This window comes from Bacillus sp. RC251 (genome assembly GCF_044908765.1).
Taxonomy (GTDB): domain Bacteria; phylum Bacillota; class Bacilli; order Bacillales; family Bacillaceae_G; genus Bacillus_A; species Bacillus_A wiedmannii.
Genome location: NZ_JBIYDP010000004.1, coordinates 1 through 115,343 on the forward strand (window position 1 = coordinate 1; position 115,343 = coordinate 115,343).

At 34.7% G+C, this 115,343-nt stretch carries 92 protein-coding genes, 11 tRNA genes and 3 pseudogenes (1 of these 106 running past the window's edge); 81 read left to right on the plus strand and 25 right to left on the minus strand.

The genetic code is table 11. The annotated features are described in order from the left end of the window. The first annotated feature begins 13 nt into the window (after window positions 1-13). The 10 genes from ABH961_RS16895 (at window position 14) to ABH961_RS16940 (ending at window position 931) form a co-directional block, all read left to right on the plus strand. Window positions 14-89 (plus strand) — tRNA-Asp (locus ABH961_RS16895). A gap of 9 nt (window positions 90-98) precedes the next feature. After that, window positions 99-174 (plus strand) — tRNA-Phe (locus tag ABH961_RS16900). Window positions 175-192: 18 nt separating this feature from the next. Beyond that, a tRNA-Thr gene (locus tag ABH961_RS16905) sits at window positions 193-268 on the plus strand. 10 nt (window positions 269-278) lie between these two features. Continuing rightward, window positions 279-362 (plus strand) — tRNA-Tyr (locus ABH961_RS16910). Between the two features lie 7 nt (window positions 363-369). After that, window positions 370-443 (plus strand) — tRNA-Trp (locus tag ABH961_RS16915). 19 nt (window positions 444-462) lie between these two features. Next, window positions 463-538, plus strand: a tRNA-His gene (locus ABH961_RS16920). A gap of 63 nt (window positions 539-601) precedes the next feature. Then, window positions 602-676 (plus strand) — tRNA-Gln (locus tag ABH961_RS16925). 4 nt (window positions 677-680) lie between these two features. Continuing rightward, window positions 681-755: transfer RNA gene (locus ABH961_RS16930), tRNA-Gly, on the plus strand. Between the two features lie 14 nt (window positions 756-769). Further along, window positions 770-840 (plus strand) — tRNA-Cys (locus ABH961_RS16935). A 9-nt stretch (window positions 841-849) separates the two neighbouring features. After that, window positions 850-931, plus strand: a tRNA-Leu gene (locus ABH961_RS16940). A 212-nt stretch (window positions 932-1,143) separates the two neighbouring features. Here ABH961_RS16940 and ABH961_RS16945 read toward each other — a convergent pair. Next, on the minus strand, window positions 1,144-1,464 hold the full coding sequence (locus tag ABH961_RS16945) for a DUF3884 family protein (protein ID WP_098076987.1): 321 nt from the start codon (window positions 1,462-1,464) through the stop codon (window positions 1,144-1,146). A 348-nt stretch (window positions 1,465-1,812) separates the two neighbouring features. Between ABH961_RS16945 and ABH961_RS16950 the strand changes: the two genes are divergently transcribed. The 13 genes from ABH961_RS16950 to ABH961_RS17010 all read left to right on the plus strand — a co-directional run bounded on the left by ABH961_RS16950 (window position 1,813) and on the right by ABH961_RS17010 (window position 18,716). Further along, entirely contained in the window at window positions 1,813-2,532 is a 720-nt protein-coding gene (locus ABH961_RS16950) for a YebC/PmpR family DNA-binding transcriptional regulator (protein ID WP_000532975.1), read from the plus strand. A 145-nt stretch (window positions 2,533-2,677) separates the two neighbouring features. Then, a complete protein-coding gene (locus ABH961_RS16955) occupies window positions 2,678-3,145 on the plus strand; it encodes an NUDIX hydrolase (protein WP_098076984.1) in 468 nt (155 codons plus the stop codon). A 427-nt stretch (window positions 3,146-3,572) separates the two neighbouring features. Beyond that, window positions 3,573-4,349 carry a transglycosylase domain-containing protein gene (locus tag ABH961_RS16960; RefSeq protein ID WP_000664702.1) on the plus strand — a complete coding sequence of 259 codons (777 nt, stop codon included), beginning with the start codon at window positions 3,573-3,575 and terminating at the stop codon, window positions 4,347-4,349. A 188-nt stretch (window positions 4,350-4,537) separates the two neighbouring features. Beyond that, window positions 4,538-5,188, plus strand: a complete 651-nt coding sequence (locus tag ABH961_RS16965) for a DsbA family protein (RefSeq protein ID WP_064477161.1) — start codon at window positions 4,538-4,540, stop codon at window positions 5,186-5,188. A gap of 114 nt (window positions 5,189-5,302) precedes the next feature. After that, window positions 5,303-5,376 (plus strand) — tRNA-Gly (locus ABH961_RS16970). 199 nt (window positions 5,377-5,575) lie between these two features. Continuing rightward, the gene (gene queG / locus ABH961_RS16975; RefSeq protein ID WP_098076978.1) at window positions 5,576-6,718 is read left to right on the plus strand and encodes a tRNA epoxyqueuosine(34) reductase QueG; all 1,143 of its coding nucleotides are present in this window, start codon (window positions 5,576-5,578) and stop codon (window positions 6,716-6,718) included. 44 nt (window positions 6,719-6,762) lie between these two features. After that, window positions 6,763-7,650 carry an amidase domain-containing protein gene (locus ABH961_RS16980; RefSeq protein WP_098076976.1) on the plus strand — a complete coding sequence of 296 codons (888 nt, stop codon included), beginning with the start codon at window positions 6,763-6,765 and terminating at the stop codon, window positions 7,648-7,650. Between the two features lie 58 nt (window positions 7,651-7,708). Further along, window positions 7,709-8,197, plus strand: coding sequence for a tRNA (uridine(34)/cytosine(34)/5-carboxymethylaminomethyluridine(34)-2'-O)-methyltransferase TrmL (gene trmL / locus ABH961_RS16985; RefSeq protein ID WP_000538149.1), 489 nt, complete (start codon window positions 7,709-7,711; stop codon window positions 8,195-8,197). 127 nt (window positions 8,198-8,324) lie between these two features. After that, the gene (locus tag ABH961_RS16990) at window positions 8,325-10,394 is read left to right on the plus strand and encodes a sensor domain-containing protein (protein ID WP_098076973.1); all 2,070 of its coding nucleotides are present in this window, start codon (window positions 8,325-8,327) and stop codon (window positions 10,392-10,394) included. Between the two features lie 392 nt (window positions 10,395-10,786). After that, window positions 10,787-12,682, plus strand: a complete 1,896-nt coding sequence (locus ABH961_RS16995) for a PrkA family serine protein kinase (RefSeq protein ID WP_000353275.1) — start codon at window positions 10,787-10,789, stop codon at window positions 12,680-12,682. A 446-nt stretch (window positions 12,683-13,128) separates the two neighbouring features. Continuing rightward, the gene (yhbH, locus tag ABH961_RS17000; RefSeq protein ID WP_046957378.1) at window positions 13,129-14,304 is read left to right on the plus strand and encodes a sporulation protein YhbH; all 1,176 of its coding nucleotides are present in this window, start codon (window positions 13,129-13,131) and stop codon (window positions 14,302-14,304) included. 129 nt (window positions 14,305-14,433) lie between these two features. After that, complete coding sequence (locus ABH961_RS17005; RefSeq protein ID WP_404519698.1) at window positions 14,434-17,706, plus strand: leucine-rich repeat domain-containing protein; 3,273 nt, start codon at window positions 14,434-14,436, stop codon at window positions 17,704-17,706. 143 nt (window positions 17,707-17,849) lie between these two features. Beyond that, window positions 17,850-18,716, plus strand: coding sequence for a GNAT family N-acetyltransferase (locus ABH961_RS17010; protein ID WP_098076967.1), 867 nt, complete (start codon window positions 17,850-17,852; stop codon window positions 18,714-18,716). A gap of 102 nt (window positions 18,717-18,818) precedes the next feature. On the opposite strand, the gene opuD is transcribed toward ABH961_RS17010, so the two are convergent. Next, window positions 18,819-20,369, minus strand: a complete 1,551-nt coding sequence (gene opuD / locus ABH961_RS17015; RefSeq protein ID WP_098076964.1) for a glycine betaine transporter OpuD — start codon at window positions 20,367-20,369, stop codon at window positions 18,819-18,821. A 268-nt stretch (window positions 20,370-20,637) separates the two neighbouring features. Here opuD and colA point away from each other — a divergent pair, with 268 nt between their 5' ends. From colA to ABH961_RS17050, 7 genes and pseudogenes are all read left to right on the plus strand, one after another. Further along, entirely contained in the window at window positions 20,638-23,535 is a 2,898-nt protein-coding gene (gene colA / locus ABH961_RS17020) for a collagenase ColA (RefSeq protein WP_098076961.1), read from the plus strand. Between the two features lie 245 nt (window positions 23,536-23,780). Further along, on the plus strand, window positions 23,781-24,329 hold the full coding sequence (locus tag ABH961_RS17025; RefSeq protein ID WP_048541589.1) for an NfeD family protein: 549 nt from the start codon (window positions 23,781-23,783) through the stop codon (window positions 24,327-24,329). A 12-nt stretch (window positions 24,330-24,341) separates the two neighbouring features. Further along, window positions 24,342-25,916 (plus strand): flotillin lipid rafts scaffold protein FloT, encoded by a 1,575-nt coding sequence (locus ABH961_RS17030; protein WP_048541591.1) that lies wholly within the window; start codon window positions 24,342-24,344, stop codon window positions 25,914-25,916. Between the two features lie 247 nt (window positions 25,917-26,163). After that, window positions 26,164-27,198 (plus strand): annotated as a pseudogene (locus ABH961_RS17035) (HAMP domain-containing protein); the annotation flags it as partial. An 81-nt stretch (window positions 27,199-27,279) separates the two neighbouring features. Next, on the plus strand, window positions 27,280-28,140 hold the full coding sequence (locus ABH961_RS17040; RefSeq protein WP_438502065.1) for a methyl-accepting chemotaxis protein: 861 nt from the start codon (window positions 27,280-27,282) through the stop codon (window positions 28,138-28,140). 183 nt (window positions 28,141-28,323) lie between these two features. Further along, the gene (locus ABH961_RS17045; RefSeq protein ID WP_098076953.1) at window positions 28,324-29,934 is read left to right on the plus strand and encodes an ATP-binding protein; all 1,611 of its coding nucleotides are present in this window, start codon (window positions 28,324-28,326) and stop codon (window positions 29,932-29,934) included. Then, window positions 29,934-30,626 (plus strand): response regulator, encoded by a 693-nt coding sequence (locus ABH961_RS17050; RefSeq protein ID WP_098076950.1) that lies wholly within the window; start codon window positions 29,934-29,936, stop codon window positions 30,624-30,626. Before ABH961_RS17045 ends, ABH961_RS17050 begins: the two co-directional genes overlap by 1 nt. A 47-nt stretch (window positions 30,627-30,673) precedes the next feature. Here the strand turns inward: ABH961_RS17050 and ABH961_RS17055 are convergent, their stop codons facing one another. Beyond that, window positions 30,674-31,978, minus strand: coding sequence for a CitMHS family transporter (locus ABH961_RS17055; RefSeq protein WP_098076947.1), 1,305 nt, complete (start codon window positions 31,976-31,978; stop codon window positions 30,674-30,676). A gap of 254 nt (window positions 31,979-32,232) precedes the next feature. Between ABH961_RS17055 and ABH961_RS17060 the strand changes: the two genes are divergently transcribed. The 20 genes and pseudogenes from ABH961_RS17060 (at window position 32,233) to ABH961_RS17150 (ending at window position 52,574) form a co-directional block, all read left to right on the plus strand. Next, entirely contained in the window at window positions 32,233-32,487 is a 255-nt protein-coding gene (locus ABH961_RS17060; RefSeq protein WP_098076944.1) for a hypothetical protein, read from the plus strand. 131 nt (window positions 32,488-32,618) lie between these two features. Further along, on the plus strand, window positions 32,619-33,122 hold the full coding sequence (locus ABH961_RS17065) for a nitrous oxide reductase accessory protein NosL (protein WP_098076941.1): 504 nt from the start codon (window positions 32,619-32,621) through the stop codon (window positions 33,120-33,122). A 290-nt stretch (window positions 33,123-33,412) separates the two neighbouring features. After that, window positions 33,413-34,285: an ankyrin repeat domain-containing protein gene (locus tag ABH961_RS17070; RefSeq protein ID WP_000287346.1), complete on the plus strand. Its 873-nt coding sequence runs from the start codon at window positions 33,413-33,415 to the stop codon at window positions 34,283-34,285. A gap of 163 nt (window positions 34,286-34,448) precedes the next feature. Next, window positions 34,449-35,129: a GNAT family N-acetyltransferase gene (locus ABH961_RS17075; RefSeq protein ID WP_098076938.1), complete on the plus strand. Its 681-nt coding sequence runs from the start codon at window positions 34,449-34,451 to the stop codon at window positions 35,127-35,129. 307 nt (window positions 35,130-35,436) lie between these two features. Continuing rightward, a pseudogene (locus tag ABH961_RS17080) lies at window positions 35,437-36,003 on the plus strand (glycerol-3-phosphate responsive antiterminator). Then, window positions 36,000-37,097, plus strand: a complete 1,098-nt coding sequence (locus ABH961_RS17085; RefSeq protein WP_141519969.1) for an ABC transporter ATP-binding protein — start codon at window positions 36,000-36,002, stop codon at window positions 37,095-37,097. The pseudogene ABH961_RS17080 and the gene ABH961_RS17085 overlap by 4 nt, the downstream one beginning before the upstream one ends. Further along, the gene (locus ABH961_RS17090; protein WP_048541607.1) at window positions 37,097-38,029 is read left to right on the plus strand and encodes a carbohydrate ABC transporter permease; all 933 of its coding nucleotides are present in this window, start codon (window positions 37,097-37,099) and stop codon (window positions 38,027-38,029) included. The genes ABH961_RS17085 and ABH961_RS17090 overlap by 1 nt, the downstream gene beginning before the upstream one ends. Next, on the plus strand, window positions 38,026-38,847 hold the full coding sequence (locus ABH961_RS17095; RefSeq protein ID WP_048541609.1) for a carbohydrate ABC transporter permease: 822 nt from the start codon (window positions 38,026-38,028) through the stop codon (window positions 38,845-38,847). Before ABH961_RS17090 ends, ABH961_RS17095 begins: the two co-directional genes overlap by 4 nt. Window positions 38,848-38,868: 21 nt before the next feature. After that, window positions 38,869-40,245: an ABC transporter substrate-binding protein gene (locus ABH961_RS17100; protein WP_098076932.1), complete on the plus strand. Its 1,377-nt coding sequence runs from the start codon at window positions 38,869-38,871 to the stop codon at window positions 40,243-40,245. A 415-nt stretch (window positions 40,246-40,660) separates the two neighbouring features. After that, window positions 40,661-41,365: a metallophosphoesterase family protein gene (locus tag ABH961_RS17105; RefSeq protein WP_098076930.1), complete on the plus strand. Its 705-nt coding sequence runs from the start codon at window positions 40,661-40,663 to the stop codon at window positions 41,363-41,365. 150 nt (window positions 41,366-41,515) lie between these two features. Further along, window positions 41,516-42,187, plus strand: a complete 672-nt coding sequence (locus tag ABH961_RS17110) for a response regulator transcription factor (RefSeq protein ID WP_001238626.1) — start codon at window positions 41,516-41,518, stop codon at window positions 42,185-42,187. Then, entirely contained in the window at window positions 42,184-43,434 is a 1,251-nt protein-coding gene (locus ABH961_RS17115) for a sensor histidine kinase (RefSeq protein WP_098076927.1), read from the plus strand. Before ABH961_RS17110 ends, ABH961_RS17115 begins: the two co-directional genes overlap by 4 nt. 206 nt (window positions 43,435-43,640) lie before the next feature. Then, a complete protein-coding gene (locus tag ABH961_RS17120; protein ID WP_098076924.1) occupies window positions 43,641-44,462 on the plus strand; it encodes a transporter in 822 nt (273 codons plus the stop codon). Between the two features lie 13 nt (window positions 44,463-44,475). Next, window positions 44,476-45,225, plus strand: coding sequence for a C39 family peptidase (locus ABH961_RS17125; RefSeq protein WP_141519968.1), 750 nt, complete (start codon window positions 44,476-44,478; stop codon window positions 45,223-45,225). A 281-nt stretch (window positions 45,226-45,506) separates the two neighbouring features. Then, a pseudogene (locus ABH961_RS30085) lies at window positions 45,507-46,520 on the plus strand (HAMP domain-containing protein); the annotation flags it as partial. 120 nt (window positions 46,521-46,640) lie between these two features. Then, window positions 46,641-47,459: a methyl-accepting chemotaxis protein gene (locus ABH961_RS30090; RefSeq protein ID WP_434087966.1), complete on the plus strand. Its 819-nt coding sequence runs from the start codon at window positions 46,641-46,643 to the stop codon at window positions 47,457-47,459. A 78-nt stretch (window positions 47,460-47,537) separates the two neighbouring features. Further along, the gene (locus ABH961_RS17135) at window positions 47,538-49,142 is read left to right on the plus strand and encodes a sensor histidine kinase (RefSeq protein ID WP_098076915.1); all 1,605 of its coding nucleotides are present in this window, start codon (window positions 47,538-47,540) and stop codon (window positions 49,140-49,142) included. Beyond that, window positions 49,139-49,846, plus strand: coding sequence for a response regulator (locus ABH961_RS17140; protein ID WP_048541629.1), 708 nt, complete (start codon window positions 49,139-49,141; stop codon window positions 49,844-49,846). Before ABH961_RS17135 ends, ABH961_RS17140 begins: the two co-directional genes overlap by 4 nt. Window positions 49,847-49,968: 122 nt before the next feature. Further along, window positions 49,969-51,315 carry a 2-hydroxycarboxylate transporter family protein gene (locus ABH961_RS17145; protein ID WP_000512729.1) on the plus strand — a complete coding sequence of 449 codons (1,347 nt, stop codon included), beginning with the start codon at window positions 49,969-49,971 and terminating at the stop codon, window positions 51,313-51,315. Between the two features lie 59 nt (window positions 51,316-51,374). Next, window positions 51,375-52,574, plus strand: a complete 1,200-nt coding sequence (locus tag ABH961_RS17150; RefSeq protein WP_088608950.1) for an NAD(P)-dependent malic enzyme — start codon at window positions 51,375-51,377, stop codon at window positions 52,572-52,574. A gap of 297 nt (window positions 52,575-52,871) precedes the next feature. On the opposite strand, the gene ABH961_RS17155 is transcribed toward ABH961_RS17150, so the two are convergent. Beyond that, window positions 52,872-53,396, minus strand: a complete 525-nt coding sequence (locus ABH961_RS17155) for a DUF4871 domain-containing protein (protein WP_098048142.1) — start codon at window positions 53,394-53,396, stop codon at window positions 52,872-52,874. 115 nt (window positions 53,397-53,511) lie between these two features. Then, window positions 53,512-54,438 carry a DMT family transporter gene (locus ABH961_RS17160; protein ID WP_098076912.1) on the minus strand — a complete coding sequence of 309 codons (927 nt, stop codon included), beginning with the start codon at window positions 54,436-54,438 and terminating at the stop codon, window positions 53,512-53,514. A gap of 120 nt (window positions 54,439-54,558) precedes the next feature. Here ABH961_RS17160 and pdxR point away from each other — a divergent pair, with 120 nt between their 5' ends. Continuing rightward, on the plus strand, window positions 54,559-55,959 hold the full coding sequence (gene pdxR / locus ABH961_RS17165; RefSeq protein ID WP_048541634.1) for a MocR-like pyridoxine biosynthesis transcription factor PdxR: 1,401 nt from the start codon (window positions 54,559-54,561) through the stop codon (window positions 55,957-55,959). 32 nt (window positions 55,960-55,991) lie between these two features. Here the strand turns inward: pdxR and ABH961_RS17170 are convergent, their stop codons facing one another. From ABH961_RS17170 to ABH961_RS17180, 3 genes are all read right to left on the minus strand, one after another. Then, a complete protein-coding gene (locus tag ABH961_RS17170) occupies window positions 55,992-56,504 on the minus strand; it encodes a GNAT family N-acetyltransferase (RefSeq protein ID WP_000351216.1) in 513 nt (170 codons plus the stop codon). 145 nt (window positions 56,505-56,649) lie between these two features. Beyond that, window positions 56,650-58,113 carry a sensor histidine kinase gene (locus tag ABH961_RS17175; protein ID WP_048541636.1) on the minus strand — a complete coding sequence of 488 codons (1,464 nt, stop codon included), beginning with the start codon at window positions 58,111-58,113 and terminating at the stop codon, window positions 56,650-56,652. Between the two features lie 65 nt (window positions 58,114-58,178). Beyond that, complete coding sequence (locus ABH961_RS17180; RefSeq protein ID WP_000238948.1) at window positions 58,179-58,850, minus strand: response regulator transcription factor; 672 nt, start codon at window positions 58,848-58,850, stop codon at window positions 58,179-58,181. A 329-nt stretch (window positions 58,851-59,179) separates the two neighbouring features. Here ABH961_RS17180 and ABH961_RS17185 point away from each other — a divergent pair, with 329 nt between their 5' ends. Further along, a complete protein-coding gene (locus ABH961_RS17185) occupies window positions 59,180-59,302 on the plus strand; it encodes a hypothetical protein (protein ID WP_001068388.1) in 123 nt (40 codons plus the stop codon). A 346-nt stretch (window positions 59,303-59,648) separates the two neighbouring features. On the opposite strand, the gene ABH961_RS17190 is transcribed toward ABH961_RS17185, so the two are convergent. Beyond that, a complete protein-coding gene (locus ABH961_RS17190) occupies window positions 59,649-60,155 on the minus strand; it encodes a GNAT family N-acetyltransferase (RefSeq protein WP_000405878.1) in 507 nt (168 codons plus the stop codon). A 230-nt stretch (window positions 60,156-60,385) separates the two neighbouring features. After that, window positions 60,386-61,192 carry a formate dehydrogenase accessory sulfurtransferase FdhD gene (gene fdhD, locus ABH961_RS17195; protein WP_048541637.1) on the minus strand — a complete coding sequence of 269 codons (807 nt, stop codon included), beginning with the start codon at window positions 61,190-61,192 and terminating at the stop codon, window positions 60,386-60,388. Between the two features lie 299 nt (window positions 61,193-61,491). On the opposite strand from fdhD, the gene fdhF reads away from it, so the two are divergent. The 7 genes from fdhF to ABH961_RS17230 all read left to right on the plus strand — a co-directional run bounded on the left by fdhF (window position 61,492) and on the right by ABH961_RS17230 (window position 72,996). Then, complete coding sequence (fdhF, locus tag ABH961_RS17200) at window positions 61,492-64,428, plus strand: formate dehydrogenase subunit alpha (RefSeq protein ID WP_098076909.1); 2,937 nt, start codon at window positions 61,492-61,494, stop codon at window positions 64,426-64,428. A 12-nt stretch (window positions 64,429-64,440) separates the two neighbouring features. Beyond that, window positions 64,441-64,923: a helical membrane plugin domain-containing protein gene (locus tag ABH961_RS17205; protein ID WP_048541641.1), complete on the plus strand. Its 483-nt coding sequence runs from the start codon at window positions 64,441-64,443 to the stop codon at window positions 64,921-64,923. A 155-nt stretch (window positions 64,924-65,078) separates the two neighbouring features. Beyond that, entirely contained in the window at window positions 65,079-66,950 is a 1,872-nt protein-coding gene (locus ABH961_RS17210; protein ID WP_087983419.1) for a glycerophosphoryl diester phosphodiesterase membrane domain-containing protein, read from the plus strand. A 370-nt stretch (window positions 66,951-67,320) separates the two neighbouring features. Next, a complete protein-coding gene (ald, locus tag ABH961_RS17215; protein WP_048541645.1) occupies window positions 67,321-68,454 on the plus strand; it encodes an alanine dehydrogenase in 1,134 nt (377 codons plus the stop codon). Window positions 68,455-68,557: 103 nt separating this feature from the next. Next, the gene (locus tag ABH961_RS17220) at window positions 68,558-69,973 is read left to right on the plus strand and encodes an amino acid permease (protein WP_048541647.1); all 1,416 of its coding nucleotides are present in this window, start codon (window positions 68,558-68,560) and stop codon (window positions 69,971-69,973) included. 255 nt (window positions 69,974-70,228) lie between these two features. Beyond that, the gene (locus tag ABH961_RS17225) at window positions 70,229-70,606 is read left to right on the plus strand and encodes an ArsR/SmtB family transcription factor (protein ID WP_000290207.1); all 378 of its coding nucleotides are present in this window, start codon (window positions 70,229-70,231) and stop codon (window positions 70,604-70,606) included. 23 nt (window positions 70,607-70,629) lie between these two features. Then, window positions 70,630-72,996 (plus strand): heavy metal translocating P-type ATPase, encoded by a 2,367-nt coding sequence (locus ABH961_RS17230; RefSeq protein WP_098076906.1) that lies wholly within the window; start codon window positions 70,630-70,632, stop codon window positions 72,994-72,996. A gap of 202 nt (window positions 72,997-73,198) precedes the next feature. Here ABH961_RS17230 and ABH961_RS17235 read toward each other — a convergent pair whose 3' ends face one another. Further along, the gene (locus ABH961_RS17235; RefSeq protein WP_048541651.1) at window positions 73,199-74,662 is read right to left on the minus strand and encodes a nicotinate phosphoribosyltransferase; all 1,464 of its coding nucleotides are present in this window, start codon (window positions 74,660-74,662) and stop codon (window positions 73,199-73,201) included. Between the two features lie 199 nt (window positions 74,663-74,861). Between ABH961_RS17235 and ABH961_RS17240 the strand changes: the two genes are divergently transcribed. The 3 genes from ABH961_RS17240 (at window position 74,862) to ABH961_RS17250 (ending at window position 78,128) form a co-directional block, all read left to right on the plus strand. Further along, the gene (locus ABH961_RS17240) at window positions 74,862-76,133 is read left to right on the plus strand and encodes a helix-turn-helix domain-containing protein (protein ID WP_048541653.1); all 1,272 of its coding nucleotides are present in this window, start codon (window positions 74,862-74,864) and stop codon (window positions 76,131-76,133) included. 2 nt (window positions 76,134-76,135) lie between these two features. After that, window positions 76,136-76,261, plus strand: a complete 126-nt coding sequence (locus ABH961_RS17245; protein ID WP_000738188.1) for an NprX family peptide pheromone — start codon at window positions 76,136-76,138, stop codon at window positions 76,259-76,261. 166 nt (window positions 76,262-76,427) lie between these two features. Beyond that, window positions 76,428-78,128 (plus strand): M4 family metallopeptidase, encoded by a 1,701-nt coding sequence (locus tag ABH961_RS17250; RefSeq protein WP_060487028.1) that lies wholly within the window; start codon window positions 76,428-76,430, stop codon window positions 78,126-78,128. Window positions 78,129-78,191: 63 nt separating this feature from the next. On the opposite strand, the gene ABH961_RS17255 is transcribed toward ABH961_RS17250, so the two are convergent. Continuing rightward, window positions 78,192-78,740 (minus strand): TVP38/TMEM64 family protein, encoded by a 549-nt coding sequence (locus ABH961_RS17255; protein ID WP_404519705.1) that lies wholly within the window; start codon window positions 78,738-78,740, stop codon window positions 78,192-78,194. Between the two features lie 396 nt (window positions 78,741-79,136). Between ABH961_RS17255 and ABH961_RS17260 the strand changes: the two genes are divergently transcribed. Next, window positions 79,137-79,655 (plus strand): RNase A-like domain-containing lipoprotein, encoded by a 519-nt coding sequence (locus ABH961_RS17260; RefSeq protein WP_000822712.1) that lies wholly within the window; start codon window positions 79,137-79,139, stop codon window positions 79,653-79,655. A gap of 15 nt (window positions 79,656-79,670) precedes the next feature. Further along, window positions 79,671-79,943 (plus strand): hypothetical protein, encoded by a 273-nt coding sequence (locus tag ABH961_RS17265; RefSeq protein ID WP_048541658.1) that lies wholly within the window; start codon window positions 79,671-79,673, stop codon window positions 79,941-79,943. A 39-nt stretch (window positions 79,944-79,982) separates the two neighbouring features. Here the strand turns inward: ABH961_RS17265 and ABH961_RS17270 are convergent, their stop codons facing one another. The 3 genes from ABH961_RS17270 to ABH961_RS17280 form a co-directional block, all read right to left on the minus strand. After that, window positions 79,983-81,245, minus strand: a complete 1,263-nt coding sequence (locus ABH961_RS17270) for a VanW family protein (RefSeq protein WP_048541660.1) — start codon at window positions 81,243-81,245, stop codon at window positions 79,983-79,985. Window positions 81,246-81,479: 234 nt separating this feature from the next. After that, a complete protein-coding gene (locus ABH961_RS17275; protein WP_048541662.1) occupies window positions 81,480-82,496 on the minus strand; it encodes an LCP family protein in 1,017 nt (338 codons plus the stop codon). A gap of 187 nt (window positions 82,497-82,683) precedes the next feature. Continuing rightward, window positions 82,684-83,862 carry a NupC/NupG family nucleoside CNT transporter gene (locus tag ABH961_RS17280; protein WP_048541664.1) on the minus strand — a complete coding sequence of 393 codons (1,179 nt, stop codon included), beginning with the start codon at window positions 83,860-83,862 and terminating at the stop codon, window positions 82,684-82,686. 91 nt (window positions 83,863-83,953) lie between these two features. On the opposite strand from ABH961_RS17280, the gene gloA2 reads away from it, so the two are divergent. The 3 genes from gloA2 (at window position 83,954) to aspA (ending at window position 87,456) form a co-directional block, all read left to right on the plus strand. Further along, on the plus strand, window positions 83,954-84,340 hold the full coding sequence (gloA2, locus tag ABH961_RS17285; protein WP_048541666.1) for an SMU1112c/YaeR family gloxylase I-like metalloprotein: 387 nt from the start codon (window positions 83,954-83,956) through the stop codon (window positions 84,338-84,340). A 107-nt stretch (window positions 84,341-84,447) separates the two neighbouring features. After that, complete coding sequence (locus ABH961_RS17290) at window positions 84,448-85,746, plus strand: hemolysin family protein (protein ID WP_098076903.1); 1,299 nt, start codon at window positions 84,448-84,450, stop codon at window positions 85,744-85,746. A gap of 276 nt (window positions 85,747-86,022) precedes the next feature. Next, window positions 86,023-87,456 (plus strand): aspartate ammonia-lyase, encoded by a 1,434-nt coding sequence (aspA, locus tag ABH961_RS17295; RefSeq protein ID WP_048541670.1) that lies wholly within the window; start codon window positions 86,023-86,025, stop codon window positions 87,454-87,456. A gap of 41 nt (window positions 87,457-87,497) precedes the next feature. Here aspA and ABH961_RS17300 read toward each other — a convergent pair whose 3' ends face one another. Further along, the gene (locus tag ABH961_RS17300; protein ID WP_098048151.1) at window positions 87,498-89,117 is read right to left on the minus strand and encodes an L-lactate permease; all 1,620 of its coding nucleotides are present in this window, start codon (window positions 89,115-89,117) and stop codon (window positions 87,498-87,500) included. An 815-nt stretch (window positions 89,118-89,932) separates the two neighbouring features. On the opposite strand from ABH961_RS17300, the gene ABH961_RS17305 reads away from it, so the two are divergent. Beyond that, on the plus strand, window positions 89,933-90,220 hold the full coding sequence (locus ABH961_RS17305) for an ArsR/SmtB family transcription factor (RefSeq protein WP_000081429.1): 288 nt from the start codon (window positions 89,933-89,935) through the stop codon (window positions 90,218-90,220). 191 nt (window positions 90,221-90,411) lie between these two features. Beyond that, window positions 90,412-90,591: an acid-soluble spore protein H gene (locus tag ABH961_RS17310; RefSeq protein ID WP_000382688.1), complete on the plus strand. Its 180-nt coding sequence runs from the start codon at window positions 90,412-90,414 to the stop codon at window positions 90,589-90,591. 38 nt (window positions 90,592-90,629) lie between these two features. Here the strand turns inward: ABH961_RS17310 and ABH961_RS17315 are convergent, their stop codons facing one another. Together ABH961_RS17315 and ABH961_RS17320 are read right to left on the minus strand one after the other, a co-directional pair. Then, complete coding sequence (locus ABH961_RS17315; RefSeq protein ID WP_000338304.1) at window positions 90,630-91,979, minus strand: peptide MFS transporter; 1,350 nt, start codon at window positions 91,977-91,979, stop codon at window positions 90,630-90,632. A gap of 379 nt (window positions 91,980-92,358) precedes the next feature. After that, on the minus strand, window positions 92,359-93,324 hold the full coding sequence (locus ABH961_RS17320) for an ABC transporter substrate-binding protein (protein ID WP_000673897.1): 966 nt from the start codon (window positions 93,322-93,324) through the stop codon (window positions 92,359-92,361). 172 nt (window positions 93,325-93,496) lie between these two features. Here ABH961_RS17320 and ABH961_RS17325 point away from each other — a divergent pair, with 172 nt between their 5' ends. Genes ABH961_RS17325 through ABH961_RS17335 form a run of 3 tightly spaced genes read left to right on the plus strand, consistent with a single transcriptional unit; the run spans window position 93,497 to window position 96,390 of the window. Next, entirely contained in the window at window positions 93,497-94,501 is a 1,005-nt protein-coding gene (locus tag ABH961_RS17325) for a FecCD family ABC transporter permease (RefSeq protein ID WP_048541677.1), read from the plus strand. Then, entirely contained in the window at window positions 94,498-95,556 is a 1,059-nt protein-coding gene (locus tag ABH961_RS17330; RefSeq protein ID WP_000760065.1) for a FecCD family ABC transporter permease, read from the plus strand. Before ABH961_RS17325 ends, ABH961_RS17330 begins: the two co-directional genes overlap by 4 nt. 12 nt (window positions 95,557-95,568) lie before the next feature. Next, complete coding sequence (locus tag ABH961_RS17335; protein WP_001167944.1) at window positions 95,569-96,390, plus strand: ABC transporter ATP-binding protein; 822 nt, start codon at window positions 95,569-95,571, stop codon at window positions 96,388-96,390. A gap of 32 nt (window positions 96,391-96,422) precedes the next feature. Here the strand turns inward: ABH961_RS17335 and ABH961_RS17340 are convergent, their stop codons facing one another. Beyond that, complete coding sequence (locus ABH961_RS17340) at window positions 96,423-97,154, minus strand: class I SAM-dependent DNA methyltransferase (protein WP_098643050.1); 732 nt, start codon at window positions 97,152-97,154, stop codon at window positions 96,423-96,425. Window positions 97,155-97,367: 213 nt separating this feature from the next. Between ABH961_RS17340 and ABH961_RS17345 the strand changes: the two genes are divergently transcribed. From ABH961_RS17345 to ABH961_RS17360, 4 genes are all read left to right on the plus strand, one after another. Beyond that, window positions 97,368-98,558 carry a glycine C-acetyltransferase gene (locus ABH961_RS17345; protein WP_000095906.1) on the plus strand — a complete coding sequence of 397 codons (1,191 nt, stop codon included), beginning with the start codon at window positions 97,368-97,370 and terminating at the stop codon, window positions 98,556-98,558. Window positions 98,559-98,602: 44 nt separating this feature from the next. Beyond that, window positions 98,603-99,568: an L-threonine 3-dehydrogenase gene (locus ABH961_RS17350; protein ID WP_000723143.1), complete on the plus strand. Its 966-nt coding sequence runs from the start codon at window positions 98,603-98,605 to the stop codon at window positions 99,566-99,568. 111 nt (window positions 99,569-99,679) lie between these two features. After that, window positions 99,680-100,222: an orotate phosphoribosyltransferase gene (pyrE, locus tag ABH961_RS17355; RefSeq protein ID WP_098643051.1), complete on the plus strand. Its 543-nt coding sequence runs from the start codon at window positions 99,680-99,682 to the stop codon at window positions 100,220-100,222. Then, on the plus strand, window positions 100,209-100,631 hold the full coding sequence (locus tag ABH961_RS17360) for an NUDIX hydrolase (RefSeq protein ID WP_048541686.1): 423 nt from the start codon (window positions 100,209-100,211) through the stop codon (window positions 100,629-100,631). The genes pyrE and ABH961_RS17360 overlap by 14 nt, the downstream gene beginning before the upstream one ends. Window positions 100,632-100,671: 40 nt before the next feature. Here the strand turns inward: ABH961_RS17360 and ABH961_RS17365 are convergent, their stop codons facing one another. The 3 genes from ABH961_RS17365 to ABH961_RS17375 all read right to left on the minus strand — a co-directional run bounded on the left by ABH961_RS17365 (window position 100,672) and on the right by ABH961_RS17375 (window position 105,109). Beyond that, window positions 100,672-102,555: a vWA domain-containing protein gene (locus ABH961_RS17365; RefSeq protein ID WP_048541687.1), complete on the minus strand. Its 1,884-nt coding sequence runs from the start codon at window positions 102,553-102,555 to the stop codon at window positions 100,672-100,674. Between the two features lie 3 nt (window positions 102,556-102,558). Continuing rightward, complete coding sequence (locus tag ABH961_RS17370) at window positions 102,559-103,452, minus strand: ATP-binding protein (RefSeq protein ID WP_000892965.1); 894 nt, start codon at window positions 103,450-103,452, stop codon at window positions 102,559-102,561. A 127-nt stretch (window positions 103,453-103,579) separates the two neighbouring features. Continuing rightward, window positions 103,580-105,109 (minus strand): cardiolipin synthase, encoded by a 1,530-nt coding sequence (locus ABH961_RS17375; RefSeq protein WP_098048159.1) that lies wholly within the window; start codon window positions 105,107-105,109, stop codon window positions 103,580-103,582. Between the two features lie 387 nt (window positions 105,110-105,496). Here ABH961_RS17375 and ABH961_RS17380 point away from each other — a divergent pair, with 387 nt between their 5' ends. Continuing rightward, the gene (locus tag ABH961_RS17380) at window positions 105,497-105,832 is read left to right on the plus strand and encodes a cobalt transporter (protein WP_098830996.1); all 336 of its coding nucleotides are present in this window, start codon (window positions 105,497-105,499) and stop codon (window positions 105,830-105,832) included. Between the two features lie 490 nt (window positions 105,833-106,322). Continuing rightward, window positions 106,323-108,026, plus strand: a complete 1,704-nt coding sequence (locus ABH961_RS17385; RefSeq protein ID WP_048541691.1) for a putative bifunctional diguanylate cyclase/phosphodiesterase — start codon at window positions 106,323-106,325, stop codon at window positions 108,024-108,026. Window positions 108,027-108,057: 31 nt separating this feature from the next. Here ABH961_RS17385 and ABH961_RS17390 read toward each other — a convergent pair whose 3' ends face one another. Beyond that, window positions 108,058-109,455, minus strand: coding sequence for an amino acid permease (locus ABH961_RS17390; RefSeq protein WP_048541693.1), 1,398 nt, complete (start codon window positions 109,453-109,455; stop codon window positions 108,058-108,060). 449 nt (window positions 109,456-109,904) lie between these two features. Here ABH961_RS17390 and treR point away from each other — a divergent pair, with 449 nt between their 5' ends. The 3 genes from treR to treC all read left to right on the plus strand — a co-directional run bounded on the left by treR (window position 109,905) and on the right by treC (window position 113,858). Then, window positions 109,905-110,615 carry a trehalose operon repressor gene (gene treR, locus ABH961_RS17395; protein ID WP_098124197.1) on the plus strand — a complete coding sequence of 237 codons (711 nt, stop codon included), beginning with the start codon at window positions 109,905-109,907 and terminating at the stop codon, window positions 110,613-110,615. A 140-nt stretch (window positions 110,616-110,755) separates the two neighbouring features. Next, window positions 110,756-112,183 carry a PTS system trehalose-specific EIIBC component gene (gene treP, locus ABH961_RS17400; protein ID WP_098642936.1) on the plus strand — a complete coding sequence of 476 codons (1,428 nt, stop codon included), beginning with the start codon at window positions 110,756-110,758 and terminating at the stop codon, window positions 112,181-112,183. Between the two features lie 13 nt (window positions 112,184-112,196). Continuing rightward, complete coding sequence (gene treC / locus ABH961_RS17405; RefSeq protein WP_098076882.1) at window positions 112,197-113,858, plus strand: alpha,alpha-phosphotrehalase; 1,662 nt, start codon at window positions 112,197-112,199, stop codon at window positions 113,856-113,858. Between the two features lie 32 nt (window positions 113,859-113,890). Here treC and gerKC read toward each other — a convergent pair whose 3' ends face one another. Further along, the gene (gene gerKC / locus ABH961_RS17410) at window positions 113,891-115,015 is read right to left on the minus strand and encodes a spore germination protein GerKC (RefSeq protein WP_098076879.1); all 1,125 of its coding nucleotides are present in this window, start codon (window positions 115,013-115,015) and stop codon (window positions 113,891-113,893) included. Further along, window positions 114,996-115,343, minus strand: partial view of a GerAB/ArcD/ProY family transporter gene (locus tag ABH961_RS17415; RefSeq protein WP_098076877.1) — the 3' portion only. The gene runs 759 nt beyond the window's last position; the window shows 348 of its 1,107 coding nt (coding positions 760-1,107); its start codon lies off the right edge, out of view; its stop codon occupies window positions 114,996-114,998. The genes gerKC and ABH961_RS17415 overlap by 20 nt, the downstream gene beginning before the upstream one ends.

The following is a 115,343-nucleotide window of genomic DNA, read 5'->3' on the forward strand; positions in this document are numbered from 1 at the left end:
CCCGCAACCAAATGGTCCCGTGGTGTAGTGGTTAACATGCCTGCCTGTCACGCAGGAGATCGCCGGTTCGACCCCGGTCGGGACCGCCATTTTAATAAGGCTCGGTAGCTCAGTCGGTAGAGCAGAGGACTGAAAATCCTCGTGTCGGCGGTTCGATTCCGTCCCGAGCCACCATTTATCTTAATAATATACGCCGGCTTAGCTCAATTGGTAGAGCAACTGACTTGTAATCAGTAGGTTGGGGGTTCAAGTCCTCTAGCCGGCACCATGTAAGTTTCGGAGGGGTAGCGAAGTGGCTAAACGCGGCGGACTGTAAATCCGCTCCTTTGGGTTCGGCAGTTCGAATCTGCCCCCCTCCACCATTTACATAGGGGCATAGTTTAAAGGTAGAACTGAGGTCTCCAAAACCTCCAGTGTGGGTTCGATTCCTACTGCCCCTGCCAAATATATTTACACAACATGGCGGTTGTGGCGAAGTGGTTAACGCACCGGATTGTGGCTCCGGCATTCGTGGGTTCGATTCCCATCAGTCGCCCCATTTTTATTTTTAAAATTACAAATAATTTAATTGATACTTACATATAATTAAGTAAGAATTCGATGGGCTATAGCCAAGCGGTAAGGCAACGGACTTTGACTCCGTCATGCGCTGGTTCGAATCCAGCTAGCCCAGCCATTTTGCGGAAGTAGTTCAGTGGTAGAATACAACCTTGCCAAGGTTGGGGTCGCGGGTTCGAATCCCGTCTTCCGCTCCAATAAAATTTAGCATGGCGGCATAGCCAAGTGGTAAGGCAGAGGTCTGCAAAACCTTTACCACCGGTTCAAATCCGGTTGCCGCCTTTCTTTTGTGCCGATGTGGCGGAATTGGCAGACGCGCACGACTCAAAATCGTGTTCCTTCGGGAGTGTCGGTTCGACCCCGACCATCGGTATCATGAACGGCGTAAAAAACTCTATACAATTAGTATAGAGTTTTTTTGTATTTTCTTTTCATTACATGACAAAATAAGCACAAAAAGTGTACGGTGAGTAAACTGCGAAACATTAAAAGGATAAAAACAAACATTCATTTTTATCCTTTTAATTGTGATATTCTATAAAATTCCAGCAAAATATTGTATATACAATATTCCCTTCGAACACTCTAGAGAGAATTTCTCCATCCCGGTGACATGAAGTTAAATCCGACAGCACCAGTAGATATTAGTACATTATCAATGGTTAAGTTTGTAATTTCTAAAAACCTCTTTTTAAACTCTTCTTTGTTGTACTTGTACATAGTTGAGTGGCACGTCCACATGTGCGTTGAAGTACTCAACCAATCTCCTAATTCCTTTAATTCAGGAAATGATTCAAATTGAATTGGTTCATCTAATTTCATGAATCTCACTTGATAGATAGTTGGGTTTAGCTTTTCTCCTATCCCTTTAAGACCATGTGCTTTTTTCTCATTTGAATGTGTCATAATTACTCTCCCCTATGTTTTCTTCAAATTTTTTCCTATTTTAATTATACAGCAATAGAAAGTAATTAAGGAAATATTATGGGAATCGGTGATGTAAAAAGACTCTAACAGAAATGTTAGAGTCTTTTTTGTTAAATTATGTTACCTGATTCTAAAATTCGTAATAAACGTAGGAATTCATGTATAATATAACTTGCGGATAGAACAAAATGATAGTAATTTATATTATGTCTGTAATATGAATCAAAAATGAACTTTTTATATTTCTTTTAAAAATGTGTTGAATACACGTTATATTTTATATTAATATTTTTATGTAGATTTAAAACGGGAAAGAGAGTGGAAAGTATGGGTCGTAAATGGAATAATATTAAAGAAAAAAAAGCATCAAAAGATGCAAATACAAGCCGTATATACGCGAAATTTGGACGTGAGATTTATGTGGCAGCAAAACAAGGCGAGCCAGATCCAGAATCAAACCAAGCGCTTAGAGTTGTATTAGAGCGTGCGAAAACATACAACGTACCAAGAACAATTATTGATCGTGCAGTTGAAAAGGCAAAAGGCGGTTCAGAAGAAAATTATGATGAGCTTCGTTATGAAGGATTTGGACCAAACGGATCTATGGTAATTGTAGATACACTTACAAATAACGTAAACCGTACTGCAGCAGATGTACGAGCTGCATTTAGCAAAAACAGTGGTAACATGGGTGTAAACGGTTCTGTAGCTTACATGTTTGATGCGACAGCTGTTATCGGTCTTGAAGGTAAAACATCAGATGAAGTTCTTGAAATTTTAATGGAAGCAGATGTTGATGCACGTGACATTCTAGAAGAAGAAGATTCTGTTATCGTGTATGCTGAACCTGATCAATTCCATTCCGTACAATCTGCACTTAAAGATGCTGGTGTTGAAGAATTCACAGTTGCAGAATTAACAATGCTTGCACAAAGTGATGTAGAACTTCCTGAAGATGCTCAAGTACAATTTGAAAAAATGGTTGATGCATTAGAAGATTTAGAAGATGTGCAACAAGTTTACCACAACGTAGACTTAGGAGAATAATACGATAGAAGCCCTGCCCGTTAACGGATAGGGGCTTTTTTTATGAAGTTAATTAAGTTGATGAATTAGTAAAGGTATTTTGTTGTAGACAGGGAATATGCTTATAGGGATATATGAAATAATCATTATTTCTAGGAGGTTTAATATGGAACATAAAACACCAAAGCATATTGTTGCTGTAGCAGGTTATTTAACAAATGAAAAAGATGAAGTGTTATTAGCTAAAGTACATTGGCGATCGGATACGTGGGAGTTGCCAGGAGGACAGGTGGAAGAAGGAGAAGCGCTCGATCAAGCAGTTTGTAGGGAAATGTTTGAGGAAACGGAAACGGGTTTAACGGTGAAGCCTATTGGAATTACAGGGGTTTATTATAATGCCTCTATGCATATTTTATCTGTTGTTTTTAAAGTGGCATATGTGAGCGGTGAAATAAAAATTCAACCTGAAGAAATACAAGAGGCTAAATTTGTTGCTTTAAATGAAGAGAACATAGATGAGTATATAACGCGTCCTCATATGAAATCCAGAACGCTTGATGCGATGAGAGCAACACATTGTATTCCGTACGAAACGTGGGAAGTGCAGCCGTATAATTTAATAGGTAGATTGTAAAGAAAAGAGTAGCCGGTTTGAGATACAATCAAATCACTACTCTTTTTTGTATACTGTTTAAGAAAAAGGTCAAAATAATAATAGTGCTAGTATTGATTTTCAGAACGTTTGTTCTGTATAATGTATGATATATTGTATACATTTAGATTACTAGATACTTACAAATATATATATTTGTAGATGATATAATGAAAATAGGGTGTTTTAATAGGGGAGTATAGGCTTAAGGTATACTCTGCTATTGGTTTAGCATAATCTATATTCAATATTTCAGATGAATAGTAGATAAAAAAAGACTGTGATACAATACTTTTTTATACCTTACAATGATGTAAGGTATGTGTAAGAGAAATCGATGGGATGTTTTTTTACAACAAGGTATTCTTAAAGTAAGAGTTATATGCTGTGTGGAAAAGAGGTGTTCAAGATGAAAGAACGAGTATTATCTAGGGTGAACTATCATCAAAAAGTTGCATTAAATCCAATGACTAAATTCTTTTATAAAGCCATTATTTTATTATTATTGTTAAGTTGTACATTATTATTCGTTGGAAATGTAATGATCGAGCAAAGTGATATTAGTAAATTACATGTACCGGCTAAGTTAGAGGTGCCCGAATCATTAACACATGCATTTATTGCGACAGAAGATAAAAGGTTTTATCATCATAACGGTTTAGATTATATAGCGATTGTCAGAGCGTCTGTTGAGAATATAAAGGCTGGTGGTGTTGTACAAGGCGGAAGCACAATTACACAGCAGTTATCCAAAAATGCTTTTTTAACGAATGAACGTACATTTTCTCGTAAGTGGAAAGAGATTTTCTATACGAAAAAAATTGAACGTACATTTACGAAGGATGAAATTTTAAAATTGTATGTAAGTAATATTTATTACGGAGAAGGAGCATGGGGAATTGAAAAAGCGGCAAACCTTTACTTCGGTAAAAAGGTGGACCAATTAACGCTGGCTGAAAGTGCAATGATGGCTGCTGTAGTAAAAGCACCTGCTTATTACTCACCTGCACAAAATTATGATAAGGCCGTAGAGAGACGAAATGTCGTTTTGAGATTGATGGAGAAGGAAGGCTATATCAATCATGATGAGTATGTGCAAGCAGTTAGTGAGAAATTAGTAATTCGTCATGATATAAAAACAGAGCAGTCGATGTTAAATAATGCACGTGAAAAAGCAGTAAGCTAAGTGAAGTTCCTACATAGGAGCTTCTTTTTTTTGAATAAATTGTGACAAATTGTGACACAATATCGTCACAATTATTGTATTTTTGTAATTTATGTGAGCGTGTTCATTGCGTGACGTATATAAGTGTTGATATTATGTGTAGTGTGTACAATGCTGTATACAGAATATGAATTTAAAGAGGAATGTATATGAAATCAAATAAACTCATGGCTCTTGGTGTAGTTTTTTCTATCGCAGTATTGATTGTAATTGGAACAATTGCGTATAGCATCATAAATGACAAAAAAGATAAAGGGAATGAGATGTTTGCTTATTCCACACAACAATCTTTAGGGAAAGATGATGCACCAGTTAAGGTAGTTGAATTTGGAGACTTCAAATGTCCTGCGTGTCGTACTTGGGATGTAACAGTATTACCACGATTAAAAGAAGAGTATATTGATAAAGGTAAAGTGCAGTTATATTTTATTAACTTCCCGTTCATCGGAAAAGACTCTGATTTAGGCGCAGCAGCTGGTGAGGCAATTTATAAACAAGATCAAGATTCATTCTGGACTTTCTATGATGAGATTTATCAAAGTCAAAAGAAAGATACGGAAGAATGGATTACAGAAGAATTACTTCTTAACATTGTGAAAGAGAAGCTTCCGAAAGTTGATGTAGAACAATTTAAGAAAGATTTACACAGTAAAGAAATAAAAGAAAAAGTACGTAAAGATTCAGATCGTGCTCAAAAATTAAAAGTTCAAGGTGCTCCTTCAGTATACATAAACGGAAATCTTGCAAACCCTGATTTCGATAGTATGAAGAAGGCGATTGATAAAGAATTGAAAAAGTGATGAGCTACTCATCACTTTTTCGACTTTTTTCGATAAAATTCTTGCTTCCGTTTTTTTTACATGCTATACTACCTTACATAAGTTATTCTAATATCTTATATTTATTTCATATTTGCGGGTGTAGTTTAGTGGTAAAACAAGAGCCTTCCAAGCTCTGGTCGAGAGTTCGATTCTCTTCACCCGCTCCAAATTTTATTAAATGTTTTTCTATAAATTGTTATCAACGCAGTGTTTCGTTTCTAAGATAAACGAGGCATTGCGTTTTTTAATGTTTGAAAAGCATAATTGTATGCGAAAATAGAAGTAAAGAATAGTATTCCAAAAGTGAATTGCTAACCAATATAGTCGTTACATAAGAGATGGATTCATCTGAGGAGGCGATTAAGAATGGATTTTGAACAATTAAAGCAAGATGTCATTGCGTATAGTAAAACAATTGGTATAGATAAAATAGGCTTTGCTAGTGCTTCACCATTTGAGGAATTAAAGCAGAGGTTAATCCAGCAACAACAATTAAATTATCAATCGGGATTTGAAGAGTCTGATATAGAAAAAAGAACGAACCCACAGCTTCTACTACCTGGTGCAAAATCAATTATTGCGATTGCATTAGCGTATCCTTCAAAATTAAAAAATGCACCATTAAGTAGGCGTGGAGAACGCCGGGGGATTTTTTGTCGTGCCTCTTGGGGACAAGATTATCATCTTGTTTTACGAGATCGTTTGCAAAAATTAGAAGCATACTTAATCGAAAAACTTCCCGAGATAGAAGTTAAGTCAATGGTTGATACGGGTGAATTAAGTGATCGAGCTGTTTCGGAGCGTGCCGGCATTGGATGGAGCGGTAAGAATTGCGCTATTATTACACCTGAATTTGGTTCGTATGTATATTTAGGAGAAATCATTACAAACGTTCCGTTCCCACCAGACCAGCCAATAGAAGATCAATGTGGAAGTTGTACAAAATGTATTGATATTTGTCCTACAGGTGCTTTAATACAAGGAGGACAGTTAGACTCGAAGAAATGTATTGCATTTTTAACACAGACGAAAGGGTTCCTACCGGAAGAATATCGCGAAAAAATAGGTAATCGTATTTATGGATGTGATACATGTCAGACTGTTTGTCCGAAAAATAAAGGAATGGATTTTCATAACCACCCTGAGATGGAACCAGATCCTGAGTTAGTTAAGCCCTTATTAACACCACTTTTAACAATTAGTAATCGTGATTTTAAAGAGAAATATGGAATTATGTCTGGTTCATGGAGAGGTAAAAAGCCGTTGCAACGAAATGCAATTTTGGCACTTGCGCATTTTAAAGAGGCATCAGCAATTCCTGATTTAATTGGTGTTATGAAAGACGATCCAAGACCGGTACTTCGCGGAACAGCAGCATGGGCACTTGGGAAAATTGGTGGAGATGGCGTGGGCGAAGCTATTGAAAAAGCGATGCAACGTGAGAAAGATGAAGAGGTTCTTCATGAAATGAATCGCGGCCTTGAATTGTTAGCGCAGAAAAAAGAGTAGATAATATCTCCCTTTTTCATATTGTAATATGGGAGGGAGACGAAATGGTTGTAAAAATAAATATTGAAAAGCAAGTACAACAATTTTTAGCATATGTAACAGAGAAACGAACAAATGTAGATGGTATTGCTGAAGATTTATTACAAATAGCACAGAGAAAGAAACAATTGTTTCAAAAGCGTAATGCAGATATAGTGAAAGCAACTGCGGATGTTTCTTTCATGAGACAATTAAATAATAGCAATCATCAAGAAATTGATTATCAAATACATTTTAAATATTTAATTAAGCATAAAGAATTATTTTATATCGAAGAGGAACAACTAAAGCGAAGAGTTTGTTTAAATAATAGCCGGGTAATAGGTGATTATGCTATTGAAGTACCAGAAGCAGTTGGAATGAGTGAGACGTTAGAAAGAGAAGTTACAAAAGAGAAGTATGGTTCTTATCAGTATAACCGTTTAGAGGCAGTTAAATATGCAGAGCGTTGGTGGGATGATAGAAACCCTGTATATCGTAATTTCCCTGATAATTGTACGAATTTTATTTCTCAATGTCTTCATACTGGAGAAGTACCAATGAATGGATACCCTAATATTCGTAAAGGATGGTGGCAAAGGGAGAATCAGTGGAGTTGGAGCTGGGCTGTCGCACACTCTTTTTATTGGTATTTGTCAGGTGCTACAGCTGGGCTTCGAGCAGAAGCAGTAGAAAGACCAGAGGACCTTATTCTTGGTGATGTCATTGCTTATGATTTCGAGGATGATGGTAGGTGGAATCATACGACGATTGTAGTAGCCAAAGACGCAGATGGTATGCCACTTGTGAATGCACATTCAGCGAATAGCCGTCGGCGTTATTGGAACTATGAAGATTCTAGTAAATATACACCACAAATGAAATATAAATTCTTTCATATTATTAATGGGTAGAGATTTTTCGCTCAAGTGGTATAATACGTAGTAGACAAAAAACAGAGGTGAATATCGCGTGGGAGTACATGTTGTTTTATATCAACCAGAAATTCCAGCAAATACAGGGAATATTGCTCGTACTTGTGCAGCAACTGGAACAGAATTACATTTGATTAGACCGCTTGGATTTTCAACGGATGATAAAATGTTAAAGCGTGCAGGATTAGATTATTGGCAGCACGTGAAAGTTACGTATTATGATTCAATTGAAGAATTTTATGAGAAAAATAAAGACGGTGAATTCTTCTATTTAACAAAGTATGGCGAGAAAGCTCATACAGCATTTGATTATAGCAAACGTGAGAAGGATTACTATTTTGTATTTGGAAGAGAAACAAACGGCTTACCAGCTAATGTAATCGAAGAAAATTTCGATCATTGTTTACGTATTCCAATGACTGATAAAGTGCGCTCATTAAATTTATCTAATACAGCAGCTATTTTAATTTATGAAGCATTCCGTCAACAAAATTATCCGGGATTAGATTTAGAAATTGTTTATTAAAAGTCGCCATATGGCGACTTTTTTTCTAAAAATAAAAATAATATGTAATCATACATTTAAAAAAGGGTACATATTCATATAGAATGGGATATATGAATAAAAATAGATTAGACGGGTTGAGATAAATATGAAGGAACAATATAATAATCAAAATACCTTTTTAAGTATGATAGATATGGATTTAATAAGAAGAGGACTATTACATGCCATTCAAGATTTAGTATTTATTGTGAAAGTTATGGATGAGGAAACCTTTAAATATATTTATGTAAATAAGATAGGTATGGATTATGCGAACCTAGGCGCAGAATGTTATGGAAAAACGTTTGCTGAAGTATTATCAGAAGATACGGCGGAAATATTGCAAGTGGAATATGCAAAAGTAGCGAGCGAAGCGAAAGCACATACCTTTTGTGATGTAGTTAGTTTACCAAAGGGTGAGTTACATTATGAATCTTCACTTAATCCTGTATTCGACGAAGAAGGAGTATGTCAGTTTATTATTTGTATTACGAGGGATATCACAGCTCAGATTGAGGAAAAGGCAGAGATAGAGGAAAAACAAATGTTGTTTAAGTCGTTATTAGAATATAATAATGACTCCATTATATCTATGGATTCTATAGGTAGAATTACATATGCAAATCCAGCAACGTATGAAATATTTGGATATCGATATGAAGAATTACATAATAAATTTATTTTTGAATTTATTAATAAAGAATATGAAAAAGATTTTCAAATTATATTTAAAGGAGCCCTGCAAGGAAGGGCAAAACAAATTGTTTCAAAGAAATATGTTCATAAAGAAGGGTACGAGCTCTATATTTCTTTGAGAACTATTCCGATTATTGTGAACGCCGAAATTGTTGGGGTATATATTGTTACGAGGGATGTTACAAGACAAGTATTGAATGAAATGCGAACAGAATATTTAGCTTATTATGACCAATTAACAGGATTAATGAATAGAATTTCATGTGCAAATAAGTTAAATGTTTTTTTAAATGATAATACAGAGTTTGCGCTTGTTTTTATAGATTTAGATGAATTTCACCTTATTAATGATACTTTTGGTCATAAAGAAGGAGATAAAGTATTACAAAAAGTTACAGAATGTTTAAGCAGTTTTCAAATAGACGGTATGCACTTATTTAGAGAACACGATGATCAATTTGTTATGTTAATAGAAAATATAACGAAAGAACGTGTAGAGATAGTTGCAAAAAGAATACTAAAAAAGATTAGTGAACATTTTGTAATCGAAGAAGAGGACGTCTATTTAAGTGCGTCAATCGGAATTGTAATGGCTCCAACAGATGGAGAGGATGAAAAAATATTATTCCAAAGAGTTGATGCTGCTTTGGAAAAAGCAAAAGAAAAAGGAAAAGGGCATTATCAGTTTTATTGCAGTGGATTAGATTGTGAGCGTGAACAAAGATTTATAATAGAAAACCAATTGCATCGTGCTATAGAAAAAAATGAATTCTGCTTGTATTATCAGCCACAAATGAATATTGAAACGAAAAAAATAGCGAGTATGGAAGCTTTAATAAGGTGGGAGAATAAAGAATTGGGATTTGTCTCTCCCAATCAATTTATTCCGCTAGCAGAAAGAACAGGATTTATTATTAAGCTTGATGAATGGGTAGTAAATGAAGTGTGTCGGCAAATACGTAAATGGTTAAATAAAGGATATGAAGTTGTCCCGATTGCAGTTAATATTTCAGCCAGGCACTTTCGCTCGATTACATTAATAGAGATGATTACACGGGCTTTACATAAGTACAATGTACCAGCTCATCTATTAGCGATAGAGGTTACAGAAGGGGCCCTTATGCATAAAGACATATCAAAAAGAGTATTGCTACAATTAAAAGAACAAAATTTAAAGATTCATTTAGATGATTTTGGGACGGGATATTCATCTTTAAGTTATTTAAAAACGTATCCAATTGATACGTTGAAAATCGATCGTTCTTTTATGGAAGGTATACATGTGGATGAACGTGATACGAATATTACAGCTGCAATTATTCATTTAGCTCATACTTTGGAATTGAATGTAATTGCAGAAGGTGTAGAAAAAGCGGAACAAATACAATTTTTGAAGGAAAAGAATGTGAAGTTTGTGCAAGGTTATTATTATAGCCGACCTTTATCAAAATATGATGTGGAAAATGTGTATTATAAATGATTGATAAAAAAAGTGATGTGCTAAGAAGCACATCACTTTTTATGTGTACCGGGTTTATCATTGTAACCAGATGTGAAAATAGCTGTAAGAAATGTGAGTGATACACCTAAAATTAATAATAATTTCATACTAATATCCCTCCTATTTTTCAGTTTACGAATCTTAAATATGAATCAAAATGTATGTAAGGTTCTTGGAAGAAAAGAATTTATTTAAAATGAATAGAGGTGTAAAAACTTTAATACCTATATTATACAGAATTTTCTTTGAATTTTGGAGAGAATTTTATAGCAATACTGTATATTTCATTTTGATTTAAAGAATGTTTAAGGACATCCTAGCATACCTTTTATAATAATCCGATTGAACAAGGAGATGGGGGAGGAGCTATAATGGATATTCTAAAAAAGATTGAACAGCATCGAGCAGCAGAAGAACGGTTACAATGGGAAGGTACGTTTGCGGAGTATTTAGAGCTTGTGAAGGAAAGACCATGGGTGGCTCAAACAGCACACTCTCGCATTTACAATATGATAAAAGATGCTGGAATCGAAGAAGTAGATGGTAGAAGAAAGTATAACTTCTTTAGTAATCAGCTATTTGGATTAGAGGATGCTTTAGAACGTCTTGTGGAGGAATATTTTCATCCATCTGCAAAACGATTAGATGTTAGAAAACGTATTTTATTATTAATGGGTCCTGTTAGTGGAGGGAAATCAACATTAGTTACGATGTTGAAACGGGGATTAGAAACATATTCACGAACAGATCGAGGCGCAATTTTTGCAATTAAAGGCTGCCCAATGCATGAAGATCCACTGCATTTAATTCCGCATCATTTACGGGATGATTTCTTTGGTGAGTATGGAGTTAGAATTGAAGGGAATTTATCGCCATTAAACGTAATGCGTCTAGAGCAAGAATATGGTTCAAGAATTGAGGATGTAGTTGTAGAGCGTATTTTCTTCTCGGAAGATCGCCGTACAGGGATTGGTACATTTAGCCCGTCTGATCCTAAATCACAAGATATCGCCGATTTAACAGGTAGTCTGGACTTTTCAACAATCGCAGAATATGGTTCAGAATCAGATCCACGAGCGTATCGCTTCGATGGAGAATTGAATAAGGCAAACCGTGGGATGATGGAATTCCAAGAGATGCTAAAATGCGACGAGAAGTTCTTATGGCATTTATTATCGCTTACGCAAGAAGGGAATTTCAAAGCGGGAAGATTTGCGCTTATTTCAGCAGATGAATTAATTGTAGCGCATACGAATGAAACGGAGTATCGTTCCTTCATAGCAAACAAGAAAAATGAAGCATTGCACTCAAGAATTATTGTAATGCCAGTTCCATACAATTTACGAGTGAGTGAAGAAGAACATATTTATGAAAAAATGATTCGTGAAAGTGATGTATCCAATGTGCATATTGCACCGCACACACTTCGCGTTGCAGCAATGTTTACGATTTTAACTCGTTTAAAAGATCCGAAGCGTCCAGATATTGATTTAATTAAAAAGATGCGTTTATATGATGGAGAAACGGTAGAAGGCTATAATGCGATTGATGTAGAGGAGCTGCAACGTGAATATCAAGATGAAGGTATGAGAGGTATTGACCCTCGTTATGTTATTAACCGAATTTCTTCTACAATTATTCGAAAAGAGGTACCATCTATTAACGCATTAGATGTACTTAGATCGCTCAAAGACGGGTTGGATCAGCATCCGTCAATTAGTAATGAAGATCGAGAGCGTTATATGAATTTCATCTCATTAGCGAGAAAAGAATATGATGAAATTGCGAAGAAAGAAGTACAAAAAGCATTCGTGTATTCATATGAAGAATCAGCGAAGACACTTATGGATAATTACTTAGATAACGTTGAAGCATATTGCAATAAATCGAAATTACGTGATCCATTAACAGGTGAAGAAATGAGTCCAGATGAAAAGCTAATGCGCTCAATTGAGGAGCAAATTGGAATTTCAGAAAATGCTAAGAAAGCATTCCGTGAAGAAATTTTAATTCGCATTTCTGCTTATGCGCGTAAAGGAAAACGCTTTGATTATAATTCACATGAGCGTCTTCGTGAAGCGATTCAGAAAAAACTATTTGCTGATTTAAAAGATATAGTGAAAATTACAACATCAACGAAAACGCCAGACGAAAATCAGCTTAAGAAAATCAATGATGTTGTTGCACGCTTAATTGATGAGCACGGCTATAATTCTTCATCTGCGAATGAATTATTACGCTATGTAGGTAGTCTGCTAAACCGATAGTTTGATAACAAAACGCTGTCTCTTGTATTTTGCGGGACAGCGTTTTATTATCCATTTATATGTGTAAAGTGTCATACCTTGTCCAAATGTAATAAATTAAGATGCAATTTCATGAATTTATTGTCAATTATTTTTACAATATGCATATGATAGAGTAACCAACCATTCATACGAAAAAAGCCAACACAATACAATATGTTGCAAAGTGTAAATGTGTGCAACTATGCATTGTGTTTCTTTCTTATCAACGGCTGAATATCTCTTTCTAGTATGTGAGTGGCAAAATTTTGTTTAGGATGCTCGGAGTATTATATGAAAAACGTTATATATGTTTATGGGATGAATTTCGATGGGCAGTTATCTTTCATTCTAGCTTGCACAGTATAAAACAAAATTTCTAGCTTACTGTTCATAGGGGAAGACAATTACAGTAAGGAGGGAAAGAAATGGGTGAAGAAAACCAACCAAATTATACGATTTCACAGGAAAACTGGTCCCTCCATCGCAAAGGATATGATGACCAACAACGCCATCAAGAAAAAGTACAAGAGGCAATTAAGAATAATTTACCCGATCTTGTAACAGAAGAAAGCATAGTTATGTCTAATGGTAAGGATGTTGTAAAAATACCGATTCGTTCTTTAGATGAATATAAGATTAGGTACAATTATGATAAAAACAAACACGTTGGGCAAGGAAATGGTGACAGCAAAGTTGGTGATGTCGTTGCGAGAGATGGATCAGGTGGTCAAAAGCAAAAAGGACCAGGAAAAGGGCAAGGAGCAGGGGACGCGGCTGGAGAAGATTATTATGAAGCTGAAGTCTCTATTTTAGAATTAGAGCAAGCATTTTTCAAAGAGTTAGAGCTGCCTAATTTAAAGAGAAAAGAAATAGATGAAAACCGGATTGAACATGTTGAATTTAATGACATTAGAAAGACTGGATTATGGGGAAATATCGATAAGAAACGAACGATGATATCCGCATATAAACGAAATGCGATGCGTGGTAAAGCCTCTTTTCATCCGATTCACCAAGAAGATTTAAAGTTCCGTACTTGGAATGAAGTATTAAAGCCAGATTCAAAAGCTGTTGTATTAGCGATGATGGATACGAGTGGATCGATGGGAATATGGGAAAAATATATGGCACGTAGCTTCTTTTTCTGGATGACGCGATTTCTACGAACGAAGTATGAAACAGTAGATATTGAGTTTATTGCCCATCATACGGAGGCAAAAGTAGTTCCAGAGGAAGAGTTTTTCTCAAAAGGAGAAAGTGGCGGAACGATATGTTCTTCTGTATATAAAAAAGCACTCGAGCTAATTGATAATAAATACTCACCAGACCGCTATAATATTTATCCATTCCATTTTTCAGACGGTGATAATTTAACATCAGATAATGCTAGATGTGTAAAGCTTGTCGAAGAGTTAATGAAGAAGTGTAATATGTTTGGATATGGGGAAGTGAACCAGTACAACCGCCATAGTACCCTCATGTCAGCCTATAAAAATATTAAGGATGAGAATTTTAGATATTATATTTTAAAGCAAAAAGCAGACGTATTCCATGCGATGAAGAGCTTTTTTAAAGAAGAAACCGGAGAAAAAATGGCATAACCCCCTTAAAAAGGGGTTATTTTTTTGTTAACTTTTTATTTTTTTAGTTGACAATGATAATGAAAATCATTATCATTTATTCGAGATATGATTACATTTAGATTTATATATTTTGGAGGAGATGTAAAGTTGAAAAAAAATAAAAGAAAACATATAAATGCGATGATTATCGCTGCGGCGTTATCACTTCCATTTGCTACGTATTCAACGCCTGCTTTAGCGGCAGTAGCAATTGAGGCTAATAAAAAGGGATATGCTTTAGAAGATGGTACATATGATGCTGTTATGAAAGCATATAAAGATAAAACGAATGAGGAGTCCATGGCAGCTGTTTATATAAAGGATCCTAAGTTAACGATTGAGAATGGAAAGAAAATTGTAACGGCAACGTTAAGTGATAGTGATTTCTTCAAATACTTGAAAACAGAAGATATTCATACTCCTGGTGTGTTTCATGATGTAACAGTAATATCAGAAGATAAAAAGAAAAATGGAACGAAAGTGATTCAGTTTGAAGTAGGAGAATTAGGAAAAAGATATAATATGCAAATGCATATTTATATTTCGACAATGGCCTATGATAATAAATATCAAGTGCAGTTTGAAGTAAATGCTTTAAATTTAGAAAATAATGTTCCAGAAAAGAAGAAGGAAAATAATGAAGAGCAAAAGGAAGATACGAAAAATATAATAGCCGATAACCAATTGAAGCAATACATTAATAAAAATATTTTAGGGCGTAAAGATATTAATGCGTCAATAACGAAAGTTGATGCACTACAAATTAAAGAACTAGCGGTATATGCTGGGAAAGGTATTAATAATTTAGCTGGTTTAGAGCATATGGTAAATTTGGAAACCTTTAGATTGCATGAATCTGAAGTGAGTGATTTATCGCCAATTGCTAATTTGAATAATTTGAAGTCTTTAGATCTTTTCTCTAATCGAATTGGAAATATTGAGCCAATTGCTGGGCTGAATAAAATTCAATCTCTTTCTTTAAGAGATAATAAAATTATTGATTTAAATCCATTAAGTAACTTGAAAAAAGTTAGAACATTAGATTTAGTCGGTAATAAGATTGAAGATATTAAACCATTATTTACAATGGGGTCTCTAGGTAAGTTGTATTTAGCTAATAATAATATTAGCGATTTAACAGGAATTGAACAGTTAAATAAAGTAAAAGAATTATGGATTGGAAATAATAACATTACTAATCTTGAATCTATTAGTAAAATGGAGAGCCTTACTCAGCTTGCAGTGAGAGATGCAGAAATTAAAGATATTACACCGCTAGCTAAAATGAAAAACTTACAATCACTTGATTTAGAAGAGAATTATATTTCTGATGTGTCACCACTTAGTGAACTAACTAATTTATATGAACTTAATTTAAGTGCAAATGAAATTTCTGATGTAAGACCTATTCAAGAGTTTGGAAAGCGTTTTGTAGTTAAAGTTCATAGACAAAAAGTATTTTTAAATGAAGGAGTAATAAATGAAAACATTAAGATTCCTGTATATGATTTAAACGGCGAACCACTCCAAAATATTAGATGGATAAGTGAGGGGGGAACACATAATAATGGTTTTGTAAAATGGGAAAATTCTGGAGAGAAAGTATACGAGTTCAATTTAGAAACAGGTTCTTCTAAGAATAAAGTACATTTTAATGGAACAGTTATTCAAAAAATAAGTGCTAAGCAAGCAGATGTAAGTGTTATTACAGATAAAAAACTAAGAGAGTATATTAATAAACATAGTTTAGGTAGAACAGACTTGAATACTCCTATCACGAAAGAAGATTTATTAAGGGTTAAAACATTAAAGATAATGGATGGACAGAACAATGGAATAAAAGATTTATCTGGATTAGAGTATATGGAAAATTTAGAAGATCTGACATTGGAAAAGTTTGAGTTGAAAAACATAGAATTTATCTCGAATTTGAAAAACTTGAAGTCAGTGGATTTATCAAATAATAAAATAGAAAATTTAGAGCCGTTAGCTAAGTTGGAAAAGCTTGTAGTATTAAATATAAGCAACAATAACAACCAAAATATAAAACCATTATTTACATTAAATTCATTGAAGAAGTTAAATGTTTCAGCCAATAAAATTAATAATGAATCTCTTCAAGGTATACAGGAATTCAAAAATTTAGGGATACTAATAATAAACAATAATGACATTAGTAGCTTGGAAGAAATTAGTGGGATAACTAAAATGGACGAATTAGAAATTAAAGGTAATAAAATAGTGGATGTAACTCCATTAACTAAAGCTAAAGAATTAAGATTTTTAGATTTGTCAGATAATAAAATTAAAGATATAACAGTTTTTAGTTCTATGTTAGATCTTTTTAAATTAAAACTGGCTGGAAATGAAATTCGTGATATAAAACCAATTATTCAATTATCTCAGTGGATTACAATTGATCTTAGAAGACAAAAAATTATGCTAGAAGATGCTCAAGTGAATCAAGAAGTGAAAATTCCTGTTTCTGATGTGGAAGATAATCCTCTTGAGGATATTACACTGAAAAGTGAAGGCGGAACATTCAATGAAGAAGAAGGGACAATTGTGTGGAGTACCCCAGGAGAGAAAAAATATGAGTTTGCTTTTGATGGAACGAGTTATTATGGGCTTGGCATATGGTTCAGCGGTGAAGTAACTCAAAATATTGTAGAAAAAATTGAGTCGCCGGAAACAGAAGTAGAAAAGCCGAAAGAAGAAACAAGTAAACCAGAAACAGAAGTAGAAAAGCCGAAAGAAGAAACAAGTAAACCAGAAACAGAGGTAGAAAAGCCGAAAGAAGAAACAAGTAAACCAGAAACAGAAGTAGAAAAGCCAAAAGAAGAAACAAGTAAACCAGAAACAGAAGTAGAAAAGCCGAAAGAAGAAACAAGTAAGCCAGAGGCAGAAGTAGAGAAGCCGAAAGAAGAAACAAGTAAACCAGAAACAGAAGTAGAAAAGCCGAAAGAAGAAACAAGTAAACCAGAAACAGAAGTAGAAAAGCCGAAAGAAGAAACAAGTAAGCCAGAAGCGGAAGTAGAAAAGCCGAAAGAAGAAGTAAGCGAACCTATAACAGAAGGTGAAAATGTAAACGAGCCAGAAGCCAATGTTGAGAAACAAACAGAAGGCTCAAATGAACTAGAAACAGCTACTGTTCAGAAAAATAAAGCGGTACAAGAACCTGCACAAGCACAAGAAGTAGTGAATCAACTAGCGAAAGAAAATGTGTCAAATAAACAAGTTCATAGTAAAAAAGAAGAAAGTAAGAAATCTTTAGCAGCAACAGGTGGCCAAGAAAGTAATGTATCTCTATTTGGTGGCTTAGCATTAGTTTTATCTGCACTGAGTATGTTTGTGTTTAGAAAAAATATATTTAAAAAATAAATAACGTTTTATTTTATTATATGATTTTTTAGAAGGTGTTATCATAGCGATTTCATTTTGAAATGTGCTTATGATAATGCCTTTTTATGGTAGAAGGATATGAATGGAAAAAGTGTAAATATATTAGAGAAGGAGGAGAGGGTATGCATATTAGTTCTATGTTAAAAATTGAAGAGATTGCATTATTTATTGCAAGTATGAATAAGGATGCTATTCATCATGTTGGTTATTGTGGAGATGAGAAAAAGGAGGTGTTACATACGATTCTTCATGATTTTTCTGATATAGGATGGGAAAGATCTTTTGTTGTTACTTATGAGGACAATAAAATAATTGGTGTATTGGGATTTGATGTGGATGAAGTAAAGAAATGTGCAGAAATATGGGGACCGTTTATTAAAGCAGAGAATTGGGAAGAAGTTGCTTTACATATGTGGAAGGAACTTATAGAAAAGGTACCGTTTCATATTGGAAAATTTTATGGTTTTTATCACGTGGAAAATAATAATTGTACTCGTTTAATGAAGGATTTACATGCTAAAGAACAAGAGCGACATAGTATTTTTAGGCTAAGTAATAGTGGTGTGAAACAACATACTATATGTAATGTGGAAGAAGCTTTACCAAAAGTATTTGAGCAGTTTATCTCTTTACACAATCATATTTTTCCTAATACATATTATGAAGGGTATGAAATTATTGAACGTTTAAGCAATACGAATAAATTATTTGTAAGTATGAAGAATGACAGGTTAGAAGGTTATGTATATGTTGAAGTAAATCCGGAGTTTCACGAAGCGAATATTGAATTTATTGCAACCGCTGAAAATAGTAGAAGAAAAGGTGTCGGAGAGCGGTTATTACAAGGGGTAATTCAGTATATTTTCTCCTTCCAAGAGATGAAAGAGATAGAACTATGTTTGAATACGAATAATGATCGTGCGATGAAGTTGTACAAGAAAGTAGGTTTTGAGGAGAAGGCATGTTTACAACACTATATAATAGAGTAAAAAACCGATTCATATGAAAATGATATTTCATATGAATCGGTTTTATTAATCTACTTTTTCCTCATTCATCACGGATTTAGAAAAAATTTGAGGTGCTAATCGTTACATAACCTTCTTTATTTTTTGCGGAACTTCTTTTGCTTGTAAATTAACATCTTCTTTTCGAAGCTCCTTAAAGAGCGAAATGACCATAAGAACAACTACGATAGAAAATGGTAGCGCAGCAATTATAGCTGCTATTTGCAGCGCATTTAATCCTCCAGCTTGTAATAAAATAGCAGCAATTATTGCGATTGTTAATCCCCATATAAGTTTTAAACTATTTTTCGGTGATAAGCTTCCGTTACTCGTTTGCATTGAAACAACAAATGTTGCCGAGTCAGCAGAAGTAACGAAAAATGTGGCTACTAAAATTAACCCGATAATTGTTAAAAATGTAGAGAACGGTAGGTGTGAAATAACAGCAAATAATCCAATCTCTGTACCATTTTTTGCGATTTCATCAGCTATACCAAGCGATTGGAACATTTCCATATGGATAGCGGTACCGCCAAATACTGCAAACCAAAATGTACAGATAAGAGTTGGGACTAATACAACTCCAATAATAAATTCTTTTATTGTGCGCCCTTTAGAAATACGAGCGATGAATGTACCGACGAATGGAGACCAAGAGATCCACCATCCCCAATAGAAAATAGTCCAGTTTTCAATCCAAGAAGAAGATTTTTCATTAAATGCTCCTAAATTTAATCCCATACTAGGTAAAGCTCCGATATAAGAACCGAGTGTAGATGTGAAATATTTCATAATAAATACAGTTGGTCCTAAAAGTAAAAAGGAGACGAGTAATATACCTGCAAGAGAGAAATTTAAGTTACTCAAATATTTAATCCCACGATCTAAGCCTGTTTGTGCACTTGTTAAATATAAAACAGCGAAGATGGCGATAAGTACGAGTTGTGTAAGTACAGTGTTATGAATAGAAGGGAATAAATAGCTTAATCCTCCGGCGATTTGTTGAGAACCAATCCCAACAGATGGCACAATACCGAATACTGTGGCTAAAACAGCCAAAATATCGACTGTTTTTCCGATAGGAGAATTTTTCGATCGATTAAATAATGGAGTAACTGTAGCTCCAATTGTGCTACCTTTTTGTTTGCGGAATGTGAAATATGCAATTGTTAAAGCAACCATCGCGTATAGTGACCACGGAAAGAGTCCCCAGTGGAAAAATGAATATTGCATAGCGAGTTTGGCGCTTTCCTCTGTACCTGCTTTTCCTGTTAATGGATCTGTAAAATGTGAAATCGGTTCAGTGATTCCATAAAAGAGCAGTCCAATTCCCATTCCTGCTCCAAACAACATGGATAGCCAAGATGGATAACTATACTGTGGTTTTTCTCCATCTTTACCAAGACGAATAGAACCGTACTTAGAAAATGCTAAATAAGTGGCTAAAATAATCATTGCGGTCATAAGTAGAGAGTAAAACCATCCAAATTTATTGAGGATAAATGAGTTTAAGGAAGATGTAACACTTTGCAAATCATAGCCTTGTATCCAACTTGCCGGGGTAATTCCCCATATGATGAATAATGTTGTTAGCAAGATGGAGATATAAAATACACTGTTTTCTTTTTTTATCATAGAATCCCACCTTTGTTTAATAAAGTTAACAATTATATTAACTATAACAATTAAAAGATTAATTGTCAAAAAATTCGATTTTTATCTTGTGTAAAAGGACAGTTTAATCGCTATGGATTCATAATTATTGGAGGTTAGATAAAGGTAAGTCTGTTCACGATATGTACAAAATATAGGAAGAAATAATATGAAATATTGCATTTTATATTGTTGTATCTAGATTTTATGTTAAATTCTTCAAGGGAATATATAAATAGGGGGCAATGATATGAACAAGAAATCAAAGATTAATAAAGTGATGCTTAGTATTAGTACAATGGCGCTATCGTTAGGAGCAATTCAAACGAATGTATCAGCAGAAGAAAAGGTGCCATACAATGTATTGCATTCGAAACCAGTTGGGATTGAAAAACCAGTAGATGAGATTGGACATGTTTCTAAAGCAGAGGAAACATTATCGTTTCAAGAACGTTTAAAAGTAGGAGACTTTTCACAGCGACCAGCATCTATTATGAAGAGCTCAGAAGTAAAGCAAATGAAAGAAAGCTATTCAATGGCTGATTTAAACAAAATGAATAATCAAGAATTGGTTGAAACGCTAGGAAGTATTAAATGGAATCAAATTACAGACTTATTCCAGTTCAATGAAGATGCAAAGGCTTTTTATAAAGACAAAGGGAAAATGCAAGCAGTTATAGATGAATTAGCTCACCGAGGTAGTACGTTTACGAAAGATGATTCAAAAGGAATTCAAACGTTTACAGAAGTGTTACGTTCAGCTTTTTATCTCGCATTTTACAATAATGAATTAAGTGATTTAAATGAGAGAAGCTTCCAGGATAAATGTTTACCTGCTTTAAAAGCAATTGCAACCAATCCAAACTTTAAGCTTGGTACATATGAGCAAGATGCAGTCGTATCTGCATACGGTAAATTAATTAGTAATGCTTCAAGTGATGTGGAAACGGTTCAATACGCATCGAATATTTTAAAACAATACAATGATAATCTTCATACGTATGTAGACGATCGTATGAAAGGACAAGCTGTATACGATATGATGCAAGGTATTGATTACGATATGCAATCTTATTTATTTGAAACTCGTAAAGAAGCAAAAGATACAATGTGGTACGGGAAAATAGATGGATTTATTAATGAAATAAATCGTATTGCTCTTTTAAATGAAGTAACACCAGAAAATAAGTGGCTCGTTAATAATGGAATTTATTTTGCTAGTCGTTTAGGGAAGTTTCATAGTAATCCAAATAAAGGTTTAGAGGTTGTTACACAAGCAATGCATATGTATCCGCGTTTAAGTGAGCCGTATTTTGTTGCAGTAGAACAAATTACGACAAATTATAACGGAAAAGATTATAGCGGTAATACGGTAGATTTAGAGACGATACGTAAAGAAGGAAAAGAACAGTACTTACCAAAAACGTATACATTCGACGATGGATCTATCGTATTTAAAACAGGAGATAAAGTATCAGAAGAAAAAATTAAGAGACTATACTGGGCTGCAAAGGAAGTAAAAGCACAGTATCATCGTGTAATTGGGAATGACAAAGCATTAGAGCCAGGTAATGCAGACGACGTATTAACGATAGTAATCTATAATACTCCAGACGAATATCAGTTAAACAGACAACTGTATGGATATGAAACAAACAACGGTGGCATTTATATAGAAGAAACAGGTACATTCTTTACATATGAGCGTACGCCAGAACAAAGTATTTATAGTTTAGAAGAGTTATTCCGTCATGAGTTTACTCATTATCTTCAAGGGAGATTTGAAGTGCCAGGTTTATTTGGAAGAGGGGATATGTATCAAAATGAGAGATTAACTTGGTTCCAAGAAGGAAATGCAGAATTTTTCGCAGGATCTACTCGTACAAATAATGTAGTACCGAGAAAGAGCATCATTAGTGGATTATCATCTGATCCTGCAAGCCGTTATACAGCAGAGCGCACATTATTTGCTAAATATGGTTCTTGGGATTTCTATAATTACTCGTTCGCATTGCAATCTTATTTATATACACATCAATTTGAAACATTTGATAAAATTCAAGATTTAATTCGTGCAAATGACGTGAAAAATTATGATGCCTATCGTGAGAATTTAAGTAAAGATTCTAAACTAAATAAAGAGTATCAAGAGTATATGCAACAGCTAATTGATAATCAAGATAAATATAATGTACCGGAAGTAGCAGATGATTATTTAGCTGAACATGCACCAAAATCGTTAACAGCAGTAGAGAAAGAAATTAGTGATACGTTGCCAATGAAAGAGGCAAAAATGACAAAACATAGCTCCCAATTCTTTAATACATTTACATTAGAAGGCACATTTACAGGTAGTGTAACAAAAGGTGAGTCAGAAGACTGGAATGAAATGAGTAAACGAGTAAATGAGGCACTAGAACAACTGGCGCAAAAAGAATGGAGTGGCTACAAAACTGTTACAGCATACTTCGTCAATTATCGTGTGAATAGTTCAAATGAATTTGAATATGATGTAGTCTTCCATGGTATCGCAAAAGATGATGGAGAAAATAAAGCTCCAACGGTTAATATAAATGGACCTTATAATGGGCTTGTAAAAGAAGGAATTCAATTTAAAAGTGATGGCTCAAATGATGAAGATGGAAAAATTGTTTCTTATTTATGGGAATTTGGAGATGGTAGCACAAGTGCAGAAGTTAATCCAATACATGCATATGAAAGAGAAGGAATTTATAAAGTAGCGTTAAGAGTAAAAGATGATAAAGGCAAAGAGAGCAGAAACGAAACCACTGTTACGATTAAAGATGGAAGTTTAACAGAATTAGAACCAAATAATCGTCCAGAGGAAGCGAATCGTATTGGGCTAAACACTACTATAAAAGGTAGCCTTATCGGTGGAGATCATACCGATGTTTATACATTTAATGTAGCATCAACGAAAAATATCGATATTTCCGTTTTAAATGAGTATGGAATCGGGATGACATGGGTGCTTCACCATGAATCAGATATGCAAAATTATGCCGCTTACGGTCAAGCTAATGGAAATCATATAGAGGCAAAATTTAATGCAAAACCAGGTAAGTATTATTTGTATGTATATAAATATGATAATGGCGATGGAACGTACGAATTATCAGTAAAATAAGTGCTTTCCAATGTATGTTTAACTTTACTTTTTGTGGAAAATAGTATATTATATAGATATATAATATATCGGTTATTTACTAGGAGGAGCCTGTCACAATAGGTTTCTCCTGTTCTTTTTTATGGGCCTGTCTTACAGGCTTTTCTTTAAAGGGTAAATAACTGAAAATTAAGAACTATAATCTTTGAAAGAGGTGGGGCATACACATAACAAAAAAGGGATTGTTTAAGAGAGGGGGATAAGAAATGGCTTTGTTTGGTTATCCACTTGAAACAATTTATTTATACGGGTTTATTATTGCTACTATACTCACTGTTATTTATATCTTTTTTGGAGATATATTTGAATCCATATTTAGTTTTGGAGGCGGATCTGTATCCGTTGTTACTTTATTACTTAGTTTTTTCGCCATGTTATGTGGACTTAGTTATATAGGAGAATATTTATTTTCCTTTAATAGCATTCTTATCTTCGGGTCTGCATTTGCTATATCCTTTATTGGTGTTTTCATAATGAAAATATTAATTTTAAAGCCGATTGCAGAAGCAGAACAAAACACCGTGCAGCGCATGGATGAATTTATTGGTTGTAAGGGAGAGGTCATTACAACAATTCCTACAGAAGGATTTGGAGAAGTATTAATCTCCTCCCAATTTGGAAGTAATGCAATTCCAGCTAAAACAATTGGGAAAAAAGATATTTCACAAGGAACTGAAGTTATTATCGAGGGAGTCCAAGATGGTGTTCTGCTTGTACAGAACATCGCTTATTCTTTAAAGAAACCAAAATTATAAGGGGGAATTTACATGACGATTCCATTAATTATCGGTGGAGTATTACTCGCAATTTTAATTCTACTCATTTTAGTATTCATTACAAAGTATCGAACAGTTGGACCAGATGAAGCATTAATTGTTACTGGAAACTGGCTTGGTGGCGGGAAAAATGTAGTTACTACTGATGATGGAAAGAAGATTAAGATTATTCGTGGCGGCGGTACTTTCGTAGTTCCGATTATGCAAAGAGCAGAGCCTTTAAGTCTATTAAACTACAAATTAGAAGTGGGAACACGTGATACGTATACGAAACAAGGTGTACCGATTACAGTAAATGGTGTTTCTATTATTAAAGTAGGGTCTACCATTGAAGAAGTTTCTACAGCAGCTGAACAATATTTAGGAAAAGAAACAGAAGAGTTGAAAATAGAAGCAAAAGAAGTTTTAGAAGGGCATCTACGTGCTATTTTATCTTCTATGACAGTAGAAGATGCCTATAGTAATAGAGAGCAATTTGCTCAAAAGGTACATGAAGTAGCTTCTACAGATTTAAAGAAGATGGGACTTCGCATCGTTTCCTTTACAATTAAAGAAATTATGGATAAGAATGGTTACTTAGATGCACTTGGTCAGCCACAAATTGCGATGGTTAAGCGTGATGCAACAGTTGCAAATGCAGAGCGTGAAAAAGAGGCGCGAATTGAAAAAGCTCGTGCTGAGAAAGAAGCGAAAGAAGCTGAGTATCAACGTGATGCACAAATCGCTGAAGCTGAAAAACATAAAGAGTTAAAAGTACAATCTTATAAGAGAGACCAAGAACAAGCTCGCGCAGATGCAGATCTTTCCTATGAATTACAACAAGCAAAAGCGCAACAAGGTGTTACAGAAGAGCAAATGCGCGTTAAAATCATTGAGCGTGAAAAGCAAATTGAATTAGAAGAAAAAGAGATTGCGCGTCGTGAAAAGCAATATGATGCAGAAGTAAAGAAAAAGGCAGATGCAGATCGCTATGCTGTTGAACAATCAGCAGAAGCAGAAAAAGTAAAACAAATGAAAAAAGCAGATGCAGATCAATATAAAATTGAAGCGGAAGCAAGAGCACGTGCAGAAGAAGTTCGTGTAGAAGGTTTAGCGAAGGCGGAAATCGAAAAAGCGCAAGGTCAAGCAAAAGCAGAAGTACAAAAAGCACAAGGTACAGCGGAAGCAGATGTTATCAGATTAAAAGGTTTAGCAGAAGCGGAAGCGAAACAAAAAATTGCAGAGGCATTTGAGCTATATGGTCAAGCGGCAATTATGGATATGGTTCTTAAAATGCTTCCAAGTTATGCGAAGGAAATTGCAAGCCCGCTTAGCAACATTGATAAGATTACAGTTGTCGATACAGGCGGTGGTGGTAAAAATAGCGGCGCCGGAAAAGTTGCAGGTTATGCGACTGATTTAATGGCAACGATGCAAGAAACATTAAAAGCGTCTTCTGGCATTGATTTAAAAGAGCTATTAGAAGGATTTGCAGGAAAAGGAGCGGTACAACAATTATCAAACGATAAACCTGTTGTATCCGTAGTAGAAGACGAGAAAAAAGAAGTAGAAAAAGATAAAGAATAGTAAAGTGGAAGGAACCTCTAGTAAGTAAGATACTAGAGGTTCTTCTGTGAATTGTAATATTTCGAATAATATACATTTTTATATATTGTTTTAATTATTTAATTTATATAGAATGAAAAAGGTATGTATCAACTCTTCAATAGAGAAAGAGATAGAGAGTCACATTGATACATTTGAATCGTATGATTTATATAAAGAAATTAAATGTAAAACAATTACATTTAAAACGGTATGGAGGGGTAGAAATATGTTTCAAGGAAAATTAAGAAGTAGTAGTTTAAAAGCAAAGTTACTTGTGTCATTTGTTATCATTTTAATTCTTCCAAGTATTGTAATTGGTTGGACGTCTTATCAGCAAGCGAAGACAAACTTTAATGAGACGATTTCACAATCGGCGAAAGATAATATAAAAATTTTGGATAATGTAATTAATAAGGAATTGGATAGTAAAAAAGTAGATGCAGTTTATTTTACAAAATTATTTACACAATCAAGTTACCAAACGGATCAAATACAAAATATCCAAAATAAACTAGAAGAATATAATAAGTTACATCCAGAACTGGAAGCCATCTATACTGGATCCAGCAATGGGCAATTTATTCAATCACCGTCTATTCAAATGCCAGAAGGATATAATCCTACAGAAAGAGATTGGTATAAAGAGGCAGTGAAAAAAAGTGGAGAAGTAATTATTACAGCTCCATATAAATCAAAAACGACAGGAAATATTGTTATTACAATAGCAAAACAAAATGAGGATAAGAGCGGTGTTCTCGGTATTGATTTAATTATTAATGATATCGTAAATACTTCAAAGATGGTTAATATCGGTAAAAAGGGATATGTAGCAATTTTTGATCAAGATAAAAATGTGGTAGCGCATCCAACGATGAAGCCAGGGGATAAGGTAGAAGAGAAGCTCGAAAAAGAGTTGTACAAACAAGAAACAGGTGATTTTAATTTCACATTAGATGGTGAAGATCGTCATATCACTTTTAAAACAAATAAGATAACTGGATGGAAAATAGCAGGAATTATGCCTTCAAACGAAATTATTGAAGCAGCTGAACCTATTTTCTATAAAACGATAACTGTTATTGGTATTTCATTAATAATTGGCGGGATTTTAATTTACTTCATAATTGCTTCTATTATTAACCCGTTAAAACAACTTGTTATATCATCGAAAAAGATTAGTGAAGGCGATTTAACAGAATCAATTACAGTTCATTCTAAAGATGAAATTGGACAGCTAGGAGAAAGCTTTAACGAGATGGCAGCATCATTACAGAATGTCATTTCCAATATAAATACTTCAGCAGGTCATGTAGCGGCATCTTCAGAAGAATTAACAGCTAGTATGAAGCAGACGAGTGAAGCAACGGAACAAATTACACAAGCGATAGAGCAAGTGTCGAGTGGAGCGGAAATACAAACGAAAGAAGTTGAAGAAGGCGCAACATTATTAGAAGAAGTTACAGAAGGAATTCAACGTGTGGCAGACAGTTCTTCATTAGTATCCACAGCCTCTATGTATACGAAGAAAAAGGCTGAAGATGGTGGGAAGTTAGTTGAACAAACGGTGAATCAAATGCAATTAATCCATGAGTCTGTTTCACAATCAGATAAAGTTATTGTTTTGCTAGATGATAAGTCGAAACAAATTGGAGCAATCCTTGAGGTAATTCAACATATTGCAGAGCAGACAAATTTATTAGCATTAAATGCTGCAATTGAGGCTGCGAGAGCTGGAGAACAAGGAAGAGGATTTGCAATTGTAGCAGATGAAGTGCGAAAGTTAGCAGAACAATCAGGACAGTCTTCTACGGAAATTGGAAAACTAGTAAAAGAGATACAATTTGACATAAAAGAAACAGTAAGCTCTATGAAGCAAGTTGGAACAGAAGTACAATCAGGGCTTGAAGTTGCAAATGAAACGAAGCAAAGCTTTGTTGAAATATTGAAGTCTACAGATGATACAGTTGTACAAATTGATAGTATGGTAGAAGTAGCGAAGCAAATGACAGTAGATGCAAAACAAGTTAGTGCATCTATTAATGAAATTGCAGCTACGATTGAAGAAAATGCAGCAAGCGTTCAAAATATTGCTGGTTCTTCAGAAGAACAATTAGCTTCAGTAGATGAAATCAATGCAGCAGCAGTTCATTTATCGCAAATGGCAGAAGAATTACAAGAGATGATTGGGAAATTTAAAGTGTAATAAAAAAGAAACGAGGTAGTAATTGTACCTCGTTTCTTTTTTTATCCCGCTATTTGTGTGTTGATTAAAGTTTCAGTTTATGAAGATAAAAAATAAAGAAATATAGAGTAACCGTGTTATGATTAGGTAAAATTATAAAAGACTGTATTTTCGTTAAATTCTATCTTTAATTATGTTAGGGGAATGGTTTTGAAATTTAAAAAGTTAAAACTACAACCGAGAATTACAATAACAATTAGTACACTTATTCTAGTCGTACTTCTATTAACAAGTTATTTATTTTATTACATATTGTCTGAAACGGTAGAAGAGCAAATTGGGAAACGGGCTTTGCATGTTGCGAAAACAGTTGCTGCTATACCTGAAATAACGGAAGCTTTTCAAAAAGAAAACCCAGCTTCTATTATTCAGCCAATTGCAGAAAAAATTCGAATTGATACAGATGCTGATTTTATTGTAGTTGGAAATAAAGAGGGGATTCGATATGCACATCCTAAGCGAGATAAAATAGGAGAAGCAATGGTTGGTGGAGATAATAAAGGAGTACTATTAGAAGGAAAATCTTATATTTCGAAAGCAACTGGATCATTAGGTCCTTCATTACGCGGCAAAGTTCCAATCCGTAATCAGGAAAATGAAATTATAGGCGTGGTGTCTGTTGGATTTTCAATGGATGATATTCATGGAGCGGTAGAAGTATATGGAAAGCGTGTATTTTGGATTACAGTAATAGGTCTTTTAATCGGGATAATTGGTTCTATATATTTAGCCGGAAGTATAAAAAGAATGATGTTTGGGATGGAGCCAGAAGAAATTTCATCTTTATATGAAGAGCATAGTACAGTGATTCAATCTGTACGTGAAGGGATTATTGTCATTGATCGAAATGGCATGATTAGTTTAGTCAATCAAGCGGCTTATGATATTCTTTCGCTAGATAAAAAACGAAATATTATTGGGGAATTTATTTTAAATGTAATTCCTAATTCAACGATACTAGATGTATTTCAAACTGGTGAAGAACAGTTTGATCGTCAATTAAATATAAAAGGGCAGGCTGTTATTGCGAACCGTCTACCTATTAAAGTAAAGAATAAAGTAACTGGCGTTGTATCGAGTTTACGTTTGAAATCTGAAATGGATCAGTTAACAGCAGAGTTATCTCAGACGAAGCAATATACAGAGGCATTACGAGCGCAAACGCATGAATATAACAATTTGTTGTATACGCTTTCAGGTCTTATCCAGTTAGAATCATATGAAGATGCTTTAGAGCTTATTCATAAGGAAACAGCGGTATATCAAGATTTTGTTCAATTTATTATGAAGCGAATTCAAAATCCATGGTTAGGTGGAATTTTAATTGGATTCTATAATAGAGCGCGAGAGTTAAAGATTGATTTTATGCTAGATCGAGAAAGTAGCTTAGATAAATTAAGCCCGCACATTGAGAGTAATTACGTCGTTTCTATTTTAGGAAATTTAATTACGAATGCATTTGAAGCAATTGAAAGAAATGAAGAGAATGATAAGAAGGTAAGGATGTTTGTAACTGATATTGGAGAAGAGATAGTAATTGAAGTGGAAGATTCAGGACAAGGGATTCATGATGAAGTCATTACTAGCATATTTTATAAAGGCTTCTCGACGAAAGAAGGCGGGAAACGAGGATATGGATTAGCAAAAGTGAAAGAGTTAGTAGAAGATTTAAATGGAAGTATTGCAATCGAAAAAGGGGATTTAGGTGGTGCATTATTTATTATTGCATTACCAAAAGAGAGAGGCGAATTGTAATGGGTGAGGAGATTGAAGTATTGATTGTAGAAGATGATATTCGAATTGCGGACATTCATCGTCGTTTTACTGAAAAGATTGAGGGATTTAAAGTAATTGGAACAGCAACGACTGGAGAACAAGCGAAAGAATGGCTAGAGTTTGTGAAGCCACAACTCGTTTTATTAGATGTGTACTTACCTGATATGCAAGGAACGGAACTTGTCACATATATTAGGCATAATTTGCATGATACAGATATTATTATGATTACAGCTGCATCGGAAACAGATGTAGTGAGGCATGCTCTACGAGGCGGAGTAACAGATTATATCGTAAAGCCACTTATGTTTGATCGATTTAGGGCGAGTTTGGAAAGTTACAAAAAAAAGATTGTGCAGTTAAAAAAAACTAATCAATTATCTATAGAACAAATTGAACATTTATGGTCCCAAAGAGGCGTAAAGGGAAATGAAATAGAATATGCCCCGAAAGGGATAGATCCTTTAACTTTAGCAAAAATAAAAAAGCATATGTTAGCAGTTGATGAAGAAGGTATTACGGCAGAAGAGTTAAGCTCAATGGTTGGGGTAAGCCGATCAACAGCGAGGCGTTATTTAGAGTATTTAATATCTGGAAAGAAAGTTCATGCGGAGCTTATATATGGGAGTGTAGGGAGACCAGAAAGAAGGTATTTTCTTGTTTCTTCATAACAAAAAAACAGTAGAGAATTGCATTTCTTCTACTGTTTTTTTACGTCTTATATTGGAATAATTCCGATTACAATTCCCGTAATTAACATCACCATTGTCGTTCCAACAGCCCAAAGTAACGTAAAGCGTTGATGTTCACCAAAATCAACTTTGGCCATTCCGACTAATAAATAAGTGGAAGCGACGAGAGGACTTAATAAGTGAACAGGTTGCCCGAGTAATGAAGCGCGTCCCATTTCAGCTGCACTAATTCCATAAGCAGCGGCAGCTTTCGTTAAAATAGGTAATACCCCGAAGTAAAATGCATCATTGGACATGAAAAATGTGAACGGCATACTAAGAAGAGCTGTAATAATCGGTAGTTGTGGTCCAAGTGCGTCTGGTATAAGAGTGACTACACTTTGAGCCATTGCATCTACCATTTTTGTTCCTGATAAAATACCAGTGAAAATTCCAGCGGCAAATACGAGAGAAACAACGGCTAATACGTTTCCTGCGTGAGAAGCAATACGTTCTTTCTGTTGTTCTAAGTTCGGATAGTTAAGCATAACAGCAACGGCGAAAGCGATTGTAAATAAAACAGGTAACGGCATAACTTCTAGTATGAGACAGACAAGTAAGGTAACAGTTAATAAAAAGTTAATCCATAGAAGTTTAGGGCGTTTATGAACGGCAGCTTCTACTGTGGCAGCTTGCTCATCCATCGTTTGCATTTGTTTTAAGTATTGTACATCCATAATTCCTAATCGTTTTCTTTCTTTTTTGCCAAGATAGTAAGCAACGAAAACGACCCAAATTGCACCAGCGATCATTCCTGGTATAAGTGGTGTAAAGAGCTCTGATGCGTCTAGTCCAAGAGCACTCATAACCCGAGCTGTCGGTCCGCCCCACGGTGTAAGATTTGTCACTCCTGCTCCTAACATAACAACCCCAGCTAATATAAGTGGATTCATTCCAAGGCGTTTATATAATGGATACATTGCGGAAACCGTAATCATATACGTTGTTGTTCCATCCCCATCTAATGAAACGATAATAGTAAGAATCGCTGTACCAACAACAATTTTTAAAGGATCTCCTTTTACAAATTTCAAAATCCTACTAATGACAGGATCGAATAAACCGCTATCAATCATAATCCCAAAATACAAAATAGCAAACATAAGCATAATACCAGTAGGTGCTAGTTTTTGAATTCCTTCTAACATCATAGGTCCCATATTTGCATAAAAACCTCCAATTAATGCGAAAGTAATTGGAATTAATATTAATGCTACTAGTGCTGACATGCGTTTCGTCATAATTAAAAACATAAAGACAAATACCATCGCAAATCCAAGTAGTGCTAACATGTAATCTCCCCCTCAAGAATGATTGCGCTTTCAAAATGTAACGAAAATTCAGAAAAAAGTGTTTTTTATTTATCATAAAAGCATTCATTCAAATGGTAAATAATTTGAAAAATAACATCATTAGAAGCATAATTTTCATTTTGGTCATTTTGTTCACGGTAGTTAATTTGAATTTTTAAAAAGTAAGCCGCTCTCCGTAAGAATGGTAGAATAAGATGAAAATATTGAAGTGTGAAATAGGGAGTAGATTTTATATGAAAACGAGAATTGAAGAGATTTATAGTTCTTATGAAGGAAAAGTAGAAGAGATTTTTGTTAATGAATCTTCTTACGTATATGAGTGGGAAAATTTAATGATGATCCGAAAAAATAACGATGTGCTTGAAAAAGTTGCGGTCGGTATTAGTGGAAATATAAGGTTAGTAAATGTAGTTGTTGGTCAGCAAATTAATACAGATACATTATTAGTTAAGTTAGAAGACGATTTATTAATTACAGGTTGTGAATGATGAGAGATGTGTAGAAATGGCTACACATCTTTTTTGGTCTTTATATTACAAAAAGTACATTATTTTTTCACAAATCTCACACAACTTTTTGATATGCTCCTTGTGGAAGATACGGTTAGGGAGGAAGTAAAATGAGAACAAAGTATGTGACACTTGCTATATGCTTATTCTTTGTCTTTACAATAGTAGGATGTGGTAAGAAACAAGCAGAGGCTGTAGCAATTGATGAGAAACAAGATAAGTGTGATATTTGCCAAATTGGGGTAATGGATAATCAATTTGCAACAGAAGTCATTTTAGAAAATGGAAAAGCGTTAAAGTTTGATGATATCGGTTGTATGTATAAATGGATGGAGATTAATCCAGGTGAAAAGACGAAAGAAAAATTTGTTCGAGATTATGATTCGAAAGAGTGGATTTCATTAGAAGATGCGACTTACGTATATGATAAAACAATAACGACACCGATGGCCTATAATGTCATTTCATTTGAAAATAAAAAGGATGCAGAAAGTTTTGTGTCTAACTATAAAGGGAAAGTTCTTTCATATAAAGAGCTAGCAGAGCATAAATGGGAAATGAATAAAGAAATGATGGGGAACCCGAAAAAAGGAAATCACGGTGGACATCATTAATAATAGAAAAGGACAACTATATAGTTGTCTTTTTTTATTATTACTCAGGTGCAAATATAGAAAAGGTGTAAAATTTTTAGAAGAACGGTTACAATGGAATATAGTAACCTAAAGCAATCATTTATGTACTTTTTAGAAATGTATACAAATGCGGTAAAATCGTGCTAAACTAATTGCTTCATAATGTTAATGATGAGGCCATCAGGCACATCATTCCAATAGGTTGAGAAACATAGTATAGGTTTTAAGATAATCCGATTAAAGAAGGAATATAAAGGGCTTATGGATAAATGTACTCAAGAAGAGTTATTGTATGTGATGGAGGAATGGTTAAGAAAACATTATCTTTCATAGGAGCTGTAGTTGTGAGAAAACAAAAAATTTTATTATGTATGTTATTAGGACTTTTAATGACGGTAGTGGCTTGCGATAAGCAAGAGGAGCCAGAATCGAAACCGGTTCATGTGAAAAACGAAAAGAAAAAAGAAAAGCATAAAGAACAGGAAGAACCTAAAGAAGAAAAAAGTATAAATTTAATGGACAAACAGTTGCTACTTTCTGCGACTCTTGGCGACACGGAAACAGCTATGAAGCTGATTCAAGATGGAGCCAATATAAACGTAGAAGGTGACAACGGAGAAACTCCTATCCTTGCAGCAACGTATCAAAATCATGTAGAGACAGTTAAAGCATTAATTGGTGCAGGTGCTAATATTGAAAGTAAAGATGAGAAACAAAGTAATCCATTTCTTTATGCAAGTAGAGAAGGATATACAGACATTGTAAAGCTACTAATTAATGCAGGGGTTAATACGAAAGAAATTACTAAATCAGGTGGAACAGCACTCATTTCTGCATCTGAACGTGGCCATATAGAGGTTGTAAAAGAATTGTTAGAGCATACAGATATTGATGTGAATTATAGAAATGCTCGTGGTGGAACGGCTTTAGTAGAAGCAATCGTATTAGGAAATGGTAGTGAAAATCATAAGAAAGTAATTCAAATGCTTATTGACCACGGGGCAGATGTAAATATGGCCAATAAGGAAAATATTACGCCACTGCAATATGCTGAAAAAAGAGGTTTTAAAGATATTGCAAATATGTTGAGGTTAGCTGGAGCGAATGAAGTCGTACAGCCACAACCACAACCGGTGGAATAACAAGATAAAGAAATAAAAAGTACGAAATAATCTCATTTAGATAGACAGAATGAAGAAGTCATTTAGTATGATGGATTCAGTAATGTGTATTTGAATGGGATTTTTGTTTTGTGCATGAAAAATAGATTATGAATGGTATATGGAGTAACTAAGGAGGATATAAATGAGGCTCTCAGAAATTGATTTAATAGCAATTCAGGTAGAGGTTTTATTTGTTCATAATCAAGTAGGGAAAATGAAATATGTAAATGAACAAGGAAATCCGAAAGCACCCCGCTTTTTTCTTGGCAGAACTCGTGAAGGGAGTATAACGAGATATCATTGTGATCTGGATGATGAAACGGTAGGTAAGATTGAGAAATTAATTCGAGAACCTTTAAATCATATAGAGATAGCAAAGATCATTGATGTATTAAATGAAGAAAAAACAGTGAAAAATATTTGGATGGGCCCTGCTTTCATGTTCTCTAATAATTTACATAAGCCAACTAGAACAATACAGATAACAGAGAAGAATAAAGAGCTTTTGCGAGAAAATTTTCCTAATCTAATAGAACAGATGGGATGGAGGCAACCTTACTTTGCAATTGTAAAAAATGAAAAGGTAGTTTCTATATGTTGCAGTGCTAGGAGTACGCCTGTAGCTGCTGAGGCGAGTGTGGAAACTTTAGCGGAGTTTCAAGGGAATGGATATGGTACTGATGTTGTTACAGCCTGGGGGATATCAATACAAGAAGAAAAACGCATTCCACTTTATAGTACTTCTTGGGATAATTATGCTTCACAAGCAGTTGCGAGAAAACTAAAACTGATTAACTATGGAATGAATTTGCATATCACTTAAATTTTAAAAATAGTTGTTTGCTGTTGGGGTTCATTCGTATATTTAGATTATTGTTAAAAAAATATGATGAATATTAACATTCGATTAACACCTAATTAACAATCTATCAAAACTGACTTAATAAATGCGTAATATAGTAAAGGTAACAGAATAACTAGGGTAGAGAACATTTGAGAACACCCGCTTACATATAACGTGCCACTTTCTTAGGTGTGCTCTATTTCCTAGAGTTCAAATAAGGAGAAAGGTGTTCTATGTAAGTAGGTGTTTTTAGTTTGGATAAAAATAGAAAAGCTAGGTGGAACGAATGTTTAAAGAACCTTATATTGCGATGATAAAAGATTGGAAAGGGTACAAAACATACAAAAAATTACCGAAAACAGTTGTTCTTATGACTGGTTCAATGCTGGAGTTACCAGAGCGTGTATATGAATGACAGAAGCATGGACATGATGTATTTCTTCATTGTGATTTTATACAAGGTTTAAATACAAATACAGAGGAAGCTCTTTTGTATATTCAAGATGTTATCGGGGCGCAGGGTATTATTTCAACAAAAGGTTCGACAATTCGAAATGCTAATAAAATTGGATTAAAAACGATTCAACGCATTTTTATTGTTGATACTTTATCTCTTACAAAATCAATTGAGAATTGTAAAATGACTAAACCGAATGCGGTAGAGATTATGCCTGGTATTATGCCTTCCATTATTAAGCAGTTAGCAGAGGAAATAGAATTTCCTATTATTGCAGGCGGACTGATTCAAACACGAGAAGATGCGGAAATTGCTATTCGTGCAGGAGCAAGTGCAATTTCAACGAGTCATTATGAAGTATGGATACAAGAAGAAAAAAGGAGTGCAATCTTGTGATTGAATTGAAAAATGTTTCAAAGGTGTATAAAAATGCGGAAGAGACAGCGGTTAAAGGTGTATCGGTTCACATTAAAAAAGGCGAGTTTTTTGTTTTAGTTGGACCTTCAGGATGTGGGAAAAGTACACTATTACGAATGATTGCTGGCTTAGAAGAGATTTCTTCGGGGGATTTAATTATTAATGAACATGTTGCAAATGATTTAGAGCCGAAAGACCGTAATCTATCAATGGTATTTCAAAATTATGCATTATATCCACACTTATCTGTAGAAGAAAACATTTTATTTGGGCTTAAGGTAAGAAAAGTACAAAAAGAAGAGCGACAAAAGCGATTAATGGAAGCTATTGAAATGGTAGGACTGAAAGAGTATGTGAAAATGAAGCCAGGTCAATTATCAGGCGGACAAAGGCAACGTGTTGCGCTTGCCAGGGCGATCGTAAGTCAAGCGCCGATCTGTTTAATGGATGAACCACTTTCAAATTTAGATGCGAAATTACGTGCGCAAATGAGGATTGAAATTAGAGAAATTCAGCAACGTCTAGGAATTACAATGATTTATGTTACTCACGATCAAATAGAAGCGATGACTATGGGAGATCGTATCATGGTCTTAAATAAAGGAAGCATACAGCAAGTTGGAACACCGCTTGATATATATAATGAACCAGCGAATGAATTTGTTGCAAGCTTTATAGGGTCTCCTTCGATGAATATAAATGATGGAGAAGTGGATAAAGAAAAAGGCGTAGTACATATAGGGCAATTGCAAATTCCGTTATCTATTGGACTGTTAAAGCAATTACCAGAAGGAATAATTCGAATAGGTATGCGTCCTGAACATATTGAACTGTCTGAGAGAGGGCAAGAAGTCACGTTACAATCTGTAGAAGTATTAGGTAACGAATCTATATTAAATTTCGCGGTAAATGGAATAACTTGGAGTGCAAAAGTCATTGGACAGCTACTCCTGAACAAAGGTGACAAAGTAAAATTATTATTCTCGCAAGATAAGTTATGCTTCTTTCACCAAAATACGAATGAACGATTAAAAGTGGTAGCTGAAGAAGAGTTGAAAGTGGTGGCGAAATAATGATTGAGGTAGGCAAGTTACCAGCCCAAGCAAAAGTTTCAAAAAAGAAGAGTTTATGGAGTAAAACGAAAGATTTAAGAATAGGATTATTATTTTTGGCGCCATCTATTTTACTGTTTTCGATTTTTCTTTTTTATCCATTATTTAGGACGATTTACTATAGCTTTTATTTAACAGATATACACGGAGAAGCTAATCTTTTTGTTGGCTTAGAAAATTATCAATACTTATTTTCTGATCCTGCTTTCTACAAAAGCATAAAGTCAACTTTATTATTTGTTGTATATACAGTGCCTACGAGTATTATATTCGCTTTATTTCTTGCATTGATTGCAAATGGAAAAGTAAGAGGCATTGGGTTATTCCGTGTGTTATTTTCTTCCACTATGGGAATATCAGTAGCTGCTAGTGCGGTGATTTGGCTATTTTTATTTCATCCAAGTGTCGGGTTATTTAATAATATATTAGCCTCTATGAATCTACCTGCAATAGCATGGTTAACGAGTCCAGATTGGGCATTGTTCTCTGTATCGGTTACAACGGTTTGGGTGAATACAGGATTTGCATTTTTAGTTATATTAGGTGGTTTACAAAATATTGATACGTCTTTATATGAGAGTGCATCTATAGATGGCGCTAGCTATTTATATAAGCTTCGCCGTGTTACATTACCGATGCTATCACCAACTTTATTTTTTATCGTGACAGTAACGTTAATTAGTGCGTTCCAAAGCTTTGGACAAATTGATATTTTAACGCACGGTGGACCAAATGATGCAACGAATTTAATTGTGTACTCAATTTATAAAGAGGCGTTTGTGAATCATCAATTTGGAACAGCAAGTGCACAAGCGATGATATTATTCGTTTTCATTTTTATTGCTACATTGATTCAATTCAAGTTTGCTGAGAGAAAGGTGCATTATAAATGATCGTTAAACAGTGGAAACAAAATTTCCTATTATACATGCTGCTCATTATTAGTGCAGTAATGGTGTTTTTTCCTGTACTCTATGCGTTTTTAATAAGCTTTATGACACCAGATGATATTCAAATGAGAAGGCTATTTCCGACCCAATTTACTTTCGATAATTTTATTAATATTTTTCAAAAAGTACCGCTTTTTACATACTTGTACAACAGTTTAATTGTATCGACGATTGTTATGATTGGACAACTTATCGTATCCAGTTTAGCAGCTTATGCTTTTGTTTTTCTTCAGTTTAAAGGGAGAAACGTAATTTTCTTCCTGTTTATTTCAACGATGCTTATTCCGTGGGAAGCAACGATGGTACCGAACTTTTTAACGATTCAAAACTTCGGTTGGATCAATAGCTTTGCTGGGATGACAGTGCCGTTTTTTGCAACAGCTTTCGGTATTTTCTTACTACGTCAACATTTTATGACACTTCCGAATGAACTGAAGGAAGCAGCTTTTATTGAAGGGATTGGAAATGTAAGGTTTTTATTCAGCGTTGTAATTCCGTATTGTAAAACGAGTTTTATTACGCTTGGAGTATATAGTTTTTTAACAACATGGAATATGTACTTATGGCCACTCTTAGTGACCACTGATGAAAAAGTAAGAACAGTTCAAATTGGTGTAAAGCAGCTTCAGTCTCAAGAAGTTGCAACTGATTGGGGAAGCGTAATGGCCGGTGTTACGGTTATTGTCATTCCAACACTGATTTTACTATTTGTAGGGCAAAAGCAATTACAACAAGGATTAACAAAAGGTGCAATTAAATAACTAAGAGAAGGTGAGATTAAAATGAGTTTAGTAAAAAAAGGTGCTGCTCTATTAATGGCAGCAACAATGGCATTATCTAGTGCCGCTTGTTCAAGCAGTAAAACGGAGGGGAAATCTGAAGCTCAGGCAAAAGTAGCACCAGTTGAAAAAAATGGTGATAAGACTGTAATTCGTTTTTGGCATGCGATGGGTGGAAAAACACAAGGCGTACTAGATGGGCTTGTTGCAGACTATAATAAATCACAGAATAAATACGAGATAAAGGCAGAGTTCCAAGGGACATATGAAGAGTCTTTAACGAAATTTAGAACGATGTCTGCTACGAAAGAAGCGCCAGCTCTTGTTCAGTCGAGTGAAATTACAACAAAATATATGATTGATAGCAAAAAGATTACACCAATTGATAGTTGGATAAAAAAAGATAAGTATGATACTTCAAAGTTGGAAAAAACAATTACAAATTATTATTCAGTTGATGGAAAAATGTATTCTATGCCATTTAATTCATCTACACCAGTATTAATTTATAATAAAGATGCTTTTGCAAAGGCGGGATTAGATCCAGAGAAAGCCCCGCAAACATATGCGGAATTACAAGAAGCAGCGAAAAAGTTAACGATTAAAGAAGGCGGAAATGTAAAACAGTATGGATTCTCCATGCTGAATTATGGTTGGTTCTTTGAAGAATTGTTAGCGACACAAGGTGCTTTATATGTCGATAGCGAAAACGGCCGCAAAGATGCTGCAAAGAAGGCGGTATTTAACGGTAAAGAAGGACAGAAAGTATTTGGAATGTTAGATGATTTAAATAAAGCTGGCGCACTTGGAAAGTATGGAGCAAGTTGGGATGATATTCGTGCCGCGTTCCAATCTGGACAAGTTGCTATGTATTTAGATTCTTCAGCTGGTGTTCGCGACTTAATTGATGCATCTAAGTTTAATGTAGGCGTGTCATACATTCCATATCCAGAGGATTCGAAACAAAATGGTGTTGTTATTGGCGGAGCATCATTATGGATGACGAATATGGTTTCAGAAGAAACACAACAAGGTGCTTGGGACTTTATGAAATATTTAACGAAGCCAGACGTACAAGCAAAATGGCATACTGCAACAGGCTATTTCTCTATTAATCCAGATGCATACAATGAACCATTAGTAAAAGAGCAATATGAAAAATATCCACAGCTAAAAGTAACAGTGGAACAATTACAAGCGACGAAGCAATCTCCAGCAACTCAAGGAGCATTAATTAATGTATTCCCAGAATCACGAGATGCAGTTGTAAAAGCATTAGAAGCAATGTATGACGGAAAGAATAGTAAAGAAGCGTTAGATGAAGCTGCCAAAGCAACTGATAGAGCAATTAGTATTTCAGCTCGTACGAGTCAAAAATAAGAAAAAGCCGTATCCGAAAAAGGATACGGCTTTTTCAAGGAGATAAGGGATCAAAAAAATGAAGAAGTCTTATCTCTTTTATATGAGTAAAGGGTCTAGAATGAATCTTGTCCTTTTCATTATTTGTTTAACTCCATTGCAACTTGTTTGCCATTTACGAAAACCTCTGCCACCGCTACTACAACTTCCATCACTTTTTTCATGTCTCATCTCTCCTTGTTTTTTGTTTCATTTCTTACTTTTAGTATAAGGAAATATAGCACTTGCAACTATCGAATTGGATGACAAGAGACTTACATTGTTGTAAGGACAATCGTTTTATTTGTAATAAATGTGATTTTGAATATGGATTCAGAAATTTCTGTTGTTTTGAACTATAATTAGAAAGAGAGTGGCTTAGAAAGAAGGGGATAATATGAAAAGAATTCTTGTTATTAGTGATATTCATGGAGAAATAGAAAAGTTCGAACAGTTATTAGAAGAAGCTCAATATGATGCAAGACAGGATCAATTGATTTTATTAGGGGATTATGTAGATCGTGGTCCCAATGCGCGTGCAGTAATTGAAAAGGTAAAAGAGTTAAAAGAAGAGGGAGCCCTCATTCTAAAGGGCAATCATGAAGATATGATGATTAAGGCATTAACGACTGATGAGGAACGTTCATGGAATCATTGGGTAAAAAGGAATGGTGGAGATAAGACTTTATACAGCTATGGCTTTGTAGAAGAAGATATTGTGGTTAATGAAGAAGCTTTCCAAAAACCAATTTTACAATCGCATGTTTTAGAGGAACATGTAAAATTTATTCAAGAATTAGATCATTACATTGAAACAGAAGAGTATATATTTGTTCATGCCGGTGTTGAGCCATTGAAGCGAGTTTCGGAATGTGAACCATATACGTTAATGTGGATACGTAATGAGTTTCATAGTGGGTATAGTGGTGAAAAGGTTGTTGTATTTGGTCATACGGAAACAAAAACGTTTCATGGTAGTGAGAATTGCGGCGTGTATTTTGGGAGTAATCGTATTATAGGGATTGATGGCGGTGCTGTATATGGTGGCCAATTAAATTGTTTAGAATTGCCGAGTAAAAAGGTGTACGTAGTAAAAAGTTGAAAGAGATAAGGGGAATCTTATTTCTTTCAATTTTTTATTAAGAAAAATTTAAGGAAGAATCTTTATAATAAATCTTTCAAATTTTATATTGAGAAAAACGTTAAAATGTAATTATAAATAGAATTGAACAATATGGTGGAAGGTGAGAATATGCGCTTACTCGTAGTAGAAGATAATGCTTCTTTATTAGAGTCTATTGTCCAAATATTACGCGATGAATTTGAAGTAGATACAGCATTGAATGGAGAAGATGGATTATTTCTAGCATTACAAAATATATATGACGCCATTTTGCTTGATGTGATGATGCCAGAAATGGACGGTTTTGAAGTAATTCAAAAAATACGTGATGAAAAGATTGAAACACCAGTCCTATTTTTGACAGCGAGAGATTCTTTAGAAGATCGCGTGAAAGGCTTGGACTTTGGTGGGGATGACTATATTGTTAAGCCATTTCAGGCTCCAGAGTTAAAAGCGAGAATTCGTGCTTTATTACGACGAAGCGGTAGTTTAACAACAAAGCAGACTATTCGTTATAAAGGGATTGAACTGTTCGGAAAAGATAAAGACGTTCAAGTAGATGGACAAAGCATGAAGTTAACATTAAAACAATATGAGCTTCTAGAGTACCTTGTTCAAAATAGCGGAAAGATTTTAATGCGTGAACAAATTTTTGATCGTGTTTGGGGATTTGATTCAGATACGACAGTAGCAATTGTAGAAGTGTATGTACATCATTTACGTAAAAAATTAGAGCCATTCGGTTATCAGAAAGATATTCAAACTGTTCGAGGTATTGGATATATATTAAAAGAGCAATGAAAAAGGGAAGCATGTTTCAGAAAACACGCATTCGATTGACTATATTGAATTCATTAGTATTTATTATCTTAATAGGTGTATTAGGCAGTATCATTTATTCATACACATATAATCGTATTTATAATGAAGTAGATAAATCGATAGGAAAATCTGTTCAGCATAGAAAGAATTCAGATGATAAAAAACTACCTAAAAAAATTAGGGGATATCCTCCGATTGGGGATCCAAGGATAACGGAGTTAACTTGGCTTGGAAACACAGTGGAGATAGGTATTGAAAACGGCAAACGCCGTTTTATCTTTGAAGATAATTTGGAAAAGTTTTCTCCAAAGAAATTAGGAACTTTGCAAGATATAGAAGTGCAAGGGCAATATTTTAGAACGTTTGCATTTCAACAAGATACAAAAATAGTTCAAATTGTACGCGATATAACAGCTGAAAAAGAAATGTTAAATACTTTATTTTTAATTCTTGTTATTGGTTGTAGTGTAGGAAGTTTATGTGCAATAGGCATCGGCTTTTTCTTAGCTGGCAGGGCACTCATACCCATTCAAAATTCATGGGAAAAACAGCAGCAATTCGTTTCGGATGCATCACATGAATTAAGGACACCACTTGCAGTTATTCAATCAAAAACGGATGTGTTATTTCAGTCACCATCTGCGACAATAGAAGAAAAAGCGATGGATATTTCTACGATTTCAAAGGAGTGTAGACGGTTATCTAAGCTTGTAACTAATTTATTATTGTTAGCACGTTCGGATTCTAATCAAATTGAGATGGATAAGAAAACATTTGAAATGGATAAATTGTTAGAAGAAATAGTAGATCCATATAAGGAAATTGCTTCATATCAAGAAAAAGAGATGATATTGAAAGTAGAACATGACATATCATTTATGGGTGATAGAGAGAGAATTCATCAAATGATGGTCATATTGTTAGATAATGCGATGAAGTATACAAATGGGGGCGGGCATATTCAAATCGATTGTACGCAAACGAGCAGCTCAATTCGTATACGGGTGAAAGATGACGGGATAGGGGTTAAAGATGAGGACATCCCAAAATTATTTGATCGTTTTTATCAAGGTGATAAAGCGAGAAGTGCGTCAGAAGGAGCGGGATTAGGCCTTTCAATCGCAAATTGGATTGTAGAAAAGCATTATGGGAAAATATTAGTAGATAGCAAATGGGGAGAGGGTACTTGTTTTGAAGTGAATTTCCCTAAAAACCAAAGAATATAAGTGAGAAGACGATCTTGTTTTTACAAGGTCGTCTTTTTTTAAGGGAAAGTTAAGAAACTATTTATAACATGTATGATATACACAAAGTTCGCCCTATGAAGAAGCGATTATAAAAAGGTATTTGAGCAGATTATATCGATCATAATGTTATTTCGATTATGTATAGGGAATGATGGAAAAGAAAGTGTAAGAGGGAGGAATTAATTTTGAAAAAGAAAATGATGACGGTATTCACTATTGGAGTAATGAGCTTAAGCATATTAGGGGGTGCCTCTCCTTCTGAAATATCACAAGGAAAGACAAATTACACGCAGCGCAGTAAAGAACAATTAAATAATGGGAAGATACATGCGGTGCATACAGAAGAAAAGGCGGAGAATCTAGGTATTGAAACGGAAGGGAAAGAACAAATTACGCTAGAAAAAGAAATTCATGAGACGGAAGTAGGAAGAGAAGCTGAACAGTTAGGAATTTCGATTGAAAGAAAAGACGTTGGAACTCTTTCAGAAGAAATCTATGAAACAAAAGTGAAGCAAGAAGCGTTAAAGCTAGGCATATCTATAGAGAATACAACGATTGTAAATTTAATTACTCAAATTAATACGATTAAAATTAGCGATGAAGCGGATAAATTAGGCATTTCGACAAATGGAAAAGAAATAGAGGACATTGCGGAAGAAATCTATGGAACGAAAGTAAGAGAGGAAGCAGGGAAGTTAGGTATTTCACAAAAAGGAAAAGAGATAGAAGCGTTAGCGCAAGAAGTGTACGAACAAAAAGTGCAGGAAGAAGCAAGAAAATATCATATTGATTTGTATGGTAAAGATATATATCAAGTATTAAGCGAAATTAATGAACAAAAAGTGTTACAAATGGCAGATGAGCTTAATATGGATAAAACGAATATGAACGTTCAAGAATTAGCAGAAAAAATTAAAAAAGATCAGCCTGAAAAAGGAAAAGAGCTAAATTTTGTACCGGTGATTCGCACGGATGCTGACGCGTTTTATTCTTATTTAACGAACTAAAAAGGGCGTGAGAGTGATACGGAGATGGAAGTGGTATATATGTATGGTTTTATTAGCTATAGCAGTATGGAATGTATATACAAATGGCATTACAAAGTATGTGGAGAAGTTAACATTCTTCAATATACAAAGCGGAAAAGAAGCAGATTTTAGTAATAATGATGAAAAGGTCATCTTATCGAATGTACCTTTAATTCAGCAATTACCAGAGCTAGATAGAGGCTGTGAAGTGACTAGCTTAGCGATGATGTTACAATATTCAGGCATTACTGTGGATAAGATGCAATTAGCAAATGAAATAAAGAAAGTTGATTTTATGAACGATGGTGTACGTGGGAATCCGAATGAAGGATTTGTAGGGAATATTTATACCTTTTCTGAATCTGGATATGGTGTATATCACGGACCACTTTTTCAATTAGCGAAAAAGTATTTACCTAATAAAGCTGTGGACTTAACAGGGAAGAGTATAGAAGAACTTTATAAGAGTGTAAAATCAGGACAACCGGTAGTTATGATTACGAATGCAACATTTGCGCCATTAGATGAAGATGAATTTACTACATGGGAAACAAATAGCGGAGATGTTTCTATTACGTATAATGAACATTGTGTAGTACTGATTGGATACGATGAAGAATTTGTATATATTCGGGATCCTCTCGAGGATAGCCTAGATGTAAAAGTGCCGAGAGGAAAATTTGAAAAGGCATGGATGCAAATGGGGAGTCAGGCGATTAGTTATGTGAAAAGCTCTAAATGAATTAGTAAGGAAATAGATGTAAGGAACTGTAAGAGGAGTTTTTGTGGGTATCTTTGTTAAGAAATAAGAGAACTTCAGCTTATTATATAAGCTGAAGTTCTCTTATTTTTTATGATTAAATATTTAGAAGTAGTGAATATGTAAAAATGCATAATTGACAAAAAAATTACATGTTATCATTATATATTGTTTTATATATATTACTTGTATAAAATTACACAAGTATTCACATTACATAAAGGAGGATTATTATGCAAAAAATATTTAACTGGGTTAAATGTATGAGTATTAAGAAAAAATTAATCATTTCATTTTTTCTTATTTTAACTATACCAGGACTTATTATCGGTGGTGTTTCATATCAAACTGCCAAAACAAATTTTGAACAACAAATTACAGGTAAGGCAAAGGAGAATATTTCAGTTTTAAATACTGTTATTTCTCAAAATATAGAAGAGAAATTTGTTGATGCGGCGTACTTTGCAGACATTTTAACAGAGGATACATATCCAAACGGACAAGAAGAAATAGTAAGAACGAAGTTAACGCAATATATAAAACTTCATCCAGAAGTAGAAGGTATTTATATTGGAACACAGGCAGGAAAGTTTATAAGAGAACCATTTATCCAAATGGCTGATGGGTATAATCCAACAGATAGATCTTGGTATAAAGAAGCACATGAAAATAAAGGGAAAGTAATTGTTACTGCACCATATCAATCAGCATCTACTAAAAATATGGTAGTGACAATTGCTAAAGAAGTAAAAGATGGTAAAGGTGTTATAGGAATTAACTTAAATTTAGATAACATCTTAAAAATTTCCAAAATGATTAACATTGGTGAAAAAGGTTATGCAGTTATTCTAGATCAAAATAAGCAAATTGTTAGTCATCCATCTAGAAAACCAGGTGCAAAAGTTACTGATCCGTGGATTAAACCAATTTATGAAGAAAAACAAGGAAATGTGTCTTATACAGAACAAGGTGATAAAAAGAATTTAATCTTTGCAACAAATGAGAAAACAGGATGGAAAGTAGTCGGGGTTATGTTCGACGAAGAAATTACCGAAGCTGCGAATCCAGTGTTTTATAAGACTTTGATTGTCATTGCTATAGCTATTGTATTTGGTAGTGTATTAATTTATTTCATTACAAAGTCTATTACAAGACCATTAAGAAAAATAGCTGACTCGGCACATAAAATTAGTAAGGGAGATTTGACAGAGAAAATTACAATCCATTCCAAGGATGATATAGGGAAATTAGGGAATTCATTTAATGAAATGTCTGCCTCTTTACAAGATGTGATTACTCAAATTAGTTTTTCAGCAGAACATGTCGCTGCATCGGCTGAAGAGTTAACAGCGAGCGTACAGCAAGCAAATGATGCGACAGATCAAATTACAATTGCAATGGAGCAAGTATCAGGTGGAGCTGAATCACAAAGTCAAGGTGTTGAAGAAGGTGCGGCTACATTACAACAAGTAAATACAGCAATTCAAGATGTAACTGGAAGCGCGGAATCAATTTCTATCTCCTCATTACATGCGAGAGAAAGAGCTGAAGAAGGGGAAGAATTGGTTGAACAAACAGCAAAACAAATGCAGTCTATTTCTAAATCGGTATCCGAGTCAGATGCTATTATTAAACTTCTTGATGAGAAATCAAAGCAGGTAGGAGCTATTTCTGAAGCGATTCAAAACATCGCTACTCAAACGAACTTATTAGCTTTAAATGCGGCTATTGAAGCGGCTAGAGCAGGTGAACAGGGCCGAGGGTTTGCTATTGTAGCTGATGAGGTTAGAAAATTAGCGGAGCAATCAGGAGAATCATCTGGAGAGATTGCAAATTTAATTGCAGAAATTAAGGCGGATATTGAACATACTGTTAAGGCGATGGATAATGTGAATGGAGAGGTCCAACAAGGCCTTGATGTTGTAACAAAAACGAAAGCAAGTTTTACGGAAATTTTAAGTTCTACTACACATATTGTTTCTCAAGTTAATCAAATGGTAGAAACAACGAAGAGAATTGCTGGAGATGCAAATGAAGTGACAAATGCTATTGATGAAATTGCAGCGGCTGCAGAAGAAAATACAGCTAGTATGCAAAGTGTTGCTGCTTCAACAGAAGAACAAGTGAATTCAATGGAAGAAATTAGTTCAGCTTCGCAAAACTTAGCTGGGATGGCCGAAGAACTACAAGCGATGACTAGTAAATTTAAAGTATAATAACAGCAGATAAGTAAGGTGATATTATTTTCACCTTACTTATTTTTCTATTCAGCAATTAGGGGAGTCATTAACGGGATGAAAAAAAGAAAAAGACTATGGAATTTATGGAAAACGATTACATTGTTAGTTTGTACAGTTGTAATTTTTTCTTTACTTGTGACAGATATATTAATTAGTCATAATGTAGAACGGACGACGGAGGATAGCCAAGCAGAGAAAGCAAAAACAATTGCACACATTGTGGCGAATGATTCAATTGTAATCGATGGTTTGATTGGGAAGGCAGATACTTCTGCAATCCAAACGTATACAAATAGAATATTAAAAAACACAGGTGTTCAATTCATTGTAGTTATGGACATGAATGGAATAAGAAAATCACATCCAAATCCTCAAAAAATAGGCTATCACTTTATTGGGGGAGATGAAGGGCCTGCATTGAAAGGAAAGGAACATGTATCGCTGGCAGAAGGAACTTTAGGTATTTCAATGCGAGTGTTTGTACCTATATTTTCTGAAACAGGTGAACAACTTGGAGCGGTGGCCGTTGGTATTTCAGCAGATAATGTAAAAGAGAGAGTTAAGGAAAGTAGACATATCATTTATATTGGTGTCGGAGTAGGAGTACTAGTCGGAATTATAGGAGCAATATTGCTAGCTAGACATATAAAGAAAAGTTTATTCGGTCTTGAACCTCACAGGATAGCAAAAATTCTTGAAGAAAGAAATACGATGCTACAATCTGTAAGGGAAGGTATTATTGCTGTAGATAAAGAAGCCAATGTAACTTTAATAAATAATGAGGCAAAACGATTGTTTAAGAAAAGTGGACTTGAAGAAGATTTTATCGGTAAAGATGTTGAGTTGTATATGCCTAATTCACGTATAAAAGAAGTATTACAAACGGGAGAGGTACAATTAAACGAAGAACAAAATATTTATGGAATTACGATTGTGACGAATCGTGTCCCTTTATATGTAAAAGGAGAAATAGTTGGTGCAATTGCAACATTTCGTGATAAAACAGAGGTTAGAAAATTAGCAGAGGAATTAACTGGTATTAGACTATATGCGGAAGCATTACGGGCACAATCGCATGAATTTATGAATAAAATGCATGTCGTATTAGGACTTACACACATGAAGCAGTATGAAGAATTACAGAAGTATATAAGCGGTATGGTATCAGAGCATCAATATGAAATTGGTGGGGTTATGGAGAGAATAAAAAGTCCAGTATTTGCTGGTTTTTTACTTGGGAAACTTAGCTATGCTAGAGAGAAAAATATAAAATTAATCATAAGTGAAGATTCTTACATGCCGGAAATAGATGATGAAAGTATTATTCATGAACTAATTACGATTGTCGGAAATTTAATTGATAATGCATTAGAGGCAGTGATGAATTGTAAAAAGAAGCAAGTTGAAGTTGAGATACAATATGGGGATACATTAATCATTACAGTACAAGATACGGGGAAAGGTATACCAGAAGAAGAAATAGGGGCATTATTTACGAAAGGTTATTCCACAAAGGGAGATAACCGTGGTTATGGTTTGTATCTTGTAAAAGAAAGTATACAGCGAATAAATGGGGAAATTCATATGCATTCATTAGTAGGAAAGGGAACAACGATAACAATTGAAATACCTAAAGGTAGGGATGAGAGGCAAATATGATTAAAGTTTTAATTGTAGAAGATGACCCGATGGTAGCAATGTTAAATACGCATTATTTAGAGCAAGTAGGAGGGTTTGAACTTGTTCAAGCAGTTAACTCCGTTAAAGAAGCGATAGAAGTATTAGAGGAATCACGAGTAGATTTAGTATTACTTGATATTTTTATGCCAGAAGAAACTGGATTTGAGCTTTTAATGTATATTCGGAACCAAGAAAAAGAAATCGATATTATGATGATTTCAGCTGTACATGATATGGGGAGTATTAAAAAAGCATTACAATATGGTGTAGTAGATTATTTAATTAAACCATTTACATTTGAACGATTTAAAAAGGCGTTAACTATATATCGAGAAAAGCTTACTTTCATGAAAGAACAACAAAAAATTAGTCAATCGGAATTAGATTCGTTAATTTTGCAAAAAGAAAAAAGAGAGCCTACTGTCACTAAAGAGCTTCCGAAAGGATTAACGAAGCAAACGATGCAATTAATTTGGCAGAAGATCGAGTCGCTGAATGGACGAGCGTTTACAACAGATGAAATGGCGCAATTAGTTGGAGTTTCAAGAGTTTCTATTCGAAAGTATGTAATGTTTTTGACTGAAATTGGAGTATTAGAAAACGAAATGGTGTATCAACATGTAGGAAGACCAGTGAGTAAATTAAGATGTATTGACAAAAATAAAATAGAGTTTTACGTATAAGCGACTTATTATAAGTCGCTTATACTTTTTTTAATTACAAAATCAATTACAAAACTTACAAAAACTATTTTTACTATTGAAAGCGTTTTAATATTGTTATTAAGAAAACAAGGAGGTGCCATATGGGAATTCAAAAGAATGTGGAAGCGGTATCATTTTCTGGAGGAAATGAAGTACAAAGAGAATCTTTCGCTTCTAAAATTATGAATGTAAAAATCGGTGTTATACCTTTACCGTTATATGTAGTATTGGCTGCTATTATTTATGGGGCATCTGTATATAATAAATTGCCAGCAGATATGATTGGTGGATTTGCAGTTATTATGATTATGGGTATTTTCTTAGGTGACATTGGAATGAGAATTCCAATTTTAAAAAATATCGGCGGTCCGGCAATACTTTCATTATTTATTCCATCATTACTTGTATTTTTTAACTGGATGAATCCAGCTTCAATGGAAGCTGCGACTATGTTAATGAAAAAATCGAACTTTTTATATTTATATATTTCTTGTTTAGTAGTCGGAAGTATTTTAGGAATGAATCGTAAAGTGTTAGTACAAGGTTTCGTTCGTATGTTTATACCTTTAGTAGTAGGGACGTTAGCTTCGGTAGCAGTAGGATTATTAGTCGGTTCACTATTTGGATTTGAAATGAAGCAAACATTCTTCTTTATCATCGTACCAATTGTGAGTGGTGGTATTGGGGAAGGGATTTTACCATTGTCGCTAGCTTATAGTGATATTTTAAATGAATCATCAGCAACGTTTGTATCACAACTTATTCCAGCGGCTATTATTGGAAATATGTTCGCAATCGTGAGTGCAGGGTATATGAAGCGTTTAGGTGAGAAGAAACCGGAGCTTAGTGGTAACGGTGTATTAGTGAAAACAGACAATCAAGCAGAGCTATTAAAAGAACAAAATACAGAGAAGCCAATTGACTTCTCATTAATGGGAGCAGGTTTATTAATTGCGTGTACGTTCTTCATCTTCGGAGGATTTGCTTCTAAGTTCATCGGTATTCCTGGGGCAATCATTATGATTTTCTCAGCAGCACTTGTGAAATACTTTAAATTAATGCCGGCAAAAATGGAGCAAGGAGCATTCCATTTATATAAATTCATTTCGAAGAATTTAACTTGGCCGTTAATGGTTGGACTAGGATTGCTATATATTCCGTTAAAAGACGTAGCAGCAGTTCTTTCAGTAGGATATGTTGTTGTGTGCGCATCAGTTGTTCTTACAATGGTAGCATCAGGTTTTCTTGTAGGGAAAGTGATGAAAATGTATCCAGTTGAATCAGCAATTGTAACGGGATGTCATAGTGGTTTAGGTGGAACTGGAGATGTTGCTATTTTATCAGCTTCAAATCGTATGGAATTAATGCCGTTTGCTCAAATTTCAACACGTTTAGGCGGGGCAGCAATGGTTGTAACAGCGACAATTTTATTGAAAATGTTTTCATGATCAAACAAGCTAGCTATATTCATATAGCTAGCTTGTCAATTTAAGGGGAGATTATAAGTATGTTAGATAATCAAATTAATGAAAGATCATTGTTACTGCATAAAGAATTAGTAGGGAAAATTGAAATTACAAGTAAAGTAGAAGTAAATTCAGCGGATGATTTAAGCCTGACATATACACCAGGTGTAGCGGAGTCTTGCAAAGCAATTGCGGCGGATGAAGAAACAGTGTATGACTATACGGCACGCGGTAATATGGTGGCAGTTATCTCAGATGGAACAGCGGTACTTGGTTTAGGGAATATTGGACCGAAAGCAGCTATGCCTGTTATGGAAGGGAAGAGTATTTTATTTAAGAAATTTGCGAATGTAGATGCTTTCCCGTTATGTTTAGGTACGACTGATGTGGATGAAATCGTTACTCTTGTGAAAAATTTAGAGCCTACGTTTGCAGGAATTAACTTAGAAGATATTGCGGCACCACGTTGTTTTGAAATTGAAAAGCGATTAAAAGCAGAAACAAATATTCCTGTATTCCATGATGATCAACATGGGACCGCTATTGTCGTCTTAGCAGCTGTTATTAATGCATTAAAAGTTGTTAGCAAACAAATGGATAATGTGAAAATTGTTATTAACGGTGCGGGTTCGGCAGGAATTGCAATTGGAAAATTATTATTAAAAGCTGGTGCAAAGCGCATTACGTTAGTTAGCTTAGAAGGTATTGTTTGTGAAGGTGAATCATGGATGAACGAAGCACAAATTGAAGTTTCCAAAAAGACAAATCGAGAATATGTGCGTGGAACGTTAAAAGAAGCGATTCATCAAGCTGATATTTTTATTGGCGTATCTGCTCCTAACGTATTAACGAAAGAACTTGTACAAACGATGAATGAGAAAGCAATTGTGTTTGCTATGGCGAATCCAATTCCAGAAATCTTCCCAGAGGATGCATTAGAGGCTGGGGCAGCTGTAGTAGGAACCGGACGCTCGGATTATGCGAATCAAGTAAATAATGTATTGGCGTTCCCAGGGATATTCCGTGGTGCGTTAGATGTGCGCGCGACTGATATTACAGAAGAGATGAAATTAGCGGCAGCATATGGGATCGCTAACATCATTACGGACGAAGAACGTAATGCGAATTATGTAATCCCGAATCCGTTAGATAAAAGAGTTGTTCCAAGTGTTGCGGAAGCTGTAGCGAAAGCGGCCATTGATTCAGGTGTGGCGCAAATTATGAAAATACCAAGTTATTAATAGCTAAAAGCAGTGCCTAAAAAGGCACTGCTTTTTTGAGATAAGAAATCAAAATAATGAAGAAGTGTAAAATTATTTATTTGTGTGTCTTCACTATTTATTTAATTCCATTGCAACTTGTTTACCATTTACTAAAACCTCAGTTACTGCTACGATTACTTCTATCATTTTTTTCATCTCTCATCTCTCCTCGTGTCATTTCTTACTTTAAGTATAAGAGAAGAGAGATACTTCAACTATCGAAGTACATGACGTAGAAATTACATTGTTGTAAGAAAGTGTTTTAGTTTTGTCACTTTACTCAGCGGTAATTAAAAACTGATCATAATATTTTTCATTCACATATATATTTAATACCCATAATCCAGATGAAGGTAGTGACATAGTGAGAGGGAGTTCGTTTGTAGTAGAATCAATTGTATTTGAAGTAGTCCAAGTTGGTTTGGAAGTTTCTTGTTGAAAGAGTACGGGTGTTGGAGTTATTGATCCTTGTTTTAGTGCAATAATAGATAGTTTTCCAGTTGGCATTTCAGGATCTAAAAAGTACCACATTATTTCATTTTTTTCATTTGCGATAATAGGACTATCAGCCATTGCGATTTTTTCTTCGATGCCTTTTAAAGGTATTTTTTCTTGTATGAAGGAGGGTGTTTCTTCCCAATTTACATCTTTTAAAACGCTAAGATGAAAGAAGGAAGGTGCATTAACTTGAGTGGATGACGTTGCGATGGCTTCTTTTTTAGGTGCTTCTGAATCAGGTTGCGCTTGTGTGCATCCAGCGATGAGAAAAGAGAAAAGTAGCATAGTTCCGATTTTTTTCATGGTGTCACACTCCTAAATTTTATTGTTAGTGTAATTGTATTTGCTAGAAAGCGGGACAATTCCTTTAAAGTATAAAAAGAGGTCGTAAGTTTTGTACGACCTCTTTTGACATTTTCTATATTTGTTCAGTTGAAAAGGTAGGTTCATTCTCTTTTTGTGGCATCGTTAAGAAAATAACAGAAAAAATGATACATACGCCGCCTAATAATTGATATGCTCCAAAGGATTCATTTAGCCAAGCGATTGAAACGATGGCAGCTACAAGTGGTTCAATGCTAGATAAAATGCTCGTTTCTGTTGCTGCTAAATATTTCAGACTACCGATATAAAGGAGGAAAGAAAGAGTGCCACTTATGATGATAAGAATAAGCATAGAAAAAGTTCTTGATGTAAAAGTTTGTGAAAGCTGATTCCATTCAAACGAGCGATTACAAATAAGCAGGGCAATACCGCCAATTAACATTCCCCAGCCGATTACTACAGTTGTTCCGCATTCTTTAATAAGAGAGGCTGGATGAAGGGTATAAAATGCAAATCCAATTGCTGTTAATAGACCAAAAATAATGGCTTCTTTTGATAAAACAATATTTTCAATTGAACCATTTGTAATAATAAAGTATGTCCCCGTTAGTGCTGTTATAATTGCGAGCAGTTGCATAGACGCTGGGAATTTTTTTTGTCCAAATGCGACATAAATGGTAATAAAAACAGGGCCAAGAAATTGAAATAATGTCGCTGTAACGGCGTTACTAATATGAACTGTTTCAATAAAGGCGTATTGCGCACCAAGCATGCCGAGAATAGAGAAAATAATAAGTTGTATAGAATATCTAGGGTGTTTCCAAATTTGAAATATGTTTTGTTTCTTTATAAGTAAGAAAGACAAAATAAATATTCCTGCAAGCAACAAGCGAATTGTTAAAAAATCAATTGAGGATACATTAGTATGCTGAAATAGCCACTGAATCATTGGACCAGATAATCCCCATAATGTAGCCCCTATAATAATCATAATGAGTCCGATACGTCTACCATTGTTCATTATCATGTTTCTCCTCTCCGGTATTTGATTTTTTATGTGTGACATGATAAAAGGAATTATATATAAAATCTGATACTGTAAAAAGTATCAGATTTTAGTTTTATTAAGGGGTCAGATATTATGTTAGAATTAACGCCTAATTTAAATGTGAATAGTAAAAGAGCATTGTACATGCAATTGTATGAGTATATAAAAAAAGAGATTAAAGATGGAACGATTCCGGCTTTAACAAAATTACCTGCAAAAAGAAAGCTGGCAAGCTATTTAAAAGTGAGTAAGAATACAGTAGAAGCGGCTTACGAGCAATTACTTGCAGAAGGTTATATTGAGTCAGCATCGAGAAAAGGTTATTTTGTATGTAAAATTGAACGAATGATTTATGTAGAAGGAAGTGAAGCGAAAGTAGAAGAAGTACCGTTTCGGGAGGAGAACTATACATTTGATTTCACCCAAACAGGGGTTGATACGAATACGTTTCCATTCACTACGTACCGCAAGCTTATAAATGATGTATGGCAACCACATAATAATGAGTTGCTTTTTCTTGGACACCCTCAAGGGGAATTGAGCTTAAGGGAGGAAATTGCGAACTATTTGTATGAATCTAGAGGTGTACGTTGCTCAGCTAGTCAAATTGTATTAGGGGCGGGAACACAAATATTAGTGAAGTTACTTTTTCAATTGTTGAAGGGAAGTAATTATGCTGTTGAAAATCCAGGTTATCATAGGAAAATGGTCGTTTTTGAACAGGGAGAAAAGAAGGTTCAAATATTGTCTTTAGATAGGGACGGAATTTGTATGGCAGATTTAGAAAATAGTGATGCAAATGTTGTATTTGTAACTCCTTCTCATCAGTTCCCATATGGAATGATTATGCCTATTACGAGAAGGACGCAGCTTTTACAATGGGCAAAGAAAGAAGAAGACAGATATATTATTGAAGATGATTACGATAGTGAATTTCGTTATTCAGGAAAGCCAATTCCGGCACTACAAGGGTTAGATACAGATGGGAAAGTTATTTATATGGGGACACTATCAAAAGCTTTGTTGCCCTCATTACGGATGAGTTATATAGTATTACCGAAGAATGTAATTGAAAAATATCAAAAGGAATATTTGTTTTATACACAAAGTGTTTCAAGAATGGACCAAGAAGTGATTAGAAAGTTTTTAAATGAAGGCTATTGGGAAAAACATATTCATAAAATGCGCGTCGTCTACCGGAAAAAGAGGGATCGACTTGTTTTTGAAATAGAGAAGTATTTCTCTAATCGTGTTGAAGTGATAGGAGAAGATTCTGGATTACACATTTTATTAAAAGTGCATAATGGAATGCGAGAAGAAGAACTAATTAAAGAAGCTGCAAAATATAGTATTAAAATATATCCTGTTTCTACGTACTATAAAGACGGTACTGCGCCTGAAAATGTAGTTTTACTGGGGTTTGCAATTTTATCAGAAGACGAAATTGCGAAAGCGGTTCAATTATTACATAAGGCATGGTATACAAGAAAGTAAAAAACATCCTCCAGGCATGAGGATGTTTTTTATTATTTATTTTCATCTAAGAATAAGACCATATGCTCTTCGTCCCAATATTGTCCGTTATATTTTAATGAACGCTCTTGTACACCGAATGTTTTAAATCCTAATGATTCATAAAGTTTTTTTGCTCCATCGTTGCCAACAACAACATCAAGCATAACTTGTTCTACTTCTAAAGATTTAGCAAGTTCAAGACATTCTTTAATAAGTGCTTTTCCTGCTCCAAGTCCGCGTGCTTTTGGAGACACATATACAGAACCGATTTTAGCTTTATGTTCTTGTTTTACATATGGTTTCGTTTCCAGTGTTGCAACCCCGATTAATTGTCCATCTTTAAATGCACCTAGCGTATAGTTTTCATCTTGTGCTAATTTTTGTGCTTTATATTCAATCGCACACTCTTTATTAATAATATCTTCATAAGAAGAGCTGAAAGCTTCAGGATTTTGCTTTAATCCTTCTACACGAAGTTCTAAGTAAATTTCAGCTTCGTCTTTTGTTAATACATGGATATCCAATTGTATCACCCTCCAAATCTTTGCAAATGTACCTTTATTTTATATTGAAATAAGAATAATTTCAAAAGCTTAGCTTATATGAGCTGATTTTATGAACAAAATAACACCAGTAGTGTTTACTACTACTGGTGTTTTCACACGCATCTTATTCAAAAGGTAGCTCGATTATAAAGTTTGTTCCTACTCCTAATTGGCTTGTTACTAGGATGGAACCGTTATGCAATTCTACAATTTCTTTTGCAACAGCTAGCCCGATGCCTTTTCCACCAGTAGCTCTCGTTCTGGATTTATCAACACGATAAAAACGATCAAAAATATGCGGGATATCTTCTTCAGGAATACCTTCGCCTTCATCGGCTACACTTATTATAAAAGAATCTGTTTCTGTGAGCACGCGTATCGTAATAGTTGTGTTTTCTGGCGAATGTTGATAAGCATTGTGTAATAAATTTAACATAACTTGTTCCATACGTCTTTCGTCTATGCAAACTTCTAAATCATCTTTGCAATATACATGGAGTTGCATTTGTTTATTTGTTAATGTTGTTTTTGTTTTTTCAACCATTCGTTCTAAAAATGGTTGAAGAATCACTTTTTGTTTTTTTATAACAAACTGGTGTTGTTCTAATTGCACTAACATAAATAAATCTTGGACGAGATCGGTTACACTATCTGTTTCATCCTCAATGATTTGTAAGTATTCTTCACGCTCTTCTTTCGTTAAAGAGTCTCTCTTTGCAACCTTCGCATAACCTTTCATATAGGTCAATGGAGTTAATAGTTCATGGGCAACACTAGCGAGAAATTCATTACGTTCTTTTTTCATATAAGTCAGTTCACTGGATAAATCTTCAATCGTTTTTGCTAAGCTTCCAAGTTCATCATTCCGTTTAATACCTAATTGAATTGGTGTATTTAATTTTGATATTTTTTCTGTCGCCCTCTTCATTTTTATAAGTGGTTCTGTAATAACGCGCGAAAAAACAAAGACAGAAATAGTAGTCAAAATAATTGTCAAAACACCAATGATAAGAAATTGTTTCATGAGTTTAAGTAACATATTCTCTAAGAAGGATGTTTTTAATAACATATATAACTTCCCTTGAAACTCTGCTGTGTTAAGTGGGCTTACCGTTGTGATGAATTTTGATTTTTTCCAGTTCTTTTCGACGATCAATCCGCCTTTTGGAATAGGTTCTGTCTTGCAAATAAGTTGTTTTTGCATTGCCTTTGTTACGGGTTCTGAAGTGGAAATAATTTTGCCATTATTGTCTGTTAGTATGATAGCTATATCAGAGTTAGCAATTAATTCTGATTCTACTAAGTGTGCAGCTGCATCCGCGATATCGAAATCTGGATACATAGGACGGTTAGGGTTTTTATTGTATTCAGCGCGTTCGGGATGTTGCTTTTCTTTAGCAATTGCATTCCACTTTGTGCGGCTTGTAATTTTTTTACTATAGCGATTACCTTTTTCTAAAAGAGCAAGTGTTTCTTCCTCAATCCGCATTGTTGAAATGCTTTTGTAAAAAGATACAAAAGCAATTGTTTCAATACATAAAGCTAATATTAAAAAGTATGTCCCAATTTTAAGTGAAAGTTTACTCATTTTCTCACCATACCTTATTTCATATAAAGGGTCAGTGGTATACTATTGTCCACTGACCGAAGTAATTATTCACTTTTCCATTTATATCCGACTTTATAAACAGTTTCTAAGTAATTTTCAACTGGAAATCCTTTTTTGCGTAATTTATCACGGATATTGCGAATATGTGAATCGATTGTTCTATATTCAATGTCTGTTTCATAACCCCAAATTTTTTCGATTAAATCATCTCGGCTATAAGCACGGTTTGTATTTTGTAAAAATAGTCCAAGTAAAGAAAATTCGATAGGAGTTAGTGGAATTTTTTCATCATATACTGTGACAGTATGTTTCGTTTTATCCCACTCAATACCATTGAAGCTAACGAAGCCATCTTTCTTTGTACGGCGTAATATAGCTTCGATTCTTGCAACTAATACATGCTCATCAAATGGTTTTGTAATATAGTCATCCGCGCCCATAGTAAGGCCTTTCACCATATCGTAATTTTGATTACGAGCTGTTAGCATAATAATTGGAACGTTGGAAATTTGACGGATTTGATAGCAAGTATCCCATCCATCCATATTCGGCATCATAACATCTAACAAAATAATATCGAAGTCTTTTTGTTCTATTAACTTTAGTGCTTCAAGGCCAGAGGTAGCTTTCATACAAAAATAGCCACGAGGACTTAAGAACAGATCTAATAATCTTAACATGCGTTCTTCATCGTCTACTAATAAAATTTTAACCATAATATTGTGCACCCCAAACTGTTCATTCTACTTGTATAGTTTACATGAAAATGATAAAAAACTCTTTTTATGTGATTGAGTGGAAGAGTGATTTCTCGCTCAGAGTAATTGACATAAAAAATGCACTAGTTTTGCACAACTATTTTTTATAATAGAAAACGTAGCGACACAAAATACCCTATGTTGCGACATAACGTCATGTCATTTTATTTATAAAATGACAATTCCATTCTATTGTGTATGTGAGATAGAGAGGGTTTTCGTATTCACCTCGCATCGGATAAGAAAAAATTCCTATCTCACACTTTTTTTAAAAGGAGATCATACACATGAATCCAAAAGAAGAAATTTCAAAAAAAGAAAAGCAAGATCGTAATACGGTTGTCATGTGCATTGCCGTATCTATGGTTATTATTATAAGTTGTGTAAATAAAATTTTGGGGATTTTATAATATAGAAAAAGCTTATTGCTTCTTAAGAAGCAATAAGCTTTTTTTCGTTATTAGGGGAATAGTTTTATATAATAAACCAAGGTAAAATTGCTAACCCAGAAGTTACAATTGCTGTAGTAAATATTAAAAGCATAGCTCGTTTGTTTTGTTTCATGTCACATTCTCCTCTATCTATCAATTGAATGCTATACGCTCATTTCATAATTGGTGCCTTACTTTATACTTTTAGTATAATGAATGGAAAGGTTTGGTACGATCGATAAAGGTGACATGAAGATTACATTGTTGTAATGAAAAAAGCACCTTCCTTAATAAGAAGATGCTTTTAAAAAACTATATTGAAGTATTAATCATTTAAGAACAGAACCATATGTTCCTCGTCCCAATATTGCCCGTTATGTTTTAATGAACGCTCTTGTACGCCGTAAGTTTGGAAGCCTAATGACTCATATAATTTTTTTGCTGCATCGTTACCAACTACAACATCGAGCATAAGTTGTTCTACATGTAATTTATCGGCATTTTCGATAATTGCTTTAATTAGAGCTCTTCCTGCTCCAAGGCCACGCGCTTTTGGGGAAACAAAAACGGAACCGATTTTTGCTTTATGTTCTTGTTTAATGAAAGGCTTTGTTTCTAAAGTAGAAATGCCGATTAAATCGTTATCTTTGAAGACCCCTAGAGTATACTTATCCGGATTGCTTAATCGTTTTGCCATAGCAGCTACAGGATCCTCATGTTTAAGAACATCTTCATAAGAAGAGCTAAAAGCTTCCGGGTTCTTCGTTAAACCTTCCATACAAACTTTTAAATATATTTCTGCGTCCTCTGTCGTTAATAAGCGAATTTCCATAGTTATAACCTCCTTGGTCGATTTCAAATAAAATAAATCCATTACTTCTATAAGATTGTGTATGTGTTTTGTTAACAGTCTCTTTTAATTTGTAAAAGAATGAAAAGATATATGCTACAATGTTTTGTTTTTAATATGTAATGAAATTATATATTAACTTCATTAACTATTCAAGTCTTTAATATATTACATTTTTATAACTAAAATAACTCCTCAACCGAGGAGTTATTTTAGTTATTCGATTGATAACCATCAATTCGATTTGGATGTGTGTAAATATTGCAAGATTCATTTCTAATAAATCCTACGACTGTAATGCCTAAATCATGAGCGAGTTGTAATGCTAATTTTGTTGGAGCGGATTTAGATAGAACCATTTCACATCCGATTTTTGAAACTTTGAGTAAAATTTCGGATGAAATACGCCCACTAAATGCGATGATTTTTCCTTTAACGGATATATCGTTGCGTAAACAATGGCCATATATTTTATCTAATGCATTATGTCTTCCGATATCCATTCTTGATAGGAGGATATTGTTTCGATCACATAGCGCGGTATTGTGAACCCCACCGGTTTGGCGAAAGGTAGTGGAAGATTGTTGTAAAGTATTCATTAAGTAAAAGCATTCTTCAGGAGTAATTTTTACATGTATATCATGTAAATCTTTTGCTTTTGCTGCATCGTTAACGAAAATAAAACCTTGTCTACCTTTTCCGCAGCAAGAAGTGATGTATCGTTTATTATATAAAGTTTGATAGAGTGGATTTACTTTTGATGATGTTACATGGACAATTCCGTTATCTTTTTGCACCCATAGTTCTTCAACATCTTTATAGGAAGCAATAATTCCTTCAGAAATTAAAAAACCAATTACCATATCTTCAATATAATTTGGTGTGCATACAACTGTTACATATTCTTCACCATTTAATTTAATTGTAATAGGAGATTCTGTAACAATCTCATCCAGTTGTTTTGAAAATGTACCAGATTGATAGCGTACAATTGTATAAGTCTCTTGCGTAGGCCCCATATTTAATTCCCCTTTTATATGTATTTCTCTCCCATATTTATCATAAAACAATGGGGAAATAAAAACACCTATTAGCAAGGAAATCACAGATTATTTTGGTTATTATTGTATATGTACGATATAATAGAACTGTAGAATAGTGATATTTTCAAGCTTTCGTAGTTATACCTTATAACATCTAGAATCGACTTCATAAGAAAAGTATTCGGACAGAGCGTTCAAAAATATGTACAGTAATGCGATTTTGAAAACGGATTCATAATTGTGTTGTACAGTTGGTTGTAAGGAGAGGGGAAACTATGGCAGAACAGACAGTCCATGTAACCGTGGATGGTAAAGAATTTTCCACATCGGGTGAAAAGACGATACTACAATTATTTAACGAGAGTAATTTGGAACATCCTCAAATTTGTCATGTACCAGAAGTAGATCCAATTCAAACTTGTGATACGTGTATTGTAGAAGTAAATGGGAAGTTATTACGTGCTTGTTCAACAAAATTAGAGAACGGTATGCATATTGAAAGACAGTCCCAGCGTGCAAAAGAGGCACAGACTGAGGCAATGGATCGAATATTAGAGAATCATTTATTGTATTGTACCGTTTGTGATAACAATAATGGTAACTGTAAAGTCCATAACACAGTACATATGATGGGAATTGAAGAACAGAAATATCCGTATGAGCCGAAAGTAAGTGCTTGTGAAGTGGATATGTCACATCCGTTTTATCGGTATGATCCAAATCAATGTATTGCTTGTGGACAGTGTGTAGAAGTATGTCAAAACTTACAGGTTAATGAAACTATATCGATAGACTGGAACTTAGATCGTCCACGTGTTATATGGGATCATGGTGTAAGCATAAATGACTCATCTTGTGTAAGTTGTGGGCAGTGTGTAACAGTATGTCCATGTAATGCGTTAATGGAAAAAACAATGCTAGGTGAAGCGGGGTTCATGACTGGATTAAAACCAGATGTGTTAGATCCAATGATTGATTTTGTAAAGGATGTAGAGCCTGGATATAGTAGTATTTTAGCGGTTTCAGAAGTAGAGGCTGCGATGCGTAAGACGAAAGTTAATAAAACAAAAACAGTTTGTACATTTTGTGGTGTCGGTTGTTCCTTTGAAGTATGGACAAAAGATCGCCATATATTAAAAGTGCAACCTGTTTCAGATGCACCTGTTAATGGTATTTCCACATGTGTAAAAGGTAAATTTGGATGGGACTTTGTAAATAGTGAAGATCGAATTACGAAGCCATTAATTCGCCAAGGAGATATGTTTGTTGAAGCTTCATGGGAAGAAGCATTAGAAGTTGTTGCTTCTAACATGCAGCATATTAAATCTCAATATGGCAGCGACGCATTTGGATTCATTTCTTCATCGAAAGTAACGAATGAAGAAAATTACCTTATGCAAAAACTAGCCCGACAAATATATGGAACGAATAATGTGGACAACTGTTCTCGTTATTGTCAATCTCCAGCGACAGACGGTTTATTTAAAACTGTCGGTATGGGCGGGGATGCTGGAACAGTGAAAGATATAGCTGAAGCAGGCCTTGTTATTATCGTTGGTGCGAATCCAACAGAAGGACATCCTGTACTTGCTACGAGAGTAAAACGTGCTCATAAATTACACGAGCAAAAACTGATTGTAGCAGACCTTCGTAAACATGAAATGGCAGAGCGTGCGGATCTATTTATTCATCCGCGTCAAGGAACGGATTACGTATGGCTTGCAGGTATTACGAAATATATCATTGATCAAGATTGGCACGATAAAAAGTTTTTAGCTGAAAATGTGAAGAACTTTGATGAATATAGCAAAATGTTAGAAAAGTATACGCTTGATTACACAGAAGAAATTACGGGGATTTCTAAAGCTCAGTTAAAAGAAATGGCCCGTATGGTATATGAAGCAGATGGTACTTGTATACTTTGGGGAATGGGTGTAACTCAAAATACAGGAGGAAGTACGACATCAGCAGCAATTTCAAATTTACTACTTGTTACGGGTAACTATCGTCGTCCTGGTGCAGGTGCATACCCATTAAGAGGGCATAATAACGTACAAGGTGCTTGTGATATGGCAACATTACCAAACTGGCTTCCTGGTTATCAAGCAGTATCAGATGATACGCTTCGTGCGAAATTTGAAAAAGCATACGGTACAACTATTCCGAAAGCACCAGGATTAAATAATATTGCAATGTTACTTGCAGCGGAAGAAGGAAAACTACGCGGTATGTATGTCATGGGTGAAGAAATGGCTTTAGTCGATTCAAATGCGAACCATGTGCAACATATTTTATCAAATTTAGACTTCCTCGTTGTTCAAGATATGTTCTTATCAAAAACAGCTCGTTTTGCTGATGTTATTTTACCGGCAGCACCAAGCTTAGAAAAAGAAGGAACGTTTACGAATACAGAGCGCCGTATTCAAAGATTATATGAAGTATTGAAACCGCTTGGTGATTCCAAACCAGACTGGTGGATTTTGCAAAAAGTTGCTCGTGCACTGGGCGGAGATTGGAATTACGAAAGTCCAAGTGAAATTATGGACGAAATTGCATCACTTGCACCGTTATACTCTCAAGCGACGTATGACCGTCTAGAAGGATGGAATAGTTTATGTTGGGGTAGTCATGATGGTAGCGATACACCGCTATTATATGTAGATGGATTTAACTTCCCAGATAAATTTGCTCGTTTATCATTAGATGAATGGGTACCACCGGTTGTAGCGCCAGATGAGTATGATTTACTTTTAAATAATGGTCGTATGCTAGAACATTTCCATGAAGGGAATATGACGAATAAGTCGGCTGGTATTTTATCTAAAGTATCTGAAGTATTCGTTGAAATTTCACCTGAACTCGCTATAGAGCGCAATGTAAAAGATGGTGGTCTTGTAGAATTAGCATCACCATTTGGGAAAATTAAAGTACAAGCGCTTATTACTGATCGTGTAACGGGGAAAGAGCTATATTTACCAATGCATGCAACAGTAAATGAAGAGGCAATCAATATTTTAACTGGGACGGCAACAGACCTTTATACGTGTACACCAGCATATAAACAAACGATGGTGAAAATGCGTGTGTTACGTGAAAAAGGAAATCGTCCGTTACCATCTTCAAACCCGCGAGATAAAAAGCGTAATCCGCAAAATGGTGTTGAAATCGAGCAAAAGTGGCAAAGAAAACAATACGTATCACTTGTGGACTAGGGGGCGGAGATAGTGGCGAAAGAAATTACGTTAATTAAAAAGAAAGTTGTAACAGAGGAAGAACAGAAACAGCAATTAGCAGATGAACTTCTACATGAGCTATCTAATAATCGTGAAGCAGTAGAAGAAACGATGCAGCTTTTAGCACAGTTGCAGAAGGCTGGGATATTAGATGCAGCGATTAGTTTACTTGCTGCGAAGGAAGATGTTTCAAAAATCGCTGTGGAGCAATTAAATCGTGAACCCGTTAAAAATGCACTCAACAATATGATGGGAGCGGGGGAAGCGCTATCTGCAGTTGACCCAGAAGTAACGAAGCAAATCACATCGAGTTTAGTTACTGGATTGCAATTTGCAACAGATGAATTAAATAGTGGTAAAAAAACAAAAGTGATGGATTTCTTTAAAGTGTTAAAAGATCCAGATATCAATAGAGCCATTACATTCGGTTTTAGCTTCTTGAAAGCATTTGGGCAAGGATTAGAGAAAAAATAGAGTAAATGAAAAAGTGATGGGACGTAGCCATCACTTTTTTCATTGTATGTATAAGAGTGTTCATGTTAAGCGGAATATATTATTATTAAAAAGATGGATTGGAAATGGAAGTATGGAATCCATCTCAAATATCGTTTTAGAATGTGGAGGAATATATGCAACACCGTAAAAGACTATCTATACCAGGGGTAATGGGACATTCCTTTCAAACAGTTAGATTTGCTTTTTGGAATGTATTAACCTTTCAACTTGCTTATAAATTATTAGCAGCAATTGTATTTGTCCCGCTATTTGGGATTATTTTTAATAAGTTATTGTATTTTGGTGGTTATGCAAATGCGACGAATGATGAATTATTAGCGTTTTTAAAGACACCATACGGCATTTTGGCAATCGTAATTTTATCATTGTTAGCACTGTTTCTTATCTTTACGGAATTTGCGGTACTTATTATTATTTCGTACTTCGCTCATAAAAGACAAAAGGTGAAATTACGTCCGATTTTATATAAAACTGTAACGTATTTACCTACTCTGTTCACATATTGCTTACCAGGATTTATTTTATATGCTGTCGTATTGTTACCTCTTTTAAATATTGGATATGAAACGGCATTAATTCCGCAAATTCAAATTCCTAACTTTATTACAGGGGAACTATTTAAGACAACGATGGGACAAGTTGGCTATTACACATTTTTTGCTGTAGTTGCGTATTTGAATCTTCGCTGGATTTTTGTTCTACCTATTGTTGTTTTAGAGCAAAAGCCGTTTCGCACAGCAGCACGTAAAAGTGCAACGTTAGTAAAAGAAAGTTTTTTAAAAGTACTATTCTTTTTAGTAGGATTTTTTATTTCAATAGGGATTGTGTACGGTGTATTTTTTGGAATATATTTATTGTGTCTATGGGGCATGTACGAATTTACAAATCCACAGGGAACATTTGCATTATTAGCGGAATCAACAATGTCTGTATTTTTAACGAGTACATTGTATTTATTTAGTTTTATCGTGACGCCATTTTATATTATGGCAATAACAAGATTATATTTACAAAAGGTTCCGGTTGAAGATGTTTTATTAGAAGAAGGATTAGATTATTCAAAGACGAAAGCAGATAAATGTTTCTTCCAAAAACATCGTTGGAAATTTATTGGCGTATATATTGTAGGAATTATTACTGCGGGAATGGTTGTGGCTTTCATTGTTACCTTTATTACAAACACATATAAAGAACCAATTATTATGGCTCATCGTGGTTATATTTCAAAAGGCGTAGAGAATACGAAAGAAGCTGTGCAGGGGGCTATTGATGCGAAAGCAGATTATGCTGAAATTGATGTACTGCAAACGAAAGACGGTGAACTAGCAGTTATACATGATTTGAAGCTAAAACGTCTTGCTAATGCTAATGTTCATGTGTCAGATTTAACGATGGATGAGTTAAGGCAGCTTACTCTTAGTCAAGACGGATTGTCAGGACAAATCAGTACACTTGATGAGATCATTAAGCTGTCAAAGAACAAAATCAAACTTAATATTGAAGTGAAGCTTCATGGTGGCGAAAAAGATTTCGTAAACAAAGTATTAAAAGTGATTAAAGATAATGAATTTGAGAAACAATGTGTCATTCAAACGCTACACTATCCGCTTATTAAAGAGTTTAAACGTGCAAATCCAAATATAAAAGTAGGATATATACTGTATGCAAGTAGAGCCAACTTAAAGAATGTGAAGGCTGATTTTTATGTAGCAGAAGAATACATGTTAAATAAGAAATTAGTAAAAGAAGCAAGAAAGTTAAACAAGCCGATTTACGTATGGACGGTAAATGATATGGAAAGTTTAAAGGGATATTATAAATTAAACGTAGATGGTATCATTACCGATTATCCTGAAGATGCACGTGAAACAATTAAGATGTTAAAAGAGCAAGAAGCGGAAGAAAGTGATCTGTTTGATAAAATTAGTGAAACAACAGATGATTTATTTTCCAAGTTATTTATAAGTTACCCAGCTGCTGGCTAAATGCCTGCAGCTGTTTTTTTTAGGAAAAGAATATATCTCTAAAGTATTGTGTACAGTAATAAGTGTATATGTATACGTCGATACTTAGGTTTCTTACATTGTTACATTATTGTCGAATAATAAGTGAATACTGCTTATTTTTAGGGAGTATAATAAAAATAGAGTGATAGATAATGAAATGGAGCGAAGATGCTAATAGAATCAATGTTTCTTATATTTACACTATTCTAAATATATAAACTTTTAAAAAATGATATGTTAGCGTTTTCATAACTTTTAAGTTATGCTAGAATAAGGACATAAGTTATTAATTATTACAAAAAGAAAAAAGACTTTCTTTTTTCTGTTAATTATAAGGGGGCATTTCATTATGCGTATTGGGGTACCAGCAGAAATTAAAAACAACGAAAACCGTGTGGCAATGACACCAGCAGGTGTTGTACATTTAATTCGTAACAATCACGAAGTATTTATTCAAAAGGGTGCAGGTCTAGGATCTGGTTTCACAGATGCTCAGTATGTTGAAGCGGGAGCAAAAATTGTTGATACGGCTGAAGAAGCATGGAACATGGAAATGGTTATGAAAGTTAAGGAACCAGTTGAAAGCGAATACAAACACTTCAGCGAAGGTTTAATCTTATTCACATACTTACACTTAGCTCCAGAACCAGAATTAACAAAAGCATTAATCGAAAAGAAAGTTGTTTCTATTGCATATGAAACAGTACAATTAGAAAACCGTTCTCTACCATTACTTGCACCTATGAGTGAAGTAGCTGGTCGTATGGCTGCACAAATTGGTGCACAATTCCTTGAGAAAAACAAAGGCGGTAAAGGTATCTTACTTGCAGGTGTTCCAGGGGTTAAACGTGGTAAAGTAACAATCATCGGTGGTGGACAAGCTGGTACAAATGCTGCTAAAATTGCAGTTGGACTAGGTGCGGATGTAACAATCATCGACTTAAGTGCAGAACGTCTTCGTCAATTAGATGACATTTTCGGAAACCAAGTAAAAACTTTAATGTCTAATCCTTACAATATTGCAGAAGCTGTAAAAGAGTCTGATCTTGTAATCGGTGCAGTATTAATCCCAGGTGCAAAAGCGCCAAAACTTGTAACAGAAGAAATGATTAAATCAATGGAACCAGGTTCTGTTGTTGTAGATATCGCGATTGACCAAGGTGGTATTTTCGAAACAACTGACCGTATTACAACTCATGATAACCCAACTTACGAAAAACACGGCGTTGTTCATTATGCAGTTGCAAACATGCCAGGTGCGGTTCCACGTACATCAACTCTTGCATTAACAAACGTAACAGTACCATATGCAGTACAAATTGCTAACAAAGGCTACAAAGAAGCTTGCCTAGGGAACGCTGCATTACTAAAAGGTATTAACACATTAGACGGCTATGTAACATTCGAAGCAGTTGCAGAAGCTCACGGTGTAGAGTACAAAGGTGCTAAAGAATTATTAGAAGCAGAAACAGTATCTTGCTAATAGAAGCATTATACAAAACAAAATCGAACAATATATAAAACAACATGAGAAGAGCTAAGAGTGATGATCTCTTAGCTCTTCTTGGCAAAAGGGGGCATACATCGTGGCCAACCTATTTAAAAAGAAATCCGTTACGCAATTGTTAGGGGAAAGTAAAAGTAAAACTTTAACGAAAACGCTAGGGGCATTCGACCTAACAATGCTAGGGATTGGTGCGATAATCGGTACAGGAGTTCTAGTATTAACAGGATTAGTAGCAGCAAGAGATGCTGGTCCAGCAGTTATTTTTTCATTCATGATAGCAGCAATTGTTTGTGGATTTGCAGCATTATGTTATGCAGAAGTTGCATCTACACTTCCTGTTTCAGGTAGTGTGTACACATATTCATATGCAACAATTGGTGAGTTTGTTGCCCATTTAATGGGATGGACATTGTTATCCGTATATGTCGTAACAACTGCTGCAGTAGCTGGCGGATGGACGGGTTATTTCAATAACTTAGTTAGTGGATTAGGACTTGAAATTCCTAAAGCCTTGTTAACGATTCCATCGCAAGGTGGTATGGTGAACTTACCCGCAATTATCGTTACGTTAGTGATAACTTGGTTATTATCACGAGGTACGAAAGAAAGTAAGCGTGTGAATAACATAATGGTATTAATTAAAATTGGTATTGTTGTTTTATTCATTGCAGTTGGTGTATTCTACGTGAAACCAGAAAACTGGATACCATTTGCACCGTACGGCATAAGTGGAGTTTTCGCCGGAGGAGCAGCAGTATTCTTTGCTTTCTTAGGATTTGATGCATTAGCAACTTCTGCTGAAGAAGTAAAAAATCCGCAACGTGATCTACCGATTGGTATTATTGCTTCGTTAGTTATTTGTACAATCATTTATGTTGTAGTTTGTCTCGTTATGACAGGTATGGTTTCTTATAAGGAATTAGATGTACCTGAAGCTATGGCATATGTGTTAGAAGTTGTAGGACAAGATAAAGTGGCTGGTGTAATTGCTATTGGAGCTGTAATCGGAATTATGGCTGTAATTTTCGCTTACATTTATGCAACAACTCGTGTATTCTTCGCAATGAGCCGTGACGGTTTATTGCCAAAATCTTTCGCGAAAATTAACAAGAAGACTGAAGCTCCAACATTTTCAGTTTGGTTAACAGGAATTGGTAGTGCTTTAATTGCTGGATTTATCGATTTAAAAGAATTGTCGAATTTAGCGAATATTGGAGCGTTATTAACATTCGCCATGGTTGGTGTAACTGTTATCATTCTTCGTAAAACGCATCCGAAATTACAACGTGGATTTATGGTACCACTTGTACCGATCTTACCGATTATTTCAGTTGCATGTTGTCTATTCTTAATGGTAAATTTACCATTAAAAACATGGATATACTTCGGTGTTTGGTTAGCAATCGGAGTAGTTGTATACTTTGTTTATTCGAAAAAACATAGTCATTTAAAAGACGATGGAAGTTCGCAGGATAATTTAGAACAAGCTAATTAAAAGGGATATAAGTATAGTAAGCCTTGTGCGTCTAGGGAGCGCGCAAGGCTTTTTTCTTTTGTGCAAAATGTACATCCTTTTTTGTATGAGAATGTAATGGATGTGGAAAATATGTGTAAGCCTTATTAAAATATGAACAAAATGTTCGGAAAAATATATGAGATTTCATTGACACATATGAATGGACGCTCATATAATAAGAGTATAAGATATATGAATGATTGTTCATATGTTCAAATGAAGAGGTGAGCTATAATGGCTGTAAATAAAGTAGAAACACCACAAGAGACATGTTCTCAAACGATAATTCATGAAGAAGTTGTTGATCAAGTAAAACAAACAATTCCAACTGACGAAAGTTTAAGTAAAGTAGCAGAACTATTTAAAGTATTAGGTGATCGTACACGTACGAGAATATTACATGCGTTATTTGAAGCAGAAATGTGTGTGTGTGATTTAGCGTATTTATTAGGAATGACACAATCATCTATTTCACATCAGCTTCGTGTGTTAAAGCAAGCGAAACTTGTAAAGAATCGTAAAGAAGGAAAGGTCGTTTATTATTCGTTAGCTGACCAGCACGTAATTCATATCTTCGAGCAAGCGTTTGAACACGTAAACGAGGAAGAATAAAAAGAACGCGAGGAGGGAGAACGATGGCTGAAGCATTAGTGAAAAAGAAACTGGTGTTAGAAGGTTTAGATTGTGCGAACTGTGCAATGAAAATTGAAAAAGGCGTTGGGAATATAGAAGGAGTAAATTCTTGCTCTGTAAATTTCGCGACAAAAACAATGGTTTTAGAAACAGTACAAAATAAAGAAAGCGAAGTTGTTACAGAAGCAAAACAACTCGTTACAAAATTAGAACCGCACATTAAAGTACAAGAAGAAAACAACACAAAAGTAGCGAAAGAAGTATTTATATTAGAAGGTTTAGATTGCGCAAACTGTGCGATGAAGATTGAAAATAAAGTGAAAGAAATGCCCACTGTTTCAGCAGCAACTGTTGATTTCGTATCAAAGAAATTAAGAGTTGAAGTAGCGAATAAAAGAGAATTAGAAGCGACTATAGCAAATATAACAAATGTCGTTCAAAAGTTAGAACCAGATGTAAAAGTTATTCGTGAAGAAAAAGGTGGTCATGACCACGGACATAGTCACGACCATGGTGAAGCAAATGTGAAAAAGATGGTAGGACGATTAGTGGTCGGCGGAATTTTGACAGCAATTGCTGCATTAGCTGGCTTACCACAAATGATAACAATTCCGTTATTCGTCCTTGCGTATTTATTAATAGGCGGAGATATCGTTTGGAGAGCGGTAAGAAACATAACTCGCGGCCAAGTGTTCGATGAGAACTTCTTAATGGCAATTGCAACACTAGGAGCTTTTGCGATTCAACAATATTCAGAAGCTGTTGCGGTAATGCTATTCTATCAAGTAGGGGAACTATTCCAAAGTATTGCGGTCAATCGCTCCCGAAAGTCAATTACTTCATTAATGGATATCCGTCCTGATTATGCGAATGTGAAGGTTGGAAATGAAACGAAACAAGTATCACCAGAAGATGTACAAATCGGCGATTATATTATCGTGAAGCCTGGTGAGAAAGTACCATTAGACGGAAAAGTAGTTGAAGGAACATCAATGGTAGATACTTCAGCATTGACTGGTGAATCTGTACCACGTGAAGTCGAAGTTGGAAATGATGTATTAAGTGGTTTTGTGAACCAAAATGGCGTATTAACAATTGAAGTTACAAAAGAATTTGGTGAATCAACTGTATCAAAAATTTTAGATTTAGTTCAAAATGCAAGCAGTAAAAAAGCGCCAACAGAAAACTTTATTACGAAGTTCGCGCGTTACTACACTCCGGTTGTAGTTATTACAGCAGCGATCATGGCGTTTATTCCACCACTTATTTTAGAAGGAGCTACATTCTCAGAATGGATTTATAGAGCTTTAGTGTTCTTAGTAATCTCTTGTCCATGTGCGTTAGTTGTATCTATTCCTCTTGGATTCTTTGGAGGAATTGGTGGTGCATCTAAAAGTGGTGTGTTAATAAAAGGAAGTAACTATTTAGAAGCTTTAAATGATGTGAAATATATTGTTTTTGATAAAACAGGAACATTAACAAAAGGTGTCTTCAAAGTTACAAAAATGGAACCAAGCGAAGGTATTACAAATGAAGAATTATTAGAGTATGCAACATTTGCTGAAGTGTATTCTAATCATCCAATTGCACAATCTATTCGAAAGGCATACGGAAAATCAATTGATGAAAAAATAATCGATGAGTATAGCGAAATTTCTGGTCACGGTACAGTCGTAAAAGTACAAGGAAAAGAAATTTTTGCAGGTAATGCTAAATTAATGAAAAAAGAAAACATTACATTTAAGCAACCAGAAACGGTAGGTACATTAGTTCACGTTGCTGTAGATGGGGAATATGCAGGTTATATCGTTATCTCTGATGAGGTAAAAGAAGATTCAAAACAAGCAATTCAAAAATTAAAAGAACTAGGTATTAAGAAGACAGTCATGTTAACGGGTGATGCAAAATCCGTTGGTGAAGCTGTTGGTAAAGAATTAGGTTTAGATGAAGTTCACGCAGAACTATTACCGCAACAAAAAGTCGAAGAGATTGAAAAAATTGATGCGGCGAAGAACGGAAAAGAAAAAGTTGCTTTCGTTGGTGATGGTATTAATGACACACCGGTATTAGCAAGAGCAGATGTTGGTATTGCGATGGGTGGTTTAGGATCAGATGCAGCGATTGAGGCGGCAGACATTGTTATTATGACTGATGAGCCTTCAAAAATTGCAACAGCCTTAAATATTGCAAAACGCACACGACGCATTGTATGGCAGAATATCATCTTTGCATTAGGGGTAAAAGGATTAGTTTTATTACTTGGTGCTTTTGGTATTGCAACAATGTGGGAAGCTGTCTTCTCAGATGTTGGTGTGACACTACTTGCAGTGTTAAATGCAATGCGTGTACTACGAGTGAAAGATTTATAAAAAAGAGGACGCAACCTGCGTCCTCTTTTTTAGGTTATTTTGTTGAAATTGACTCAATAAAATAATAACAAATATTATTTTGTAAATAAATAACGTAATATTAAAATTTACAAATAAAAAATATTTGTCGTACTATTTTAATATATTTTCCACAAAGATACATATCGTATTGAAAAAACAGAGAAGGAAAAGCTTCTCTGTTTTATTTTTGTATATTTTTTTCAACTTGTTCTCGAACAGTTTGAATGTAATTCATTTTATGATCCCAACATTCTTGACTTAAATCGACAGGGTACTCTTCGGGATTTAAAGTTCGCATATATTCTTCCCAAAATAGTGCGAGACTCTGTTCATTATATTTTTGAATATCTAATATACCTGGTAGTTCATATGTTCTTTCGCCGTTAATGAAAATGTCTTTATGCAGTTCGCGTGCTTCAAAGTTTGTTACAAATTTACTTATATACGTGTGTACAGGATGAAACATTTTTAAACGTTCTTCTTTTCCTGGCTCTTCAGAATCTAATGCAATATAATCGCCTTCTGCATGATCGTTAACTCGATTGATAATGCGATAAATTCGTTTCAGTCCTGGAGTGGTAATTTTTTCAGGGTTAGATGAAATTTTAATTGTATCATTTAACTTTCCATCAGTATCTTCAATCGCAACTAGTTTATAGACAGCCCCTAACGCTGGTTGCTCAAAGGACGTAATTAATTTTGTTCCAACGCCCCATACATCAATTTTTGCGCCTTGAGATTTCAAATGCATAATTGTGTATTCATCTAAATCGCTAGAAGCAATAATTTTTGTATTTGTAAACCCAGCTTCATCTAGTAGTTTTCTTGCCTTTTTAGATAAATAAGCCATATCACCACTATCAAGGCGAATGCCGTAAAAATCGATACGATCTCCAAACTCCTTCGCAACGCGAATTGCATTTGGAACACCTGATTTTAAAGTGTCGTATGTATCAACGAGAAAGACACATTTTTTATGAGTTTCAGCGTATTTCTTAAACGCGACATATTCATCGCGATACGCTTGAACGAAAGAGTGAGCGTGTGTGCCTGCTACAGGTATTCCGAAGCGTTTCCCAGCTCGTACGTTACTCGTAGATGAGAAACCACCAATAAAGGCAGCGCGTGTGCCCCAAAGAGCTGCATCAAACTCGTGGGCACGTCTTGTACCAAATTCTAAAAGTTCATCATTATTTGCAGCGTGCTTCATACGAGCAGCTTTTGTTGCAATTAATGTTTGGTAATTCACAATGTTTAACAGGGCAGTTTCAATAATTTGTGCTTCACCGAGCGGTGCATCAACACGTAATAAAGGCTCGTTATTAAATACAACTTCACCTTCTTGCATACTTCGAACGGTCCCAGTGAATTTCATATTTTGTAAATAATGAAGGAATTCTTCTTCAAATTGTAATTCTGCTAAATAAGCGATATCGCTTTCGGTAAAGCTGAAGTTTTCTATGTACTCTACAATCTTTTCAAGGCCAGCAAAAACAGCATAGCCGTTCTCGAATGGAAGCTTTCGAAAGTATAAATCAAACACCGAGCGGCGATTATGAATACCATCTTTCCAATATGTATAAGCCATATTAATTTGATATAAATCTGTATGTAAGGCATAGCTATCGTCTTTATAATAAGTCATCGCGAAAACACCTCCATAATTTGGTTATAGTATACCAATTTTTCACCGCTCGTAGCAAAGAATGGATATGAAAGTATAGTCAAGAGGGAAAAAAATGAAATAATGCATATTTTTTAGAAAATTAACATTTATCAATTTATATTTCTCAAGATTTTATGTATTATTAGAGTAATGGGGGTAATGAGAATGGAGGAGGACAATGCAACAAACATTAGAAAAAATAGGCAAACAAGTCTTTTATAAACGGCTACAGCAAAAAATGACACAAGAAGAATTATGTCAGGGCATTTGTTCTGTCTCATACTTAAGTAAAATCGAAAATGGAAAGATCGAGGCATCAGAAGAAATTCTACAATTGCTCTGCACAAGGTTAGAAATTGCCGTGACGGATTTGAGAGATGTAGAAGAAGATGTGAAGGGGAAGCTAGATGAATGGTTGAATGCACTAGTTCATTTGGACAAGCCACAAGTAGAACGCATATATGAAGAGTTGCAAGGTGAAATGAAGCATGTTTTGGATTTTGAAATTATAAATTATTATAAACTGCTGTATACGCGGTATTTAATTATGAAACGAGATTTTCTGGCTGTTGAAGAAGAATTAGAGAGATTAAAAAAGATGTACAAAAAGTATTCGCCATTTCAGAAATTATTATATACGTATAGTAAAGGTCTATATTATTTTTTACAGCATAAATATAAAACGGCCTTAGATTATTTAGTTCAAACTGAAGTGATGGCGAAAGAACAAGGCTATTATGAAACTGGGATCTATTATAATTTAGCTCTTGTTTATAATGAATTAGAAATAGAACATATGGCTTTACATTTTGCTCATTTAGCTATGGAAGGCTTTAAGAATGAATATAAATTTCGTCATGTGATTAATTGCCAGTTATTGATAGGGTTAAGTTATATACAGAAAAAACAATATAACGAAGCTTTAGGGATTTATAGAAATATTTTAAGAGAGGCTAATTCTTTTGCGGATAAAGATAACATAACAGCGATTGCTCTAAATAACATGGGGTATTTACATTACCATTTAAAGGATTATGCAAAAGCGAAAGAGTATTATTTACAATGTTTACAATACAAGAAGGAAGAAGATTTAGATTACATTGATGCTGTATATGAGATTGCATTGCAATGTATTGAATTGAAGGAATTTGAAGAAGTAAAAGAGTGGATTAATAAAGGGATAGAAGTTGCGAAAAGAGATGAGAAGTATAAAAGTATGTTATATACACTTTTAATACTTCAATATAAATATTTTGAAGAAAAGGGGGTGTATAAAAAGTTTTTAGAAACAGAAGCTTTAACATTTTTTAGGCAAGAGGAAAATAAAAAAGATTTGAAAAAGGTATATTTAGAATTAGCAAAATATCATGAAGAAGTATTAGAATTCCAAGAAAGTAATCGGTATTATAGACTAACTATTAATTTATTAGAAGAAAAGGGAGGAAGATGAATATGAAGAAAATGATTTTTGGTGCACTAGCATTAGTGGCTATATTAGTAGTGTTAGAACCTCAATATGCTTGGACTGGAGATATGTATGGTCAAGCTAAAGAAGTAATAGAAGTAATAAATTCTTAATAAAAACCCCTTTCCAATCGGAAAGGGGTTTTTCAATATTTGTTCCTCAAAATTCTACAAAACTTGAGAAAAAAATTATTTGAATTTTTAGTATATTAATAGTGGAAACATAGTGCTACGATAAAACTACTCTTTTTCAAAAAATAATTTATTAGGGGGAAGATTCATGAAAAAGAAAAGTTTAGCGTTAGTGTTAGCGGCAGGAATGGCAGTTACAACGTTTGGAGGGACAGGCTCTGCATTTGCGGATTCTAAAAATGTGCTCTCTACGAAGAAGTACAATGAAACGGTGCAATCACCTGAGTTTATTTCTGGTGATCTAACTGGAGCGACTGGTAAGAAAGCAGAATCTGTTGTGTTTGATTACTTAAACGCAGCAAAAGGTGATTATAAGTTAGGGGAAAAGAGTGCGCAAGATTCTTTCAAAGTAAAACAAGTGAAAAAAGATGCTGTAACTGATTCAACAGTAGTACGTATGCAACAAGTATACGAAGGAGTACCTGTATGGGGTTCTACTCAAGTAGCTCATGTAAGTAAAGATGGTTCTTTAAAAGTATTGTCTGGAACAGTTGCACCTGATTTAGACAAAAAAGAAAAGTTGAAGAATAAAAATAAGATCGAGGGCGCAAAAGCAATTGAAATTGCGCAAAAAGATTTAGGTGTTACACCTAAGTATGAGGTAGAACCAAAAGCGGACTTATATGTATATCAAAATGGTGAAGAAACAACATATGCATACGTTGTAAATCTAAACTTCTTAGATCCAAGCCCAGGAAACTACTACTATTTCATTGAAGCAGAAAGCGGTAAAGTATTAAATAAGTTTAATACAATCGATCATGTGACGAATGATGATAAGTCACCAGTTAAACAAGAGGCTCCTAAGCAAGATGCAAAAGCAGTTGTAAAGCCTGTAACAGGAACAAATAAAGTAGGTACTGGTAAAGGGGTATTAGGAGATACGAAGTCGCTTAATACAACGTTATCTGGATCATCTTACTACTTACAAGATAATACACGCGGGGCAACGATTTTCACATATGATGCGAAAAATCGTTCAACATTACCAGGAACATTATGGGCAGATGCAGATAATGTTTTCAATGCAGCGTATGATGCAGCAGCGGTAGATGCTCATTACTATGCAGGTAAAACATATGATTACTATAAAGCTACATTTAACAGAAATTCTATTAATGATGCAGGAGCGCCGTTAAAATCAACAGTTCATTACGGAAGCAATTATAATAATGCATTCTGGAACGGATCACAAATGGTATACGGAGACGGTGATGGTGTAACGTTTACTTCATTATCTGGTGGAATTGATGTAATTGGTCATGAATTAACGCATGCGGTTACGGAAAATAGCTCGAATTTAATTTATCAAAATGAATCAGGAGCATTAAATGAAGCAATTTCTGATATCTTTGGTACATTAGTAGAGTTCTATGATAACCGTAATCCAGATTGGGAGATTGGTGAAGATATTTACACGCCTGGTAAAGCAGGAGACGCACTTCGCTCTATGAGTGATCCAACGAAATATGGTGATCCAGATCATTATTCTAAGCGTTACACTGGTTCAAGTGATAACGGTGGAGTTCATACGAACAGTGGTATCATTAACAAACAAGCTTATTTATTAGCAAATGGTGGTACACATTCTGGTGTAACTGTAACTGGTATTGGTAAAGATAAGTTAGGTGCAATTTATTACCGTGCAAATACACAATATTTCACGCAATCTACTACATTTAGCCAAGCTCGTGCTGGTGCAGTACAAGCTGCAGCTGATTTATATGGTGCGACTTCTGCGGAAGTAGCAGCAGTTAAGCAATCATTTAGTGCTGTTGGTGTAAACTAAGGGTTTAAGAGAGTATTATTAATAAAATACTTCAAAAATAAAGAAGGAGCATAGGCTCCTTCTTTATTTTTTTTTCCATTTTTTCCACAAATAAAACAATCCAACACAACCCGCTATTGTTACAATCCACTTCGCTTCATTCGTTCCATTCATGACATGATAGGCAGAATATACTTCGATTAACAAAGCCGGTATTTTACCTATTGTGCTGGCAATACTGAAAGAGAGTAATGACATTTTGCCTAGAGCGGCAAATAAAGTAACGATACTTGATGGGATGAAAGGTATGAATCGAAACGATAGAACGAGTAGAAAGGCCTCTCTACCTTCTACATAAAGTAGGCGTTCTACCTTTGGATACTTATTTACTTTGTTGTGAGTGAATTTCTGAAGGCCTATACGATAAATATAAAACGAGATAATAGCCCCTAATGCCTCACCTGCGATCGAAATAATGGTTCCGTTTGTTACACCAAAGAGCTGTATGTTAATAGCGGTCAAAAAAATACTAGGGATAAAACCTAAAAGACTGATGATGACGTTAATTAAGATACTAAGTGGAATTGCGATTGAATAATAGTCTGTTAAGAAGTTTTGAATTGTTTCAGCCATTGTTTAAAATCCTTTATCTTTTTTTGCATTACACCATATTTCTATTGTGTAGGCAAGTACAAATTTACATAATGTAGAAAACGTTGATAAAACACCATCAATATACCTTATATAGGTATTGGGTATATTGAATTGGGGGTATATTTTATTTTTAGAAAATCACCAAAAAACTCTGTTTTTAAAGGGAATATTTAGCTTTTTTAGGGGTGATTTAATCCGGGAAATAATTATAAAAACATAGGGGTATATTTCAGAGGGGGTCCAAAATAGTAGTTTGATGAAATTAGGGTGGTAATATGGCAAAATTGATGATGAATTTTAAAAATGTATATGTTTTTTCGTTGTGAAATTGACTTTTAGTGAAGTTACGATAATAATCATGGAAGAGGTGATATGATGAAACGAATAAGTAGTCTTTTCTTGAGTAGTTTATTGGCATTAATGCTGATCTTAAGTGGATGTGCAGGAAAAGAACAAAAAACAGAGAAACAAACAGGGAATCAATCGACATCAGTAGAAAAAATTAGTGATAATATTTTAGATGAAATGGAAGGGCCACCTAAAAATGGTCATACGATTGAAAGACATGTAGGAAAATCAGAAGAGGATTTGAAGAATCGCTTGAAGACAGATAAAGTATCAGCGGCAAGTACATACTATGATAAGGAAACAGCGACGAAAGCTGTAAAAGATAGTTTGAAGCAGCATGATAAGGAAATTCAAGATTGGTTAAAAAATTCTAAAGAGGCTCGTCTCGTATTAAATACAACTCATTCATTCCCGGTTGGAAAAACGGTAATAAAGAAAAATATGAATGTAAAAGACAAGCTAGTAAAAACTGTTACTGTTTTGGCGAGAGATAAGTCAGGAGATTTAGGATATAAGATCATTACTTCTTATCCATCTGACAAATAAGAAGGGGGAGTACATATGTATACGACATTACAATACTTTCTTAAATCGTACTGTACGTTAAGTGTTCATGAAGATGAAATAGTAGGCGTGATGGAAGAGTTTATAGAGCAAGAAGATGAAGAAATTGTTTTGAAATTACGCGATGAATTATTATATATGAAGAAAAAGGATACTTGGGAAGAGGCGTGCGTATTAGCTGCGAAGCAAGGAAATCGCATGTGGTCTTTAGAGGAAACGAAAGACCATCTGGAAGCTTTTTTACTATTATTGCAAAAGAAAAAGGCGTGAATAGATCACGCCTTTTTTGTTTGCCAATTTGATGGTGTCTCATTGTGTTGGGGCACTTTTATATACGCTTTTGGAAATTTGTCCATTTGATACTACTTCACCGTTTTGTGTTACTTTTTTATACGTAACCGCTGTTATTTTATCACCAGTTCTACTAACTACTTGAGAAGAAACTTCAACATTTTTACCAGTATTTGTACCAAAAATGCGAGTAGTAATACTACCGCCGTTTGAAAATGCTTGAATATAAATATGATTGCCTGTATTGTTTTTAAATTTTAAATCCGGACCATAATCTGCCACTGCTGCATCTTGCCCAAGTGGTAAATAATTTACGGGCATAGAATGATTACTTCGAGAAACAATTCCTAAATCTGCTCTTAAAGCTGCGCTATATAAAGTACTACTAACTTGGCAAACGCCTCCGCCTGCACTTTGTATAACTTTACCTTCTGAAAATACTGCTGCGGATTTATAACCATGTGCAGCATCCGTTACGCCAACGCGGCCATTAAAACTAAACGTTTCATCAGGTGCGACAATAACTCCACTTAAAGTATTAGCTGACTTATTTACGTTATAGGATTGGTTTCCATTACGACCAGCCATTGGAGTTGAATATTCAGCAATTACTTCTTTAATCCCCATTTTTTGTATATCTTCTGTAGAACGCTCAGGTTTTAAGAGTGTAACTGGTAACGTAACGTCTGATGTGCCAGAAGTAATGGCCTGTTTCGTTAAATCAGTTAACTTTCCTTTATCAATTTTTTCTCCATTTTGACTTTGGCTAATATTTACTGTAGAGCCTTCAACACTTAATTCTGCATTAACAGGATTTTTTAATGTGTCATTATATTTATCCTTCATAAAGCTTTCATAGGCAGTTGTATTTAATTGAGCTGTTAATTTATAATCACGTTTTAATTCACCGTTTTCAGCCTGCTTCCGCATTTTGTAACGATTCATTGCATTTCCTTCTTGTTCTGTAAAGATTTTGTCGATAATATCTTTTTCCTTATAATTTACCCCTAAATCTTTCCATGTGTACGTTTGTTTATCATTTTGGAATATGTACGTAAGAGATTTTTGATCTAATTCAGTTACCTTTTGATTAATAATTGCTTGAATATCTTTTTTGTTTTTTCCATCGAGAGAAATACCTTCAAATGTAGTATTCGGTAATGCAGTAGTATTTAATTGATTATTTAGTTTGGATACATATTGATATCCACCCACACCGCCTACACAAAGTAATATGCCCCCAGTAATTGCAGAACCGATTAGTATTTTACTTAGCTTCATTTATTTCCCCCCAGAAATTTTTGTATAAATATATGTATTACATTTTTTGTATAAAAATGATGAAAATAACATTATGTACGTACTAGTATACTATTATTTTCACTATGCGTGTAATGTTTTTATAAAAAATGTTACACTGGTGTAATAATTGTCTCTTTTTGTCACAATATGTACGAGAAATATGTTGGAAATTATAATAAAAAGGCTGTCTAGAAAGATCTAGCAGCCTTTTTATTATAATTTTTTATGTTCATTTTTATTCGTAACACCGAGATGTTCTTGTAGTTTTGTCGAAATGTTATTGACGCTTTTTTCGTTTGGAACGTAATAATAAATACCACCAATATATTTATCTGTACCTTCTACTTGCATTTTGTCCATTTTCAAATTGGAATCCATTGAATTTTTTGCAATTGTCATCATATCATCAAAAGTTAAATTTGTTTTTAAGTCTTTATCAACAGCGTCTAATAGACCACCAATCTTATTAATGGAATTAAGTGATAGTGCTTTTTGAGCAATAGCTTCTAAAACAAGCTGTTGTCGTTGACCGCGCATATAATCACTATCGATATGACGAGTTCTAGCTAGTGCTAATGCCTCTTCTCCATTTAAATGTTGACGTCCTTTTTTCAAATGAATTGCATCTGGTTCGTCTTTACTATTTTGTTCTGTGAATTCAACAGGAACATCGACAGTAATACCACCAAGGGAGTCGACAATTTTAATAAATGATTTAAAGTTGAATTTTACATAGTAATCAACTGGAACATCTAAAAAGTTCTCTACGGTATCAATCGTGCTGTCTACACCACCGAATACGTGCGCGTGTGTAATTTTATCGTATTTATCACGTGATTTAATGAAGACACGTGAGTCACGTGGAATACTGACAAGTTTAACAGATTTGTCGTTTTTATTAATTGTTGCAAGTAATAGCGCATCCGTACGAGTTGCTTTTCCATAACTCTTATCCCTAATATCACTTTCATCAACACCCATAATAAGTACGGAAATGTTGTCAGTCATAGGTTTCACGGCTTTTTCACGTTTGCTGGATTTGTCCCCGCGGCCCAGTTCAGAATAAGCATTATTTAATACAGACTTTGCTTTACTGTATATATGGAAGGAATAGCCTCCTGCTCCAAGTGCTATAATCAGTAATGGAATAAGAAGGAACCAAAGGAGGCGTTTTTTCTTTGAGCGTCCTTTTTTGGCTCGAGTATCTTTGTTCATATCGGATTTCATCATTTTTTCTCCTTTAAAGCTATCAAAGTGTATACATCTAGAAGCGCATTCAAACACATAAAAAATATTGTACGCTAAATAAAAGCGATTGTACATGTATAAAAAATAGATGTCTTGATTATTTATAAAGACATCTATTCGTTATTGTATACAAAAGATAGGGATAAGAAAATGATAAAATTTTACCTGATTACAACATAATGCTTACGATAATTGCAGATAAAATGCTAACGAGAGTAGCTCCATATAGTAATTTAAGGCCAAATCTGGCAACGACGTTTCCTTGTTCTTCGTTTAACCCTTTTACTGCACCTGAAATAATGCCGATAGAAGAAAAATTGGCAAAAGAAACGAGAAAAACAGAAATAATCCCCACTGTACGGGGAGAAAGGCTATTAGAAATTTTACTAAGGTTCATCATTGCTACAAATTCATTCGTTACAAGCTTCGTTGCCATAATGCTACCAGCTGTGACAATTTCAGAACTTGGTACACCGATAAGGAATGCAACAGGCGCAAATACGTAGCCGATTAATTGCTGGAAAGTAATGCCGAATATAATGAGGAATAGGTCATTAATGCAGCTCATTAATGCGACGAATCCGATGAGCATAGCGCCGACAACGATGGCTACGCGAAAGCCATCTAGAATATATTCTCCAAGCATTTCAAAAAAGCTTTGCTTTTCGCCTTTAATTTCTAAAATATCTTCGTCATCTTTAACGTCGTAAGGATTGATGATGAGTACGATAATAAAACCACTAAATAAATTGAGAACGAGTGCGGTTACTACATATTTAGGCTCGATCATTGTCATGTAGGCACCTACGATAGACATAGATACGGTTGACATGGCAGAAGCACAAAGTGTATAAAGACGGTGTTTTGGAATTTGAGCTAATTGCTTTTTAACTGTAATAAAAACTTCTGATTGGCCGACAATGGCAGAGGCGATAGCGTTGTAAGATTCCAATTTCCCAAGACCATTTATTTTGCTAAGGAAGTAACCGATCCAATGAATAAAAAATGGTAGTATTTTGAAATGTTGTAGTATACCAATTAAGACGGAAATGAAGACAATTGGTAATAATACAGTAAGGAAAAATGACATTTCACCTTTATTGGCAAGACCGCCAAATACAAAGTTTATACCATCAGCAGCATACTCGAGCAGCTTTGTAAACAGACTGGAAATGACCCGAATAAGTATGAGGCCGATTTCTGTATTTAATAATAAATAGGTTAAAATCAACTGTATAATAAGCATGATGAAAATTGGTTTAAATTTAATATGTTTCTTATTGTTGCTAGCAATATAAGCAAGGAAGAAAACAACGATAAGTCCCACGAAAAAAGTAATAAATTTCATAGTAAGCCCCCTAAAAGAGATATTCTGCTATATATGTTTTTCATTTCAAGGGAGAATATGCATCTTTGGTAAAGAAAGGAATAGAGAGAGCATGAATATATGTAAAGTGCACCACGTTGCAATTATTTGTTCGAATTATGAACTGTCAAAGGATTTTTATACTCGGATATTAGGTTTAAAAGTGATAAATGAAGTATATAGAAAAGAACGAGATTCTTATAAGTTAGATTTATGTGTAGGGGAAGAGTATCAAATTGAATTATTTTCATTTCCTAGTCCACCTGAGCGCCCCAGTTTTCCAGAAGCAGCTGGACTTAGACATTTAGCATTTGCTGTTACAAATATAGAAGAAGCTGTAAACCATTTAAAACAATGCGGTGTGGAGACTGAAGCGATACGTATGGATGAAATTACGGATAAAAAATTTGTCTTTTTCCAAGATCCTGATGGCTTGCCTTTAGAATTGTATGAGGCTTGAAATTGGTGAATTTTATACAGGGTTGCTTTCAAATAAATGAAGAAACTAAAGTGAAACTTCTTTTTTAAAGGAGGTGTAACTTTAGCTAAGAAAGCTAAAGGACATATGTGGATATTTTAAAATTATTGATGGTAGTTATCCTTATTGCGTTAACAGCATTTTTTGTAGCTGTTGAGTTTGCAATTATTAAGGTACGTAGCAGTCGTATTGATCAACTCGTTAGTGAGAAACGACGAGGAGCATTGGCAGCTAAAAAAGTAACGTCGAATTTAGATGAGTATTTATCAGCATGTCAGTTAGGTATTACAATTACTGCTTTAGGGCTTGGGTGGTTAGGAGAGCCCACTATAAAACATATACTCGAGCCGTTGTTTTTAAAACTACACCTATCTCCTGCAATTGCAAGTACAGTTTCATTTATTATTGCCTTTGCAGTGATTACATTTTTACATGTTGTCATTGGTGAACTTGCTCCGAAGACGCTCGCTATACAAAGAGCAGAGCAAGTTAGCTTATTATTATCGAAGCCAATTATTTATTTTTACCGAGTAATGTATCCGTTTATTTGGGCTTTAAATGGTTCAGCAAGGCTTGTAACAGGGCTATTCGGATTACATCCAGCCTCTGAACATGAAGTAGCTCATTCGGAGGAAGAATTGCGATTAATCTTATCCGAGAGTTATGAGAGCGGAGAGATTAATCAAAGGGAATTTAAATATGTAAATAATATTTTTGAATTTGATAATAGAGTCGCAAAGGAAATTATGGTACCTCGTACGGAAGTTGTAGGTTTATATGAGGACGAACCATTTGAAACACATATTAAAATAATCGCACAAGAAAAATATACGAGGTATCCCGTATTTGGTGAAGATAAAGATGAAATTATTGGGATGGTTAATGTAAAGGATTTATTTATTCGTTATATGGATGGTAACCGAGATGAGGAGTGCTCGATTACACCGTATACAAGGCCAGTTATTGAAGTACTAGAAAATATTCCTATACATGATTTGCTATTACAAATGCAAAGAAAACGAATCCCATTAGCTGTACTATATGATGAATATGGTGGTACAGCGGGGATTGTTACATTAGAAGATATTTTAGAAGAAATTGTTGGAGAAATCCGAGATGAATACGATGAAGACGAGCACCCGCCTATAGAGCATATAAGTGAAGGGTGTAAAATCGTAGAGGGAAAAGTGCTTATTAGTGAAGTAAATGATTTATTTGGCATACACTTAATCGCTGATGATGTAGATACAATTGGTGGCTGGATTATGGTACAAAAGCAAATCGTTGCTGAAGGAGATGTTATTGAAAAACACGGCTTTTCTTTTAAAGTTCTCGAAAAGGATATGCATCAAATTAAACGAGTGGAAATAAAGAAGGTAGAAGAATGATTTTCTATAAATTGTTATCCCGCTATTTGTGGGCAGTAAGACCCCTACTTCAAAATTCAGCGAAAGCGAAGAAGTTAGGTGGGGGATCAACAAAACCCTCACTGATTAAAGTTTCACTTTATAAAAGGTATATATAGAAAAATAAATGTTTGCGCTTTCAAAAAAGGTGCTATATAGTGAAGGTGGATACTGAAAAATTCTTCTGAATGATACTCGTTTTTTTTAGAGGCGAATTTTTTAGATAAGGATTTAGAATGAAAAGTATAGGTGATGAAAATGATAGCAACGAAGGATATACGTATAGAGAAAGATTTTTTAGGTGAAAAGGAAGTACCGAGTGTAGCTTATTATGGGGTACAAACATTACGTGCTGTAGAAAACTTCCCGATTACAGGATATCGCATTCATCCGTCACTCATTACGGCAATGGCAATTGTGAAAAAAGCGGCGGCACTTGCAAATATGGATACTGGTTACTTAGCTAAAGACATTGGATATGAAATTGCAGAGGCAGCGCAAGAAATTGTTGATGGGAAATTCCATGATCAATTTATCGTGGATCCAATCCAAGGCGGTGCTGGAACTTCTATTAATATGAATACAAATGAAGTAATTGCTAATCGAGCTTTAGAACGTATGGGATGTGAAAAAGGCGAGTATGTGAAAATTAGCCCAAACACGCATGTGAACATGGCTCAATCAACAAATGATGCGTTTCCAACGGGAATTCATATTGCAACTCTTATGATGTTAGAAGAACTTCTTATTACAATGGAAGAACTTCATGCTGCTTTCCGTGCAAAAGCAAAAGAGTTCGACCACGTCATTAAAATGGGACGTACACATTTACAAGATGCTGTTCCGATTCGTCTTGGACAAGAATTTGAAGCGTATAGCCGAGTGCTTGAACGTGATATAAAAAGAATTAAACAGTCTCGCCAACATTTATATGAAGTGAACATGGGGGCGACAGCTGTTGGTACGGGATTAAATGCAAACCCTACGTACATTGAACAAGTGGTTAAACACTTGCGAACATTTAGCGGATTCCCACTTGTTGGTGCAGAGCATTTAGTTGATGCAACGCAAAACACAGATGCATACACAGAAGTATCTGCGGCATTAAAAGTATGTATGATGAATATGTCTAAAATTGCAAATGATCTTCGTATTATGGCATCTGGTCCACGTGTTGGATTGGCGGAAATTCAATTACCAGCTCGCCAACCAGGTTCATCTATTATGCCAGGTAAAGTAAATCCTGTTATGGCAGAAGTAATTAATCAAGTTGCTTTCCAAGTAATTGGTAATGATCATACAATTTGCTTAGCATCAGAAGCAGGACAATTAGAGTTAAACGTAATGGAGCCTGTACTCGTATTTAATTTAATTCAATCTATTAGTATTATGAATAACGGATTCCGTGTATTCCGTGAATATTGTATTAAAGGAATTACAGCAAATGAAGAATTGCTGAAGCAATATGTAGAGAAAAGTGTTGGAATTATTACAGCAGTTAACCCTCATATTGGTTATGAAGCAGCATCTCGTATTGCACGTGAAGCAATTGAAACAGGAAAATCTGTTAGGGAGCTATGTTTAGAACATGGTGTACTGACAGAAGAAGAATTGGATATTATTCTAGATCCGTTCGAAATGACGCATCCTGAAATTGCTGGAGCTTCTTTATTAAAGAATAAGAAGATGTAATATGAATAAAACACCGATCCATTTGGATCGGTGTTTTATTTTTAAAAGATATTAAATACAGCGTTTAATTGAAGTAAGCTAATAATAGCTAAGAAGATTAAACTGTATTTCATCGCTGTTTTAAATAGGGCAGACTCTTTACCAACTAGTCCAACTGCTGCACAAGCAACGGCTACAGATTGTGGTGAAACCATTTTTGCCATTGTACCACCTACTACGTTTAATGCAACAAGAGTAGAAGGAACGATATTTAATTGATCTGCAGTTACTGCTTGAAGCGGTGCGAATAATGAACCACTTGATACTACTGAACCTGTAATGAATACGCCAATCCATCCTAAGATTGGAGAAAGAACTGGGAATGCATTACCAGTAGAAGAGAATGCCAGTCCAAGTGTAGATGACATACCAGAGTAGTTCTCTACGTAAGCTAAAGCGATAACGCTACAGATTGTATATACTGGAGCTTTTAGTTCTTTCATTGTTTCTACTATTAATTCTTTAACCATTTTACCTTTTACGCGGTAAACGATAAGTGAAACAATAATTGCTAATACGATTGCAGTAGTTGTAGATGAGAATACATCAAACTTGAAAACAGCCGCGAAAGGTGTATCAGCTTTTGTAATTGGTGTAGTTTTCATAACAGCATTATGAAGACCAGGGAACTGAATGTTAAATACTAAGTTTGCTAGTGCGCCATCCGGAGCAAATAAAGCTTTAATTGGTTTTAAATTAAAGATTGTTACGAATGCAGTTAAGAATACGAATGGAGACCAAGCATATAAAATTTGATTGAATGTATGAGGTTCTTGTTCTTCTTGTTTTTCTTCTGTAGAAGAAGATTTTGGTTGCCAAACACGTAAGAATAATGCTAGAGAAACCATACTTACAACGGCTGCGAAAATATTAGTAAGTTCTGCACCTAAGAAGTAAGTCACAAGGAACTGAGTTATAGCGAAAGAAAAACCACTTACAAGAATACCTTGCCAAGTTTCTTTAATACCTTTAATTCCATCAACCATTGAAACAAGTAAGAAAGGTAAAACAATACTAATGAATGGTAAAATAAGAACAGTTTGACGACCGATAGTTAATGCGTCTAGCTCAGTTAATTGTGCTGGTACTGTAACTGGGATACCCATAGCACCCATAGCACCACCAGCGATGTTAGCTACTAAACAAATACCTGCTGCTTTTAATGGATTAAAGCCCATACCCACAAGTAATGCAGCTGTAATAGCAACTGGAACCCCTAAACCAGCTGCGCCTTCTAAGAAAGCACCGAAAGAATAAGCGATTAATAATACTTGTAAACGTTGATCATTTGTAATGCTTGAAATACTATCACGAATGATGTTGAATTGCTCTGTTTTAACAGTTAATTTGTAAAGGAAAATTGCTGCGATAACGATAGTACAAATTGGATAAAATCCAGATAAAACACCGAATCCGGCAGATGCTACAGCTACGGTTGCTGGCATTTTATAAACGAATATAGCAAGAATAATAGCGACAATCACACTGTAAAGACCAGCCATGTAACTTTTCATTTTCAGTCCCATTAAACAAATGATGAAGCAGAAAATTGGAAGTGCTGCGATTAGTGCAGATAACCAAATATTGTTTAATGGGTCATAAATTTGTGTCCAAGTACTCATAATAATGACAACTCCTATCTATTTTATGTGAAGAAATTCACATTATTTGTGAAACAATTCACAATCAACTTACATGCTTAGTATATTCTCCTTCAACACTATTGTCAACGTAAAAAAGTATAATTATTCCATAATAGTATTAAAAGAAATGCTTTGTTCATAAAGTAGACAAAAAGCAAACTCAAATAGATTTGAGTTTGCTTTTTGAAGTTATTTCTATATTGTTTTATTTGTTCGTATATCATTAATCTTATATGTTAGATGACGTCTTTGCATTAAGTATATAGGATGTTGAAATTTGATAGGTGTCACATGCTGGTCTGAGTTGATCTAGTAAGAAAGAGAAACCAAATGCATTTAATAGGAAGTTTTGAATAACAGTCTGAGCAAGTACAATACGAATTAAAACAACAATAAGTCAATTTTTAATATTACATTATCTTTTTTTACTGAAAATTCCTTTTAGCATAACAAAGAGGTTAAATATAACCCAAATACGTTACGATAGGTTATCAATTATAGACGGTATTTTACAATATCGTTACTGTAAGTTGCAGTGAGGTGAAAATATAACAAAAAGCTTGATAAAACAACGTTTGTAAGCAAAGTATTCATAGCCCTTACTTTTGCTTTTTCATTATATCATATAGTATAATATTCAAAATCAGCAAGGAATTTTTCCTGAATTCTTTCCTGATAAAGGTGGAAAAAATTTTCAGCATTATAGGTTGATAAAGTTATGTCGTAACAGGAAATATAAGAACAGATATATAAATAAATAAAAAGAAAATAAAAACGAAAATGAGGGGAACTTTATGAGCCAAAATCAATTCGAATGTCGTATTTCAGAAGAAGATGTACAAATGTTAAGAGCGTTAGCGCATCCGTTACGTTTACGCCTAGTAATGGAACTAATGCAACGTGGAACTTGTAATGTAACACAATTACAGGAAGTGTTAGAAATTCCACAATCAACGGTTTCACAACATTTAACGAAATTAAAACAAAATAAAGTAGTGCGCTTTGAAAGACGAGGACTAGAAGTGTATTATCAAATTCATAATGATAAAGTAAGTGAAGTTGTAAAAACATTATTTTCTTAAAATTTGAATATTATGGAAAAAGACGTGTGGGATATACGTCTTTTTTTATTTGTCAGAAAGGTGATATGAGAGTAAATGTTAGCATGTAAGGAAGAAAAGGTTATCAATTAACATGTTGTTATATGGAATATATTCTAAAGGGAAAAGAAAAGATAGAAAGGAGTGTAGTAAGGAAAAGGAGGAATAGTAGTATGGATGTAAAACGTGTGAAACAAATCTTATCTTCTTCAAGTAGCATTGACGTTACATATGAGGGCGTACCAGTATGGATTGAGAGCTGTGACGAGCAGAGTGGAGTTGCTCAAGTGTATGATGTATCTAATCCTGGAGAAAGCGTTCACGTGAACGTGACGGCTTTAGAGGAGAAGTAATAGAAAAGACGCTTCTAATTTTAGAAGCGTCTTTTTTATTATTCCATCATATGTGCAATTTTCTTAGAGAACATAAGAAGTACTAATCCTAGTACGATTACGATAACACCGATGCTTGCGAATACTTCTAAATATCCTAAAGATTGAGTGAAAGCAGCTAATTGTCCTGCTAAGAAGTTTGCACATCCAGTACCAGCTAACCATACACCCATTAATAAAGAAGCTAATTTAACAGGAGCGATTGCACTAACCATAGATAATCCGATTGGTGATAAGAATAATTCACCGATTGTGTGGAACATGTAAGTGAATACAATGAATAGTAAGTTTGCCTTCATTGTAATGTTACCTTCATCACTACCAGTTTTTAAAACAGCTAAAGTTAGAACTAAGTATCCAATACCTAGTAAAATCATACCTAGTGCCATTTTTGTTGGAATTTTTAAATCACCATTTTTTGTTTTTGAAAGCTTAATCCATAAAGCTGAAACAGGTAATGCTAGTAAGATAATGAATAGTGGGTTTACAGATTGGAACCAAGGTGTTGGAATTGTAAATCCACCAATTGTACGATCTACGAACTTATCTGTGTAAAGTGTTAAAGAACTACCAGCTTGTTCAAAGCCTGCCCAGAAGAATACAACGAAACAAGTTAAAATTAAAATTGCAGCTGTACGTTTTTTCTCTTGTGATGTTAAAGGTTTTTTCTCAATTACTTTTGCAGTTTTTTCTTTAGACTTTTTACCTACAACAGTTGTACCAATTGTTCCTAAGTAACGAGGTGCTAAGAAATTAAAAGCAACCTGTCCAATGATCATACCGATACAAGCTGTTAAGAATCCATATTTGTAATCTGTGAAGTAACCGCAAATGAATGGAGCGATAAGAGCTCCTAAGTTAATTCCCATGTAGAAGATAGTGAAAGCACTATCACGACGAGAATCGTTGTCGCTATATAATTGACCTAGTAAAGTCGAAATATTTGGTTTGAAGAATCCGTTACCAATAACTAATAATCCTAATCCTAAAAATAGTCCAGTTTTCGTATTCATTGAAAATAGTACAAAGTTACCAATTGCCATGATGATACCACCAATAGTAATGGCGTGTCGCTTCGTAATGAAATGGTCAGTTAACCAACCACCAATAATCGGAGTGAAGTATACTAACATTGTGAAAATACCGTATATTTGTACAGCAACTGCTTTATCAAATCCTAAACCGCCGCTTACTAAGCTCGTTGTTAAATAAAGAACTAATAAGCCACGCATTCCGTAATAACTAAATCTTTCCCATGCCTCTGTAAAGAACAACAAATATAATCCTGGTGGATGTTTTTTTGGTGATTGTTGCTCTCCAGCTTTGTCTAATTTTAAAGCTGCATCCATGTTTGTTTCCCCCTAATCCTGTATAACGGATATTTATGTAATTATTTTAATTCACAAAATATTTAGAAGTCAATAGAATTATATGGAAATAGAAAGAAAATTTCTAAAAAAATCTATTTCTCTTCAACCGTTACTGTATTTTTCCCTGAAAACTAGATAATAAGCGTTTTCAAATGTAATAATTGAATTCTAAAAGAATATAAAATAGTGATTAATCAGAAAATTTAGATTAAAATATTTATTCTGATATAGAGAAAATATATTCTATTTACTTTTATAATATAACATATTGGGAATAAAAATACAAAATGAAATAATGTGACATTTAAGTGAATCAAAAAATAACCAGCTCCATAGAAGGGAGCTGGTTAGGGAAATATTATTTAACAAAGCGTTTTTCGATATCATCTAATAGTAGGTTAGCAGCCATTACACCACCGGCTGTATTCCAAATAACGTCGTCAACTTTGTATGCTTTACCGTTTTTCACTGCATTTAAATTTTTAAATAGAGGATCATTGATATATTCTTTTTCTAATTCAGAACCTTTTTTCTCGTTTCCTTTATCGAATGTGAAGTAGAATAATACATCGCCGTCCATTGCTGAAATACGTTCTTTAGATACGTTACGCTCTGCAAAGTCATCTTTATTTTGATCTCCAGGACGTTTAAATCCAAGTTCTTTTAAAATAACACCAGAGAATGTATCACCGTGATAAATACGAACATCACCAGGCATAAAGCGAACCATAGAGATTTCTTGATTTACTTTATCGCCTAGTTTAGTTTTTAAATCTTTCATACGTTTATCGTAATCAGCTAAAACCTTTTGACCTTCTTTTTCTTTATTTAATGCTTTTGCATAAAATTTGAAGTTATCTTTCCATTCACCACGTAGCGTTTCCGAGAACACAGTAGGTGCAATTGCCTTTAGTTGCTCGTACACTTTTTCGTGACGCATTTTGTTACCGATAATTAAGTCTGGTTTTAAGGAAGCGATTGTTTCCACGTTCACTTGCCCTTCATCACCAACAACCTTTACATCTTTCATTTTATCTTTAATATGTGGATACCATGGATCACCAGTCCAAGATTTCACAGCCCCAACTGGTTTTACACCTAACTCGAGTAAAGCTTCAGTGCCTTCATTTGTTAAAATAACTACACGTTTTGGACTAGCGGGAACTTCTGTTTTACCCATTGCATGTTCTACAGTAATCATTTCTTTTTTCGTATCTTCTTTTGATTCTTCTTTCGTATTTGATTTTCCACAAGCACTTAAAAGTAGTGAAAAGGCTAGTAAAAATACAAATACTGTAAACGATTTCTTTTGCACGAATTTCATTATGTACCCCCTACATACTGAGAAGTTTTTTCAATAGCAAGCATGATATTAAGCTTTTATCTTTTGATTGTCAATACATATCAATGAAAATAGTTCTCATTATCGTTGACAATGAGAATTAAGTTGAAATACACTTACAACGTATCATTATACATTGAAGGGGAAACGCTGCATGTTATTAAAAACAAATCAAGCAAAATGGATTGGGTTATTTGTTGGAATCATTGCAGTCATTATTTGTATTTGGGGAAGTATTATTTTCGGATATACAAATACGAGTTGGAAATTAGCGTTAGATGCTTTTTTCCATTTTAATGGTTCCAATGAACATATTATTATTCAAAATGTGCGTCTACCAAGGGCACTAATTGCAGCTAGTGTTGGTGCTAGTTTAGCCATTGCTGGTTGTCTTATGCAAACTTTAACGAAGAATCCACTTGCTTCTCCAGATTTTATTGGATTAAATTCAGGCGCTGCGTTTTTCATAGTTGTAGCAATTGTGGTTTTTTCTGTTACATCATTGTCAGCTTTTACTTGGATTGCCTTTTTAGGGGCAGCAGTTGCTGCAATCCTTGTATTCGCTTCTAGTTCTTTAGGAAAAGAAGGGACGACGCCTCTTAAGTTAACATTAGCAGGGGTCGCAATTAGTGCGTTATTTTCATCATTAACACAAGGATTACTTGTGTTAAATGAAAAAGCGCTTGAAGAAGTACTGTTTTGGCTTGCCGGATCTGTGCAAGGAAGAAAGTTAGAAATTTTACAATCTGTATTCCCATATTTATTAGTAGGCTGGATCGCATCGCTTATGATGGCAGGGAAAGTAAATACATTGATGATGGGGGAAGACGTCGCGAAGGGGCTTGGACAACGAACAATTTTAATGAAATCATTCGTGTTACTTATTATTGTCCTGTTGTCTGGTGGTTCAGTTGCAGTCGCTGGTCCGATTGGATTTATCGGAATCATTATCCCACATTTCGCCAGATTTCTTATTGGAGTAGATCACAGATGGAGAGTACCGTATAGCGGCTTGTTAGGTGCAATACTACTAATCTTGGCTGATATAGCAGCGAGATATGTCATTATGCCACAAGAAGTACCAGTAGGGGTTATGACAGCATTTATCGGGGCACCATTCTTTATTTATATTGCACGTAAGAGAGGGCTTAGCAAATGAAGAAGTATATTCCGTTTCGTATAGGAAAAGGCGGGCTCTCGTTTTTAATGTATAAACGAGCGTGTCTCGTCTTATTCAGTTTACTAGTTGTTTTAATAGGATTATTTTTTGCGAGTGCAGGTATGGGAGACATGAAAATTGCTCCTTATGATGTATGGCAAGCAATCACTGGAAATGGCGATGCGATGTCTAATATGGTTGTAAATAAGTTTCGTATGCCGCGTATTTTAATTGCCATCCTTGTAGGAATCGCACTTGCAGTAGCAGGATGTATTTTACAGGGGCTCGTTCGAAATCCACTGGCTTCTCCTGATATCATTGGGATTACAGGTGGTGCAAGTGTTGCAGTTGTATTATTTTTAGCTATATTTAGTGATAAAAATAATGCGCTAACTGTAAGCATTCATTATATGCCGTTAGCAGCCTTCGCTGGGGCAACGATTGTAGCGCTTTTTGTATATTTATTTGCATGGAGAAATGACGGATTATCACCGATTAGTCTTGTTTTAATTGGTGTTGGTTTTTGGGCATTAACGAAAGCGGCAACGACTTTGTTTATGCTGTTAGCGCCAATTTATCAAGCGAGTCAAGCGAATGTATGGATTACAGGTACTGTTTACGGTTCTTCATGGCAAAACGTTATGGTGCTTGCGCCGTGGGTTCTCATTTTAACGGTAATATCATTTATAGCTGCTAGGCATTTAAATGCGCAAGAGCTAGGGGATGATATTGCGGTAGGACTCGGTGTTCCTTTAACGAAGTCACGCGTATTCATGTTATTACTGAGTACAGCTTTAATTGGTGGCGCAGTTGCCTTCGCCGGAGGAATTGGGTTTGTCGGTTTAATGGCACCTCATATTTCACGAAGACTAGTTGGTTCTTTATACGGTGCATTACTCCCAGTTGCGGCTATTGTTGGTGCAATTTTAGTACTTGCTGCAGATTTAATCGGGCGTACAGTTTTCACACCACTTGAAATTCCAGCAGGGGTATTTACATCAGCAATTGGTGCACCTTATTTTATTTATTTACTTTATAAAAGTCGGAATTCATAAAGGGAGATGAATATGCAAAAAGCATTGGAGACGAAACGTTTGACGCTGTCTTATGGTGAAGCAATTATTATTGATGAGTTGAATTTAGAAATTCCAAAAGGCGAAATTACAATCTTTATCGGTTCTAACGGTTGTGGAAAATCAACTTTATTACGTTCACTAGCTAGATTATTAAAGCCAACAACTGGTGACATTTTGCTAGATAATCAAGCCATTCAAAGTATGCAAACGAAGCAAATCGCTCGTCAAATGGCAATTTTACCGCAAGGACCGCAAGCTCCAGAAGGGCTTACAGTATTGCAACTTGTAAAGCAAGGGCGTTATCCATATCAAACGTGGCTGAAGCAATGGTCAGAAAAAGATGAGGAAATGGTACAAAAAGCACTCGCAGCAACAGGTATGACAGAATTTGCTGAGCGTGATGTGCATGCTCTTTCAGGTGGACAACGTCAACGTGCTTGGATTGCAATGACGCTTGCACAAGATACAGATATTATTTTACTGGATGAGCCAACTACATATTTAGATATGACTCACCAAATTGAAGTGCTAGATTTATTGTTCGAATTAAATGAAACAGAACAAAGAACAATTGTTATGGTATTACACGATTTAAATTTAGCATGCCGCTATGCAGACAATATTGTAGCCATTCAAGATAAACAAATATATGCACAAGGTAAGCCGGAAGAAGTAGTAGATGAGAAGCTAGTACGTGATGTATTCCGAATGGAGTGTCAAATCAGTACGGATCCATTGTTTGGGACGCCACTTTGTATTCCGCATGGAAAAGGAAGACGTGTACGTAAAGAGGTTGCTCAGGCAATGAGTTAATGAAAAAAGACGATGAGGATTCATCGTCTTTTTTATTTTCTACAAGAAAATAAGAGGAAGAGGGGAATTCGTAAACGTCGTTCATATTCTTCTTCGCTCTGAAAATAAGTTTGATTTGGTGTAGCTTCTTTTATATTTGTAATCGTAAATCCAGCTTGTTGTAATAATGTAAAATATTCTTCCGTTGTACGATGATATTTAATAACTTCTTGATCAATCCAAGGTTCAACGCGTTTTCCCATTTTAAAATAATCATCGACGAGCCAGCTTGTTCTTTCTCCGCTCGTTTGCAAGCTTTCAAATGAAGAAGTAATAACAGGGTGTTGAACACTAAAAGTAAAGGTTCCATTTGTTTTTAAAGCTTCGTACACATTTTGAAAAATGATAGGAAGATGTTCAATATAATGTAAGGCGAGTCTAGATGTTACTAAATCAAAAGTAGCGGGAGGGTATGTGTAGTCTTTGAGGTTTAAAAAATGGACGGTCCCATTTTTATTTTCTAGTTGTTTTTTAGCTTTTTCATACATAAGTTCGGAGCCTTCAATACCAGTGTAAGAGTGGCAGTCTTTTTCTAATAATTCCTCGCCGAATTTAGCATCACCGCAGCCTAGATCGAGGATTTGCTTTCCTTTCACATCACCAATGAGTTGAAAGAAGGCTGGTTTTTCAAGTGACTCATTTGGGCTATTTTCTCGGTATCTTCGTTTCATATATTGTTCAAAAAATGCTTCGTGATTATATACATCAGATTCAGTAAATGCCATGATTGAAGCCCCCTTAAATATTTTTTTTATTCTACCAAATATGAAAAGTAAATGATAGATTTCTTGTAATGAATCATTTATAATCTAGAATTGTAAGCGGTTACTTTAAACTATTTTTCTATAATAAATTCTGAAAACGTGTTAAGCTAGTAGAGGGATTATTAGAACTATTAAGACAATAATTCGCTTACATGAACGATGGGAGGCTTCACAATGTCTAGTAAAACACTTGCGAAATTTTTAGAAGAAAATTTAGAGGATTTAAAATCAAAGGGGCTTTATAACGTAATTGATCCGCTTGAGAGTTCAAATGGACCGATCATTACAATTGGCGGAAAAGAATATATTAACTTATCTTCAAACAACTATCTTGGATTAGCAACAGATAGCCGTTTGCAAGAAGCAGCAATTGGTGCAATTCATAAGTACGGCGTTGGAGCAGGAGCTGTTCGTACAATTAACGGTACTTTAGATTTGCATATTAAATTAGAAGAGACAATTGCAAAGTTTAAACATACAGAAGCAGCAATTGCTTACCAATCAGGATTTAACTGTAATATGGCAGCGATTTCAGCCGTTATGGATAAAAATGATGCGATTCTTTCAGACGAATTAAACCATGCTTCTATTATTGATGGTAGTCGTTTATCAAAAGCAAAAATTATTGTTTATAAACATTCTGATATGGAAGATTTACGCCAAAAAGCAATCGCGGCGAAAGAATCAGGTCTTTACAATAAATTAATGGTAATTACAGATGGTGTCTTCTCAATGGATGGAGATGTTGCAAAATTACCAGAGATTGTTGAGATTGCAGAAGAATTAGATTTAATGACATATGTAGACGATGCACACGGTTCAGGTGTACTTGGAAAAGGTGCAGGAACTGTAAAGCATTTCGGTCTATCTGATAAAGTTGATTTCCAAATTGGTACATTATCAAAAGCAATTGGGGTAATTGGTGGATATGTAGCAGGGAAACAAAACTTAATTGACTGGTTAAAAGTTCGTTCACGTCCATTCTTATTCTCTACAGCATTAACACCAGCTGATGCAGCTGCATGTATGCGATCAATTGAAATTTTAATGGAAAGCACAGAGTTACATGATCGTTTATGGGAAAATGGCCGCTATTTAAAACAAGGGTTAAAAGAACTTGGCTTTAACATTGGAGAAAGTGAAACGCCAATTACACCTTGTATTATTGGTGACGAAGTATTAACACAAGAATTTAGTAAACGTCTAAATGAAGAAGGCGTATATGCAAAATCTATCGTGTTCCCAACTGTAGCTAAAGGAACAGGACGCGTTCGTAATATGCCTACAGCAGCTCATACGAAAGAAATGTTAGATGAAGCAATTCGTAAGTATGAAAAAGTAGGGAAAGAAATGGGCATCATTTAAGTAACGACATCTTTTGAATAGCTTGCAAATGAGGAGTGGGGAAAATGAAAAAAATTCTAGTAACCGGTTCTTTAGGGCAAATTGGTTCTGAACTAGTAATGAAACTTCGTGATGTATACGGTGCATCAAATGTTATTGCAACAGATATTCGTGAAACAGATAGTGAAGTAGTAACGTCTGGTCCATTTGAAACGTTAGATGTAACAGATGGACAAAAACTACATGATATCGCAAAGCGTAATGAAGTAGATACAATTATTCATTTAGCAGCTTTACTTTCAGCAACAGCAGAAAAAAATCCGTTATTTGCTTGGAATTTAAATATGGGCGGACTTGTAAATGCGTTAGAAGCAGCTCGTGAATTAAACTGTAAGTTTTTCACGCCAAGTTCTATCGGTGCATTTGGTCCATCAACGCCGAAAGATAATACGCCACAAGATACAATTCAACGTCCTACTACGATGTATGGGGTAAACAAAGTAGCAGGAGAATTACTATGTGATTATTATCATCAAAAGTTTGGCGTTGATACGCGCGGTGTACGTTTCCCTGGTTTAATTTCTTATGTAGCTCCTCCAGGAGGCGGAACAACTGATTATGCAGTTGAAATTTATTATGAGGCGATTAAAAAAGGCACATACACCTCATACATTGCAGAAGGAACATACATGGATATGATGTACATGCCAGATGCTTTACAAGCGATCATTTCATTAATGGAAGCTGATCCAAGTAAACTTGTGCATAGAAACGCATTTAATATTACAGCGATGAGCTTTGAGCCAGAGCAAATCGCAGCATCCATTCGTAAACACATCCCGACGTTTACAATGGATTACGCTGTAGATCCTGCTCGTCAAACAATCGCTGATAGCTGGCCGAACTCTATTGATGCAACAGCAGCAATGAACGAGTGGGGCTTTAAAGCAGAATACGATTTAGACAAAATGACAACGGACATGTTGGCTAAGTTAAAAAAAAAGTTCACAGCTGAGTTAGTGATGAATTAACAGGAAGGGTCGATTCTTAGGAATCGACCCTTTTATTTGTATTTTAGGAATATACAAATAATTACAAGTGTGATAGAATGAGTTAATTTGTGAATAAAGGGGAGAGATACAATGGAGAAATGGGAGTTAGCAAAGGAAATTTACAATACGTCACGTTTAACGGGAACATTTAAGCTTCGATCAGGGCAAGTATCAAATCAATACTTTGATAAGTACTTATTTGAATCTAATCCAGTACTGTTATTAGAAATTGCTAAACAATTGAAAGAGCTCATTCCTCCTGAGACAGAAGTACTCGCAGGTTTAGAAATGGGAGGAATTCCAGTAGCAACAGCATTATCTTTACAAACAGGTATACCTGTTGTATTTGTAAGAAAAGAAGCGAAGAAGTACGGTACATGTAAGTTAGCAGAAGGCGTTAATATTGCTGGGAAAAATGTTTGTGTTGTTGAGGATGTTATTACGACAGGTGGTCAAATATTATTAAGCACGAAAGATTTAAGAGAACTAGGTGCGAAAGTACATCATGTTCTAGGTGTAATTGAACGAACGAAAGAGGGAAAAGACAACTTATTAGAAGATGGCTTACAACTACATTCTTTATTTACAATGGATGAGTTAATTGAAGGAGAAAAGCAACATGCAAAGAGTTGACGTCGTATATGCACTAATACATGATGAAGAAACAGATAAAATATTAATGGTACATAATATAGAACAAAACGTTTGGTCACTGCCGGGTGGGGCTGTTGAAAAAGGTGAAATATTAGAGGAAGCACTAATAAGAGAAGTAAAAGAAGAGACAGGTTTAACTGCTGTGGCAGGTGGACTTGTTGCGATCAATGAAAAATTCTTTGAAGCATCAGGGAATCATGCGATACTATTTACATTCCGAGCAAATGTAGTAAAGGGTGAACTGATTGCGGAAGATGAAGAAGAAATTTCTGCAATAGAGTGGGTGGACCGAGCAATTGCAAATGAACGATTCCCATTCTACGATGGCGGATTCGAGGCATTATTAGAAGTAGCTATTCCATACAAGTTTCAACCAGAAACAAAGTGATTGAGTAGAAAAAAACAGGAGCGACAACGCTCCTGTTTTTCTATTCAATCGTCTTCAGTAATAACTTTTTCAATAGTGGTTTAATCTTCAGACGTAAATCTTCAGCATGATTTGCAACTAAGAAGTGATGGTTATAAATGTTCTTCATTAATTGATAAGTTGCTTCTTTTGCTTCGCCTTCTTCGATGAAGATTCCGATTACTTCCATACCACTTTTACGAGCAAGTTTGACAGCTTCATGCGTATCTAAAATACCGTCTTGTTGATAGTCTAGCGCAGAAGGCTCACCGTCTGTAAAGACAAGTAAGAATTTATGTTTTTCTGTTCTTTTTGCAAGTTTTTCAGAAACGATACGAATAATATATCCGTCGCGGTTATCTTCTTCTTCGCGAAGCTGCATAATTTCTGGACCGACGTTTGGTAACGTTGAGTTTTTATACGTTACAACTTCATGGATAACGTTTGGCTTATCCTCAGGCTTAGCACTAGAAGCATCTTCCCAAAATCCACTAATGGCGTGCGGGATTTTTAAAGATTTCAATGCTTCATGGAATAGGACCACACTCTTTTTCGTTTCTTCCATTTTGTTATACATAGAACCAGAGCAGTCCACTAGTAGTTGGAATGCAACGTCAAGTTCTTGTGATTCTTGTCCTTTTTTATAAAACATGCGCGGCTGCTTTTCAGTATAAATACGAAGGAATTTCTTACGAAGTCTTCCGTAATATTTATCACTATTTGCATTCGTTTTATTTTCAATCGTTTTTTCGATAATTTTCTTTAATTCTTTTACATCTTTATTAACGACTGATTTGATAGCTTGGTAATCCTTTTTTTCATCAGGATTTGATTTGCGAGCTTCTTTAAATATATGAGAAGCACCAACGTTATACTTACCGTATGCACCCTCGTTTTGGCTAGAAGCGTGTGAAGCTCTTGCTTCTTCTGTATCAGCGCCATCAAAGTTGGATTGTGTACTCTTTTGAGAAGTACCTTGTACAGAACCAAGTGCTTGGTCGCCATCTTCTGATTCACGAGCAGTATCGCCCATCATGTTTGTTTTTGTTCCACTTTCTAATTCAAAGCGTAAAAAATTCTCGTTTTCGTTATTTTTATTTTCACGATGCCATGTGGAGAAACTTTCATCCATTTTGTTTTTATTTTCATCGTCATCTATGAGCTGCGTATCATCATTTGCTAAATCTTCGACGCGACAGTTCTTTTCGTCTGCAATGACAGATAAATAAAGCGGAGCATGTCCGAAATAATTATTAAGCATATCACTTTCAAGAAGTCCTTCTAAACGATAGCGAATTTTTTCAACGATATACATAATGTCTTCTGTATTACGAGCTTGGAATGTTTCATGCAAAATTGCTTCAATTTGCTCGAAATATTCATTATTAAACATTTCATATTTATCGCTCGTTAATGAAAGATAGCAGAGACAAAATAGACGATCACCGTGATAGTTACGAACACGATTGATTTCATTTTGTGAACCAAAGTAATTGCGATACATTTCTTTTCTTCTTTTAAAAACATGCTTTGTGCCAGGGCGTAAGTCTTTTACGATTTCCTCAACACGTAAATCTTCTAATAGAACAAATAATTGTGTTAAAAACTTTTTTAAGGGTGATTCTTGTAATTCAATCGCATAAGAACGAATTAAAGTCATGTCCGAGTAATGTTTATTACCAAGTGCTTTTAAAAACACTTCGCTTTTTAATCCGATTACTGTATCCTCTTCTTTTCGATCATCCCAAAAGTGACTAATGACAACCTTTTTTTCAATTTCGTCGTAGTATGCTTTATAGCCATACTCAAGGTAGGCATCGTCTTCTTTTAGAAGAGCATACATTAAGTTTTCCATTTGTAGAAACAGCGACGCATCAATTTTTTTGTCACTAAAAATTTGTCTCATGAATTATCCCTCAAAGAAATAACTTTCTGCTAATTCACGGACAGTCATTTGTTCTGTTTCATCGTTTAATTTTGCGATAATACTACGTTCAATTGCACGCATAACAGGAATATATACACCTAAATCACATGCGTCGATAATGCCACGAATACTTGCTGCTTCTTCACTTACACGTCCATCACGAGCTAAAGGCATAAGGTCGCTTGCAAATGCAACGAACTTTTCAATTGTTGCAACATCATTTAATTTTGATTCAGATAGTAATAGTTCTTTTAATGTGTCACCTTGAATGTATGGAACTTCAATAATAACGAAACGGTTTTTTAATGCTTCGTTTAGTTCGCTTGTTCCAACGTAACCTTCATTAATTGCTGCAATTACACGATACTCGTCATCGCCATACACAACCTCTTGTGTAAATGGATTTGTAATCATTTTACGGTAATCTAATGCACCGTGAAGAAGTGGTAACGTTTCAGGTTTTGCCATATTGATTTCATCAATATATAGGAAATGACCGTTCTTCATTGCTTTCATAAGAGGGCCGTTAACAAATGTAACTTCAGATGCGCCATCTTTCGTTTGTAGTGTGTTGTATCCTAAAATACCTTCTACATCTAGGTCAACAGAACAGTTAATGCTATGCATTGGTTTTTGGAATAAAGAAGAAAGAGTTTCAGCTAGTACTGTTTTACCACTACCAGTCGGCCCTTTTAATAGAATGTTTTTGCCAAGAAGAAGCGCTGTAATAGCATCTTCAATAATGCTGTTATCAGATGCTTTATATATTTTCTTTCCAATTAAATGTGCGTTTTCACCAGCTTCTTGTTTATTTTTTTCGTGAATGGTTGAGAGCTGTTGTTTTAAATCAGCATGTATATGAAATTGTTCTAACATGTATTTCCCACCTAACATTATTTTCATAAAGTAATACATCTTATGATAACTTGTTTTAATATGGTATGCAAAGAAAAGGAGAGAGGGGAAATGGAAAAGAAAAAGCAATCAATAGTACATTGATTGCTTACAGTAAAGGAGAAATGAGTCGCATGAAAGACTCTAATATTCGTTTTTTGATACTTCTTTTTTGGAATGCGTTCCATTTAATTTCAGTGGAATGCTTAAAGTCGTCTTCAAAATCATGTTTAATATCATGAACGGTTTCTGATTCATATAGTACGCTAATAAGTTCATAATTTAATTCGAAGCTGCGTACGTCCATATTTGCCGTTCCAATTGTCGCGATCTTATCATCAACGAGTACAATCTTTGCATGCATAAAACCATCTTTATAACTATAAATGGAAGCACCAGCTTTTAAAAGCGGAGTGAAGTAGGACTGAGATGCCTGATCACTAATAATACTATCACTTTTACCAGGATATAAAATGCGTACATCTATGCCAGATATTGCACTTAAACGTAATAATGTTAAAGTTTCTTGATCTGGAATAAAGTAAGGTGTAGCGATCCAAATCGATTTTTTTGCAGATCCCATAACAGCTAATAATGTATTGCGAATGCTTTTATCATCTGAGCTTGGTCCGCTCGCTACAATTTGCACAGCACCTTCTGCACTTGAAATTTCTTTACCTGGGAAGTATTGTCTATTCATAAATTGATCCCAAGAATAAGTATTCAATCCACTAGAGGCATAGAGCCAATCTTCTAGAAAAATTGCTTGTAATTTATATAACGCTTTTCCTTCTATTTTTAAATGACTATCACGCCAAACGGGAAATTTTTTTGAACGGCCAAGATATTCATCACCGACGTTGAGTCCACCAGTAAAACCGATTTCTCCATCTACAATAACGATTTTTCGATGGTTACGATAATTGACAGTTTCAAGTAACCAAGCTGAAAAAATAGGGTCAAATTCTACAATTTCAATACCAGCTTCTTTCATAGGTTTTAAAAAGCGCCTTCTTAACGTATTACTTCCGAGTCCATCATAAAGAAAGCGTACAATAACACCAGATTTTGCTTTTTTTATTAAAGCATCTCGAACTTTCGTACCAATCTCATCAGATTTATAAATATAGTATTGAATATGTATGTGATGTTTTGCTTGCTCGATAGCTTGCAAAATTTCTGAGAATGTTTGATCTCCGTTTGTTAAAAGCTTTGTAGTTGTTCTATCTGCGGCAGGCCCGCCTCCAAATTTTTGTACGACTTCTGTTAAATGGGCAGAGCGTTCACTTAATGGGACTTTGAGTGATAACTCTACTCGTCTTCCTTCTAATATTTCACGGAATAATTTTCTTTGCTCTTCTGAACGATGGAGATGTTTTTTTCTTCTCCAACGGCTACGACCGAAAATAGAGTATAAAAGCACCCCTATAACGGGAAGAAGTGCTAATACTAAAAACCACGCTAAGGTGCTTTGAGGAGATCTATTTTCGATGAAAATAACGAATGAAATTCCTACGATTGTAATAGACCATAGGGCACCGACAAATGTATATAAAGAAATAAACGATGTATTTAATAGGAAAAGAACGATAGATATAATTGTAAATATTAATAGTAATTGAACGATAGGCTTCTTCATTTCTATAAAATTCCTCTAATCTTTCTTAAATATAGACTTCTTATATAAAAGGTATAATCCGACATTCTTATTATAAAGTGTTTTGTTTTTTTTACAAAATATAGACATTTTCCCCATGCTTTCCGCATTTGTCCTACATACAGTATATTGTTACGTTATTATCCTGCTATTTGCTGGTTAATAAACAGTGTAGGGGGGACAAAACATTTGTCCGTTATATAGGAACAGGGATAACCATATCATGGATTTGTAACAGGTGCATGATGAAGCGAAGGATATGGTTATTCGTATTATACAGATTCTTCTTATTATATAGGTTACTAACAAGGTCCGTACTATTCATACAATACCTATTAAGATAAGAAAATGGAAAAGGAGAGGGGAATAATGAATTATATAGAAAATAACGGATTGTATTATCGTCATAATCATGGAGGTCACCATCATAATGGCGGACATAACCATCATGGAGAGCACAATCACTATGATCATCACCACCATCACGGAGGTGGATGGGGCTGGGGTGGCGGCTCATGGGGCGGTGGATTTTTCCCAGGAAGTTTTGCTGGAGGCGTGTTAGGTGGACTTACAGCTGGCGCATTAACGGGTGCAGCAAGTGGAGGCTACTATCCAGCACCGTACCCAGTAACTTATCCAGCGCCATACCCAGCACCATATCCAACTCCATATCCAGGGTATCAGCAAATACCATATCCGTATTAAACTAAAAAAGAGGCTTGCCTCTTTTTTAGTTTAATAAAGTATTTATAAAATATTTCCAAAATAAAGGTGAAAATATGTTAATATTTTGTTATTGTAATTCAAAAACATATATACTAATTTTAACTTTTATATTAGTATCCGTGAATAGTTGTATAGTGTGCTCGGAATTCTATTTCGCTAGTAAAGTAAAGAGGGTTAAATGTGAGCGGGATTATTAGGAAACAATGGTCGTATAGAGCTAGTTATAAAGGAACGTAAGAGAATGAATAAGGTATAATAAAATAAGATCATTATAGTGATAAGAAACTACTATTTATAATGGAAACGGCATTATATTGCTTTTTATTATAAATAATATTATGTTATTTTAATCGGCATATTTCAAAATGTGATGAATGCAAATAGCTATTATTAAGAAATGAAATATCTCTATTTCTATGAAGAGAAACAAGTTGTGTTTTAGTCAGATAGGAAGCAAGGAGAGATGCGCATGCTAGAACAAAGAGGTCATGCATTATATGACTCTTCATTGCGAGATTTAAAGTTAGCATTAGATGAGTCTTCAATTGTTGCGATTACAGACCGAAATGGTCTTATTACATATGTAAATGATAAGTTTTGTGAAATCTCCAAATATACACGAGAAGAGTTAATAGGAAAAGATCATCGTATTTTAAATTCAGGATATCACCCGAAAACATTTTTTCAAATTCTATGGAAGCGTATTTTGAACGGAAAAGTATGGAGAGGTGAGATTCGAAATCAAGCAAAAGATGGGACGTATTATTGGGTTAAAACAACAATTGTTCCGTTTTTAAATGAAAAAGGAGAGCCGTATCAATTTATCGCGATCCGAAATGATATTAGTAGTAGGAAAGAAGCAGAGCAGAGGTTGCGGTTAAGTGAAAGTCGTTATAGGGAGCTTGCGTATCATGATGCTTTAACGAGTTTACCGAACCGATTGCAGCTAATAACGACTGTAAACGAGATGATTGCAGGAAAAAAAGAATTTGGTATGATTTACTTTGATTTGGATCGTTTTAAATTAGTAAACGATACGCTAGGTCATATGATAGGGGATTTACTTTTAAGCGAAGTTGCTTCACGGTTGCATTACGTGCTAGGAGAGAAAGACGTTCTGGCTAGGCTGGGTGGCGACGAATTTGTGCTGTTAACAAAAAATCATAAACAAGATGAAATGAGGCAGTTAGCGACATCTGTGTTGTCATGTTTTCAGGCACCATTTATGCTTGAAGGTCATGAAGTATACATTTCAGCTAGTCTAGGACTGTGCGCATATCCGCAAGACGGACAAGATGTAGAAACTCTATTGAAAAATTCGGATTTAGCCATGTATAGTGCGAAAGAACAAGGCAGAAATGCCGCGTGTTTCTTTACAGATGAGTTACGTGCGAAAATAAATCGTAGAATGAAAATTGAATTCGCTTTGCAAAAGGCAATTCGTGATGAAGAATTAGATGTGGTACTGCAGCCTATTATTGATTTGAAAACGAAGAAATATACCGGTATTGAGGCTTTAGCGCGTTGTTCGACAGAAGAAGGGCCTATTTCGCCAGGCGAATTTATTCCAGTAGCTGAAGAATCTGGACTTATTATAAAATTAGGAGACTGGGTATTAGAAAAGTCATGTCGCTTGTTTAAAACATTGCCAGATTACGAAGAAGGACTAAAGTTATCTGTTAATTTATCCATACAACAATTAATGCAAAAGCGTTTTATTATATCTGTACGTAGCATTTTAAGGAGAACTGGCTTTCCACCGAATCGTTTAATTTTGGAAGTAACGGAAAGTATCGCTGTTCGCCATTTTGATTATATTATTGCTACATTACAAGAATTAAGAAATATGGGTATTTTAATTGCTTTAGATGACTTCGGAACGGGCTATTCTTCCTTATATTATTTAAAACAACTGCCACTGGATATAGTAAAAATTGATCGTAACTTTATTCGTGAATTTCATTATGATCATGCACAGCCAGAGCGAACGATTGTAAAATCTGTTATTGAAATTGCTCATAGCTTAAATTTAGCAGTAGTTGCTGAAGGGGTAGAAACAGTAGAGCAAGAAAGTTTATTACAATCTATGGGCTGTGATTACGTACAAGGATTTTATTATGCGAAGCCTTTATCTGTAGGGGAGTTAAAAGAAAAGTTAATTATAGATTTTTAATAAAAAAGAGAAGCTGGTAGCTTCTCTTTTTTTAATTTATTTTTTGTGAGTTTTTCATTAGTACTGGATAAAGAATAAGACCTAATACAAACAATCCAATTCCTAAGAAGAACGTTTTTAAATCAGCAGTTCCTGTTTTAATAACCCAAATAGAGTAGACAAATGCTAATGTAGTAATGATCCCATCTTTTATTCGAGAGCCAGGCATTATATCATACGTTTCTCCTGTAATAACCAATTTGAATTGGTACAGCGTAGAAACAAGGTATGGAATTAAATAAGCTAATGTTGCTACAACGATAGCGAAATTATAAGCTTCTGATACGGTACCAGAAATCGTTGAGAATAAGAAAATTTGCGTCATCACATTTGTAATAAATAATGATTTTGAAGGACTACCTTTTTTATTTGTTTTCGCAAAAAACTTAGGGAAAAGTCCATTCTTTGCTGCCTGGTAAGGTACTTCTGAACTAACAACGATCCAGCCAACTGTAGATCCAAATAAAGATACAAGTGCAAGTAAAGCCATTATATATGCGCCTTTATTGCCAATTGCTAAATTTAATGCGTCTACTAATGGTTTTTGAGATTCTTTTAAAGCATCTTGCGAGAGAGCTCCCATTGTAAGTAAAGTAATTGACATGTAAATAAGAAGAGCGATAATCAACCCGAAAATGGTAGCTTTTTTTACATCGCGCTGAGATTTTGCGCGGTTAGAAAGCATTACAGCAGATTCAATACCGATAAATGCCCAAAGTGTTGCGATAGCAGCTGAATTGATTTGTCCACCTAACGAAATTGATTGTCCTGCTTCATTCATAAATGTTTGACCGTCTCCGAAATTAGAGGCATTGAAAATGAATAATGTGATTACAATAAACATTGTAAATCCAATAATTTTTGCAATGGTAGCAAGAAGATTCATATTTCCAGCTCGGTCAATATTTTGAGAAAGAATATATTGAATTCCCCATAACATAAGGCTACATACGAGGAAAGTTAGTCCTTTTCCGAGTTCTAGTGAAAATCCGTTCGTTGAAAAAAGAATTTGCTTACTTTGTAACACTGGAAAGAATGTTGATAAATATCCAGCAAAGGAAATAATAACAGATGCGGTTGCAGCCCAGTTCGCAGCCCAATAGCCCCATGCCATACTATATCCTGCAACTTTACCCGCTTTTTTTGAAGGGAACATCGCTTGAGCATAACTTTGTGGTCCAGCTTTTAATTCTGGTTTTCGGATTGCTAAATTTCCAAATACGAGTGCAATCATAAATACGCCAAGGCCTGTAATACTCCATGCGAGTGTAGAACCCATTGGACCTGATACGTGTGCTAAATTTGCTGGGAGCATAAATACGCCACCGCCAACCATATTTCCGATTACAAAAGCTGTTAAAATCCATAATCCCCATTTTTTCGTTTCCATTTTTGTTAACTCCTTTGTAGTAAGTTTTGCTTAAACATCATTTTTTACTAGCTTTTTGGCAATAAAAAAAGAGCCATGTAGATAAAAAATACCTACATGGCTCTTCGCCTAACGTAGGTACAACGGGAATAACCCTTGTACCTACGCGTAATTTTTCCGCTAGGTTTCAAGGGTTACGTATGATGATGATGTTTTTGTGCAAATGTAACTACAATTGTTGTATAAGTAAGCATAGTTCTTTGCTCCCTTTCTCCTCTGATTTTGAAGTTAGTATACTACATGTTTTTTTGAATGAAAAGAAAAATATAAAAATTTTTATAAAAATACGTTTTAGAGATTAAATATTTACCTGTATTTTTCCTATACTGGAAAATAAGTGAGAGATTGGCAGAAGAGTGTAGCATGGTATAATACATATAGAATTAGAAGGTGACAAGGGGCTATTGTAGATGATGAGTAAGTATGAACAAATTTATACAGCAATCAGTAAGTCTATTGATAATAAGCAATTAAAAGAGGGATGCAAAATCCCATCCGAAACTGAATTAATGAAGCAGTATGAAGCAAGCCGCGGTACGGTAAGAAAAGCTGTAGATTTATTACAAGAGCGTGGATATGTTCAAAAAATACATGGAAAAGGTGTTTTTGTTTTAAAGCGAAAAAACATTGAATTCAACTTTGGTGGTATTGTAAGTTTCCAAGAAGAAAATGAACGTTTAGGACGCCATTGTATTACAGAAGTCGTGGAAATGGAGAAAGTAAAAGCGACAAAAGAAGTTGCAAAGCTATTAAATGTGAAAGAGAAAACAGAAATAGATCATATTAAACGAGTACGAAATATTGATGGAGAAAAAGTAATTTTGGATATTAATCATTTTGTATCGGAATATATTCCTGGATTAACGAGTGAAATTGCAGCAAAGTCCATTTATAAATACATTGAGAAAGAATTAGGTCTTCATATTAGTTACTCACAGAGGGTAATTGAAGTGCAGCCATGTACAGAGGACGATAGAGAGTATTTAGATTTAAATGGAACAGACTATGTTGTCGTTGTGAAAAACTTTACGCATTTTTATGATGGAAGTCAGTTCGAATATACAGAATCACGCCATCGTTTAGATATTTTTCATTTTTCGGATGTGGCGCGGAGAAAATAAGGAGATGGAACGAAATAACGTTTCATCTCTTTTTTTATAAAAAAATCACAAACTCGTATATACGAGTGTTGACTAACTTATATATACGAGTTAATATGTAATTGTAAACGGTATCAAAAAAAGAAAAGAGGGACGGGAATATGGGGAAAGACTATCGTCAAACAGCAGAGGAAGTGTTGCAGTATATTGGTGGGAAAGACAATATTGAACAAGCTGCGCACTGTGTAACGAGGCTCCGTATCGCTTTAAAAGATGAAAGTAAAATAGATAATGATAAATTACAGTCTGTTTCATTAGTGAAAGGAGCGTTTCATAACGCTGGGATATTTCAAATTGTAATTGGCCCAGGGGACGTAGATCGTGTATACGCTGAATTGATAACGCTTGCAGGTATGAAGGAAGCGACAGTAGCTGACGTGAAAGACTCTGGAAACCAAAAGTTAAATCCAGCTCAAAAGTTTGTAAAAGTATTTTCAGATGTATTTATGCCGATATTACCAGCGATCGTAACAGCTGGTTTACTAATGGGGATTAATAATCTATTGGGGGCAAAGGACTTATTTTTTGAAGGTAAAAATTTATTAGATGTGTATCCAAACTTAGGCGGGCTTTGGGATTTAATTAATATGATGGCGAATACAGCATTCGTATTCTTACCAGCACTTGTCGGTTGGTCAGCGACGAAGCGTTTTGGTGGTAGTCCGATATTAGGGATCGTTATGGGATTAATGCTCGTTCATCCGGCCTTATTAAACGCGTGGGATTATGGAAAAGCAGCGACTGGTTTAGAGGGACAAAAGATTGAGTACTTCGATATTTTAGGATTATTTCAAATTGAAAAGGTAGGGTATCAAGGTCAAATCTTACCGGTTTTAGTAGCAGCATTTGTATTAAGTAAAGTGGAAATTTTCTTGAAGAAACATGTACCAAATGCAATTCAATTATTAGTTGTACCAATTACAACGATTGTCGTAACAGGTGTGTTAGCATTAGGAATTATTGGTCCAGTTACACGTCATATTGGAGATTTATTAACAGCTGGATTAGTAGGTGTATATGAAACAGTACCAGTAGTTGGAGCAGTATTGTTTGGAGCATTATATGCACCGCTTGTAATTACAGGTATGCATCATATGTTTATTGCCATCGACTTACAATTAATTGCACAGCACGGTGGTACATTCATTTGGCCAATGATTGCTCTTTCTAACATTGCGCAAGGTAGTGCGGCACTTGCGATGTTCTGGATTTCTAAAAATCAAAATGATAAAAGCATGGCATCTACATCAGCAATCTCAGCATATTTCGGTATTACAGAGCCAGCTATGTTTGGTGTAAACTTACGAAATAAATTCCCGTTCTATGCAGCGATTATAGGATCGGCTATTGCAGCTATATTTATTACGTTAAATGGTGTATTAGCACCTGCTATCGGAATTGGCGGATTACCAGCATTTATTTCTATCATTCCGAAATCGATTCCAATGTTTATTGTAGGAATGGTTATCGCAGTTGTAATCCCATTTACGTTAACATGGTTATTTGCAAAACGAGTAAAACAGAAGTAGGAGGAAGTTAAACATGAAGGATTGGCATAAAAGTGTAGTTTATCAAATTTATCCGAAGAGCTTTAATAGCTATTACAATAAAGAAACCGGTGATATAAAAGGAGTTACAGAGAAACTAGATTATTTAAAGGAACTCGGAGTAGATTATATTTGGCTAACACCGATATACCAATCACCACAAAATGATAATGGATACGATGTAAGTGATTACTACAGTATTGATCCATCTTACGGAACGATGGAAGAGTTTGAAGAGCTTTTAGAAGAAGCAAAGGCACGTAACATTGAAATTATGCTCGACATTGTTGTAAATCATAGTTCTACGGAGCATAAGTGGTTTAAGGAAGCGAAGGAAGATAAAAATAGTCCATATCGTAATTACTATATTTGGCGTGATGAAAAAAATAATTGGCAATCTAAGTTTGGTGGGTCTGCTTGGAAATATGATGAGAAGACAGAGCAATATTTTTTACATCTATTTGATGAGACACAAGCTGATTTAAATTGGGAAAATAAAAAACTTCGTGAAGAAGTATATGATATGATGCGTTTTTGGCTTGATAAAGGGGTAACTGGATTCCGATTAGATGTTATTAATTTAATTTCAAAAGATCAACAGTTCTTAAATGATGACGGAAGTACGGCGACAAGCGATGGGCGTAAATATTATACAGATGGCCCGCGCGTTCATGAATATTTACAAGAGATGAACCGAAATGTTTTTGAAGGGAAAGATGTAATTACAGTTGGAGAAATGTCATCTACGACAATTGATAATTGTATTAAATATTCAAACCCTGAGCGTAATGAATTAAGTATGACGTTTAGTTTCCATCATTTAAAAGTAGATTATCCGAATGGAGATAAGTGGACGCAAGCTGATTTTGATTTCATTAAATTAAAAGAGATTATGTCTAATTGGCAAATTGAAATGCAAAAGGGCGCAGGATGGAATGCGTTGTTCTGGTGTAATCATGACCAACCTCGCATAGTGTCACGCTTCGGTGATGATAGAAAGTACCGAAATGAATCTGCGAAAATGTTAGCGACAGCTATGCATATGTTGCAAGGAACACCTTACATTTATCAAGGCGAAGAAATCGGTATGACGAATCCTAAATTCGAGTCCATCGAGCAATATCGCGATGTGGAATCGTTAAATATACACGATATAAAGCTAGAAGAAGGATTATCAAAAGAAGAGATTATCGGGATTTTAAAACAAAAATCTCGTGACAACTCTCGTACTCCGATGCAGTGGAATGAAAAGGTGAACAGTGGTTTTACAACAAGTACACCTTGGATTTCAGTGGCTGAAAACTTTACAGAAATAAACGTAGAAAAAGCATTAGAAGATAAAGAGTCTGTATTTTATCATTATAAAAAGTTAATAGAACTTAGAAAAACGTATGATGTAATTACAGAAGGGGAATATGCTATTTTAGATGAAAAACATGCAAAGGTTTGGGCATATACTCGTACCTTAGAGAATGAAGTACTACTTGTTATCAATAACTTCTACGGAGAAGAAATAACGTATGCTGTACCAGCTCATGTTCCATTAGATGGAATGAAACAAGAAATACTACTGTCGAATTATAAAGATTTCAGCAAGGATATTACAAAACTTAACTTAAGACCATATGAATCAATTGTATATCGATATACGAAATAAAAAGGTTGTATGCCCGCGTGGCATACAACCTTTTATTTTAAGACACCACTATACAAAATGTTTACTTCTACTTCAGGTTTGAATTTTACTTTTGCATAATCTTTATTCCAATTTTTTTTCTTCCATAACTCAGGGTGATATGCGATAAGGTGTCTGCCGACACCGAAAGCATCACAATTTGCTTTTTGTAACCTGTTCGTTATTTGTTTTGCTTCTTTTGTAAGTTGTTTAGATAATTTTTCATTTAATTTTTTTCTTTCTTCCATTTTGTAAATATTATCTCTTGGAGCCTCAAGGGCTATAACTTTTAGTTGAAGCTTAATGTGAGCATATACATTTCCTTTTTTATCTGTTGTTATTTTTAAGTCTCGCTTTAACTTTCGATTGCTAATTTCCATTGTTAAATAATCAGATGTCTTCTCTGATTCATCGCTAGTAAGTTTTTGGGTTATACGGGCACTTGTTCCCATTTTTCCGGTTAATAATACGAATAAAACAGATTGTTTCAAAGGTAAATGCCCAGTTAATTTATCATTATTAAATAAAGCTAACCCGTTTGTAATTACTTCTTTTCCTTTTATTTTTATAGACGGGAGGGTGAAATCTTTACCGGGATCTAACATTTTTGTAGCAGCTGTTTCTAAAGTTTCTTTTGGAAATACACTCATATCTTCTAAGCTTTTCACTTTTTTCTTTAGAAAATCTCCAATTAGTAAATTTCCTATTTTCTTTTTTTCGAGTATCTCGGACGTTTCACCATCTACTGCAATAAGTTTTACTAAAGCAGTTGGGTTTGTTGGGTCACGAAAGCTGACATCTAAATACGGTAGTATACCTTTTTTTAGAATTTTGGTTCCTAGTAATTGAACACCATATTTGAAATAGCGAATATTCCCAGTCACATTTTTTTTTAGGGCATCGCTTGTATCCCTTATGTTATGCCCGGTTGCTGAATGTATTTCATTTTCGAATGAAGATTGCTCTCCGCTTGAACTTTTTACGAGTTCAAGCGTTTGCTGAAGTTTATTTTGTTCCGTAATATCATATCCAATGCTATAAGCTAATCTCGCTTCTCTTAATGGTTCTTGATCCCAACAGCCAGAAAGGAATGCACTAGTACATAATATAAAAAGTAATTTAACTCTTTTTTGGAACATACTGTTCTCCTTTCTTATTCCTTATTACTGAATAAAGTAGAAATAAAAGAGGGAGGACAACTATGAAAATATACGTGAACTTATCAGTAAAAGTTGCAATTACTTTTAATTCTTCAGGTGTATCTATAAATAGGGCTACACTAAAAGCAATAATACCAACGATTGGAACAGCCTTTTTATGATTAGCCAGATTGAAGATATGTCCAATTCCTATAGAAGCAGCACAGTAATAACTAGCAATAGAAGCTACAACAGTTATCATCCATATTGGGATGAATAGTAAATCGGTTCGGTCTATAATCCCAATATGTAGAGAACGCAATAAGTA

Coding starts and splice junctions, on each gene's coding strand:
- ABH961_RS17140 (WP_048541629.1), top strand. CDS start 49,139: ATGATTAAAGTTTTAATTGTAGAAGATGACCCGATGGTAGCAATGTTA.
- ABH961_RS17055 (WP_098076947.1), bottom strand. CDS start 31,978: ATGTTAGCACTACTTGGATTTGCGATGGTATTTGTCTTTATGTTTTTA.
- ABH961_RS17255 (WP_404519705.1), bottom strand. CDS start 78,740: ATGGCTGAAACAATTCAAAACTTCTTAACAGACTATTATTCAATCGCA.
- ABH961_RS17380 (WP_098830996.1), top strand. CDS start 105,497: ATGAATTATATAGAAAATAACGGATTGTATTATCGTCATAATCATGGA.
- ABH961_RS17245 (WP_000738188.1), top strand. CDS start 76,136: ATGAAGAAAATGATTTTTGGTGCACTAGCATTAGTGGCTATATTAGTA.
- ABH961_RS17265 (WP_048541658.1), top strand. CDS start 79,671: ATGTATACGACATTACAATACTTTCTTAAATCGTACTGTACGTTAAGT.
- treC (WP_098076882.1), top strand. CDS start 112,197: ATGAAGGATTGGCATAAAAGTGTAGTTTATCAAATTTATCCGAAGAGC.
- yhbH (WP_046957378.1), top strand. CDS start 13,129: ATGGGTGAAGAAAACCAACCAAATTATACGATTTCACAGGAAAACTGG.
- ald (WP_048541645.1), top strand. CDS start 67,321: ATGCGTATTGGGGTACCAGCAGAAATTAAAAACAACGAAAACCGTGTG.
- ABH961_RS17115 (WP_098076927.1), top strand. CDS start 42,184: ATGAAAAAGGGAAGCATGTTTCAGAAAACACGCATTCGATTGACTATA.
- gerKC (WP_098076879.1), bottom strand. CDS start 115,015: ATGTTCCAAAAAAGAGTTAAATTACTTTTTATATTATGTACTAGTGCA.
- opuD (WP_098076964.1), bottom strand. CDS start 20,369: ATGATAAAAAAAGAAAACAGTGTATTTTATATCTCCATCTTGCTAACA.
- pdxR (WP_048541634.1), top strand. CDS start 54,559: ATGTTAGAATTAACGCCTAATTTAAATGTGAATAGTAAAAGAGCATTG.
- ABH961_RS17190 (WP_000405878.1), bottom strand. CDS start 60,155: ATGGAAATTCGCTTATTAACGACAGAGGACGCAGAAATATATTTAAAA.
- ABH961_RS17305 (WP_000081429.1), top strand. CDS start 89,933: ATGAGCCAAAATCAATTCGAATGTCGTATTTCAGAAGAAGATGTACAA.
- ABH961_RS17360 (WP_048541686.1), top strand. CDS start 100,209: ATGCAAAGAGTTGACGTCGTATATGCACTAATACATGATGAAGAAACA.
- ABH961_RS17025 (WP_048541589.1), top strand. CDS start 23,781: ATGGCTTTGTTTGGTTATCCACTTGAAACAATTTATTTATACGGGTTT.
- ABH961_RS17095 (WP_048541609.1), top strand. CDS start 38,026: ATGATCGTTAAACAGTGGAAACAAAATTTCCTATTATACATGCTGCTC.
- ABH961_RS17090 (WP_048541607.1), top strand. CDS start 37,097: ATGATTGAGGTAGGCAAGTTACCAGCCCAAGCAAAAGTTTCAAAAAAG.
- ABH961_RS17325 (WP_048541677.1), top strand. CDS start 93,497: ATGTTATTAAAAACAAATCAAGCAAAATGGATTGGGTTATTTGTTGGA.
- ABH961_RS17030 (WP_048541591.1), top strand. CDS start 24,342: ATGACGATTCCATTAATTATCGGTGGAGTATTACTCGCAATTTTAATT.
- ABH961_RS17100 (WP_098076932.1), top strand. CDS start 38,869: ATGAGTTTAGTAAAAAAAGGTGCTGCTCTATTAATGGCAGCAACAATG.
- pyrE (WP_098643051.1), top strand. CDS start 99,680: ATGGAGAAATGGGAGTTAGCAAAGGAAATTTACAATACGTCACGTTTA.
- ABH961_RS17315 (WP_000338304.1), bottom strand. CDS start 91,979: ATGGATGCAGCTTTAAAATTAGACAAAGCTGGAGAGCAACAATCACCA.
- ABH961_RS17160 (WP_098076912.1), bottom strand. CDS start 54,438: ATGAACAATGGTAGACGTATCGGACTCATTATGATTATTATAGGGGCT.
- ABH961_RS17045 (WP_098076953.1), top strand. CDS start 28,324: ATGGTTTTGAAATTTAAAAAGTTAAAACTACAACCGAGAATTACAATA.
- ABH961_RS17350 (WP_000723143.1), top strand. CDS start 98,603: ATGAAAAAAATTCTAGTAACCGGTTCTTTAGGGCAAATTGGTTCTGAA.
- ABH961_RS17175 (WP_048541636.1), bottom strand. CDS start 58,113: ATGAGTAAACTTTCACTTAAAATTGGGACATACTTTTTAATATTAGCT.
- ABH961_RS17375 (WP_098048159.1), bottom strand. CDS start 105,109: ATGAAGAAGCCTATCGTTCAATTACTATTAATATTTACAATTATATCT.
- ABH961_RS17250 (WP_060487028.1), top strand. CDS start 76,428: ATGAAAAAGAAAAGTTTAGCGTTAGTGTTAGCGGCAGGAATGGCAGTT.
- ABH961_RS17110 (WP_001238626.1), top strand. CDS start 41,516: ATGCGCTTACTCGTAGTAGAAGATAATGCTTCTTTATTAGAGTCTATT.
- ABH961_RS17150 (WP_088608950.1), top strand. CDS start 51,375: ATGTTAGATAATCAAATTAATGAAAGATCATTGTTACTGCATAAAGAA.
- ABH961_RS16995 (WP_000353275.1), top strand. CDS start 10,787: ATGGATATTCTAAAAAAGATTGAACAGCATCGAGCAGCAGAAGAACGG.
- aspA (WP_048541670.1), top strand. CDS start 86,023: ATGATAGCAACGAAGGATATACGTATAGAGAAAGATTTTTTAGGTGAA.
- treR (WP_098124197.1), top strand. CDS start 109,905: ATGATGAGTAAGTATGAACAAATTTATACAGCAATCAGTAAGTCTATT.
- ABH961_RS17345 (WP_000095906.1), top strand. CDS start 97,368: ATGTCTAGTAAAACACTTGCGAAATTTTTAGAAGAAAATTTAGAGGAT.
- ABH961_RS16960 (WP_000664702.1), top strand. CDS start 3,573: ATGAAAGAACGAGTATTATCTAGGGTGAACTATCATCAAAAAGTTGCA.
- ABH961_RS17185 (WP_001068388.1), top strand. CDS start 59,180: ATGAATCCAAAAGAAGAAATTTCAAAAAAAGAAAAGCAAGATCGTAAT.
- ABH961_RS17225 (WP_000290207.1), top strand. CDS start 70,229: ATGGCTGTAAATAAAGTAGAAACACCACAAGAGACATGTTCTCAAACG.
- ABH961_RS17270 (WP_048541660.1), bottom strand. CDS start 81,245: ATGAAGCTAAGTAAAATACTAATCGGTTCTGCAATTACTGGGGGCATA.
- ABH961_RS16950 (WP_000532975.1), top strand. CDS start 1,813: ATGGGTCGTAAATGGAATAATATTAAAGAAAAAAAAGCATCAAAAGAT.
- ABH961_RS17385 (WP_048541691.1), top strand. CDS start 106,323: ATGCTAGAACAAAGAGGTCATGCATTATATGACTCTTCATTGCGAGAT.
- ABH961_RS17060 (WP_098076944.1), top strand. CDS start 32,233: ATGAAAACGAGAATTGAAGAGATTTATAGTTCTTATGAAGGAAAAGTA.
- ABH961_RS17340 (WP_098643050.1), bottom strand. CDS start 97,154: ATGGCATTTACTGAATCTGATGTATATAATCACGAAGCATTTTTTGAA.
- ABH961_RS17365 (WP_048541687.1), bottom strand. CDS start 102,555: ATGAGACAAATTTTTAGTGACAAAAAAATTGATGCGTCGCTGTTTCTA.
- ABH961_RS16965 (WP_064477161.1), top strand. CDS start 4,538: ATGAAATCAAATAAACTCATGGCTCTTGGTGTAGTTTTTTCTATCGCA.
- ABH961_RS17320 (WP_000673897.1), bottom strand. CDS start 93,324: ATGAAATTCGTGCAAAAGAAATCGTTTACAGTATTTGTATTTTTACTA.
- ABH961_RS17260 (WP_000822712.1), top strand. CDS start 79,137: ATGAAACGAATAAGTAGTCTTTTCTTGAGTAGTTTATTGGCATTAATG.
- ABH961_RS17300 (WP_098048151.1), bottom strand. CDS start 89,117: ATGAGTACTTGGACACAAATTTATGACCCATTAAACAATATTTGGTTA.
- ABH961_RS17050 (WP_098076950.1), top strand. CDS start 29,934: ATGGGTGAGGAGATTGAAGTATTGATTGTAGAAGATGATATTCGAATT.
- ABH961_RS17065 (WP_098076941.1), top strand. CDS start 32,619: ATGAGAACAAAGTATGTGACACTTGCTATATGCTTATTCTTTGTCTTT.
- ABH961_RS17040 (WP_438502065.1), top strand. CDS start 27,280: ATGAAGCAGACGAGTGAAGCAACGGAACAAATTACACAAGCGATAGAG.
- ABH961_RS17105 (WP_098076930.1), top strand. CDS start 40,661: ATGAAAAGAATTCTTGTTATTAGTGATATTCATGGAGAAATAGAAAAG.
- ABH961_RS16980 (WP_098076976.1), top strand. CDS start 6,763: ATGGTTGTAAAAATAAATATTGAAAAGCAAGTACAACAATTTTTAGCA.
- ABH961_RS16945 (WP_098076987.1), bottom strand. CDS start 1,464: ATGACACATTCAAATGAGAAAAAAGCACATGGTCTTAAAGGGATAGGA.
- ABH961_RS17180 (WP_000238948.1), bottom strand. CDS start 58,850: ATGGTTAAAATTTTATTAGTAGACGATGAAGAACGCATGTTAAGATTA.
- ABH961_RS17275 (WP_048541662.1), bottom strand. CDS start 82,496: ATGATGAAATCCGATATGAACAAAGATACTCGAGCCAAAAAAGGACGC.
- ABH961_RS17280 (WP_048541664.1), bottom strand. CDS start 83,862: ATGAAATTTATTACTTTTTTCGTGGGACTTATCGTTGTTTTCTTCCTT.
- ABH961_RS30090 (WP_434087966.1), top strand. CDS start 46,641: ATGGAGCAAGTATCAGGTGGAGCTGAATCACAAAGTCAAGGTGTTGAA.
- ABH961_RS16990 (WP_098076973.1), top strand. CDS start 8,325: ATGAAGGAACAATATAATAATCAAAATACCTTTTTAAGTATGATAGAT.
- ABH961_RS17210 (WP_087983419.1), top strand. CDS start 65,079: ATGCAACACCGTAAAAGACTATCTATACCAGGGGTAATGGGACATTCC.
- ABH961_RS17390 (WP_048541693.1), bottom strand. CDS start 109,455: ATGGAAACGAAAAAATGGGGATTATGGATTTTAACAGCTTTTGTAATC.
- ABH961_RS17335 (WP_001167944.1), top strand. CDS start 95,569: ATGCAAAAAGCATTGGAGACGAAACGTTTGACGCTGTCTTATGGTGAA.
- queG (WP_098076978.1), top strand. CDS start 5,576: ATGGATTTTGAACAATTAAAGCAAGATGTCATTGCGTATAGTAAAACA.
- treP (WP_098642936.1), top strand. CDS start 110,756: ATGGGGAAAGACTATCGTCAAACAGCAGAGGAAGTGTTGCAGTATATT.
- fdhD (WP_048541637.1), bottom strand. CDS start 61,192: ATGGGGCCTACGCAAGAGACTTATACAATTGTACGCTATCAATCTGGT.
- ABH961_RS17310 (WP_000382688.1), top strand. CDS start 90,412: ATGGATGTAAAACGTGTGAAACAAATCTTATCTTCTTCAAGTAGCATT.
- colA (WP_098076961.1), top strand. CDS start 20,638: ATGAACAAGAAATCAAAGATTAATAAAGTGATGCTTAGTATTAGTACA.
- ABH961_RS17070 (WP_000287346.1), top strand. CDS start 33,413: ATGTACTCAAGAAGAGTTATTGTATGTGATGGAGGAATGGTTAAGAAA.
- ABH961_RS17240 (WP_048541653.1), top strand. CDS start 74,862: ATGCAACAAACATTAGAAAAAATAGGCAAACAAGTCTTTTATAAACGG.
- ABH961_RS17235 (WP_048541651.1), bottom strand. CDS start 74,662: ATGACTTATTATAAAGACGATAGCTATGCCTTACATACAGATTTATAT.
- ABH961_RS17075 (WP_098076938.1), top strand. CDS start 34,449: ATGAGGCTCTCAGAAATTGATTTAATAGCAATTCAGGTAGAGGTTTTA.
- ABH961_RS17370 (WP_000892965.1), bottom strand. CDS start 103,452: ATGTTAGAACAATTTCATATACATGCTGATTTAAAACAACAGCTCTCA.
- ABH961_RS17155 (WP_098048142.1), bottom strand. CDS start 53,396: ATGAAAAAAATCGGAACTATGCTACTTTTCTCTTTTCTCATCGCTGGA.
- ABH961_RS16955 (WP_098076984.1), top strand. CDS start 2,678: ATGGAACATAAAACACCAAAGCATATTGTTGCTGTAGCAGGTTATTTA.
- ABH961_RS17330 (WP_000760065.1), top strand. CDS start 94,498: ATGAAGAAGTATATTCCGTTTCGTATAGGAAAAGGCGGGCTCTCGTTT.
- ABH961_RS17230 (WP_098076906.1), top strand. CDS start 70,630: ATGGCTGAAGCATTAGTGAAAAAGAAACTGGTGTTAGAAGGTTTAGAT.
- ABH961_RS17145 (WP_000512729.1), top strand. CDS start 49,969: ATGGGAATTCAAAAGAATGTGGAAGCGGTATCATTTTCTGGAGGAAAT.
- ABH961_RS17135 (WP_098076915.1), top strand. CDS start 47,538: ATGAAAAAAAGAAAAAGACTATGGAATTTATGGAAAACGATTACATTG.
- fdhF (WP_098076909.1), top strand. CDS start 61,492: ATGGCAGAACAGACAGTCCATGTAACCGTGGATGGTAAAGAATTTTCC.
- gloA2 (WP_048541666.1), top strand. CDS start 83,954: ATGAATATATGTAAAGTGCACCACGTTGCAATTATTTGTTCGAATTAT.
- ABH961_RS17010 (WP_098076967.1), top strand. CDS start 17,850: ATGCATATTAGTTCTATGTTAAAAATTGAAGAGATTGCATTATTTATT.